This window comes from Subtercola frigoramans, from assembly GCF_016907385.1.
Taxonomy (GTDB): Bacteria; Actinomycetota; Actinomycetes; order Actinomycetales; family Microbacteriaceae; genus Subtercola; species Subtercola frigoramans.
The window spans coordinates 114,262-229,604 of the sequence record NZ_JAFBBU010000001.1 but is presented as its reverse complement, the minus strand read 5'-3'; the positions used below and the strand labels follow the sequence as shown (position 1 = coordinate 229,604).

Genomic DNA, 115,343 nt, shown 5'->3' with positions numbered 1-115,343 from the left:
CCGCTTGGGGTGACAGTGAACGGCAACCGGAACTGGCTCCAACTCGGCCCGCTCCCCGCGCTCCAGCCATCGGAACTCATCAAGGTCGGGGTCGTGCTCTGGCTCGGCATGTTCCTGACAAAGAAGCAACACCGCATCACCCAGTTCTCCCACACGCTCATCCCCACCGTGCTCGTGCTCGGCAGTGCGATAATCCTCGTCGCACTCGGCGGTGATCTTGGCACCACCGTCATTTTGATCATGATGGTTCTCGGCGGCCTCTTCTTCGCCGGAATCCCGATCCGCCACCTCCTACTGCTGACCATCGTCTCGGCAACCATCGCGATCCTCACCGCCTTGTCCAGACCCAACCGGGTCACCCGAATCCTCTCCTTCCTGCACCCCGAGACCGCGGACTACAGCGGATCCGGGTGGCAGATCCAACACGGCTATTTCGCACTCAGCAACGGCGGTATCTTCGGCGTCGGGCTCGGTAACTCCACCGCAAAATGGTCGTGGCTACCCGCCGTCGACACCGACTTCATCTTCGCCGTCATCGGCGAAGAACTCGGCCTCATCGGGGCCTGCGTCGTGCTCGTGCTCATCGTCGTCCTCGGTATCGCGTTGCTTCGCATCATCCGCGCCACCCCCGACCCATTCGCCCGCATCGTGACCGCGGCGATCACGGTCTGGATCATCGGCCAAGCCCTTGTCAACATCGCCGTCGTCCTCGGCCTCCTCCCCGTACTCGGTGTGCCCCTCCCCCTGATCTCGGCGGGGGGCACGGCGCTGATCAGCTCCCTCCTCGCGATCGGCATCGTTCTCTCCCTCTGCCGAGAATCAGACACGCTCCAGGTCTCTGAACCGTCGGGTATACACACGACCGGTGACCGGTCCGAACGGGTCACGGTCCGGAAATGACGAACGCAAGAGGTCGCGGCGCGGAACCGACAATGGAAACCCTGCGTCAGGTGCACGTCGGCCTTTCCATCGGCGACCAACGACTCATCAAGAACTTCGACGACCCAGCCCTGGAAAGCAGGCGTCTCTTCGCGGAAGCCTTCGGGACCTTCCTGCTCGTCATCGCCGCCGCTGGAGCCGACATCGTTAACACCCTCACGGACGGGTCCGTCGGCCGCGTCGCGACGGTCACCGCACCTGCCTTGACCGTCGTCGCCGTGATCTTGTTCATGGGAGCCGTTTCAGGCGCGCACCTGAACCCCGTCGTGAGTATCGCATTCGCACTACGGCGCGACTTCAGCTGGCGCCGCGTACCCGCCTACGTGCTCGCCCAACTCATCGGCGCAACAGCCGCATCGCTCTTACTCATTACCCTTTTCGGCACCGGTGGCGGAAGCGGAACAACCGAGCCCGGAACCGGATTCACCGACCTGCACGCATTCACGATCGAGATCGTGCTCACCTGCGGGCTCGTCAGCACCATCCTCGGAGCCGCCTCCGGCGCCCAGAGCGTCGGACCTCTCTGCGCGTTCGCCGTCGGCTCCTACATTCTGCTCGCCGGTCTCTGGGCGGCCCCGGTCAGCGGCGCATCCATGAACCCCGCACGCACCTTCGGCCCCGACCTGGTCAGCCTCAACTTCAGCACGCTCTGGATCTACACCATTGGTCCGCTCGTCGGCGCCGTCATCGCTGTCGGCATCGCGTTCATTCTCCGCGGCCCAGGTGGCGGCCCGTCGGGCCGAAAGGCCGCACAAGGAACACTCGAAACCACTGATCAACCCTGAATCAGCGGATTTACAGGGCCGCACCGTCGTCAAGTGACACGATCTGCGCAGAAACCGGTGTGTCGTCACTGAGATGAGACGACGCACACACCCGGTGATACCCGTCCAGGATCTGCAGCGGAACACCCAACAGATTACCGCGCAACAACAACACCGGGCTCAGCTCGATGCCCTTCCGAATTCGCTTCAAATCCTTCGCCACACACGGATCATCAACAGGCAGCAAGCTCAGCCGAGACGCACGCAGCAGATCTTTCGCCGGATGAAACACGATCGGCGCGACCGCCAACGCAGCCACCAAACGTTCAGCGTCAGCATCACTACCGAGCAGGCCAAGAAACGACGCTGCAGCGGGGTAGTCATGCGACTGCGGTACCTCCGCCCAACCAACCTTGATCAGCGCCTCAATCCGCAGTCGCGAGCAACCCTACTCGTGCAGCCCGAAGTTCGCGCGTCAATGAGCGAAACCGAAGCCAATTTTCCGCGGCAGGCAAGCCCTCGTGCTGTTTTCGTAGATCGGGTAGTTTCTGCTCATGAGCGACTCTCTCGACCAAGACGTGCGGTGCCGGGCCGGATGGCTGCCAGCGAATCAGGATGCCCTGGAAAACTGGCTCGCCGGGCACTGTGAACGGGTCGAAGCCCGCGGTGATGACGTGGTGCTGCATCCGGTCATCCGGGAATTTCAGCACCTCATCGACACCGATCCGGTCGTGCGCGTGTACATGAACGAGATGATCGACCAGGTACCGCCGTCGCGGAAGTACAGCAAACGGCACGTGACAAGCGTCGATCAACTCCTGAGGCTCGTCAACGAAGTACTCACCATAGCTCCTGAGTTCGGGGCTGACACCATGGTCATGACACCTCTCACCGCGATCCTCGATTGGACCATGGGCACCCCGGCCGGGCTCGCCGCGTACCGCGACACCCGCATCAACACGATGCTGAAGAAGATCCTCGATGTCTGGTGCGAATTTCTCAGCGGCCCTGACTCGCGCTACGTCATCAACGATTCACCTTCGGGCTGGAAATCGCCGGACGCTCAACGAGCCGTCGGTATCGAACAGTTCGAGTACGACCCGGACGAGGAGTACTGGGGTTTTGCCTCGTGGAACGATTTCTTCACCCGCCGGCTCAAAGCGGGCGAACGACCGGTGGCCGCACCCGACGACCCCTCTGTGATAACTAGCGCGTGCGAGTCCACCCCCTACGCGATCAGGAGAAACGTTCAGCGCCGCGACACGTTCTGGATCAAGAGGCAGCCCTACTCGCTCGAAGACATGCTCGCAAACGACCCGGCAGTCGATGAGCTCGTCGGAGGCACCGTCTACCAAGGCTTCTTAAGCGCCACCAACTACCATCGCTGGCACAGCCCCGTCACCGGCACCATCGTGCGCGCCTTCGTCGAACCGGGCACCTACTATTCAGAAGCAGACTCCGAAGGCCCCGACGCGGTCGAGCCGGGAAACTCGCAAGGCTACCTCGCTCACGTCGCCACCCGCGCCATCATCATCCTCAAAGCCGACAACCCCGCCATCGGCACCGTCGCCTTCATCGCCGTTGGCATGCTCGAAGTCTCCTCATGCATCATCCATTCCGCAATCACCAGCAACGCCCACGTGAACAAGGGTGACGAAATCGGATACTTCCAATTCGGCGGATCCACCGAATGTCTCATCTTCCGGCCCGGCGCCATCAAAGAATTCGCCCTCCAAGCCATCCCGCAACCTCACGACTCCGCGAACTCGCTCGTGCCCGTCAACTCCCGCCTCGCGACAGCACAAACGGGATGAGAAAACACTGGACCTCTTTCGTCCAAATAACTATCAGGCGCCCACGTTTGGGAGTCTGACGCCCATTCGACGGGGCTCGCGACGCATCACTGATCGCATGTCAACGAGGCTAAGCGGCAGAAGAGCCTGCTGTGACGGCAATGAACGACCACGGTCACGTACTCGCATCCATTGACACGAACAACGCACCGTCCGCGAACCCTGCGCGACGAAATTCGACCACTGAGTTTTATCAGCTGTTGCAAGCCCAAAGAAACCCACCGGCGAGCAGCTCAGCCCACCCGATCGGGTACTCCAGGGCTCCGAGGATTGAGTCGATGTGCAACCTCTCCCCCGTCGGTTCTTCCGGGGTCCACTTCGTGGTCGCGGCCCGCGGGTCGAGATCGATCAACACCACCCGGCTACCCGACTCGGCAGCCGTCATTGCAGGGACACAGCAGTGGTGGTCGTGCTGCCGCTGTCGGCTTCGCTGCTTTCGACGAAGCCCCGAATGCTAGACCTTTGCCAACCATTGCCTTCTCTGCGCCAGACTTGAGTGTGCTATCGCCCCGCTCAGGCGTGCCCAAGTATTTCCATTTGGCATCGGGATCCTATGCTCCGTCGTCGACGAGCTGTCTGGCCTACCGATCCTGGCTACGGATGCACCCGGGACCACAGACGCTCCCCTTCGGCATCGTAGACGAATGTGAGGGTACGGCCCGAAACGGGGGGTCGTCGGCGACGCTTCCTCCGGGGGCGGCGTTCATCTCCTCGCCCTCCGCCTACCAAGTCCAAACTTCTCGTTCAGCCCGGTACTGATTCGCCCGGTCAGAGAGAATAACGGGCGACACCGGGCATCTGTGCCGCACGCTCACGCTTATCTCGCGTGGCTTTCGCGCATCCTCCAGAGTGTTCAACAATGAGCCGTGGATACACACGCTGATGACAACCGAATCACACGGTTAACGCACGCGCCACGTTGGCATCGCGGAACTAAAAACGGGGGGCCTACCGGTGAGGTGAAGGCCTTCGTGATGCTCAGCAGACGTCCTGATCAACGGTGACGGGTTAGGGTGGGGTTGCTTCGACTTTGGGGGATGCGCCTGTCGGGGCGCCTTGTCAGGTTCGATTTCCTGAATCCTCCACACAGCTTCATCGGTCGACACCCTCCCGCTGATGCCAGGCCTCATCGTCAGGCGGGTTGTCAGCAACCGCTGGTTCGGTTTCGGTACGGTACGTACGCACCTTTTCGTATCAGGCCGGAGGTTCGGTGACCGACACCATTCTCAACCTCAACATCATCGACGGCGCATTGATTCATGCGGTTATCGTTCTGAGCGTTGCTCTCGCGATCTACTTGCTCGTGCGTCGACCTACCCGAAAATGGGTGCTGATCGCTCTGACCGGGATACTCAGCGGCGCCCTGATCGCTGTGTTCACTGTGATGCTCACCATAAACGTGTGGAACGTATTCGGTGTGGGCTTGTCCACTACCTCGGTCCTGGTGATCGTTTTCACTTTCGCGGCGATCGGTTTGGCCGTTGTGAGTATGTGGCGGGCGAGGTGGTGGCGGCGGATGATCGCGGGCGGCGCAATTGTGGTGTTCGCCGTGACGGGTGTCCTCGGCGTGAACGCCAGCATCGGACTGCTGACCACCCTCGGCGCTCTCATCGATATCAGCACCGCCCAACCCCTCGCTTTACCGCCAGCCGCCCCCACACCGCGACCCACAGCCACGGTTGGCCCGGTGTCGGCGCCGCTTTACACGGCGTGGTCGCCGCCCGAGGACATGCCTCCCCTCGGAAGTTTAGGAACCATCGATATTCCGAACACCAACTCGGGTTTCGCGGCCCGGCCGGCACTGGCGTATCTGCCACCTGCAGCGCTGGTACCGAATGCCCCACAACTACCCGTCGTGATCCAGCTGATGGGATCCCCGGGCAGCCCCGACCTGACCGCGACCGCAGCAATCCTGAACGATTTGGCCGCCAAAAATGGTGGCCTCGCGCCGATCGTGATCAACCCCGACCAACTCGGCGACCCGACAAAGGATCCGCTCTGCCTAGACGTGACAAGCGACAAGGCTGAAACGTACATCATGAAAGATGTTGTGCCGTACGTTCGGTCGCACTTCAACGTCCTCAGCGACCCGAAGGACTGGAGCTTCGTCGGATTCTCCAACGGCGGAGAATGCGCAACCTATTTCGCCGCGAAATACCCGGACACGTTCGGTAACGTCGTCGACATCTCCGGAGACCAGTACCCCGCGTATGGCGACAACGGGGCAGTCCGGAACTACTTCCGCGGCAACAAGGCAAGCTACGAGGCAACCTGGCCAGTGAATATCATGGCGAAAACGGCCTACCCGGACACTTTTGCCGTGTTCACCGCCGGCGGCGATGACACCGAGATCAAAACCGGCGTCCAAACCGTTTACAACGCCGCAATCAAAGCCGGCTGGAAATCCAGCTTCACAGAAATCCCAAACGCAGGCCACGACGGCCCAGCACTACAAACCGGACTGAAAACCGGATACGACGCCCTCTACCCACGCCTCAACCTCAGCCCACCCCCCGGATGACCACTTCGACCGCTGTCGGAAACACGAAGTCGATGCACTTCGTGAGGTCACAGCGGGTGGGCGTGGGGATAACGTTTGGGAGGCAGACGCATCTGTATGGCGGACTTTTAGCCTGGCTGTTTGGTGGCTTCGCCACCGATTTCATCAACTCCGTAGCGGGCGTGCGACCCGCCGGCAGCCGCACACCCGGCCCATCTTCGGCCTGCCATTCCTGAAGTTACGGTCGATCTTGGAATCGATTGTTCCCGGCTGAGACCTCTCTCTGCCGGTCCGCCGCGCGGTGACCGTCTGCTCGAGCGTTCAGTCACCGCGACTATGAAGTGTCATCACATATGTGTATGCGAAGGTCACCCGGGCGGCCGATTCGGTTCGCGTCGATTCTTCGTAGCCTTGAAGCGGGCGTGACGACCACGCCGTACCGTGCCTGTTTCCGCACAGAGGAGATCATCATGAGCGACATTGCGCCACGAGTCGATAGCAGCCCAAAGGGCGCTACCCCGCCCACAACTGTCGTCGCGGCAGAGGCTCGCGGAGTCAGCAAGATCTACGGCACCGGCGACAGCGCCACCACCGCCCTAGACAACGTCGATCTACAGATTGGCGCGGGCAGTCTCACCGCGATTATGGGGCCGAGCGGATCCGGTAAGTCCACGCTCATGCACGTGTTCGCCGGACTTGACAATGCGACGCACGGCACTGTGACTATCGGCGACAAGGATATTACACACCTCGACGACAACGCTCTCACAGTGCTGCGCCGCCGCCAGCTCGGCTTCGTCTTTCAAGCGTTCAACTTGGTTCCGACGCTCTCGGTGCTCGGCAATGTCACCCTGCCATTCGAGCTGGACGGCCGCAAACCGTCCGCCGCCGAGCTCAGCTGGGTGCGCGAGTTGCTTGGCCGCCTCGGACTCGGGATGCTCGAGGCGCGACGCCCGCATGAACTCTCCGGCGGGCAGCAGCAACGCGTCGCCATCGCCCGCGCCCTGGCTATGCGCCCGAGCCTGATCTTCGCCGACGAGCCGACCGGAAATCTCGACTCCCGTTCGAGTCGCGAGGTTCTAACTCTTTTGCGTGACCTGACCCGCGAATACAAGCAAACGGTCATCCTCGTGACACATGACCCAGTAGCCGCATCCCATGCCGACCGGGTCATCTTCATCGCCGACGGCGCCATCGCCCGCGACGTCGTAGGCCGAAGCGATGCGAAAACGCTCTCTGACATCATCTTGAACCTTGAGGTCGCGGCATGATCGCCCTCGCGTTCAGGGAACTCTGGCACGGCGGCAGACAGCACGTCTCGAGTGTTCTCGTCGCCCTCCTCTCATCGGTGTTCGCGACGATGCTCATCGAAATGGACACGGTGCTGCGGGTGCAGTCTATCGGCGGAAAATTCATTCAACACGGGTACGTTCGGGCGCTGCTTGATGTACTCGATGTTCTGTTCTTCTTCGTCGCCGTGTTCGTCGCCTGCATCGTCACGGCGAACACCTTCGGCATCATCATGGCCGGCCGGTCGAAGCACATTGCTCTGCTGCGTCTGCTGGGTGCCTCAGCGAAAACGCTGCGCAGTGCGATTGCTATCGAGGGCGCCATCGTGGGTCTGGTCGGGTCGATTATCGGACTCGTGCTTGGCCTTGTCGTGGCTCAGATCGCGTATGGTGCGCTGGTCTCGGCTGGCACTTTCGTGGACACCCCTATCTCGACGATCACGCCGCTGCTGGTCGCGCCGATCGTCGTCGGCGTCGTGAGCACGACAGGGGCGGCGTGGTTCGGCTCACGTAAGATCCTCGGCGTCTCGCCCATCGAAGCGACCGGGCACACACAGGAGTCGAAGGTCGCCACCGTCAAAGAGATGCCCCGGCGGTTGCGCACCCTGGTCATCGTCGCCTTCGTCGGTGGAATTGTGTTGCTCGTCGCTGGCGTCGCGATTGGGTTGAAATCGCCGCTCGGCCTGCTCGTCGCCGCCCCTGGCGGGGCTCTCAGCTTTGTCGGTTTCGTCCTCGGCGCCACGTACTTCATTTCAGGGCTGCTCAAATTGGCCGGTCGCGCGACGGGCTCATCGACACCTAGCGTGCTCGCAAGCGCCAATGCGCTGCGCTATCCCGCCCGGTCATCCCGGTCGACCATCGGCCTCATCATCGGAGTGACCCTGGTGACCATGTTCACCGTCGCCGGTCAGTCCTTCCTCGCCCAGACCGGCCCCGTCGCGGCCGGCGCGGACGCTGCCGAAGTCGCTGGTGACCAAGCTTTTCTCCAACTCACGATGGGGATTCTTGCGGTGCTGATCGGATTCTCGCTCGTGATCGCCGCAATCGGTTTGGTGAACAGTCTCTCGCTGAGCGTTATTCAGCGCCGGCGTGAGATCGGGCTGCTACGCGCGCTCGGGTTCACGAAAGGACAGGTTCGTACGATGATTTTGGCCGAGAGCATCCAACTCACCCTCGTCGGCGGCCTTACCGGACTCATCCTCGGAATCGTCTACGGGTGGGCCGGCGTACTCGCCGCTATTGCCTCCGACCACCACATCGGCGGCTTCTTCGCCCCCACCATCCCCGCTTGGATCATCATCGCCATCGCGGCCGGAGCGATACTACTGGCGATAGTCTCGTCGGCTATCCCCGCCCGATCCGCCGTTCGCATATCCCCCGTGCGCGCCCTAGCTATTGAGTGAGTCGCTGCCCAACATGAACCACCTATTGCAACAATTACACACGGTGATGACACCAACAGTTCATACCGCGAGTATCCTGGACCCCAGCGCATTGCTCACCGGCGCCGGCCCCTGGGTCATGGTCGTCATTATGGCTATCATTTTCATCGAAACCGGGCTGCTGTTCCCGTTCCTGCCTGGCGACACCCTCGTCTTCACCGCCGCACTTCTCGCCGTGCCTCTGGGTCTGCCCCTGTGGGTGCTCGTCGTCGGCGTCTCGATCGCTGCGATCCTCGGTGACCAGACCGGGTACCACATCGGCAGACGGTTCGGTCCCCGTTTATTCAAACCGGACGCGCGTGTATTCAAAACCCGTTACCTGAACGAAGCAGACGCGTTCTTTACCAAATACGGCGGACGTTCCCTCGTGCTCGCACGATTCGTGCCGATCGTGCGCACCTACGTGCCGCCCGTCGTCGGCATGTCGAAGCTGCCGTTTCGTACTTTCCTCATTTGGAACACAACTGGCGGCGTCGCGTGGGCGGTGATATTAACCATCGCCGGCTATTTCCTCGGCGGCATCCCTTTCGTTGCGAACAACGTCGAAATCATTGCCATCATCATCGCCGTGGTCTCCGTCGGCCCGGTGGTCATCTCGTTCATTCGCAACCGTCGTAAGAGCCGGCCCTACGACACGGCCTAGGTTCTTAGAGCATGAGGTGGTTCGACGGGCTCGGCTGGGTTGGTGCCCTGCTGCCAACCCTCATCGCAGTGCTGCTGCTCGCAGCGATAACTATTACGGCGCTGCGCGTCTCCGCCGTGCCGCGGCCGGCGTCACCGTTCTGGGCGATTGTACGCGGGTCCCTCCAGCTCGCAGCGCTGAGCCTGGTACTCAGCGGCATCATCAGTAACCCCTGGTGGGTCGCTCTCGGACTCATCGTGATGTTTGTGGCCGCGGTCTACACCGCTTCGCGGCGCATCCACGCTACCTGGTCGCAGGCGGTGGCCGTCGGCACAGCCATGCTCACGGGGAACGCAGTCGTACTCGTCATCGTCTTCATCACCGGCGCCATAGACTTCTCACCGCGTTACGCCCTGGCCATCGGTGGCATCGTCATCGGCAACACGATGAGCATCGCGACCCTCACCGGGCGCAGCTTTCACTCTTCGGTTCGTGACCACTGGGACGAGGTTGAGGGCTGGCTCGCGCTCGGCGCCCGCCCTCTCGAATCGACTCGTGAGATCGCTCGGACCGCCATCTACTCAGCCCTCGTGCCCTCGATCGATCAGACGAAGACCACGGGCATCGTCGTACTCCCGGGCGCATTCGTCGGTGCGATCTTCGGCGGCGCATCTCCCCTTGAGGCGGGACGCTTCCAGATCGTCGTGCTGGCGGGAATCCTCGCCGCCGGAGCCCTGACCTCACTCATTCTCCTGCGCCTGATCGGCGCCGTCGCGCTGAAACCAGACGCCGAGATTTTCACCCGGCCCGCCCGCCCGAAAGATGCCCGGACGACCGCGTAGTCGACGGATACCGCCGCACCGGACTCACTCGAAGTGCTCGGCGCGCGGGCGCGGGCGATGCGATCGCAGCGATCAACCCAGCGGTGACGATGACGGCCGCGATCAACCTGATAGTGGAGTCGCAGCGGGGAGCACTGAGATCACCGCACGAAACCGGACAGTGCTGCGCCCCCCGTGAGACGATGGCGCTCGTCGCCGAACGTCCCATCCTCGTTCGAGCAACGCACGGCTGAGCGTGCTCTCTGGTTCATCCGGTTGAGTTTGCTGGTCCTCTTGAGTGGGGAGCTCGCGATACTCCCGCCAGACGAGATTGATGATTACGGCATCCAACAGCGTAAAGTTTGCCCTTGAGATGGTCGGTGTCGTAATGAACGCATCGATCTGGTAGCCGAGAAAGACGATGAGCGCACTGAGAGTCCACGGGTAAGCCCGACAGTATCGCTTGATCAGGCAGTAGGTAAGCGAAGTTTTCACTGCACCGTGCGCGACCAAGAAGGCGATGAGGAGCGTCGTTCCGCCCTGGGCTAGCTGTGCGACGAGTCGAGGGACACTGTCAGCGGCAAGAGCGTGCACGGCCGTGTGACCTTCGTGTGCCTCGTTGACCACGCCGGCCAAAGCGAAATGCACCACCTGCGGGCGAACCACAACAACAGGCCCACGATGACTTCCCCGAGGCCGTCGATGCCTTGGACGATCACCGCCGTGAAGTAGAACCGGTCAGCGAACCGACACGCATTCAGCGCACTGCGAAGAAGATGATGCAACCGATCCCGGCGATTAGGCTGTAAATGGCGAACGGTGTCAACGTCCGAGTCCGGAAGTAGCGGTCGAGAAAGCCCACTGCGAGAAGTGCGCTGATGAATGACGCAACACTGCCTGCAAGCACCTGGCCCTGGATACCCTGCCCCATCGGTCCGAAAAGGTCAGGTAGCTTCAGTACGCCGGCGGCGAGAATGACCGGGGTTGCGAGAAGGAACGAGAACCGTGCCGCCTCGCGGTGGGTGAGCCCGGCGACCATCCCACCGACCATCGAAACGCCCGAGCGGCTGATGCCAGGAAGCAAGGCGAGGATCTGCGACGCGCCCACACCAATGGCCCGGGGCACGGCAAGTCGGCTGATGGCAACATCCACATCAGCGTCGTCGTCGTTGTCGATATCGCGTGTGTCGACGAAAGTTTCATGGCGACCGTCGGAAGCCTTTGGGAATGCGGTTGGCGTCGGCTCAACCTGACGGGTGACCTCGAGCTTGCGGGCTCGGCGACGAAACCGCTCACCTAGTAACAGCACCAGGCCATTCAACGTCAGGAAGATCGCGGCGATCAGCGGCACACCCAGAACGGACCGGAACACGTGGTCGAGTAACAGACCGGCAATAGCCACCGGAATCGTGGCGAGGATCAGCAACCACGCCAACCGCTCCGGGCCGGTGTTGATGCGGCGGTAGCGAATCGATGTGAACAACCCCACGATGATTCGAGCCCAGTCTTTACGAAAGAAGATGATCAGCGCCAACGCGGTAGCGACGTGCAGCCCCACGATGAATGCGAGGTACGGCGAGTCGGGGGCCGACACGTTCATGTCGGTCGCCCACGAACCTCCAACGAGCGCGGGAATGAGTATCGAATGACCCAGGCTCGAGATGGGGAAAAGCTCGGAGATGCCCTGGATAATACCCATGACGATGGCTTCGAGGTAAGTCAGCTGGCTCATGTTTCCACGCTACGAAAATCCTGGCACGTCGCACATCGGCCAAACGAGTGAAACACACGTACACACATGTGATGACGAACAACGTTAGCTCTCTGGTCGACGCAGGCAAGGAGCCCCCGGCCTACCGCCGAAACCTGAACCATCCATCGCACGTAGTCGATTCCGTCGCAGGACACGCCTTCATCGAGGCAGGAGCCAGTGCCAGAGCGACGAACGCGCGTCAATTCGGTCGACGGATCTACGTGGAATGGCTGCTGGCCGGTCTGGTTGTGCTGGCGATGCTCGATAATAACGACGGGCCGAGCATCGTCTTCTGCACCGGGTGCGAACGCCTTTTGTCACTTTGCGACGGAGTCGGAAATGATACCGACGCTGGGATACCACGCAGCTCGGGGCGTGATTCTTCTGGATGTGCTGTGCAGGCTGGCGGCGAGGCTGGATTATCTTTGGTCCTCACGGGAGGCGGTTCTCGAGCATGAAGGTTACCGTTATGGCTCAATTGCGGGGTTGGGTGGAGCCGATTTTCATCGTCATCGACTCGTATCATCGACTCGAACGCCCAGTTGCTGCGCTACGGGGTTGGTCTACTCAGGCCTAAGCGTGGGAAGAGTAGTTCAAAACCGGCAGTGAGGCCGCCATCTAGGGCGGTTACTCCGTGGTCTGCGCCAGGGATGGTCACAAATTTGGCTACGATACCTGCGTTGATTGCTGTGGATGTGAGCTGTTTTTGAACAGCGATGAGCGAGGGATCTTTCTCCCCTGCGGTGTAAATGGCGGTGGTGTCTGGGTAGTGATTGCGCGTCATGATGATCGCCGGTTTGACGCTGTCGTAGGCTGTCTGATTGCCGGCGAAGATCGTCTTCAAAATGTTGGCGTGCTGTTCGACGCCCGCGTATTCGATTCCTGATATGTCGAGTATGTTGCCCCACATCGCGGGATATTTCGAACCGAAGTAGTTCGCGCACTCACCACCGTTGGAGTACCCGGCGATCGTCCAAGACTTCGGTTCACCCAGGATATTCAGGTGTGCGCGGGCCCAACGTGTGACGTCTTTCATCAGGTACGTCTCCGCTTTGCCGAGTGAGCTGTCCAGGCATAATGGGTCCTTTGTTGGGTCTGCCAATTGGTCGGCGACGATGACGATCGGGGCCAGACCATTGTTCTTTGCAGCAATCGCATCGAGGGCTTTGGCAATGTTTTTCGCGCTCGGGTCTCCGGGTTGTCCCATCATCATCAGAACGAATGGGAGTGCTGGCGGGTGATCCACGAGTGCGGCCGGCGGATAGTAGACCTCGGCATTCCTGGCAGGGAAACCCGATTCGGAATTCGGGATCGCGTTCGCGCCGGTGAGTTGGCCAGTCGTTCCATGGCTTGGCATTCCGGCAGGCGGGACCCACGTCGCGTACAAAGGCCCTGCCGGATGGCTTCGCGTGACAGGGTTCGGGGTCGTTGGGACCAGGGTGAGTGGGGGGTCGGTATTGATGTGGAGGAACGCGGCGACGGTCGGGTTTAGTCCGTAGCTCTGATTTATCGCAAGTGTTGTAGCCAGCGCAAAGGTGATCACTGAAGCCGCCGCCGTGACTTTCCGGCCGGTGGTGGAGGAAACGGCATTGCTCACCGCGAGGCCGATTGCCGCTAACCCAATGACGAAGAAACCGAAATCGACATCAGATACCGGGGAGCCGAAAGTGTTGAGGACGTCGACGAGAACGAGCTTGATGGCAACTGCCGCAGCGGCCCCACCGAGCAGGCCGAACATCGTCAGCCTGAGGAACCTCTTCAGCGGGACTCTCGCCAATAAGAAGACAACTAACACGGAGCTGAGAACGTAGACGGTGACGACTACGGGGCCTTCAACGATATTGACGTTGAGTAGCGCTTGAATGCCGTTCACGATGGTCGATACCTGAGTTTGTTCTGTCGCGTCTGCCGTTCACAAATCGAGCGTGAGGATTCGGCAGCGAATCGGGTGGTTGGGTTCATGTCTGTCTCTGTGCGGCACGGAGGATCGCACCCTACAGCTTAGATTGCGCAGGATCGCCGACTGGTCGGATTGTGGTGAGAGAAAAGATATGGAGCAATCCCGATAATTTGCTGGTAGAACACCATCACGATCCTGGTCCCGATTGATTGCTGGTGCACAGGGCGACAGGTATCGCTTGCACGTAGTCTGAAGGTTATGAGATCCCGCCCTCCGCTCTTCGCGTTGGCCGAGGCACCACTTCGGCGTCACTGGCTCGTTCGCGGGGCGCTCGCCTGTTCCGGTCTTTGCATCGGGGGTTTACTGCTGGTCGACGGTCTCGCTGGTTCTCCAGAACTCGCTCAGACGTCACAATCTCCCGCGACAACCGCAAATGGGGAAGCATTTGCCAGACCTGACCACCCCGTACGACGGATCGTTGAGAAGCCAGTCGTCGTCGCAATCGGCGATTCGATCATGGACGGTCACGGGCTGAACCCGGGAGACGCTTGGCCTGCTCTTGTTGCCAACCAGGAAGGATGGCGCCTCACCGATCTCGCGAGTGATGGCTCCGGGTTCGTGACTGCAGGTGATGACGGTACGACGTTCGTAGACCAAGCTGCCGTTGCTGCACAGATGAGACCCGCTCTTGTCATAATGTCCGCGAGTAGCAATGACCTGGGTCAAGACAGTGCCGCGGTATCAGCAGCGTCGGCAGACGTGTTACAGAAATTAAAGGAAGCATCCCCGAACACAAAAATCGTTTCCGTCAGTGCCGCCTGGGGAAGCACGACGCTTCCGGATCAGCTTGTCGAATTCAATTCGAACCTTGAACATGCAACCACCGACATCGGGGGCACCTACATCGATATCGGGCAGCCATTTTTCGATCATCCAGATTTGTTGCAAGACGACGACACCCACCCCACCATCGATGGCCAGAACGTCATCGCTGGGATTATCGACCAACAACTCCGCGCTGGGTGAATTCAACTCCACGCCGAGGTCCCCATAGTCCTCCCGAGTCGTGCTCCGGTGGACCATAGCGTTCGCCCAGGGGCGCAAACGTACTGATCGGACTCGTTGAACCGGCCTGCCCGGACATCCCAGCGGCCACGTCATGCCGGTGTGCAGATCGAAGCGTAACGCCTCACGACTATGGCAGCCTCACGACGGCATTTTGAATTCGCTATCGGAAAGCGCGGCGAGTTCACTCCCTGTGGAGAGTCTCAGAATGGGAGCGATCTCGCCGACGATCCGGGTCGGCTCTGAATCAGGACCTCTTGTCTCACCCGGATCCCATTGTTGACGTACTATCGTGTGCTGCGAGGATAAGAGAGTGCCGCACGGCCGATCTTGCAGCACACATGATTTGAGAACCAACCATGGCGATTACCGCCCCCAACGTCCGATCCCGTAGGCTGCCGACCCTCCTGACGGCATTTGTTGAGTCCGCCGGTCGATTGCGGAGGATCCCTTTCACCTGGACTGTTATGGCACTCATTGCAGCGGCTGCTCTCCTCCGAGCGGTCCTGTTTGCAAATTTGGCAGCCGGTACGGGTCTGGATTCTCTTTTCGTGCAGCACAACTGGATTGCAGCGGGCACTTCGGTATGGCTGGTAGAAAAACCCGTCTACCTCGTCGCGGTGTTGGTGGCCACACTTGTCCTCTTGGGCGTAGCCGAGCGACTCATGGGTCCGCTCAGAGCCCTTACCGCGTTTGTTGTCGTCACCGTGCTCGGCATCACAATCGGCATGGCAGTGCAAGGCCTTGGGGTGCTACTCGACATTCCCTCGGCCGAAGCTACCCGCGGCCAGCACATGACCGATCCGCTGATTCCGGTACTCGGTACATTCATCGCATCGACTGCCTACATGCGCCCCGTGGTTGCACGGCGAGTGCGCGTTGTCGGTTTCTCGCTGCTGTTGGTCTTCGTTCTGTACTCCGGGCAACCGTCTGACGTCTACCGGCTGACCGCGGCGGTTGCCGGTTTGATCCTTGGCCAGTTCTTCACAAAGAAGCGGCTACGGCTTCATCCCTGGAGGGCGTCGTTCACCGATGCGCGTACAACGCTCGCCGGTGTCGTCGCCGTGACCGCGCTCGGTCCGATTGTCAGCGCGATGGCTCCAGCACGTGTTGGCCTTTTTGAACCTCTCGGCGCACTATTTCGCGATTCGGCCGCCACCGATGGAGCCTCGCATGGGACCGGTGAAAGTGCCGGCGCTATCCTCGTCACGATTCTTCCCCTCGCCCTTCAGCTCATCGCGGCTTTCGCCATTTTCCGCGGACAACGGCTCGGTTTGTGGCTCGCCATCGGTATCAACGCGGCCCTCAGCGTGATGGCCGCGATCTACTTCGGTACAGCCTCCAGCCTGTCCGCAGCGGGTAACGCAATTACCGGCGCAGTCGACGACACGCTGCTCTCGGTCATAGTCGCGATCGGAGTACCCGCAGCCGTTGCTGTTGGGGCCCTCGGATGCCGAAGGTTCTTCCCCCCGAACACTGGCCACATTCCCGTCCACCGGTTCTTTGTGAGCGCGTTACTTGCGCTGGTCGTCGTTTCTGGCGTGTACGTCACGGTTGGAACCCTGGGACTCAGTGGCACGGCACCCGCTTCCTTCTCGGAGTTGATGAGCGGCCTGCCGGAACGCCTCGTCCCTGAAGGCTTTCTCACCTTCGAACAGGTGCAGGTTGCCCCAGACGGTATCGTGGACCGTTTGCTTTATGACTGGCTTGGAGCGGCGTTCTGGTCGAGCCTGGTGGTCCTCGCGCTCATCGGCATCGTCCGCACCGCTCCTGAAGCTGCCTCATCTGCTTCGCGTAAGACGCGAGCGTTTCTGAAGGAGGGATTGGGCAGAGGCCCACTCGCATGGATGACGACCTGGTCTGGACACCATTATTGGTATGCCAGCAACGACGTCGGAATCATCGCGTACCGAATCATCAGCGGCATCGCCGTGACGACCGGCGAACCGTTGTGCCGAATCGACGACACCGCCCAAGTGATCGACGAATTCGTTACATTCTGTGAAGATCACGGCTGGGCTCCCGCTCTTTATGGAGTATCCGAGACGCTCCGTCGCCAATTCTCGACAACGAACTGGTACTTCATGAAAGTCGGCGAAGAAACCGTACTCAGTCCAGAAACCTGGTCGCTGGGCGGGAAAAAGATGCAGAACATCCGAACGTCGCTGACGCGGGCAGCGAAGACGGGGCTCACGTGTGAATGGACAACATATGCCGCGCTGACAACTGCACAACGCGAGCAGATCAGCGAAATCTCTGATGGATGGGTGACGGAGAAAAAACTTCCCGAGATGGGCTTCACTCTCGGCGGAGTCGACGAACTCAAAGATCACGAGGTCTCCCTGACGATCGCGACCACAGAAAGTGGCCGCATCGAAGCCGTCACCAGCTGGTTGCCCACTTTTCACAATGGGATCATCATCGGCTTGACGCTGGACTTCATGCGCCGACGCGCCGACGGCATGCCGGGCGTTATGGATGTGATCGTTGCGGAAACGATGGCCAAAGCGAAAGAACTCGGCATCAGGACCGTGAGCCTTTCCGCCGCGCCGCTGGCTGAGACAGCCGCGGCGACGCGCAAGAGCACCGCTCTCCTCAGCCGAATCCTCGAACCTGCATACGGCTTTCAATCCCTTCATCGCTACAAGAGCAAGTTTCAACCAGAAGTACGACCCTTGTTCTTGATGTACCAAGACCCATTCGCGTTACCGTCCATCGGGCTCGGACTTGCTAAAGCCTACGTACCCGATATATCGCTGCGACAGATCGTCGGTCTTCTCAAACCCGCCCGGTGAATTCGCAGGCAATGCTCGAACCGGCAAGACCTCTCCCTCGATGCCGTCGACCTGCCCATGTTTGCACTTAGGGCAACCCTCCGTCGTAACTGCGCTCGGACCACCGCCTGACTCCTGGCACCTAGGGCCGAATTATTGTCGCCAAGCTACATCACACCCAGCTCGCCCAATGAGCTAGTTCATCCACAACTTCATCGCAACAGACACGGTGAGTTTTCTGCCCGAACGGGACGGCCGGCCCGGCACGTATTGGACAAAGTGGCCGTGCGTTCCGGCATCAAAGACTTCCGATCTTTCCGCTCCGACGAAATCTCACTCACTCTCTGATTCCAGGTTTCGATGCACCAAATTCTGGTCTCGCTGGTTGTGTTCTTTCGGCAGCCTGCGTGAGGGTTCGCCATTCCCGCCAGACGAGCCAGATGATGACGATGTCGAGCAGGGCGAGCACGATCAGGCCGACGGTTGGTTTCTGGATGACCGTGTAGATCTGGTAGACGGCGAACAGCCCGAGCACGGCCAGCGCGTAGGGGTAGACCCACCGGTACTCCTTGAGCAGGCAGTAGACGAGCACGAGTTTGACGATGCCGTGGGTGAGCAGGAACACGATCACGAAAGCGCTTGCGCCGGCGGCAAGGGTTGTGTCGAGGCGGCCGGCGTATTGGGCAATGAACAACCGTAGGGTTTCGTCGTCGGAGTCCGTGTGCATGAGGGGCGCGAGCGAGGCCCGAAGAATGCCCGGTGCTAGCCAGAGAAGGAGCCCGGCAACGAGTTCGATGAGTCCGTCGATGCCTTTGATGATGATGCCGACACGGTAGACCAGCTCAAGAACCCGCGCTCGACGGCCAGCCACGGCAACCTCACCCGCGGGAACGCTCGCTTCTTCGGTCATTCTGCAACGTTATTCGGTGCGAGCCGGCCCGAGTACGGGCTTGCGGAAAAGGTCGGTCTGCACTTCGAGGAGCGTCTCTGACGACTCTCCGACCTGATCAGCGATCGCGTGCTGGACCCACTGCACTCTTCGCAACAGGCAGAGCGACCTCGTTCCCCTCCGCGTCGCGGCGCACATGCTGTTCGGCCTGGGAAGCCTCATGGTCGTCGGCGTCGAGCAAGGCCGCCAAAAATCTGAAAGCTGCGACTGAATCATCGACTGGCAGAAAAGCCGGGGCGGAGCAGGCTTGGGTCTATGGGCGCGTGTCAGACTCGGTTTCGCGGGCGCGAACCATCCGTCCAATGAGGAGCGCAACACCGATCGAGAGTGAAACCCATATAGTCGCAGCGAGCGTTGTCGCCTTGAGGGCATCGTGGAGAAGATCGTTCATGGTGTTTCCTTGTCTTTTGTGGCGAACTTGTCCGTGCATTTTGGTTCTGGCGCTTGCTCGAGGTACAACTCACACTAAATACCCGCTGATGAGATGACATCGCACGAGCGAGCGATTTGCTTGTCATCCCCCAGGATGAGGGCCCGAGATCGGGACCAGAGCTCATTTCCCATCAGGTGGAGACCCGAAAGGTGATTGCGGATGCGAGGCTTCGCGTCGGGTTAGCCGGGTGTGAGGGCTGTGACCACCGTTCGGGCGCTTGTCCAGTAGCTCGTGTAGTAGTCCGGGTCGGCGTTGACTTGCACGGCGTGTGCGGCCTGGGTGGGGGTGAGGCTGACCCATCCGGGAACTTTCATCAAGGCGTCGAAGAAGTTGGTGGCGGCCGTGTACGGGTTCATTCGATCGGCCAGCGATCCCCACGCTCCGTTGTCTCGTTGTTGAAACAGTCCGCGACTGTCGGCGCCAGCGGCATCGCCATAATCGAGGTTGACAAGGCCTGATTCACCCATGGCTGTCATGACACCGACGGCTTGGGTGTGCACGCCGACTCCGGCATCACGACCGGCGTTGATGATGTGGGCCGCGTTGACGAGTTCGGGTTGACAATACCCACCGATCGGGCCTGCCGGCACCGCGATCGTACCAACGTCAACCACGGCGGCGGCCGGGCAGCTGACCGCTCTGCCATGCGAAAGGGATCCCGTTGCGAAGGGGATGGACGAGCATCCTGCTGTGACGGTGAGGAGAACTGCCGATAGTGCCACCGGGATTACCGAGGTTGTACGAGTTCGCACAAGACCTCCCGACTCGAATTTTCTCAAAGACCACTCTGGGCCAGCGGTGAGCATAACCAGCGGACATGTTCGAACCCATGAGTAACACTGTGAATCACATGATTGACCAGGTTGGGGGCTTCTTGAGGGCACCCGATCTGAGCGAATGTCTCTCCGAGTTCGTTCTCACGTTGGTCTCACTGAGCGGAGTCTACTTTTGGCCATGGGCCGTGAGCGGGTCTACACCGGAGGAGAGTGGCATGTGGGTTGGGTACGTTCTTCGTGAACTCGGCCATCGATGGCGGCAAGCCGCCACGGTGATCCTCGGGATTGCGGTTGCGGTTGCCGTCGTGATCGTGATCGGTGGTGTCGCGCTCGGGTTGCAGGCGGCCCAATCAGTAGCGGTGGCGTCACTGTACGGCGTTGGTACGGACATTACTGTGACGCGGCCAGCCGCGCCCGGATCGGCTGCACCGAAGTTCAATTTCGGCAAGGCGGATGGTGCTTCAGCGGGCGGTTCGACGCAGTTCGTTCAAAGCAAGCTTGCCGTTGCCCGAGGACTGGCGACATCGGAGATGTCACAAGCCACCACGGTGGCAGCGGTCCCATCGGTGTCGTCGGTGGAGTCGGTTCTGATGCTCGACAATTACGACTTCAGTGGTGTGATCCCTGACATTACCGGGAACCTCCCACCCGCGTCGGGGGATGGCGTCGCTGCCGACGGCCCGACCGGGGCCGATGGTGCGGGTGGGAGCTCGTTCGGTGTCGATACCTTCAGCGTTGCTGGTATCGACGTGGCGCACGAAGCCGACGCTGGCCCTCTCGCATCGACGACGGTCACTGCGGGTCGGGCATTGACACTCGCGGATGTCGGACAGCGGGTGGCGTTAGTTGACGAGGCGTATGCGAAAGAGAACCAGCTCAGTGTCGGGGGTCCGGTGAACATCGGCGGCGTAGACATACCCATTGTCGGATTGGTGACTTCGTCCTCGACTGGCACTCCGACGCGGGCGAATGCGTACCTGCCGTTGGATGTTGCGCAGACTTTGAGTGGCCTGCCGGGTCAGATCACCCATGTCTACGTCAAGGCTGCGTCTTCTTCCGATGTCGGCTCGATTCAGCAAGCGTTGAAGTCTGCGCTTCCGGAAACGGTTGTTGAAACCCAGTCAGAGCTGGCGGGTAGCGTAACTGGTTCCTTGACGACGGCCAACGATTTGACCCGCACGCTGGGTTTGTGGTTGAGCGTCATTGCTTTTGCGGCTGCAACTCTTCTCGCTGCACTCTTCACCGTCGCCGGTGTCACCCGCCGCACCCGCGAATTCGGAACGCTCAAGGCTCTCGGTTGGAAAAACTGGCAAGTCTCTTCGCAGGTTGCCGGTGAGGCGGTGGTGGAAGCGATTTTCGGCACGGTCGTCGGGCTCGCCCTGGGTGCTGTGAGCATCCTGTTGGTCAACGCTTTCGCGCCGTCGTTCGCGGCCACCTTGTCAACGTCTGGGGCATCCGCGCAGATTCCTCTGATGTCACCGTTCCCTGCTGCTCTGGTGCCCGTGATGGTTGGCCTGGCGATCGGCGCGGCTCTGGTTTCCTCGATCGCAGGCTCTCTGAGAGTCGCCCGCCTTCGCCCATCTGAAGCGCTTCGAAGCGCGGAGTAGAGAACCCATGTATGAGCTTGTGAACGTATCGAAGTCGTATCGCAGCCGGGACGGCGCCGTGACTGCTCTAGATGAGGTGTCGCTGAAAATAGCGGATGGGGAATGGGTGGCCGTTCAGGGCCCGACCGGCGGCGGGAAGTCCACATTGCTGCAGCTCCTCGGTGCTCTGGAGCAACCGACATCGGGAACGGTCACGCTCAGCGCTGATTCTGGTGCGCTTGAGCTTGGGACCTTGTCGGAGCGGAGACTTTCCGGGATTCGCGCGAAGCGGATCGGGTTCGTCTTTCAAAGCTTCAACCTCATTCCGACTCTCACCGCTGTCAACAATGTGGTTGCCGCGCTTCGCCCGATCGGGGTGCGCGGGCCCGTTGCGCACGCTCGCGCCCGGGAAGCTCTCGGGCGGGTGGGGCTCGGTGACCGAGTCAATCATCTGCCGGCGACGCTCTCCGGAGGCCAGCAGCAACGAGTGGCCATCGCGCGCGCGTTGGTCAAAAACCCGGATGTCATCCTGGCAGATGAACCAACCGGGAACCTCGATGAGAGGATGCGTGACGAGATCGTGAGCCTGTTGCAACGTATCTGGGAAGAACAGCGGGTGACGCTGGTGATGGTGACCCACGACATCCAGGTTGCGTCCCGCTCGGGACGCATCCTGACCTTGGACGGCGGGCGTCTGGTTTCTGGCGCGGAAGTCTAGGCGCGTCGTAGGTTACCGTGCAGCTATGAGAATTCTGGTTGTCGAAGATGATCTGAGAATCGCTGACGTTCTCCGGCGCGCCTTGGGTGAAGCTGGGTACGCGGTCGACGTTACTCATTCCACGTCGGCGGCGATGGAGGCGTTCTCTGTCGAGAAATATGATCTCGTTCTGCTCGATTTGCTGCTCCCCGGGTTGCCAGGCGGAGGGATGGAGGTGTGTCGACTGATCCGGGCAGAGAACAGGGACGTACCCATACTGATGCTCACGGCCGTCGATTCGCCGCGCAACCGGGTCAGCGGGCTGGACGCCGGCGCGGACGACTACCTGACGAAACCGTTCCACCTGCAAGAACTCTTAGCGCGCGTCCGTGCACTCCTGCGAAGGGCCCCGCGAGCCGATCATCCCATCGTCACCGTGGGGAGTGTTTCTCTCAACCCAGCAACTCGTGCAGCGAGCCGGGGGGATCGAACCATTGCTTTGACGAGCAAGGAATTCGCGGTTCTGGAATACCTGATGCGAAACGCCGGGACGATTGTCAGTGCCTCCGAACTCATCGACCACGCGTGGGATGGCAACTACGAGGGGTACAGCAACGTGGTGCAGACGTACATCCGGTATATCAGGCAGAAGGTCAACGAGCCGAGTGAAGCCGATTTCATTCGCACCCACCGCGGCATGGGTTATTCGGTGGAGCCGGGAGCATGATCTTCAGACAGGCGACGATACGCCTGACAGTGGTGTTCACGCTGATCCTCTTGGTACTTTTCGGAGCATTCGCTGCCGGGGTATACCTTTTCGTGGTCAGCTCCTTCGACTACGACAGCGCCCTCAACACCGGCAACAGTGCCGTGGATGCTGCCGAGCAAAGCTTCGCGGACCTCCGCTTCGGACTCGCGACCGGCTACCTGGCACTCGTGATCGTGCTGCCCGTCATCTGCTTCCTCATGGTCCGCCTCGTGCTCAGGCCTGCCCGCCGAGGATTCGAAGCTCAACAGCGTTTCGTCGACGACGCCTCGCACGAGTTCCGCACGCCGCTGAGTATCATCCAAGGCGAATTGGAACTCGTCATCAGCCGCCCGCGCCCCCGGGACGAGTACGTCACCGCAATCACCACCGCACTTGATGAAGTCGATCACCTCAACACACTCACAAGCGACCTGCTGCTTCTGACGCGCGCCAACACGGCCACGTTGATGACCGCGTTTCAGCCCGTCAGCCTCGGCACGGTCGTCGATCGGGCGGTCGACTCCTACTCGCGCGGACCCCAGACCGGCAGGCTCACCGTCACAGGCAGCGACGTGATCGTGTACGGCTCCGACGACCTCCTGATCCGTGCTGTGGGCAACATCATCGACAATGCCCTGAAATTCTCCCCTCCCAAAAGTAAGGTGTCGGTGACCGTTTCGGAGCACGCAGACCACGCACGCATCGTGGTCACGGACACCGGTACGGGTTTGACTTCTGGAGAAAAAACGCACGCGTTCGAACGATTCTGGCGCGCGGAAACATCTCGAACATTGCCCGGCCAGGGCCTCGGCCTGGCGCTCGTGAAACAAATCATCGAAGCCCACCACGGAACCGTGAAATTGGCGTCGAACGAAGGACACGGAACCCGAGTGACGCTGGAAATACCCACCGATGCACGCTGACCGATTTCACTGAGAAACCGCTGCGCCGCCCTGTGGCGAGGCCTGGACCGGGCGGCGTCCCAGAGCCGAAAATGAGACCACCGTGAGGACGATTCGGATGCCGCCTCTCCCATACCTTGTGGGCAGCTGGGAACCCCCGGGCAGCATCTATTCAGGCAGCCAACGATTTTAGCGGCGTTGATCAGGAACTTCACCTATGAACGGTGCTCGCGGTCCGGTCCGGCCGTCCAGGACAGGGAAATCTGGCCCAAGATTCTGTACACGCACTCAGGCTTATCAGGTGACGCTCAGACGCTGCTTTTCGGAGGTTCATTAGCATCCATCGCATGACCACATCCCTCGAGCCCACGGCGTACTCCGCACGACACATGCTCAGTAAAGTTCCAGCGATCACCATCTGGTTCTGGATCATCAAGATTCTGTGCACGACCGTTGGGGAAACCTTCGCCGACTTCATCAACGTCGCGCTCGGAGTGGGCCTAGTCAGCACGGCGATAATCTTCACTGTCGTGACGGCTGCGGTTCTGACGCTCCAAATGACGCGTCGGCGATACCAGCCAGGCGTGTATTGGCTGACCGTGGTCGTGATGAGCATCACGGGAACCCTGTACACCGACATCCTCACCGACCAGGCCGGTGTGCCACTCGGAGTCAGCGCCGCAATCTTCTCCGGAGCACTTGCCATCGTCTTCGCGATCTGGTTCGTCAAAGAACGCACCCTTTCCATCCACAGCATCGTGACCGCGCCACGAGAAGCTTTCTACTGGCTCACCGTGCTCGTCACATTCGCCCTCGGCACTGCCCTCGGCGACTGCACACTCGAACTCACCGGATGGGGACCAGGCGCATCGATCCTGTTGCCGTTGGTCCTCATCGCCATCGTCGCAGCCCTCTGGCGCTTTGGCGCGAACCCAGTGCTCACATTCTGGATCGCCTACATCCTCACCCGTCCCCTCGGAGCGAACATCGGAGACTGGCTCGGACTCACACCAGCCGAAGGCGGCATCGGACTCGGCACGCTCGTGACGAGCATCATCTTCCTCGCCGCAATCCTCGGAACCGTCGTCTACCTCTCGGTCACTAAAACAGATGTCGACCAGAACGCCGAAGCCGAACCCCACACCGACGCCGAAAGGCCGGCCTCTCCCGTCAGGCGACGCGCCTCCGCTGTCATCCTGGTCGCCGTTGGCGCTGCAACAGTCGCACTTCTCATCACCACCAGTAACCTTCCCCACACAAGCGCCCTCGCAGACGAAGCAGCGGCCCCATCGTGCTCGGACACCTCCACCGCGTTGTCCCAGTCCGAAGCACAAGCTGCGGTGAAGGCAAACTACCCCGCCACGAACGTCGACGAGCTCACAACAATCGTCACGGACACGCTCACACTAGTCACCCAGAACGATCAAACAGGGGCAGCCGCCCGCGCCACCGATCTTGAAACAACCTGGGACGACAACCAACCAGAACTCAACGCTGCCGACTGCCGAGCATGGACATTCCTCGACAAGCAGATCGACCCCGTACTCAAATCCGTACGCGCACAAACACCCGATCCGGCAAAGGAACAACAAGCGCTACAGCAGCTCCTCACCACCCTCAGTTCGTAACCAAGCGAAGAACACGACTCCGGCACAGCAGAAGCATGCAGCCGGCGGCGTCCGTGTCGATGGGCAGGCGGGGGCGCTCACAGGTCCCCGCCTGCCCATCCGCCACTGCGACATACACGCATACTCAGGGACCCAAACGGACGACCAGCTCGAACAGTCCCGCTGATCCGGCTGCCACCGCCCGGATGGCCACTGTCATCCCATGTGTGTAGGCAGAAGTTCGATCGTTTGGCTGATTCGGCGGGTGATTTCACTACCTAGCGTTGGCCATACCGTCGAGAAGGAGACAATCATGAGCGACACAGTCAGACCAGTCATCGCGGCTGAAGCCAAGGGTGTCAGCAAGGTGTACGGTACCGGCGACAGTGCCACAACCGCGCTGTCCGGCGTGGATCTCCGCATCGAGTCGGGCACACTGACCGCAATCATGGGGCCGAGTGGTTCAGGTAAATCCACTCTGATGCACGTCTTCGCGGGACTGGACAACGCCACGTCTGGCAGCGTTTCGATCGGCGACACCGACATCACCAACCTCAATGACAACGAGTTGACCTTGTTGCGTCGCCGCCGGCTCGGTTTCGTCTTCCAGGCGTTCAACCTGGTCCCGACGCTCACCGTTCTGGGCAATGTCACCCTCCCATTCGAACTCGACGGACGAAAGCCGAGCACCGCGGAACTCGTGTGGGTGCGGGAACTTCTCGCCAGGCTCGGGCTCGGGATGCTCGAAGCCCGGCGCCCGCATGAACTCTCCGGAGGCCAGCAGCAGCGTGTCGCTATCGCGCGTGCTCTCGCGATGAGGCCACAACTCATCTTCGCCGACGAACCCACCGGGAACCTCGACTCTCGATCCAGCCGCGAAGTACTCACCCTGCTTCGCGATCTGACCCGCGAGTACGCGCAAACGGTCGTACTGGTGACCCATGACCCTATCGCCGCCTCTCACGCCGACCGGATCATCTTCATCGCCGACGGATCCATAGCCCACGACGTCGGCGCCAGCGACGCGAAAACTCTCTCGGACATCATCCTCGCCCTCGAGGTGAATGCGTGATCGCGCTCGCTTACAGGGAACTCTGGCACGGCGGCCGCCGGCACACGTCCAGCGTCCTGGTCGCCATTTTGTCTTCCGTGTTCGCAACAATGCTGATCGAAATGGATACTGTTCTTCGCGTGCAGTCCATCGGCGGCAAATTTATCCAGCACGGCTACGTCAGAGCACTGCTTGACGTGCTGGATATTCTGTTCTTCTTCGTTGCCGTATTCGTTGCCTGTATTGTCACGGCGAACACATTCGGCATCATCATGGCTGGTCGTTCCAAACACATAGCTCTCCTGCGGTTGCTGGGAGCTTCAGCCAAAACGCTCCGCGGGGCGATCGCTATCGAAGGCGCCGTGATCGGTCTGATCGGCTCACTGATCGGATTGGCTCTGGGCCTTCTCATCACGCAGATCACCTACGGCGCACTCGTGTCATCAGGCACGTTCGTCAACACACCAATCGAAACGCTTTCGCTTCTTCTGATTGCGCCGATTGTGGTCGGTGTAGCGAGCACTACCGGTGCGGCCTGGTTCGGGTCGCGGAAGATTCTCGCGGTCTCACCGATCGAAGCGACCGGTCATACCCAGGAACCCAAAGTGGCAACGGTCGCAAAAATGCCCAAACGCCTCCGCGCCCTGGTCGTCATCGCGTTTGTCGGCGGAATCGCTCTCCTCGTCATTGGAGTTGTGATCGGGCTGAAGAGTCCCCTCGGCTTACTCGTCGCCGCGCCGGGAGGGGCGCTGAGTTTCGTCGGATTCGTCCTCGGATCGACCTATTTCATTCCGTCACTGCTGAAGGCTGCCGGACGACTGACCGGCAGATCAACACCCAGCGTTCTGGCCAGCGCCAATGCCCTCCGCTACCCGGCACGCTCGGCACGATCCACCATCGGACTGATCATCGGTGTCACCCTCGTGACGATGTTCACTGTCGCGGGTCAGACGTTCCTGGCCAAAACCGGTCCCATTGCTGCGGGCGCCGATGCCGCCGAGGCTGCCGGAGACCAAGCATTCATGCAGCTCACCATGGGCATCCTTGCCGTACTGATCGGTTTCTCCCTGGTGATCGCGGCGATCGGCCTGGTGAACAGCCTCTCACTGAGCGTCATTCAGCGCCGCCGAGAGATCGGGCTTCTTCGGGCCTTGGGATTCACGAAAAGGCAAGTTCGGTCGATGATCTTGGCTGAGAGCATCCAACTCACCGTCGTCGGCGGAATCACCGGACTGGTGCTGGGCATCTTCTATGGCTGGGCCGGTGTCCTCGCAGCGATCGCCTCGGACCACCACATCGGAGGCTTCTTCCTGCCCACCATCCCGGGGTGGATCATCATCGCTATCGCTGCCGGCGCGATCGTGCTCGCGATCGTCTCCTCTGCGATCCCCGCCCGCTCCGCAATCCGCATTTCCCCCGTCCGAGCCCTCGCCATTGAATGAGTCTGACACTTCACATGAACCACCTGCTTCACACCGTCCACACCGCCAGCATCCTCGATCCCACCGCCCTATTGGAAGGAGCAGGACCGTGGGTGATGGTCGCCATCATGGCAATCGTGTTCATCGAAACCGGGTTACTCTTTCCCTTCCTGCCCGGTGACACGCTCGTTTTCACCGCCGCGCTGCTCTCCGTCCCGCTCGGCCTGCCACTGTGGGTCCTCGTCCTCGGGGTATCCGTTGCCGCGATCCTCGGCGACCAAACCGGCTATCACATCGGCAGGCGGTTCGGCCCCCGACTCTTCAAGCCCGATGCGCGAGTGTTCAAAACGAGATACTTTACCGAGGCCGACGCATTCTTCACGAAGTACGGCGGTCGCTCGCTCGTACTCGCCCGCTTCGTACCGATCGTGCGGACCTTCGTACCCCCTGTCGTTGGCATGTCACAACTGCCATTTCGAACCTTCCTGATCTGGAACACGATCGGTGGAATCTCATGGGCGCTGATCCTCACGATCGCCGGATATTTTCTCGGCGCCATCCCGTTCGTCGCAAACAACGTCGAAATAATTGCCGTCGTCATCGCCGTCCTCTCCATCGGCCCGGTGATCATTTCATTCATCCGCAACCGTCGCCGAGATGACGCCGAACATCCACCCGACCGGTAGGCCAAGCGAACATAAAGTGAGCCGTCGACTCGGAACCGTGATCTCCATGCCGTGCGAGGCCCGGCTAAAGGGGCTGCCCGGTCTCTCTTTCCTGCAACGAGGAGTAGCGTCGCGTTATGAGTACTGATGGGAAGAACGAATCTCAAGCTGATCACACCACAGATGGTAAGAGCGGTGGGGAGCTTGCGGAGCTGATCGCGACCGTCGATGAGGAGCACGGCGATAAAGGAGCCACCGCGATGTCTGACCGACTACGGAACAAAACACCAGAAACTCAGGCCGAACCTGAGAATCCCGGCGACGTCGAGGACTAAGAGCGCGAGCGACCGCATCGCGCACAGAAGTCCCCGCCAACTGTTCTCGGTGACGGGAAGTTAGTCGGCTGCTGCTTCTGCGGATTCACCATGCTCGACGATGTCGCCATCGGTGAACAAGATCCCCTTAGCGATCTCGCGCCATTGCGGGGTGCGACGCAACAGGAATTCCAGCTCCATGCTGAAGTGCTTAAACTCCTCCCCCATCGAGTTCTCCATAATCGCCCTCGCCTGAACGTCAGGCTCGACCGAGATGCGTTGCACATACCAGCCGATCGCTTCCGCCTCCTCGCTCAGAGACGCGCACATGCGAGCGAACGTCCGCGTCTGCGCCGACAACTCCTCCGGCGGTTCGTGATACTGATCAATACCCATGTCCAGCTCCTTACCTTCGTTCCCCATTGTTCCAGTTACGTCGACGCTGATACGCAGGAATAGCGTTTCGGCAACGGGTCGCGCACCACGGATCCATGTCATAGGGTTTCGTCATGAATGCAGACAGCGAAGCACAATACGAGCCCGCCATGGCTGGTACCGACGAGCCGAGGCACGATGACACTGACCAGCCGGACGCCCGCCGCGGTGACCCGGATCAGCTACCCGACGGCTCCGCCTCAGATGCCAACAACTCCGAAGACGGCGTGGACACCGCGTCCGGTGGAGGCGCTGACGATGAGTGACCCGTGTCCCGAGCACACACCAAAACCCGACGAAATCGACCCCGACGAAGGTACCGAACCAGACGGAACCCCCGTCGAAAACCCCTCCGGGTAAGGTCCACACCAAAGCGATGGGGTGCTTCGTCTTCTTCTGAACCATAATCAACTTCCTGAATCACGAACCCGTGTCCAAGAACAGTGAAGCACCCCAGTTCTCGCCCGATCAGCACGGACTCCGCCACCCGGTGACGGCCACACTCCCAACTACCGAGAGAACCCAATCTGCCGAGAGAACCCAATCTGCCGAAAGATCGGCGCTGCTCTGTCTGCCGTTGGGCGCTATGCGGCCGGAACGCGGGGCGCTATATTACCGGGCAAGCACGATCAGCGTGCCGGTGCCGGCCGGATAGGGCCGCAGATCTGAAAGCTGAACGAGATGCCATACCGGCGAGCGGGCAGGATCCGCGGCCGCCGACGTCCGGAACAGCTCGACGACACCACCGACCCCTACCTTGCGTATCTGAAGTGGATCAAGGCAGGCAAGCCCGGGGTCACACCTGAAACCGGGCACGGCAACACCCCGCCCGCGACAGTGACCGCTTTACCCGAAACTCAAGGATTCGTGGGCCAAGTGTCGTGGTGGACAGCTCGCACTCTCGAGCTGCGGACAATACTCACCCCGAAGCGACGGAAACGGGACGACAGTGGCGACCGTGGCGAGAAGAATCCCGCACCGTGATTTTGGCACGGCGGTGGCGCGTTTGGCACCGAGGCAGACTTTTTCGCCGTCGTGCGCCGCGATGGGCGGGGCAGTGCGCCGGCAACCAGGTATCAGGGGCGGGTGCGGGTTGCCGGTCCTTCGGCTGCGGTGACCGGCTCGGGGAGCACCAGCAATTCGCCGTTGTTCGCGGCGTTCATCATCTGCTCCACCCAGGCCCTGTTCAGCTGGGGCCTGACGTTCTCGGCGAAATCAAAGTGCAACTCGATAGACGGGTGCACCCACACGGTATGACGGCCATCGCCTGTCGGTGACACCCACGAGAAAGTGAACTTCTCCTCACGGCGCAGCTTCGCAACCATCACGACTTTCAGGTGAGCCAGGACGCGATCATCGAACTCCGCCAATCTCGAGCCTGAACCGTAAAGCAGAGTTCCCACAACTACCACCATCCTTCAGGGTCTGACCCCAATATTTCCGGACATCGAAAACAGATCGAAGCCCACCTTCCGTGCAGGCAGGGTCCGGGCCGCACGGAAGAGATGCCCCATGTTAGTGCAGCGACACAGCTAAGCGTTCTGTGTTAACGCCAACTCAATATGGGGCCACGGCTGCCAACTGAAAATAGGGCCACGTGGTTTGTTTAGTCTGTCGTACTTGTGAGTGTTTTGTGGCCGCGGAGCCGGTAGCTGGTGCCTTTGAGGCTGAGTACGTCGGCGTGGTGCACGACGCGGTCGATCATCGCTGACGCGATGGTCGGGTCGCCGAATACTTCACCCCAACGCCCGAATGGCAGGTTCGAGGTGAGGATCAGTGACGCGTGTTCGTACCGTGATGACACGAGTTGGAAGAACAGATTCGCGGCGTCTTGATCGAACGGGACGTAGCCGACCTCGTCGACGACGAGCAGGCTGTACCGGCGAAGCCGGGTGAGTTCGGCGGCGAGCTTGCCGCGGGAGTGCGCCTCCTGCAGCCGGGTGACCCAGCCGTTCGCGGTATCGAAAAGCACCCGGTGGCCGGTCTTCGCAGCTTTGATGCCGAGCCCGATCGCAATGTGCGTCTTCCCCGTACCCGGGGGTCCGAGGAGGATGACGTTCTTCGCTTCCTCGAGGTAAGCGCTCGTGCCCAAGTGTGCGATGAGGGTGCGGTCGGCGCCAGGCTGGTGGTCGTAGTTGAACTCTTCCAACGTCTTGAAACCGGGAAACCGGGCAGCCTTGATCCGAAGCGTCGCCCCTGATGCTTCCCGCTCGGAAACCTCGCGCGACAGCACGGCGGCGAGGTACTCCTCGTGTGACCACCCGTCCGCACGGGCTTGCTCGCCGAGCCGGCGGAAACCCTCACCGACCCGAGGCGCTTTCAATGCACGGGCGTAGTACTCCAGCTGGGATTCGAGCTCGGACATCAGGCCACCTGCCCGGTACCGAAGAGGTCGTCGTAGGAAGCAAGATCGCGGGTTTCGACAGCTTCCAACGGCCGGTAGCCGCGGACCTGTTTGAACGCCTGCCGCAGCACTGCCGCCTCGGCAACATGGGCCGGATCGGTGACGATCAGCTGGCGGGCCCACTCCCGCTGATGCACCGCGATGACAGTGCCGTCATGGGTGACAGTGACCTGGTGCAGGTCAGCAGTAACATCAACGATCCGACCGATCATGCCCGGACTGACCGAGTAATCGTTCGTGAAAACCCGCACGTAGTAATCCCGAGGCAGCCTGACCGTGTTCCGGAACAGCACCTCCGGTGGCACCGGCGACAAGGCCCGCATCGCGGCCCGATCACGGCCGACAAGCTCGGCGGGTTTCCCGCGCCGTGAGCGCGAGTAGCGGGCATTCGCGACGGGCAACCAGTCAACGAGCTGGTTGTTGAAATCCGCTGGCGATGCGAAGCTGCGGCCAGGCATGAACCTCGAGCGGAAGAACTGGTTCATCCGCTCGACCATGCCCTTGGACTCCGGATCCCGCGGTGGCAGCAGCACGATCTTCGTCCCCAACGTGCCAGCGAACGCGGCAGCGGGCTCGGTGAGCTTACGCCGGCCGATACCGGTCTCGTTATCCCAGACCAGCCGCTCCGGCACCGCGCCGGCCTGCTGCAACAGCTGCCACATCCCGCCGAGGAGGTCGGGGGTTGTCCGGGAGGGCAGCATCAACGCTTGGATGTTCCCCGAGAACGTCGACGTCATCACCAACACCGGCGGCATGCCGTGCTGATCATGACCCAGCGGGATCGCCTGGTGCGGGAACCACAGATCGCATTGCACCTGCACACCGGGCTGGTGATCGATCCGGTCAGCGGGATCCGGCGGCAGATATTCAGGCCGGATCGCTGCGACCCTCAACCGGAACAACGACGACGAACCCGACCACCCCACCCGCTCCGCCAGGGCTGGCGACGGCATCCGCGGCGAGTCGGTCAGCAGCTTCCGAACCGCCGGTGCGACCTCATCGAAACTCGACCCCGTCAACGCCCGCTCATACCGCGGCACCCGGTCAGCCTGCAACGCCCGATCGATCGTCCCTCGCGAAACGCCAAGCCGTTTCGCGAGTTCTCTTTTCGAGTGCCCGCCCGACGCATACAACCGACGAATTTCTGCCCAGTCATCCAAAGTGATCACCTTCCATAGTGGTTGGTGGCCCTGTTTTCAGTTGGCAGTACTGGCCCTGTTTTCAGTCGGCGTTAACAGTTCTGAGCGTGGCTCGAATCACCAGCAGCCGGCGAAGTTGTCCCCCGTGACGTGGAATGCATGTCACGAGTTCTCGCCGGCGAAAGCGAACAGGAACACAGCGGCCCCGCCCCTGACGAGGACAGTCGCCGTGAATGCTATTCATGCCACGCTTCGAGATTTTCGCAATCACAGACGGTCCAACGGTGGACTGGGGGTTGTCCACGGAAACCGGCCGCACCAGCAGGGGTGGAGCCGAGGCCTAGACAAAGAAATAGTTCGGGCATCCCACCGTGGGAGCAACACAACGCTATTGTGTGAGCATGATTCGCTTTACAGATGATGTCATCACGATCGATGGGACCCCGGTGGGCTACGTATCCACGAGGGATAGTGACAGGCCGGTGGTCATTGAGGGTCTTGATGGCGGGTATTGGCATGACACGACGGACATGAGGGTAGCTGAGTTGTGGATCGCGATACACGCGAGCGAGCTTCTCGCCTCGGCACGGACCGAACGCCCAAGCGGCGGTACCCGGAAGACAATCTGATTCCTGCTCCGTGCCCAGATATCGGGACGCTTACGGAAGTCAGTACAAGGGGTGCCGCAGTACGCCAACACGCGCACCCATCTCCCGGCTTGCCGAAACGAGGGCGACGGCGGGTTAGCGCATGAGGGGTGGCAGGCCCGGCGCGGTCTGGGGAACGTCGAAGAGGACGCTGTCGTTGGCAGCTTGAAGGGTCCGGTACCTGCCGAGCAGTTCACGCAGGCCCGGGTTGAGGTCGAAGGTGACGACCCGGTAATGCTCGTTCGGGCCGCCGGCGTCAATGTGGCGGATCAAGGCCGTGGGGAAGCGGGGGTTGTTTCTGATGATGACCCACTCGTGTTCGTTGATTCTGATAGGTCCGTCACCGACCATGTGCCCGCTCCTTTTCGAAGCGCGCCGGCCCGCGCGAACTCAACGATAGGCGGCCGCGCTGACATCAGGCACCCTCGATGCGCACTCTGAGGTACCGGCCAGGTCGGGCGGTGGAGAGCCCATCCCGGTGAGGTAGGCGGGCCGGTCAACGACGGTAACAAAGGCAAAATAGATCGCCCTCTCCGGACCAAGCGAGGCGCCCATTGCTGCCGACGCGGACCAGCGACGGAAAATGTCGACGTCTGAGCTGGCACGCTTCGGAAAATCGTTCATCCGCATCCGCGTTTATCGAAGTGGCGGCGACGACACCGTTCCGCCGCTTGTCGCGTTCAGGATCGTCTGGCCCAGCCCGGCCGTCTCAAAGCTCGCATACGTCGAAAGTGCCAGGCTCAGTTCCTTCAACAGGCTGGCAGGCAACTCGTCTTCATCCCACTAGTACACAGAGATGATGGATGTGGCTCCAGTGCCGGTGTGACTCGCTGTTACACCGACACCCGTGAGGGTTGTCTTTAAGTGGATCTGTCCACCGACACCGGAGTTGTTGCGGGTCGGGCAGAACATGACTTGATAGGAGCCTGACCGGGAAGTGGTCTCATCTTTGTGCTGTCTGCCTACCCGACCCGCAGTGACGTTTCACGACATAACTGAGGAAGGGATCCGTCTATGACAAGCATGACAGTCACCGCAGCAAGAGCCAATCCACCCGCACCGCCGGGCGCGCTTTTCGCTGGCATTGACACGCATAAGAACACCCATCACGTCGCTATCATCGATCACGTCGGGCGATCAGTCGAGGATCACGAGTTCCTGACGACGAGCCGCGGCTATGAGCAGATAGTGGAGTTTCTGAGCTCTCACGGCGCGATCGAACGTGTCGGTATTGAGGGCACCGGGTCGTACGGTGCCGGCATCGCCCGAGTCCTTGGCCTCGGTGGCTTCACCGTCGTTGAGGTGGCGCGGCAAAACCGGCAAGCCCGACGTTTGAAAGGGAAATCAGACCCGCTCGACGCACACCAAGCAGCCGTGAGCGTCCTGGCCGGTACTGATGCTGCCACCCCGAAGAGCGGCGACGGGGAAGTGGAATCGTTACGGCTCCTGATGAGGGAACGGCACGCAGCCGGCAAAGCCCGTTCCCAGACGATGAACCAGATCCATTCGCTACTCATCACGGCGCCCGAGGCGGTTCGCAGCGATTATCGCGCCCTCACGAGCCTCAAGCTTGTCCCCATACTCGCTCGCACCCGCCCTCGAAGCGGCATCGACCCCGAGAACATCGCCCGTCAGACACTTAAGAGACTCGCGGTTCGCCACGTCGCACTCGCAGACGAAATTGCAGTCATCGACCAGCAGCTCGACGCTCTGGTCCGAGAAGTCAATCCAACTCTCCTCACCGTCGGCGGCGTCGGGGTCGTCACGGCAACGACGCTCCTCATCGCAGCAGGCGACAACCCGGAACGCTTGACGTCTAAAGCAGCATTCGCGGCGATGGCGGGCGTCGCTCCGATCCCGGCCTCCTCCGGTCAGCGTGCACGACACCGTCTTTCACGCGGAGGGAACAGGAACGCCAACAGCGCCCTTCATCGAATCGTTCTACTCCGCATGCGCCACCGAGAACCGCGAACGATGGCGTACTTCGAACGACGTCGCGCCCAGGGACTCACGGATCGGGACATCAGGCGCTGCCTCAAACGACACATCGCGAACGAGATCTTCGCCGTACTCACGAGTCCTAGCCCCGAGACGCCTATCGGCCAGCAGTTGCGCGCCAGACGCCAACAGACCGGCACTCCGATCACGGTACTTGCCGCATCGCTCGGTGTCCCCTACCAACGCCTCCGACGACTCGAGATCGGCACCCGAGCCGACCCACAACTCGAACAACTCGTCACCGCAGCGCTAAGCCGAATCGCACCACCGAACACCCCTTGACAACAATAGGAGCATCCACCCCCGCCAGATCCAGATATAACGCCCATTATCTTCGTTCATTCGGGTAGCCGATCAGAGCAGCGATCCGCATCGCGGTTGCGTACGGTCCAGCCTCTCCATCTTCGGCTCGCTGGCAGAGGATCAGGGCCACGCACCAAGCCGCATCATCGGCTCTCGGCGTTCTGATGTTCAGCTCCGCGTTGACCTGGCGGCGGAGCTCGCGGAGTATCACCGGGTCGGTGCGGGCACTCTCACTGGCGAGCTGCCTGAGCGCTGGCGTACCGAGGCCTGCAACGAGCGCGTTCGCCGCCAGCAAGGGCCAGTCTGTGTTGTCGAGGATCACGGTGCCGGCGGCGTCTTGGACGACGCCGAGCCGGAACGGCAAAGTGCCATCGAGATTGCCGTAGGACGAAGGAGACACGAGATGACGCCAATCATGCACGAAACCGTGGAGAGTCAGCCTAACCCTGATCGTTCCCGACGACCAACCTTAAGGAGCGCCGGGCGAGCACCCCAGACAGAAACTGTCACCACAAACACCCGCCGATCGCGCGCATCAGACCGTTAGAAGTCCCCACTAACTCGAAGGCGCAACGCAAGCCACCGCCACTCCCCCCCTACTGACTGCCGTCCGTACGGGTGACCCTTCGGATGCTCGCCACGGCCCGGCTGAGATCCATACCGATGTGGTCGGCCTCGAGGACACGTCCATAGCGTTTGAAGCCTTCCGGCCGATAACAATAGCCGCGCCGCCTGTGCGCAGTGTCACTGCTGCGTTCTCGCCAAGACCGAACTTCGCCTCAATAAATTGGGTAGTCGCATCGGTATGCTCGACGTACGTCCCACCCCGGCACTCCCCCGTATCCTCCACCACCGTCAACTTGGTGACTTGGATCCGACCGGCCTGCACGATGTTTAGGATGTGGCGTTCGTCGTTGTGTGCCTGCCGGTAGTACCGGTCCGCGTGGGGGTCCAGCGCGTCGATCTCCGCCCGCCCGTCGGTGTAGCCGCCAAGGAACCCGGCCTTGCGGCCGCTGCTGTCCCCGGTGAGCGTGTTCATGAAGTGTGCGCCACGATTTTGTCCGCCCAGTACCCTGACCAGTGGTCGTTATCGTCGACCACAACAACGCCTGACTGTAGCCCAGCTCCTGTGTAACGTACTCCAGCGCCGCCGCCCTCTTCGGTCACGTCGACGACCTTGTCCGGTCTACCTTGCTCCCAGCGCACGATACGAGGCCGTAAAGCTCAAACAATCCGGTCTGCCGTTGACCACCACTATGGCCTCGCTCATGACGTCTGCTCCTTCAACATTACTTTGCGCCTGTCTGGCAGAGGGAATCGTTTGTGAAAGGGCGCGCCGAGAGTGCCGGGTCGTGGAATACCGGACCGGGTGCAGCGAGCTAGAATATTCCGCGAAAGCCCGGCGCGGAAGGCTTCAGAGCGAGCTACGGTGAATCGGTAGACAGGTCAAACATGTCTCAGCAGAGCTGCGCTGGCGCAGCGGCACCGTGGATGTTCGGCATGGCTGTCGGTCAGTCTCGAGCGACAATCTGTTGCGCAACTGACGGGCCTCTGCGGATACAACAGAGGTTCCCGCAACATCAGGTTGCCCGTCAGTGGACAGACAGCCCGGGAGGCATCTCAATGTATCGACGTGCGCTGAGTGATACCGTCCGTCAGAGATTTAGCGATGTAGGTGCCGCGAGATCGACTTGCACATGAACGTGGGTGCAGGTGTCGTCGAACTGTCCGAGGTTGTCGAGTGTGAGCGTGTCGCCTGCTGCTGCCCGGCATTCGGATTGTCCGGTGTAGGACCCTTTCGGCATTACCGGGTCTAGGGCCTTGAGTAGCTTGATGGCGTTGACGTCGGCTCCGTTGGTGGCGGTGCCGCCGAGGCTGTAGAAGTCGACGGCGTGGCCGCCGCCGTTGATGTAGTGGGCGGAGGCTGTGCCGGCGCCTTCGATTTGGCCGGTGCAGGCGCGGTTGATGTCGGAGATTCCGATGCGTCCAAAGGTGTTGTACGCGATAGTGATGACTTGGAGGATGCCGACGTCGATGCCGCAGTTCGGCACGGTCTGTCCTTCGGCGATCCACCGAATCTCTTTTAGATGATCTGGCACTGCGCCGACGAGCTTGCCCGCGTCGATTGCTGCGACGAGGTTCTGCGCTAGGGCCTGAGCGTTTGCACTGATGCCAGCGGCGCAAGCCGCGTCAGGCCCAATGAGGCCTGTGACGATGGCTTTCGCGGCCGCGTAGAACTGGATGTAGTAGTTCGGGTCGGCGTTGATTTGTACTTTGTTCGCGGCTTGGCTCGGAGGGAGGCTTTGCCATCCGGGTACGGCGATGAGGCGTTGGAAGAACAGTGTCGCGGATTTAGTGGGGTCCATGCGGTCGGCGAGGCTGCCCCACCAGTGTTGTTGTTGGAAGAGTCCGACGGAGTCGGCGATGCTGCCGTCGGGGTTGATGGCGCCGTCTCCGTAGGTGATGTCGCGTAGCCCGGACTCGCCGATGGCGGTCATGACGCCGATGGCCTGCCCGGTGGTGTCAAGGCCCAGGGCGGCGCCGGCGTTCATGATCGCTGCGGCGTTTGCGAGTTGGTCGCCGGAGTACCCGTCAACGGGTGGGTGTTGCGCTGCGGCGGTGGTGTCTGCGGCTGTTGCTCCGCAGGCGGATCGTTGACCGCCGGTACCGAGGATGAACGACCCGGTCAGCGCAAGGGTGAGCGTTCCGATGAGGCCGATGGTGACGAGTTTCCGCACTGGATGTCTTTCACCGTGTGGCTGCGGCGGCGAGTGCGCTATCGGTGTTTGTGACTTCCGTTTCCCAGGGTGACCGGACGTGCTGCATGTGGGTTTCGGGATTGGAGCCGTATTTGAAGACGCAGTGCCCGGGGCGGAGGTTCATGAGGGTGGTTGCGGTTTCGGGGGCGAGGCCGAAGGTGTTGACGGCCCAGTTGGCGTCTTCGGTGCGGGCTTGGTTGAACACGTACACGGTTTGGGCTTCTTGGATGACGGTGTAGCCGGGTGAGTCGGCTGGGATGTCGGTGCCTTTGTGCATGACGAACACGTTCGAGATACCAAGGGAGCGGGAGAGTTTCTGGTTGGACTTGATGAGGTGCGCGGAGGGTCCGCCGATCATGTGCCAGCCCTCTTCGTAGATGACGTTGGTGACGTAGCCGCGTTCGTTGCGGAGTCTGCCCATGAGCCACATGTTCCCGATGGCCATCACGACCGGGACGGCGGGTCCGTCGTCGGGGAGTTGCGAGATGTCGAAGGTGGTGAGTTTGGAGGCGAGGTCGACGTGTTTGCTGGTTTCGCCGTCGAGCAGGCCGCCGTACTCGCGGAGCAAGTCTTCGAGCGCGTATTTGATCGAGAGCCCTGCGATGTGCAGGCGGTCTTTTGCTTTGTCGGAGAGGTCGGTGGCGTCTTTGATCCGGCCGAGATTAGGTAGCAGATCCACCGGGGTTGGTACGCGGGTGTCGTCGAATTGGGTGAAGGTGAGTTCGAGGGCGTCGCGGATCGCTTTCTTCTCCCACTCGGTGGATGGGGTGTCGTTTCTAGCGATGCGTGCGACCGCGTTCAGGAGCAGGGTTTGGCCTTGCAGGCCGGAGCCGCGGGTGATCATCGGGTCCATGATGTTCAGTCGTGTTCCGCTGTCGTCGGTGCTGAACCGGAACAGTGCTGCGCCGTTGCGGCGGCGGGTGAGGGCAGCGTATTCCCCTTCGCCGCCTTCATCTTTCTTGTCGAACACGACCGCTCGCCGCCGATCGAGCAGCAGCGGCCGGATGACCTGGGTTGTTTTGACGAACGAGGATTTGCCGGAGCCGACGGTGCCGAAGACGAGAACGTTCGGGGACGTGATCTCGCGAGGTTCCGAGTTGTACGCGGTGGCGGCGTCATGGGCGATGAGGGTTCGGGAGAGGGTGTCTCGGCCGTTGACGATGCCGCGAGTTCCGGTGGGAGGCCCGATTACGGCAGTGTTCAGTATTTCGGCTTGCCGGGTCGTTGACGGTGCACCCTGTGCGGAGGGCGCGTACCAACCTGTTTTCGCTGCCCGGGTGGAGGCTCGAAGTGGTGACCCTGGGAGAGTCCATGGTGGTGCGTCGACATCTCGCCGGTCGTCCGCCGCGTCTGGGGTTGGGGTGGGGTCTTCTGGCGAGACGAAGATCCGCAGGCCTGGGATCTTGGCAAGCCGGGTGTGCTTCTTCTGAGGACGCTCGGCGGCTGTCTCGGCTGGGAGGATTTCGGTGGTCATGAGATGGCTTCCTTTTCCGATCGACCGGCGAGGCCCGCGTACACCCGGGTCGTGAACGTCGGTCTGCTGGTCTTGAGGCCCCTGCCGATGGGCCAGGTCGTTCCGGATGCGGCGGATTGATAGGAGTCTTGCCACTCCAGCCGGTCCACGCCGAGGCCGGTGTTACAGACTTCTGCGAGCTGGCGGGAGGCGACGGCGAGTGCGTCGCGGGTGGGTGCGGAGATGGTGACGTAGCCGATCCATTCGACGCCGTGATGGTGTGAACCAGCAGCAAGGTCTTGGTGGCGTCTTCCCGCTGCGGTCAGAGCGATCCTGGTGTCCGCGTCCTCAATGAGGCCACGTGCCGCGTCGGCGATCGCTTCTGACCGGTCGGATGTGAGGTCGCGGCGAGCGGCAGCTTTCGCATCAGCCGCAGGGACCAGGTTCAGGTGGAAGGAGACAGAGCGGACGAAGCCGAGTTCGCGGCCGATGAGCAGGTCAAGCATCCACAGTTGCGACCGTGCAGCGACCGCGAGAGCCTCGCCTCTGATCGCCGCCGTGCGATGCCACCACTCCACGTTGTCTCCCGAGCTCGGGTCGACCCCCGAGACGACATGAGCGGAGAACTCGTCGTGCGACGGCAAACCGAAACTGAGCGGGTCGGCGCGTTTGACGGCATCGACAGGGTAGGAGGGGTTTTGCTGGTGCAGCATCAGCGCCGCTGTCTGCCGTGCCGTGAGGGGTGCAACAGCACCCATGTGGGCTTCCTCGAGGCCGTGGTCGATGCTGTCGATCTCGGCGCGCATGAGGGCCCGCCACCCGTCCCGGCCGTCACCATACTTGGAAGCGCTGTCGATGAAGTCCGCGTTCAGAGGCCACGAAACGATCACGTAATGGCGTTGCACCATCGCGTCCTCGCTGGTGCGGAAGATCACATCCCGGTAGGACTGCTGCTCGTCGATGGTCGCGGCCGGGTCCAACGCCTGCGCGACCCATTGCTGCTGCCGCGCGGTGTCGGGCGGTAACACTCGGGTGAGGGTTTGCACGCCGCTGACCCGGGAGGAGGAGATCGCCCGGCCAGCAAGAAATGCACCCCAACCTTGAGCTGCGCGGGTGAGTTCCCCGGACGAGGCGACGCCACGAAGTTGCCCGGAGACGCGGAACGCGACAGAGAAGTAGGGGTCTTCGCCTGTGGGGTGGTGCCAGGCGATGCCGGGTTCGTTCGGGCCGTACTGCAGCCAGCCCATCCCGTCGGCTCCGTCAGGGTTCGCCCGCATCGCCGCGATCTGCCGTCCGGCTGCGGCGCGTTCCTGTTTACTGCCCTGCACAGCGGCGGCGTGGAGTTGGTCCCACCCGCCGACGTCGTAGGGAACGAACCGGTTGGTACCGAGCCGGCTCCGCGACCGCCACCTAGCCCTCTTCTTCCTCCGCTCGAGAATGGACCCGCGATGGGTCTGTGCCGTCAACGCGAACACCACGCCGACCCCCACAAGTGCGATGACGATCGCCGGCCATCCGAGAACGGGAGTGAAGACCAGACCGAAAAGAAGGAACGATCCGACGAGGGTGATGCGTGTCTTGTTCCGGGTTCCCCCGAAGAAGGAGCGGTGACCGGCCTCACCGCCGAGATAGCGGGTGACCCCTGAACTGTCACTCATTGAACGGATCCTTTCCGTAGGTCTCCTCGTGATCATCGATCGGAGCCGCGGCATGACTGCCGACGGTGTTCGCGGCATCTTTCGCGACTCCGTATCCCTTTGCCGCGCCCGCGGCGATCAGGGTGGGAACGCCGATGACGGCGCCGACACCGGTCGATGACTCGGCGGCGCCCGCGGCAGCAAGGCCTCCTTCGGCGGCGACCGCGCCTTCTCCCGCCGCCACGCCCGCACCCGCAGCGCTACTTCCGACGGACGCCGACTCGCTGGCGGCCGCCCCCGACTTAGAGCCCGCCGATGCGGCATCCATGAGGTGGCTGGCACCCATCGGCTGCCCCTCACCGCCACCGGCATAGGAAGGCACGGAAGTTGCCTGTGCGCTGGGGCCGCTTCCGAACGGCGAGCCCGAATCGGGCATGGAAGATCCATACCGATTGTTTGCGTCGGTCATATTCCGCGCACCGATATCCGGCCCCGCGAATTGTGGACCACGGCCACCGCCGTTACCAATGGGAAGCACCGGGGCGAGCTTCATCAAGACAAGAGGTGCGAGACCCGCAACGAACAGTGAAAGCAATGAAACGACGAGTTGCACTGTTTTCTCCAGGCTGCTGCCCGAGCCGAAGGCATCAACGTTGGAGCTGACCATGAGGTACGCGAACGAGAGCAGGAAGAACAACAACGGATGGGCGGCCAACACCCCGACCCAAATCCCAATGATCGCCAAACCGAACTGGCGTTTCGTCGGGTCGATAATCCACATCAGACCCAGAGGTAGAAGAACGCCGGTGAAGTAGAGGGTGAGCAACTGCACGATGAGCATGAGGACGACGAGAAGCAGGCCGACGATCATCAGCAGCATGAGGACAACGCCGACCGGCGCGCCCCCGGCGATGCCTGTCGCTTCGCCAGCATTGAGCATGTCCTGGAACTTCGTCGTGATGGTGTCCGCACTAGCGGTGATTCCCCAACCAGCAATGAGATCGGTCAAAGCGGCGAAGAAGCGCACCAGGACCGCGCCGAACGCCGGCCCAAACATTGCACCGACCAGGAAGAGGGGGAAGTACATTCCGATGGATTCCAGCAGCTCGCTTCCAGCCTGCTTACCCCGCGCAGTTCGCAGAGTCTGCGGAATCAGAATGATCACCGCCGCAAAGATTGCCAAGGCGAAAGCGACAGCGTACGCCTTAAGGAACCAGTCCGCGTTCAGATCCGGAAGCGTCGCGTGAGTCACCGTGGGGATCACCGACTGTGCCAAGTTGCGCGCCGAATCCTGCAGTGCCTTGAAAGTGTTACCCCAAGGATCAGTCCAAAAGTTAACGACACCCGCAGCGCCCCCGATTACGTTCCCCGCTCCTGCGGCAACGCACGAGACGAGATCGGTGCAAGAACCAGAATTATCCGTGAGTGACGAAATCGACAGCTCGACTGGCATAGCGTGTCCTTTCTGGCTCAGCAGCCAGCGGTGAATAGAGTTCCGCCCGCGGCAAGGGCGGCAGTGTCGGCCTGCTGCTCGCGGTCGACCTTCCAGCCGCCGTCCTCCCAGACCATGATGAAAGCCTCGGAAGCTGACTTCGTTGGACTCAGCGCATCCGCGACAACGAAGGCCGCGCTTACATCGACGGTTATCTGGTCGGAAGTTGAACTGCTTTCGACTAGCCACCGGCCTGGAACAGTAGACAGATAGAAATCCGTTCCTTCTGGAACTTGTCCCCCTGAGATGTCATTCCCATGTGCGTAGGCACCCGCGATGTCTTTGAATGAGGCTGGAGCGTTAGCGGACATGATCGTCGCGCTCATGGCGTCGGCCTCATCGGTCGCTGGATAGGGATATCGGATTGCCCATCTAAAGAATGCTGCTGCGACCTCGACCGCTCCAGAGGTCGTGTGTGGAGCTGCTTTCTGTGCGGCGAGGACCATGTCAGCATCCCTGTTTGCTCCGCCGAGGCATCCGGTTGGTGCGGCGTCGTCGTTACCGTCGCTTCCGCCTTGGGTCGGTTGCGTTGTTGCCGTCGCACTGGGGCTGGCGGAAGGGGAAGCTGTCGTGGTGGGGTCTGCGGTGGTGGTGGTTCCGTGGCTGGTGCCGTAGATGATCGCGACGATGACGGCGATGAGGATGACGGCCCCGCCGATGATCCAGGGCCAGCGGCTGCGTCCGGATGCGGTGTAGGTCTGCATAGGTAAAGGGTGCCTCTGGTTGGCTCAGCTGACAACGGCGAGGATTGCTCCTACGATGACGGCGAGGGCGGCGAGGATGCCGAGGGCGATGGCGGCGTTGGTTGCTTTTTTTCGTCCTTCGGCGTGGGCCATGGGGTTGGCGTTGACGCCGGACGCGGAGGCCATGGAGCCGACACCCATGATGAGGTAGATAACGGCGATGACGATTGCGATCGCCCAAATTCCGGCGACGAGTTTCTGCCAGAGCTCGGTGAATTGGACGCCGAAGATGGAGAAGTCCGGCAGGATCCCGTTGAGTGGGTTGTCGATGGAGGCGACGTATGCTGCCGCGCGGAGGGTGATGCCGGTCATGCCGAGACCTTTCTGGTATTGGTGGTGGTTCGTGCTGCCGTTTGCAATGTCTTCACGACCGTTGCCGCCGCTGAAGTAAACGCGTCGGCTGTTGCGGGGGTGAGGGTGGCGAGGGTTATTTGGCCGCGTTCGGCGATGTGCCGGTCGTAGGGGATGTCGTGGATGGTGCTGATTCCGGCTTCGGTGAGGAGTCTGGTGACTTCGTCGGTGACGGCAGCGTTTTCGGGTCGGCCGTCGATGAGTCGGATGGCGATGGCCCTGTTGGCGAGGGCGGCTGCGGGGCCGCCGGCGGCGCGGAGTTCGGTGAGGAGCCGGATGGCTTCGAGGGTGGAGTCTCCGGCGTTCATGACGGGGATGACGAGCGCGTCGGCAACGGACACGGCTCCTTGGAACGCTGAGGAGGTGGGTTGGTTACCGGAGTCCATGACCCGGATGGCGTAGAACTCGTCGATGACGCGGGAGATGTCGACGACCGCTTCGCCGGTGAGGCGCGGCCTGCGCCCGGTCGACCCGATAACAGCGGCGAAGGAGGTTTGTGGGGCGGTGTAGCCGGCGAGTTGTCCGGCGTTGGTGATCTGGTCGACGTCTCGCATCAGGTCGCCAAGCCCGAGGGCGGGGTTTCCTTCGGCGCGGAAGGTGAGCGCGCCGGGGTCGTCGGCGACTTCGACGACGGCGACGGAACCGCCGCGGATCGAGGCGAGGACGCCGCCGAGGATGAGCGCGGTCGGTGTTTTCCCCGTGCCGCCTTTCGGGTTGGCGACGAGCACGGACACGGCGCGGGTCCAGGTTGCCTGGCGGACAACGGTTTCGTCTTGGCGGCGAGCGTCGGCCCGCCCGAGTTCGGCGAGTTCGTGGGCGCTGGGTGCCATGCGGATGCCGAGCCGGCTGAGCAGCCCGCGCACACCCGTGGTTGCGGCCGGGACGGTCGGTGTGTGCGCTGCCGCGGTGAGTCCCGCGGCTGGGTTGTCGAAGATCGAGCTGCGGACAGCCGCCGACCCGTCGGTATCGGCCGAACGCGGCACTTCGTCCGCGAACTCCGACGTGCTGACGTCTTCAGGTGCCGTTAGCTCGGATGCTGGGGCGACGTGCGGGGTGGGGTGGTCGTGCGGGGTGAAGTCGTCTTCGGTGTACTCGTCGGCGCTGCTTGCGCCGGGGAAGACGTGAACAGTTCGAACATTTTCCGTCACTGAATCCACCATTTGAACCGTCACCCTCTCCGAACTGTTTTAGCGACCGGAACCAGCTACCGGTGCCGGTCTGTTGGAGATAGTTTGCAACTCTCAAATACCGTTTTCAACCCCATTCGGGGGGTGTGTCGCGGCCCGAATTTGCCCTTGAAGGCCGAAACGGGGGTGTTTCAGTGCTGTCCGATCACATCGGCTCGGAATGGGTGTTCCTTGGTTTTCTGCGGATTGTAGGGAATTTCTGTTTAATCTCGTCCTGATTGGCGACGGATCGTCAGATTCGGCGCGTCGCTGCTGACAGCGTGAAGTATTTTGTCCCAGAATGTGGGGCATGTCCAGAGCAGACAGCATGATGGCCGGCGTGCCCGAGCGGGTGGTGTGCTTTCAGGAGATGTACTCCGCACGCTCCCGCGTGGTTCTGCTCCGACATCTGCTGGATCGGCCGATGACGTTTCCCGAGCTCCGGGACTTGGTGGACATGAGTCCCGCGTCGGTTCGGGAGGGCCTGAACGATCTCGAGCGGATGGGCTACATCGGGTCCGATTCGCCTGAGGGGCGACTTCGAAAATCCAGCGGTGCGACGTTCTTTGTCGACCGCCGCGTCGTCGTCGAGGACCTCGCCGAGACCTTCCGGTTCCTTCTCGGCTAACAGATCCCCCGGGCCCGACGCCGCGGGTGCTCCTAACGCGTGGCGCGGCGTTCGAGTTCGGGGATGAGGATGCGCAGGATCATGGCGTTCATGCTGCGACCGTCGCTGGCCGCGACGTCCGCTAGCAGAGCGTGCTGTTCAGCGGTCAGTCGGAGCAGGATTGCTTTCGTCTGCGCCGGCGGCCGCGCTTTAGCAGGCAAGACCGGCTCGAGGAGTGGGGTGGGTGTTTCGGCGGCAGCGCCGAATGCCTCGATTTCGGCGTCCCGAGAAGTGGCGGCGGGGCGTTTCTTGATGCTCATTTGGCCATCAGCTCCCCGGCGAGTTCTTGGATCTCAGCGCGGGCTTTGGGGTTGTTCCATTCCACGACGCCGCGGCCTTCCCCGACCACGTCACGGTATGCCTTCCGTTCGTGGATGACGGTGCGCATCGGGTTCAGTTCGGGGTAATCGGCGAGGTAGTCGGCGGCGTCTTCGTGCTCGGTGCCGTTGGCGTTGGTGGGGACTTGGGTGAGCAGGGCGCGGACGTCAAGGTTCGGGTTGAAGTCGCGTGCTTGGTCGACGAGGTCTTTCATGTGCGGGAGGGTGTCGAGGTCAAGTTGGGAGGGGCGGACGGTGACGATCATCTTGTGCGCGGCGGTCATCCCAGTGCGCATTTCTTTGCTGTCTTTCCCCGCGACGTCGACAACGACGATGTCGTAGCGGTGGTCGAGGTCCAGCAGGGTGTCGCGGACGTTACCGAGTTTCTCAACCGACGCGATGACCGGGGTGATCCGGGCTTCTTCTCGGTCGGCGTGCCAGCGGGCGGCGGAGCGTTGCGCGTCCGCGTCAACGAGGACCACGTCCCGGCCCAGGCGCGCGAACTCGGCACTGAGGTTGATGGCGACGGTGGTTTTACCGGGGCCGCCCTTTTCGCTTCCGACAAGGATGATCACACTATGCTCCTAGCTCTTTCTTATAGCAGCCTGATATCAGTCTGCCAACTGCTATCGGTTTAATTGCCCCTTGCTATCACGCCCCACCGACACCATTCGTCGATAGGGCGCGACCGCGTGTCATCAATTGAGCGGCTCATGGCTTCTTAGCCCCTTGCTGTGAGGAAGGGCGGGGGTGCCGGACCAAGGTTCGGCACCCCCGCATGGTGGTTAGAAGGGGTTGTCGCTGTCACCGACCGGCTCGGCCCCCACGGTGTCCCCATTGGCTGTGGGGGTTTTGGTGTAGAGGCTGGTGCCGAAGACGAGGTCGGGGCCTGCGTTGTTGGCTTCGATCTCGACGGTGGTTCCGGTCTTGCCGTCGTTGTCCCAGTCTCGGATGTGCACGCTGCCGGTGACGATGACGTGATCGCCCTTGTTCAAGGACGCAGCGACGTGTTCGGCGAGGGCCCGGAAGGTGGTGACGGTGTACCAGTTGGTTTCTTCGCGGGCTTCTTTGCTGGCCGAGTTGTAGCGGCGTTGCATGGACGCCAACCGGAACGAGCTAATCGCAAGGCCCTCGTCGGTGGTGATGCTCCTCGGGGTGGTCGCGATAATTCCGGTGACGGTGATGGTGTCGTTCATTGTGCTTTTCTCCTTAGGGATCGACATTCTGTTTGTGCCTTCCGGCGAGAGAAACGTGAACGAGCTGGAGGGCCTGGAGTGCCCAGATTCGCGGGCGAAATAAGCCCGCAGGGCGCGTCAGTGAATCTGGGAACGCAAGGCCCGGAGCGAGTTAGCTTCGTCCGCCGGAAAGGTCACAAACAGCACCATCAGCACTGCGCCGCCCACCGGGCGGCTCCGCTTTCCCCGTCGCCGGCCTCCGTGCCGGCGACCATCTGAACGCTGAGAAGAAAGCGCGGAATCGAACCGCCTATTCCCTTTCGCCGCCGGCCCCGGGAGGGCCGGCGCACACACCCATCTGCGGCGGTGAGGTGATCTCCGAACTGGTGTAGGTGAGGGGCGGGCCGTGTTGCGCGCGGCCCACCCCTCCGAGGTGTTACTCGGTGTCCGTTTCTGCGTCTTCTGCAGTCGCGTCCGCGTCCGCTTCCGCTTCTGGGCAGCCTGCCGCGATCCGTTCGACGACGGAGAGGTGATAGCCCCATTTTTCGATCTGCAAAAGGTAGGCCTCATCCGATGGGTTCGGGTTCCGCCATGACTCCCGGCTGGTCCGGTTCTCCCGCGCGGACAACGCGACCGCGAGACTCACATATCCGGCCTTCGTCGGGGTTGCCTCGACCATCACGGCGAGAGCCTCGCGTGCCGCGTAACCTTCGTGGCCGAGGAACACTGCGGCGCCGCCGCTGTTGTCGCCGGTCACGTCATACGAGTGCCGGGTCAGGGTCACCGCGACGAACGCGGCCGCATCTGCAGGGAGCTTCTTCCGCGTCAGAAACTCTGTGATCCAGCCTTTCCTGACCGTCTCACTTGTGTCCCACGCCTTGTTATTCGCGATCAGCGTTCGCCGTTCTGCGCGCTTGGTTTCGGCCTGGGCGTCGGCTTCTTCCTCGGACAGTTCAACCGGCGCTGTCGCTTGCTGGCGGTAGCCGCGATAGATGGGCTGATGCAATTCCGGCTTCGTGCAGAGCGGCACCACTTCAGTGTCGTCCTCACCGAGCCCGTTCACCGTCACGAACACCGCGTGACCCTCACACCCCCTGTGCGCCACCGCATCCAACGCAGGACGCTCGTCAGCATCCTCGGCGGCGTTCGTCAGTCGGGATAGGTGCGCCATCGTCGAGTAGTCCCACTTCGTAACCACGGTCAGACCCTCGGCCTCGAGAACGGTCACGACCTCAGTCTGTCGGGTTTGGCGGGCGGTTTCGTCGCGGCATTCCTGCGCGGCATAGTTGAGGTCTTCGTCGTCGCAGTCGGTGATGGCGGCGATGGCGTCCTCGTTCCCGTCGAACTCTGCGATCAGGAGTAGCCGGTCAAAAGAAACCGTGCCGTAACCGGCGTACTGCGTCGCGGCTTTGCTCTGACCGATGCTCAATGCCCCGGTGACGGTGGCTTTGTCTGCTCCGGCGGATTTGGCGATCTTGTCCACACTGATCCCGTCAAGGGCCAGTTGCTCGTACGCGGCAATCCGGTCCGTGAGGGTCAGTTCGGTGCGGGCGAAGGTCCGCAGCTGATCAAGGATCCGGCCAGACGCGGTGCCCGTAGTGTCCGCGATACCGAACACGGCCAGCATCGAGCTAAGCCACGCTTCTCGGGCCGCGAGCAAGCGGCGTTGTCCGTCATAGACGTACGTGATGCCGTCCTCACCCCGACGCGCGAGGACTGGCTCTCGGACTCCCTCGGCGCGGATCGAGTCCACGAACTCCGGGGGCAGGACGGGGTTTGTGCGGATGTTCGGGTCAAGCTCGACCTTCTGCGGGTCAACAGATTCGATGGTGACGGTGCCTGCTGCGAGGCTCGCAGCGAGGTCCGGGGCGGCTGTGCTGTTGTCGGCTGCCGGGGTGGTGTTGTTCTTGGTCACGATGTTTTCCTTCTTGGTAGTGTGGTTGGGTCGGTCGGGAACCGAGGCACTTCACTTGCTTCGGTTCCCGACCTTTTTTGTTGGGTTGGTGTTACTGGATAGGGACGATGGCGTTCGCGAACTGCCACCACTCAATGACCGTCGCGGTCTGCTCCGGGGTGAGGCTGACGGTGTCGCCGTCCTCGTTCGACCTGAGGAACAAGCCGGGACCGGACAGGTGCGTCTGGAACGGGCGGGTGAGCCGCAGCATCAACGTGAGGGTCGGGTTCGGTTCCTGCGTGTACAGGCCTTCGTCGTCGACCCACGCATCGATGCTGCCTTCCAGCCCGATGACGTCGACGGTGGTGCAGCCGATGTGCTGGTACATGCCCAGCAGGCGGGTGTGGGTGTTGGTGGCGTCGATGCAGACGGTGGACAGTGCCCCGTCGTTGTCGATCCGGATCCCGGTAATGTGTTCAGTCATTTCATATCTCCTCTTCGTTGTTTTGCCGTGAAGGCGGTTTACCGCCGCTAGGGACTGGCCGTGCAGTGCAACCCGGAGGGCGGCGGGGAGAGAATTCCGGCACGAAATAAGAGAGCCCGAAGGGTGAACGCGTGCCGGAAATCTCGGCGGAGCCGGCAGCGCAGCTGCTTGCGCGGAACGGATAGGCCCGTACGCTTCCGAAGGATTCACGGCAAACAACGAGCCCCGGCCAGGGGCGACAACAGCGCCGCGAAGCGGCTCCATCCAGAGAAGAAGGTCGACGGCGAAGCCGTTGGGCCACTACTCGCACCCCGTTGTTCCGGTCATGATCACGACAGCGACGCCCGCCCGGTGCTTCGGGCGGGCGTCGCTTGTTCCTGGAGGCGTTGCGTGTTCAGGTCGAGACGATGATCTGTACGTCGTCGGCGTCGCCTTCCCAGAACAGGTCGAGAATCGCATTGCGGATCTTCTCGGCGTCGACGCCGCATGCCCGGTCAGGGAACGAGACCGTGATGGTGTGCACGGGGGCTGCGTTGTCGGTGTCTCCGCCGGTCTGGTCTTCGATGGCGTATTGGTAAGTCCAGGCGATCGCTACGGCACCGTCGGGGCCGTCGCCGTCCCTTTCGTACGCGGCACGGTGTTCGTCCTGCCCAGGGTGTGGGGCGCGGGTGCAGCGCCACTGGATCCCATCTGTGTCGATGGTTTCGGCTCCGCACTCGGAGCCATCGACACTGCGGCAAGCATTCGGGGCTTCGGGGTCGAGCTCGTGGCCGAGAGTGTCGGGGCGCTGATAGGTGATGATCATGATCTTGCTTCCCTTCCGGGGTTCGGGCGGGGACGGCGATCCTGCCACCCCCGCGGTGGTGAGGTCAGGCGGCGGCGTTTGCGGTTTCGTCTGCAGGGTCGTCTGTTGCTTCGTCTTCGGGGGTGAGGATTCCGGCGATCTGGTGCGCGGTGCGGAGCACCCGGGCGGCGGTGGATTTGATGAGGTCGGTGTCTGCGTTCGCCCATCCGGCGATATAGCCCACCGAGTACGCGGAAGTATCGAACCCGACCATTCCGGCGACGACGTAGGCGACGCTCTCGGCCTCGGTCTCCAGCAGGCCGCGGTGCTGGGCGTACTCGGCCAAGTCGTCAATGTGGCTCAACAGGATGTGCGCGCACTCGTGGATCATCGTCTTCGCCGCCGCCTCCGGCGACAGATCAGAGTCGATAACCACCGTCATCTCCTGAGGCCGGGTGACACCGTTCATGCTGCCCGGCAGGGGCCAGCGCTCGACAGCCCAGCTCTCACCGATCAGGTAGGAGCTGAGGGCGTCCACGATGCCGTGATCGTCCGCGCCGGTGAGGAGCGTGGTGAGGGTGCTGGGGTCGCCCTGGTCGGGGTCGATGAGGTCTGCCTGGCTGACATCGAACACTGACAGGATCGGGAACCGGGAGATCTTCTTCTCTACCTCGTCGCCGTTGGCGTCTTCCTCGGTGACCTTGTTGGTCGAGTACCCGAAAATGCGGATCGCCTTCGAGCCCTTCCGAACCTGCCGGTTCAGGGCCTGCCACTTCCGGAACCCCGCGATCTGCGACGCTTCGGGCATCTGAGAGAGGATCAACAAAACGTTGTTCAGCGAGTACGCGTGGAACGCTTGCGCGAAGTCGAGGAACGCTTCCCATCGGCCGGAGTCGCGCAACGTCTCGACCTGATGGGTGATCGACTGCTGCAGCGCCTCCGCTTGCGCTTTTTTCTTCTCGGCCGTCTTAACGGGGGTGCGGGTCGTGCTGGTGCGGGTGGCGGTTGCGGTGGTCATGGTCTGTTCTCCTTCTCTCCTCCACGTTGTTTTGCCGTGAAGGCGGTTCACCGCCGCTAGGGACAGGCCGTAAAGCGCCACCCGGAGGGCGGTGGGGGAGAGATTTCCGGCACGAAATGAGGAAGCGCAGCGACCGCGTGCCGGAAATCTCGGCGGAGCCGGCAGCGCAGCTGCTTGCGCGAAACGGGCGGGCCCGTACGCTTCCGAAGGATTCACGGCCAAACCAACATGCCCCGACCAGGGGCGGCTACAGCGCCGCGAAGCCGCTCAAATCAGACAAAAGAGGGCGACAGCGGAGCCGTTGGGCCGAGGCCTCGGCTGCGGGCTGCGGGGCGAGGGCTGGTTTCGACGTGTCCACGGTGATAGCACCCTGATATCACCCTGCTGTTGCGCTGTTTCCTGGGCGGTCCGTTCCCGACGGCGCTCCGTCAGAACCTGCTCGAGTTAGTGCGGGGAGCTGCGTTCGCAGCTCAACAAGCGTCTGAACGGTGCCGCTGCGCGACGCTGTGCCGATGGGGATGTTTGGGGTCTTGTTTGACCTTTCCGGCTGACGAACCTAACTCGCTTCAGCCCTTGCGTTCCCAGATTCACGGACGCGCCCTGCGGGCTTATTTCGCCCGAGATTCTGGGCACTCCAGGCCCTCTCGCTCGTTCACGTTTCTCTCGCCGGAAGGCAAACAAAAATTGTTGTTCAGAGAGGAAAAAACAGGCTCATGGCCCAGACAAACCGAACCCTCGTCGAAGCCCTTCAACACACCACCAATACGCACCACTCCGCGAACACGGTCGCGAGGATCGTGTGGGCCGGGATCGCCAATCCGGGCGATACCCTTGCCGGGGCGCTCACCCAGACCGTCGGCCACGAATACGCCCTCGAGATCCTCCTGAACAGCACCGGTGACTTTGCTGCTGGCATCCCGCTCACGCACATCCGGAAGGTTGCCTCCGAACGGTTCTCGGTGAAGAACGCGGTCCGCGCGATCAACGCGACCCAACGGAAGGGGTACACGCTCCTCACCCCAGAGCGGGCCGGCTGGCCGGAGCTCGTCGAAGGGTTGGGGTTCGCGATGCCCCACGCGCTCTGGGTCCGCGGCGATACCACCCTCTTCAACCGGGGCCCGGTGACCGTGACCGGGTCGAGGGCCTGCACGACGTACGGGCGGCATGTCTGCCTTGAACTTGCCAGCGGGCTAGCGCAGCGCGGTTACACCATCGTCACCGGCGCCTCGTACGGGATCGACACGTACGCGGCCCGCGCCGCACTGGCCCTGGACTGCCCGACGATCGCGGTGCTCGCCGGCGGGGTCGATCAGTTCTACCCGACCGGGAACCAGCTCATGCTCAGCCGCATCGCCAAGACCGGTGCGCTCGTCAGCGAGCTGCCGCCCGGCACCCCGCCGGCCCGGTTCCAGCAACGGAACCGGCTCACCGCCGCGCTGGCCGAGAAAACAATTGTGATCGAGGCCGAGGACACCGTCGGCGCTCTCTCGACCGCACTCATCGCCAAAGAACTCGGCCGCGGCATCGGCGCAGTCCCCGGAATGATCATCAGCCCGCAGAGCGTCGGCTGCAACACCCTCATCCGCAACCACGGCGCCGTCCCCATCACCACCATCACCGACGCCGACTGGCTCTAACAACCCAACACAACGCCACCCCGGCACAACCTAGATAGGAGAACACAAATCATGTCCACACGAACCATCACCGGGAACCTCGCCGCCGACCCCGAAATCGTCCAGGCCGGCTGCATCACCATCACCAAAATTCGCGTCATCGAGAACACCGGCGAATACCGCGCAGGCACCTGGCACGCCCACCCCTCGGCGACGACGCACTTCGTTGAAGCTCGCTTCGAACTCGGCGAGAACGCTGCCGCTACCCTCCACAAGGGCGACTCCGTCATCATCATCGGACGCGAGCAGACCGAAACCTGGGGAGCCGACGACAACCGCCAATACGGGCGGGTAATCCATGCCGAGGCCATCGGTGTTAATCTTTCCCGCGCCGTCGCCCAGGTCCGCCGAGTCACCCGCGGCGACGACGGTAGCTGAGCAACCAGTGGTGGGCGCGAGGCAAGATGCCCGCGCCCACCTGCTCAATGTCGCCAATCGCGCTAGGAGTCAGCTCTTATGAGGTCTGCTCGTAAGGAGTATGGTTTGCGCGTGGGCGAACGCATCGAGTGCATGATCGGCGACTGCCATGAAGCACCTGACCGGACGATGGTCGTGAATGAGAGTGGCGTCCTCGTTGAGTACGCGGTCTGCGCACTGCACGAACGGTCGGCACTGGCCGGAGCCTGACTTCCAGCCCCAACGAATCCCGCTCGAGGCTTACTCGGGCTACAGATCACCTGACCCGGGAGCCAGGACTGGTCTTCCACCGAACCCGTTGCCGCGCAGTACGCGGTCAAGCAGTTGCAGGGCAACGACGCCATGCGCGTAGCGGAAGCGGGTCGTCTGATGGTTGGAAAATTCGAACTTTGTAAGGGCGCCCGAGGCGAGTACCGATTCCGGGTCGGGCTGGCCGACGCGCCGATCGTCGGAGTCTGACCGATCGGTCAGACCTGTCTGGCGCGAGCGCCGAGCAAGGTATCGCCAGCTGGGTCGACCGCACGAGCGTCGGCAAGTTTGCTCCCGCCGAGCGGGGTTTCCAGCCACGTCACGAGCTCCCACGGGTCGTCTTCGTTCTCGCGTTGCAGGGTGACCATGCCGGTGTTGTCGAGTTGGTGGGTGGATGCGTAGCTTCCGTCGATGTTCGCCACTCGTGCAGCCGCCCACGTCCGGATGGCCGTGCCGTGACTGAACACCGCGACGACCTCGTCCCCGTTCGCTTGGATGTGGGCGATGGCGTCGTCGTAGCGGTCGAAGAACTCGTTTCCATCGGGACCGCCCGGGATTCGTTCGTCGAGGTGGCCCTCGGCCCATAAGAATGATGTGGTCAGATAGGTGTCGACCGAGGCGGGGTCGGTTCGGTCTTCGAGGGTGCCGGCTTCAATCTCGCGGAGCCCGTCCAAAACCGTGGTGGCGAGACCGAGCTCACTTGCGAGGGGCTGCGCGGTGAGCTGGGTGCGGACCAGCGTCGAGGCATAAATGGCGTCGACTGGTTGGTCGCGGAGAGCCCGCGGGATGGCCGCGGCTTGTTGGAAGCCGATATCGGTGAGGCCGGGACCAGGCGCGTGAGTGTCGAGTTGGCCGAGGACGTTAGCTGGGGTTTGACCGTGCCGGATGAGAAGAAGCCGCATCATCCGGTCAGCCTAGAACCCGCCCACGACGTGACGCCATCAGAGGACGAGGGTGGCGATCAGGTCGGGCCGGAATCCTACCCAGGTCGTGGTCGGTGTTTCGACGACGGGAACTTGCAGGTAGCCGAGTCCCTTGACGTGCTCGAGGGCAGCTGGGTCTTGAGTGATATCGATGATCTCGGCGTCGATGCTCCGGTCGGTGAGAGCGCGTTTGGTGGCGGTGCACTGGACGCAGCCTGGCTTGGAGAACAGTGTCACGGTGGTCATGATGGGGGTCCTTTCGGTGGTTTCGGTGGTGCCTTTCCGGCAGGGCGCGTCAGGGCGACGGGGAGCCGGCGGAGTTCCGGCTGGTCTGGGCGAAATAAGCCCTTGGGGGCGCGTCCCGACCGGTCGGTGCGCAGTTGGTGCCCGGGAAGTACGATCGGCACCCGGAAAGGTCCCCGAAACGGGCCAGTCGCGCCATCCCACCGTGCTGTTGTGGTTCATGGTTGGAGTCGGTCGACTGAGGATGCCCAGACCCAGGCCTGCCGAGGAGCGCCATCGGCTGCTGTCCAGCGGATGTGCACGGCCCGGTCAGTCCATTCGAACGCTTCCGCGTCGGCGCGGATCACGGCTTCCGGGAACCGCACCCACGCCTTGACCCGAATGGGTTGCTCCGCGGCTTTCACCGGGTGGCGTTCGAGGTCGAGTTCTTCCGGTGTCAGGGTGGCGGGTTGGGGCCTGGTGAGGCATGCTTTGACTACCTCGCGAAATTGCGATGGCCTGCTGGTTTCGTTTGCCCTGCCTGCTCCGGAATGACGTTCTGGCGAACCTCCTCAAAGCTTTGGATGTGTCAAAGCTGCTCTCGCCGAACGTCGGTTACCGCGGGAACGATCTTTGAGGGCACTCGCTCACCTCTCCGTACCTGGTTCGCGGCGGTGTGGTTCGCGATGGCGCAGAAGAACGGAGTTTCTGCACTTGGCCTTCAACGCGTGCTCGGGCTGAAGTCCTATGAAACCGCTTGGGCTTGGATGCACAAACTTCGACGCGCGATGGTTGTCCCCAATCGCGACGTGCTGTCTGGCGTCGTGGAGGTGGATGAGACCTATGTCGGCGGTATCAGCCGAGGCAACGCAGGCCGTTCGAGCGACAAATTAGGGGTAATGTTCGCAGCGGAAATGGTGACCGCCCGCAAACTCGGCCGAGTGCGTCTGGAACCGACCCCTACGGGCGGGCTGGCATTGATCGAGTTCACCCAGCGCGTCGTAGCGCCCGCCTCAAAGGTCAGAACAGACGGCGCTCGGGAACTTCGACGGCTATCGGGGCTCGGTTATGACCACACCTACTTCACTCAACTCGGCTCGTCCGTTCCCGCTCATGTCGACCTGCCTGGCGTACACATGGTCGCTTCACTTCTGAAACGGTGGCTGACCGGCACGCTGCACTACGGCGCGTCCAGCGACCATCTTGCCTATTACCTCGACGAATTCGTGTTTCGTTTCAACCGTCGAACCGCCGCAAGTCGAGGTCTGCTGTTCTACCGACTGCTCGAGCAGGCGGTAAACACGGGACCTCAGCCGCTCAGCGACCTTATCGTTGGCGCGCAGTTTGACTGATTGCCCAACGCCTCCCGATACGCCTACGCCTCGACGGCTCCAGCGGCTCCGATTCTTTTTTTCAATTCGATGCTGATTTCTGCAAGCTCGGCATCCGACTTCGGGAATAGCCCGAGGAAGCCGCGACCGAGAATCACCATCGGATATTTGACGTTGCCGCGTTCGAGAGCGAACTCAAGCTCAAGCGCACGGTCAGATCGTTCCGACTCTTGAACAATCGCGGAGTTAACGCTCACGATCTGATGCAAGGTCGCTTCAAATAGTTGCTTTGGGTTGATGCCTCCAGACCAAAAACGGAGCGCGTCTGAATCGACGCTCACGGCCATCCACGTGGGCAGCCGCGACCTCGACTGCGGCGAGTAGACCCGCATCAACTCCTGACCGGCGGCTTGTGACCCGCGCGGGGTCACTGCCGTGAGAATGAGTGCCGTCGGGCGCCTGCGTTGCAGGGTTCTAAATCGCATCTGGCTCGGTCCTGCGATCGCGATCATGATCACGAATACAATCGCCAGACCGCCCACGACAGATATCAGCACGCTCATAAGCCCTAGAGTATCGCCTCTTTAGCCTCACTTCAGTGAAGCAGATACCCAGTACATATGTTCGATTAAAGCGACGCGGCCCTTCGTGCCAGTTCCGGCACCATCGTGCCCAGAGCCAAGGTGGTCGGCAGCGTGTGATGCTGCACCCCGCGAGTTCACCACGCGTCTCTTTCGGTGTCGGAGGGTGGAGTGTATTCTGCCGTCAGAACGCGATCGAAGGTACTAGCGCCCGCTTGGCGCGGTGCCGAGGCTTGGGGGTTGTGGTGGTGGATGTGTTGGGTGCAGATAGTGATTTCGCGAGCCTGTCGACAGCGGACCTGCTCGAGGCTAGGGATCAGTATCACTGGCATCTGCTGAACAAGAAGAACGTCGTCGGCACCGCGGTCGGCCGGTACCTTATCCGCACCACCGACCCACAACCCGAGGCCTCTGAAAGGGTGTTTTCGGCGCGGCGGGCGATGACGGTGAAACCAGCGCGGACGTTCGAGAACTCCGAAATCCGAGACTACTCCTGGCCGTGCATCCTCGTCCTCGTCGATGAGTGGTTGGACGCTGACAAGTTCGGTCTCGGCGACGGGCAAACCTCCCCCGACCAAGTCGTCCCGAAAACCCTCTACCTCCCCGACGGCCGCACCGTCCCGGTCTGCGTCGTCCTCGTCGAACGGTCCGCACCGGACGACTCGGTGCTGCCGCCTCGGACGTGGCCAGCCGGCCGGATCGGGGGCGGGTTCCCGCTGCTGTGCGAAGTCCAGGGCGTGCAGAACGTCGCGTCCGTCGGGACCCTCGTGACCGACGGACATACCGTGTTCGCGCTGACCAGCCGTCACGTGACCGGCCCTGCGGGGACGGTCGTGTCGAGCGTCGCGGACGGCACCGAAACCCCCATCGGACGCTCGGCTGCGAACCAGATCACAAGGTTGCCGTTCTCCGACGTGTACACGGACTTCCCCGGCCGCCGCACCTACCTCACCCTCGATGCCGGTCTTATCGAGGTCGATGACGTCACCGCGTGGACGTCGCAGGGCTACGGGTTGCCGAAAGTGGGTGAGCTTGCGGATCTGAACGAGCAGAACATCAGCGTCCGCCTGATCGGCGCCGAAGTCCGCGCGTTCGGTGCCGCTTCCGGGAATCTCTCCGGCCGGATTACCGCTCTGTTTTACCGGTACCGGAGTGTGGGTGGGTACGACGACGTCACCGACTTCCTCATCTCCCCCACGCCCGGCACCCCCGACAGCCGGCCCGGGGACTCCGGCACCCTCTGGCACCTCGTGCAAGCGGACGGGCAGCCGTTGCGGCCGATCGCGTTGCAGTGGGGCGGACAATCGTTTCTCGCTTCGACGGGGAAGAACTACAACTTCACCCTCGCGACCAGCCTCACCAACATCCTCCGGATCTTGAACGTCGAGCTCGTCGTGGACTACAACACCGGTGCGCAACCGTTCTGGGGGAAACCGGACACTACACGATCGCGTCCTACGCCACCGAACACCTCACCTCCCCCACCCTCCAGACCTTGATGACCAGCAATGTGGATCGGATCAGTTTCGCCCTCCGCGACCTCGTTGCCACCGACATCAACAACGGGACCATTGCCGGGAAGAAGGCTGGCGGGTTCATCCCGCTCGCGGACGTTCCCGATCTGGTCTGGAAGAACCTGCCCTCGGCGGTGAAGGGCGGCCGAGATACGGCGTTCCGGACCGGTCCGGAACACACCACGCACTTCGCCGACGCCGACCAACCACGCCCCTCGGATCAAAAGACCATCCGGGAGCTGTGCATGCAGGATCCGGCGAATGTGAACGTGGCGGTGTGGCAGGAGTACTACACCAGCCTCGGCCACACCGACCCCGGCGACCGGGGGTTGTTGCCGTTTCGGGTGTGGCAGTTCTTCGACGAAATGGTCGCCGCCATCAAAGCCAAGAACCTCACCCGGTACGTCGCGGCAGCGGGACTTGTCGCGCACTATGTCGGCGACGCCTGTCAACCGCTGCACGGTTCCTACCTCGCCGACGGGCTCCCGGACGGCACCGGGTCTGGGGTGCACTCGGCGTACGAATCCACAATGGTCGACCGGCACGACACCGACATCCTCACCGCCCTCACCACTGCCCTTAAGAACGCCGACCCGCACCCGACAGTTACGACGGGGCAGCAGGTCGCTGTCGAGATCGTGAACCTGATGGACCGGTCTGCGAAAGCCATCGACCCGAAAACCCTCGTCCTCGCGTACGCGGCCGTGGCGATGAAGAAGGGCGACAGCAGCGTGAAGGTCACGGATGCGTTGTGGGCGCAATTTGGCCAACAGACTGTTGGCCTTTTCGCCGACGGCGCACTCACGCTTGCGATGGTGTGGCAAAGCGCGTGGAACGCCGCCAAAGGCGACACCAAACTCCGCGCCACAACAGACGTGAGCGCTATCGCGACCGGAGCCCTTCAGGCGCTGTATGAGGATCCAGGGTTCGTCCCGTCGCTGGACCTGGACCACATCGGAACTGTGCTGCAGTCGTCGGCCCGGAAGGAAAGCTGACGGAGGCGCGTTCACCGCTCGTTCATTTCGGAGTCGTGTAATGGTGTCTGCTCCAAGCATTGGTACTCCGGGAGGCAGGGAGGCTCCGCGTTCGGGTCGCTGACGACTCATCGCACTGTGGCTCACGGCGAACACGTCGGGAGCCACAGATCAGTTCGAAATAGCTGCTCAGTCCGCGGCCTGATCGGGGTCGAGCGTGTCAGCTACTTCGGCATCGTCGACGACGGGGTCGCGTTGCCGGTCGACTTTTCGGTTGGGCAGGGCACGGAACGGTGCGATCGCGCCGCCTTGGACCAGCCAGAATGCTCCGTCGGCCGCTTCTCGGACGTCTTGGGGTGGGATGAGGTAGGAGTGCTGGGCGCGGGCGGTGCCGAGTTCCTCGCCGGTTGCAAGGCCCGAGGATTCCATCCGGATGACAGTGCCGGCGTACTTGACGACGTCTTCCGGGTCCTTGGACCGACCAAAGATCAGCGCCGCCCCGGACGTCAAGGCACGACGCCTGCGAACCTCATCGTTGGACAGACCGGCGGGACTCTGCGTGGCAAGCACGAGGCCGACGCCTGCGCTGCGGGCGGTCTCGAACAGGCTCCCGGCGGTGTCGCCCGGGTCCTGCGCACCGGTGACCAGCTGCGGGAACTCGTCAACGATCACGACGACCGGGTACTTGTCCCGGCGTTCGAGCCTGGTGGAGAGGAAGTTCCGCAGATCGAGCAACAGCAGGTCACCGAGTCGGGCTTGGGCGTCGTCCACGGGGGTGAGGGGGATAACGGTGACGTCGGCTTTGGGTTTGTCGTAGGACCAGCCGTCCTCACCGAGCCACCGCTCCAGCGGGCGAAGCGCAACCAGCAAACTCTGCAGGGCGCGGGCGCCTGCGGTGGCGCCGGTGGCGCGGTCGACGGCCTTGTTCACCATGCCGAGATCGTATTGGTCCCGGACGTGCGGGGCGGGGTTCGTGAGCCGGTCACGGAGGTCCGGGACGGACCGGATTGGGGTTTGGTCTTGCACGGCTTGGAGGACGCCGCGGATCTCGTCGAGGTAGTGCTGGTTCGCGCCGTCCGGGACGGGCATCAGCCTCATGAGTTTCGCGGTGACCTGGTCGGCGGTGCCGTTGAACAGATCCCACACGCCCCCGGCGACGGCGGTGCGGCCGTAGCTGCGGGCAACGTTCACGAGGTCTTCGGCGTCGGCCGGGTCGCCTTTCGCGTCGATGACGAAAACGGGCCATCCGTACTCGAGCGCGCAGAGCACGAGATCGTTGATCAGCACCGTCTTGCCGGAGCCGGACTCTGCGATCAGCAGCGCCCGAACGGCCGACGAGGTCGTCGGGAGGACAAGGTGCCGGCCGGTGTCGTCGACCCAGTCCCTGACTCGGCGGACGTCGTAGAAGCGGTCAGCGAACGTTCGCACGGTGACTCGGTTGACGATCCCGAACGCCTGACGGCCCCCACCGACCGGCAACGGCCCGGTGGTGATGCGCTTGCTGGCACCGACGATCCGGCCGGTGTCACCTTCGAGTTTCACACCGATGCGCCTCGCAGCGCTGCTATCGGAGGCGCGTTTGCGGGCCGCTTCGATGCGCTCCTGCCGCACCACGTCCGAGATGCGTCTGGTTCGAACGAGCCGGGCGATCCGTCGACGGCTCAGCGACCACGCCGCCGGAAGCAGCAGAACGCCGAAGAGGAAGTTCACCAAGGCCCACGGCCCGAACATCGGCAGCAGCTGCCACTGCCACCCGTCCGCCGTCACGAACGCCGCAGCAGCGCCCGAGCTGACCCATCCAGCGAGGAGGATGCCTTCGACTGTCAGGAGGGCGAGCACGATCAGAATGCCGAGGGTGTTGATCAGCCACTGCCAACGGGTGACGGTCCAGAATCGTGACTTCGTCGCCAGCACGTCCCCCGTCAGTCGGGACGCCCCGACCGGGATCAGAAGCGGTAACGCGATCAGAACGATCAGGGCCACCACGACTACCTTGATGGCAGCACCCGCGAGGTCGGTGACCGGGTCGGAGACGGGTTGCTGCGTTTGAGACCGTGATGCTTGGGTGGCGGTCATGGCTCGACCTGCCCTGGTGCACCCCATCCCGCTGCGCCCTGAAGCACCGAGCTCACACTCTCCGGACCAGCCGTTACGACGGTCTCGGCGACGGGAGCGTCGCCGGCGATCCAGTGCCCTTTCACGTCGAACGCAGTCACAGCGGTGAGCTTGTGGCGTTCGGTTCGGAAGATGAACTTGTCCGCTTCCCGGTCCACGATCCGGGCCGCATCGGCGGTGCAGAAGTAGGCGACGCGGGCGACGTTTTCGCGGTCCAAACGGAACACGTGATTGTCGCAAATCTGCTTGTACCGCTGCCACGTTTTCGGAGTCAGTTCGACCTCGACAAGCTCGACCCGGTCACCCTTCTGGGCGACCCCGTCGACCTGATGATCGAGCATCCCGGCGGGCTTCCGATCGCGCCGCCACGCGTACCCGGCAGCAAGGTAGCGTGCGGACACGAGGGCGACCGCGACCTCGTGTCTGGTGGTCTGTTTGAACAGGTTCGGCGGTGTTTTCCCGATGGCCTGGTGAGTGGCCCAGATGATCGATCCATCACGGAACGTCGGACGTGCCCTATCTACCCATCCCAGTTTCGCGAGCCTCGTGACCCACTGGTTCGCCCGCCGGATCGTCACCGGCTGATCCCGACCAGACGTCGCACCCAGCGCCCACCGGACCCCTTCAATATCTGCGATCCGAACCACCGTCAGCCACTCCAACATGGCCTCGTCTCTCTCCGTCACCTGCACCATCACGAACCTCACAAACCGTCACACAACAACTTCACTGCCAACTTCTGTTCTTTGTTTTTGTTTCTTTTTGTTTTTTCTTCTACTTCTATTTCTCTCTTCTTTTTCCTTTTTCTTCTTCTGTTTTTCCCTGTCCCACTGTTAGCCCTTTACTTCCCAACCTCCCTCATGAAACCAGTGGTGAGTGCGGGAGGTTGGGAAGCGCGGCCTCCGCGGGGGTGGCAGTGGGACAGGGAAAAACAGGCCGTACTACTTCCTTTACCTATTCCCGCTCCGGGAAGTAGCAAAAGAATAGGCACGGGAACCCCCCGAACGGGGGTAGCGGGTTCTGCGTGTCGAAAATCCCGATATGCAGAACTGATGCGCACCTCGCTCCACGCCGTCATCTGCATTCTCTGAGCCGCGTTCGCGGAAACCCCTCTGGCCGACGAGGCGACCTCGCAATCTGGCGTCGAGGCAGCGAGTACCTCGTCGATGCTCCGCCATCTCGATGAGGTTGACGGCGTCGCCTCGGAAGCCCACGCCCGGGGAGGTGCGAGGAGCCGGTCGGCTTTGCGGGGTGGGTTATCCACAGGCGTCTTCTGCGTTTCGCGTACTGGTCCAATTTTGTTAATTACTGGTTCTTCCTGTTAGGGGGGTCACTGGGTGACCCCCACTGGTGGTCAGAAACTGACACCCTGAGGGGGTCAGAAAGTGACCCTCTGTGGTGGTCAGAAATTGACCCCCTTCTCACGCTTAGAAGCGAGGTCAACCACCGGGTTTAGCCGCCTCCGGACCGCGGGTGGGCGCGAGCTGTCCACGAGCAATTCGAACTCCGCGGTCTGTCCCGCATGGCCTGATCGCACTCGCTCGATCGCACCCTTCGTGAGCAGCTCCTTGACTGTGCGTTTCACGACCTGGAAGGCGCGATCTGACCCGTTGTCGGGAGCCAAGAATCCGAGGGCGATAGCCGACGATTCACGGCCGGCGAAGTAGCGTCGGGGTGCCATGCCGCCGGGGTTATCCCAGTCGTCCCAGCACTCCAACGCCATGTGTAAGAACAGGCGCGTGGCCGCGTGGCCGAGGTCGAGCTGGGCTGCGACGAGGACGGCGTTCTTTGCGGCGTACAGTCCCACCATCGCCTCCTTCGCGCTAGCGGAATCGCTTACCAATATCGGCGCCGGGCGACTCGATGCAGCGGCGACGACGATGGTCCGGTTGTTGTGGCCGGAGGTCCGTCACGCCGTGCGGGTCCGTGGCAGAGTGCGCTGCTGGGCTGCCGCTTCAACCCAGGCCAGCACCTGGGACCGCTTGTAAAGAACGGTTTTGGGGGTGGGCTTGTAGAACGTCGGCCCGATGCCGCGATACCGGAGTTGAGCGAGCGCGGCAACGCTGACGCCGGTCAACGTGCTCACGGCGGCTGGGGTAATAAATTCATCTTCCATGATCTACCTGTCAATCTTGTAACTGTGATTCAACTGCTCTGTGAAAATCACAGTACACATCACTTCCTAGATTGACAAGCCTCAGTTTGCTAATCTGTGCATGTGACAGATTTTCGAACCGAGAAAGATATCGGCCGACGCATCAAAGCGCTCAGGCGACAACGCGGACTTCTCACCGCGCGAGACCTCGCCGACGCCATCCCTCTCGACGCCCTCAGCGAATCAGTCATCCAAAACATCGAAGCCGGCCGCAAAGCGGAACTCTCCGTCAGCCAACTACTCAACATCGCAGCGGCCCTCCGAGTACCACCTATCGTGCTACTGGCACCCATCGGACTGCCGCTCCACGGACCCGACGTGCCCAACCTCAGCAGCGACATCGCAGAAATGACAACAGTCGAATTCGACGCATGGCTCTCCGGAGCAAGCGACGGCGCCTACCGATGGAAAACCAAAGACGAACGCGCCGAACGCGGCGAACTCCAAGCCATGCGCGAACTCCAAACCCAACTCCAAGAACGCGCACGACTGCGCAGCATCCTCGAGATCGAAAACGAGGACCCCCTCACCGAGACACAGCTCAACGAACAAGCGTGGGAGTCAACCAGCGAACGCATCACCAACGTGCAACGCCGCATCGACCAACTCCAGACCTACCTGACCTCAGCAGGATGGGAACTCGACGGCTGGGCGGCGTAATCGATGGGGTCGATCTCCTCCTATCAGACGGCAGAGGGCAGGCGATATCGGGTCCGTTATCGAAGGCCGGACAAGTCTCAGACGGATAAGCGAGGTTTCAAAACCAAACGCGAAGCGGAGCTTTTCGCTGCCTCAGTCGAAATGTCTATGGCGCGCGGCGAATACATCGAGGCATCAGCATCACGCGTCACCGTAAATGAGCTGGGCATCGGGTGGCTGGCGACCCAGACCCACTTGAAACCATCGTCCCTCCGACCCGCTGAGATCGCGTGGCGCGTGCACGTCAATCCAGTTTGGGGCACCGTATCGGTTGGAGATGTCCGTCATACCGATGTCCAAAACTGGGTTTCGGAACTCTCAAAGAAGCGGGGCGCAACAACTGTTATCCGGGCATACGGAGTACTGGCTGCGATCTTGGACTCAGCCGTCAGGGACAGACGACTTCCGTCCAACCCGGCTCGAGGCGTCAACCTTCCAAGGAAAGTAGCTAAAGAGCACCAATACCTGACCCATCAACAGGTGCACGATCTCGCGGCGAAGTCGGGTGACTATGAAACCCTCATCTTCGTACTTGCCTATACGGGCCTCCGGTGGGGAGAAGCGATCGGGATGCGAGCGTCCGATGTGGATTTCGATCGCCGCCGCATCCGGGTGTCGGTCAATGCCGTCGAAGTAGGAACCGAGATCTTTGTCGGAACGCCAAAGAGCCACAAACGGCGTATCGTCGCCTTTCCTGAATTTCTCGAGCCTGCCTTACGCGAACAACTCCGCGGTAAGACGCAAGACGATCTTGTCTTCCCGGGCGAGCAAGGTGGGCATTTACGTCGAGCAACGCGTGGAACCAGGACATGGTTCAAGTCCGCTCTCAAAGCAGCTGAGCTTCAACCCATGACCCTCCACGATCTTCGGCACACCGCCGCGAGTCTCGCAGTCAGTTCCGGCGGAAACGTCAAAGCGGTCCAGCGAATGCTCGGCCACGCCTCCGCTGCCATGACTCTAGACGTATACGCTGACCTGTTTGATGCTGACCTGGACACGCTTGCAGAGGGCCTGAATGAGGCTGCTCGTAAATCAGTTGTGGGCAAAATGTGGGCACGAGATGAATCCCAAGGTCGTCCCACCCCCTGAGATCCGCATGATTACGGGGATCGCATACCCCACTACTATGCGGAGGGCGTGAGATTCGAACTCACGAGACGTTTCCGCCCACCAGTTTTCAAGACTGGCTCCATCGGCCACTCGGACAGCCCTCCATGCCTGCGGCGTCAGACGCCAGCAGACAGGAGTCGATCCTACCCGACGGGGGTACAACCGCACGAACGCGCGCGTTGCCTGACTACCGGCCGCCGTTGTGCGGGCAGAAAAACACCCATAAGCGCAGATTTGGGTGTATTTCTGCCCGCGCTCGAACGTACGGCGCTGCGCACTCGCGGCAGAAGCACGAAACGCCCGGGCTAGCCCAGCGTCGCGAGCGCGTGCGCGAGCCCGTCGGCGTGCACCGACGACGTCACCTCGGTGGCCGCCGCCTTCACGTCATCGGGAGCCTGGCCCATGGCGACAGCCCGGCCATCGGCACCGGCCCACTCGAACATCTCGATGTCGTTGCGCCCGTCGCCCACCGCGAACAGCCGCGACGAGGGGATGCCCAGCAGTTGTCGCACGCGTTCAAGCCCGGTCGACTTGTTGACGCCGTCGGGCGCGATGTCGAGCCAGGCCGTCCACCCGACCGAATACGAGACGCGGTGCAGGCCCATGGTCTCGACGATCGCGAGAAAGTCCTCCATGTCGTGCCCGGGCGAGATGACGACCACGCGGGTGGCGTCGATCGACAGGAGGTCTTCGAACGCGACCTGCTCGCCGCCGACGCCCATCGAGTCGCTCGGGAAATCGCCGGTGTAGCGAAAGTAGCCCTCTTCGTCTTCGACGGCGTAGTGCGCTTTGGCGAGGTGCGAGCGAATCTGGGTGAGCACCGCGGCCGGATTGAAGGTCTCGACGATCTCGCGCCGATAGCCGAGCGGGGCATCCGGGTCGCGTTGCAGCGTGATGGCACCGTTCGAGCACACGACGTACGTGGGAGTGATGCCGAGCAGGTCGAGCACAGGCAGGGTCGCGGCGACCGAGCGGCCGGTGGCGAGCATGACTTCGTGGCCGAGGCCGGTGAGACGGGCAACCTGGTCGATCACGGCCGGGGTGATCGACCCGTCTTCGTGCAGAATCGTGCCGTCAATGTCGAGCGTGACGAGCCAGCGGTCGACCGGACGCCCGGCAGCGCCCGGTGCGTGAGCAAGTGCATCGGCTGGGATCTCTGCGCCTTCCGGCACCTCCCCGGGCAACGCGTCGAAGTCGCCTGCATCGACGTCGCCCGCACTGAAGTCGCCAGCAGCACTGAAGCCTGACGTTTCGGCACTCACGGGCGTCGGCCGTTCAGCGGTTCGATGACCTCGAGGCCACCGAGGTACGGGCGAAGCGGCTCGGGCACGAGCACCGAACCGTCGGCGCGCTGGTGCGTCTCGAGGATGGCGACGATCCAGCGGGTGGTGGCGAGAGTGCCGTTGAGGGTCGAAACAGGAGCGGTCTTGCCCGACTCGGTGCGGTACCGGGCATCCAACCGGCGTGCCTGGTACGTGGTGCAGTTCGAGGTCGAGGTGAGCTCGCGGAAGGTGCCCTGCGTCGGAACCCACGCCTCGATGTCGTACTTGCGCGCGGCGCTCGAGCCGAGGTCGCCAGCGGCAACATCGATGACGCGGTAGTTGAGGCCGAGCGAGGTCAGAAGGTCTTCCTGGTAGCTGAGCAGTTTCAGATGCTCGGCCTCGGCCTCTTCGGGCAGAACGTACGAGAACATCTCGAGCTTGTTGAACTGGTGAACGCGCAGGATGCCCCGCGTATCCTTGCCGCCCGACCCCGCCTCGCGGCGGTAGCACGTCGACCAGCCGGCGTAGCGATACGGGCCCTCGGTGAGGTCGAGGATCTCGTCGGAGTGGTAGCCGGCGAGCGCCACCTCGCTGGTGCCGGTGAGGTAGAGGTCGTCGGCGGGCAGGTAGTAGATCTCGTCGGCGTGTTCGCCGAGGAAACCGGTGCCGCGCATGATCTCGGGGCGCACGAGGGTGGGGGTGATCATCGGGGTGAAGCCCGAGTCGATGGCCTTCTGCAAGGCCAGGTTCATGAGGGCGAGCTCGAGGCGGGCGCCGATGCCGGTGAGAAAGTAGAAGCGTGCGCCGCTGACCTTGGCGCCGCGCTGCAGGTCGAAGGCGCCGATCAGCTCGCCGAGTTCGACGTGGTCGCGGGGTTCGAAATCGAAGGTGGGGCGCGTTCCCACCTCGCGGAGCGTGATGAAGTTCTCTTCGCCGCCCGAGGGCACCCCCGGGAGGATGGGGTTGGCGATGGAGCCGACGAGGTCGAGGAACTGCTGCTCAGCATCCGTCGCCCTCTGGCCCGCGGCCTTCACCTCGGCGGCCAGCGACTGGGCTTCGGCCACGAGAGCCTTCTTCTCGTCGGGAGCGGCCTTGGCGACGCGCTTGCCGAAGGTGTTCTGCGAGGCGCGCAGGTTCTCGAAGTCGGTGATGGCCGCGCGTCGTTCGACGTCGGCGGCGAGCGCCTGGTCGACGAGTTCGACGGAGTCACCCCTGGCTGCTTGCGACTGCTTGATGGCCTCGGGATTCTCGCGCAGAAGTACTGGATCGATCACCTAAGCAATCCTAGGGCGTGCGCCCGGGGTGGCACTCGGCGAAGCGGCTGGCTCGCAGGGTGAGCGCGCTCATGACGGAGCGCGGGCGAACAGTCACAGCGGCCTGCCGCGTGCACTCTGCACGCCGAGTGACGTGTGGACGATTCTGTGGACGGCCCACTGCCCCGGCCTGCCGCCTGAGGGCCGCGCGAGGTGGGTGGACCGCGCAGCGAGCAGGCTGCTGCCGGAGTGAGCGAAAGGCGTTCGATGCATGCGGCGGCTGCGATGCCCTACGTTTGAGAATGTGGCCAACGCTCAGCAACCGACCGGGGTGACTGCCGCGGTGAAGCGCGCCGCAGTCGTCTACAACCCGACGAAAGTCGATGTCGATCGGCTGAAGAAGTCGGTGACCTCGCACGAGGCGGCCGCCGGGTGGGGCGAGACTCGCTGGTACGAGACGAGCGTCGAAGACGCCGGCCAAGGTGTGACGCGGGCAGCGGTTGCCGACGGGGCAAGTGTGGTGCTCGCCGCCGGGGGCGACGGAACCGTTCGCGCTGTCGCCGAATCCCTCAGGGCAACCGGTGTGCCGATGGCCCTCCTCGCGTCGGGCACGGGCAACCTCCTGGCGCGAAACCTCGACCTGACGCTCGACTTCGAGTCGGCTGTCGGGCTGATGTTCACGGGCTACGACCGGTCGATCGATCTCGGGCTCATCACCGTGCACCGAATGGATGCGGCCGAGTCGACACACGTCTTCCTGGTGATCGCCGGCCTCGGCATCGACGCCAAGATGATCGCGAACACGAATGACAAGCTGAAGAAGACCTTCGGCTGGCTGGCTTACATCGACGGCACGATGCGGGCGCTCCCCCAGCTGCGGCCGATCAAGATGAAGGTCAGTATCGACAACGAGAAGTGGCGGAGCGTCAGTGCGCACTCGGTCATGGCGGGCAACTGCGGGCTGCTGCCCGGGGGGATCGAGCTGATCCCCGAGGCGAAGCTCGACGACGGGGTGCTCGACTTCATCGCCCTACGGCCCCACGGGCTGTTCGGCTGGGTGCGGGTCTGGAACAAGCTGACGTTCGAGAACGGCGTGCTGTTGAAGTCAGCCGCGGGCCGCCGTTTGCTCGAGCTCACGCCGAAGGGCAATGATGTGGTCTACCGCAAGGGCCTCGACCTGCGACTCAGGCTGGAGGAACCTCAGGAGATCCAGCTCGACGGCGACGAGTTCGGCCTGGCCGACGGGGTCGAAATGTGGATCGAACCTGGCGCCCTGCGCGTTCGCGTCTGACGCTGGTTGAGTAGCAGCGGTAGCAGCGTATCGAAACCGGAACGCGCGGGGCTTTCGATGCGCGTGGCTTCGCCGCGCTACTCAACCAGCGACGGTGCTGCGCCTCAGAAATAACTCAATCGTCAATAACTCAATCGTCGGCCCTCAGTCAATCCTCCGCAAATAGTGCGTCGGTTTGCCCCAGGGCCGACGATTGGTCGAAACCGCGCGCTGGAGCTGAAAGCGGGCATCCAGTGGATGCTCGCCGTGGCGTGGGCCCAATGCTGACGAAGCTGCGCTTCCCCCGGCCCGAACTACGCCTCGGGCTCGCCACTCACCAGCCCGCGCAGCCAGTCGCGCGCCTCGATGAACACCTCGTCGTCGTAACGGTCGACGTACTCCACCGGCGCGTGGTCGGCACGCGGATACGACCCGAGAAAGATGACGTTCGGGCTGAACCGTCGAAGTCCCATCAGCGCATCGGCCACGCGCTCGTCCAGAACGTGCCCGTCGGCGTCGATCACGAAGCGGTAGCGGCCGAGGGCATCGCCGATCGGGCGAGACTGCAGCAGGCTCAGGTTCACCCCGCGGGTGGAGAACTGCTCCAGCAGTTCCAGCAGGGCGCCCGAGCGATCATCCGGCAGCTCGGCGATGATGCTCGTCTTGTCGGCGCCAGTGGGCGCAGGCAGGGTGGTGCTGCGGCTGACGAGCACGAAGCGCGTCACGGCGTTCTGATTGTCGCCGATGTTGTCTGCCAGAATCTGCAGCTCGTGATGCGAGACGATGCGCGCCGGGGCGATGGCGGCATCGGCCAGGTCGCTGTCGAACAGGTTGAGCGCGCTGGCCACGTTCGACGTCGACGGAATGTGCCCGTGCGTCGGCAGGTTCGCCTCGAGCCAGTTGCGGCACTGCGCATACGCCACCGGATGCGCGTTCACCACGTGCACGTCTTCGAGCTCGATGCCGGGCCGGGCCACCAGCGCGAACTGCACCTTCACGAGGTACTCGCCGATGATCCGCAGGTTCGGGATGCTCGCCAGCGCGTCTTGCGTAGCACTCACCCCGCCCTCCACTGAGTTCTCGATCGCGATCATCGCGGCCACGCTGCGGCCCGACACGACGTCGTCGAGCGCCTCACCCACGTTGTTGACGCTGCGCCAGGTCTGGCCGGCGGCCTCAGGCACCTGCGCGAGGGCCGCTTCAGTGAAGGTGCCGGAGGGGCCGAGGTAGCTGTAGGTGCGCGGGGTGTCGTCAGTGAGCGGGGGTGCGGCTGGCATGCCCCGAGCCTACTGCGAGACGGCTGCGAGATTTTCTGGGAATTCTGCCATCCCGCGTAAGGGAAACCGCCCCGCCGACTCTCTCTTCATAGGAACACGTGATTACACGATTCGAAGGTTCCTTCACCGAGTACGGTGCCAATTGCAAAGGGAGACGTCAGTGCGAGTATCGAAGAAGGTTGCGGGGCCGGTCATGGCCTTGCTTTTGGCTGCAGGGCTTGTGGCCACGATGGGGGCCACGGCGGCTTCCGCCAAGGATCTGACGGGGCCATTCAAAGATCATCAGCCTCTCGCCTGCATGCGTGGAGGTGGTAGTGGCCTTCAGCTTGAGAGTGGCTGTGATTATCACCCCTTCGGTGGCGGCAAGACAGGCGGAGTCACGTTCGGCTGGGACCAGACCTACTACTCGGACGCGAAAGACTTCAGCGCCTTCAACGCGCTCAAGAACCCTCGCCTCTTTCCCCAGAGCAACTCGGGTTTCACCTGCATCACTGCAGACAACGGCTCGCTGGTATGCGACCGGAGCACCGCGGCGGCACCGAATCAAGGCAAGCCCGGGGCGACCGTCAACCAGTTGGGGCAGTACGCCTACCGCGGAGACGTCGTGAGCTGGACCCAGGACGAAACCTCTGACTGTGCGTTCCTCGGCGTATCCTCGTGTTTCACTGCCACCTTCACTTTCCCGCAGTACATCGCCACCGCGGTCTATCGCTGGGACACGTCTACCGGACTTCTGAAGGAACCGGATGTCGTGTGGATGAAGAAGGACGGCACGATGATCGGCACCTCCACACACTTCCTCACCGGAAGTGATCCCGCGGCAGACATGGTGCCAGCGGGATCAATGAACGTCACGAGCTTTGTGAGCCCGGGCAAGAGCTTCACGGCCCTTCCTGCCGGTACCGATGTCACCTACGGCGTCACACTGACCGCGACCCAGTCCGGCTCTGCCGTCGTGACTCTGAATACTCACGGCGTCGAAGGTCTGACAGAAGCTGTCGTCCCCGACTCGTGGGTGCGCTACGGCACGGGAAATCCGTCGATCGTCAAGTATCTCGTTCCCTACATGAATGCCGGCGAGATCAAGTCACTCTCACTGCACTTCACGAGCAACGGCACCGAGAACGTCGCGATCGACGCAGACGTCAACTCGCAGGCGAAAACTCGCGCCGCAGTAGACCTGCGACCCGATGCTCCCGCCTGTGACGTACCCGCAACCGGAGCAGTCGTCCCCGTCGGTGGCGAACAGACGACGCTTTACGACGTAAATTGCCATGTTCCTGCAGGCACGCACCTCGAGACTCGCGCGCACCCTGACACCCATGGCGTGGTGACCATCGTCGGAGGAAGTTCTCTGGTCTACAAGGCAGACGACCCGAAGTTCACCGGCAAAGCGCGCACTGCCGTCTGGGCCGTCAACGACAATGGCCAGAGCGCAGAACCCACGTTCATCGACATCAACGTCGTTCCGCCGGCCACCGCACTCGCCGACACGTTCACCGTCGCCGCGGGCCAGACCCTGACGCTGGATGCAGCACACGGCGTCATCGCGAACGACCAGTTCGCTGCTGGCCCCGACGGTTGGTACGTGGAGGCGGGTAACGCACCCGCCAACGGTTCGCTCGACATCCGTGCCGACGGTTCGCTGACGTACACGCCGAAAGCCGGCTTCACAGGTGACGACACCTTCCGCTATCGCCTGGGCGGCCGTAACGGCTCGCACAGTGGCGTGGTCACGGTGACGATGCACGTGACTCCGTAACGAAGGCAAGCATTTACCCCCTCTTGCACATTTTCTGAAGTCGCGTAATGGATCGGCCTCCGTCGAGTCTCTTCATAGAAGGCTCGATGGGGGCCTGTTCCATGAGCGCAAAAGGATGTGCCATGAATATGTTCAGAATCACAGGCAATAGTGTCACAACCACCCGCGGCCGCGGCCGCCACGCATCACCCACTAGCCTCATCGCAAGTGTTGCCACGGTCGGCTTGTCCGCGATGCTCGCTCTCGGTGGCGCAACGGCCGCTCGGGCCGACGATTCTCCGCCCGCGACTATCGTCGGCGAATCGGTGATCACCAGCTTCATCAGCCCCGGGCGCACCGCCGTCGCGGGCGACAGTGCCACCTACGGGGTCACACTCCGCGCCACGAAAGCCGGCACGGCGGCACTCACCCTGGTGATCGACGGCATGGAGTCGGTCTCCGACTCATCCGTCCCGCGCGAATGGATCCGCCACGGCGACCTCACCGGCTCGGCGGCGCACCGGCTCATCTGGTACAACATTCCCTACTTGAACGAGGGCGACATCGTCTCGCTCTCGCTGCATTTCACCGTCTATTCGAACGACAACCTCGTTAAAGCGACCCTCGCTGGTGGCCCGAGCACCACTGAACACGTCGACGTTGTGCCACCCGCCCCAGCGTGCACGGGGCTCAAGGAACTCATGCCCGCGCAGTCCGGCGCCGGTGCCACCACAACACTCGAGGGTGTGACGTGCCTCGCTCCCGCAGGCACTCGTCTCGGCGAAGACGCGACGGCGAGTCATGGCGAGATCGTCCCCCTCACCGACGGAAAGCTCGCCTACCGCAGCTACGATGCAACCTTCACCGGCCCCGACACCATCTACCTCTTTGCAAGGGATGGCAGAGGCGACCGAAGCGACTCCATACCGATCACCGTCGCCGTTGTTCCAGCGGCCACCGCAGTGACCGACGAATACACGGTCGCGCCCGACACAACACTGACGATGGATGCCCGGCACGGCGTCATGGCGAACGACTCCCTCCCATTCGGGCGAGACGGCTGGTCCGTCGAATCCGGGTATCCACCCGCCCACGGCGCCCTTGATGTTCGAGCCGACGGTGCCCTGACGTTCACGCCGGAGCCCGGCTACACCGGCGACGTCACCTTCCGCTACCGCCTCGGCGGAGCATCCGGCGCCCACAGCAACGTGGTGCAGGCGGTCATCCACATCACTTCGTGACCCCGAATTGGTGACCCGTCTCGATCCCGAGGAGCGAATGCTCGTCGAGATGAGCACGGCTGCTCCTCCACAGGCAGTCCCCCTGGTGAAGTTTTTCAACAGGGAGTGCAAGACCTCGCCGAGGGTGGGCGGAGATGCCAGACTGGTGCCATGAATGAGCGCGCCGGGCTGCGAGCCCTCCCCGAAGACCTGGTCGACATCGATGCTCTGGTGAGCGCCTACTACGAGCTCACGCCAGACGTGACGAATCCCGAGCAGAAGGTCATCTTCGGCACGAGCGGCCACCGCGGCTCGTCGCTCGACACCGCGTTCAACGAGACCCACATCCTGGCGATCACTCAGGCGATCGTGGAGTACCGGGCCCTGCAGGGCATCACCGGGCCCCTCTTCATCGGTCGCGACACCCACGGGCTGTCGAAGCCCGCCGAAGACACCGCGCTTGAGGTGCTGAACGCCAACGGCGTCACCGTCTGGACCGACTCGCGCGGTTCATGGACTCCCACGCCTGCTGTCTCCCATGCGATCCTTCGTTACAACCACGCCGAAGCCGGCCACTTCGACCAGGCCGACGGCATCGTGATCACGCCGAGCCACAACCCTCCGCGCGACGGCGGCTTCAAGTACAACCCGCCCCACGGCGGGCCGGCCGACTCCGACGCCACCGGCTGGATTGCGAACCGGGCCAATGAGATCATCGCGGCCGGGCTCGTCGACGTGCAGCGCGGTGAGGCGACTCCGACAGACACCTACGACTTCCGCGAGAACTACGTGTCAGACCTGTCGAGGGTGATCGACGTGACGAAGATCGCCGAGTCGGGCATCCACATCGGCGCAGACCCTCTTGGGGGCGCGAGCGTCGAGTACTGGGAGCTGATCGGCGAGCGGTACGGGCTCAACCTCGACGTGGTCAACACCACGGTTGACCCACAGTGGGCGTTCATGACGCTCGACTGGGACGGCAAGATCCGCATGGACTGCTCCTCCCCCTATGCCATGGCCTCGCTCGTGGCGAACAAAGACGCATACGACATATCAACGGGCAACGACGCCGATGCCGACCGCCATGGCATCGTCACGCCCGACGCCGGCATCATGAACCCGAACCACTACCTCGCGGTCGCGATCCAGTACCTCTACACGCACCGCACCGACTGGCGGGCGGATGCTGCGATCGGCAAGACGCTCGTCTCCAGCTCCATGATCGACCGGGTTGCAACCTCGCTCGGCCGCACCCTCTGGGAGGTGCCCGTCGGATTCAAGTGGTTCGTACCCGGGCTGATCGACGGTAGTGTCGCGTTCGGTGGGGAGGAGTCGGCGGGGGCGTCGTTCCTGCGGTTCGACGGCAGCGTGTGGACGACCGACAAAGACGGCATCATCCTCGCGCTGCTCGCCTCGGAGATCCTCGCGGTGACAGGTAAGACGCCGTCGCAGCACTACGCAGAGCTGGTGGCAGAGTTCGGCGATCCTGTCTACGAGCGCATCGATGCCGCCGCAACGAAAGCACAGAAGGCAGAGCTGGCCAAGCTCGACGGTGATGCGATCCCGGCAACCTCGCTGGCCGGCGAACCGATCACGGCGAAGCTGTCACGGGCACCCGGCAACGACGCGGCAGTCGGCGGCGTCAAGGTGACCACCGAGCACGCCTGGTTCGCGGCTCGCCCGTCGGGCACCGAAGACGTCTACAAGATCTACGCTGAGTCGTTCCTCGGGGCCGAACACCTGAAGCAGGTGCAGGCCGAGGCCAAGCTCATCGTCGACGGCGCTCTCGGCGCCTAGCCGAGACTGCGGCTGCGGCGGCGGCCCCAGACCCTCGCGCCCACGGCTCACGCGAGAAGTGAGTCGCCCGCGCCGCAATGAGTCCGCTACACCTGTCTCACTGCGGCGCCATCGGCTCACGGGCGGCGGCCAATGTGAGTAGCCCCTTACCGGTGCGGGTTGACTACCGCTCAACCCGCGGCCGCGGCGCGACACGCCTGCGCGCCGACCTTCACCACGGAGAGTGAGTCGCCGGCGCCGCGATGAGGCCGGCACACCCGACTCAGTTCGGCACAACCGACTCACGTGCGGCAGCCGGGGTGGGTAGACCCTGACCGGCGCTCACGGCCGTCGCTCAGCCGCCGTAGTCGGGAGCAGCGGGGAGGCCGAAGAACTCTTCGAGCGTCTCGACTCCGGTGTTGTGCATTTCGTTGGAGAGCTCCGTCCCGACGTAGCGGAAGTGCCAGGGCTCGTACTCGTAGCCCGTGATGGCGGTCTTGTCGGCGGGGTACCGCAGAATGTAGCCGAAGCGGTAGGCGTTGGCGGCCAGCCACTTGCCCGAGGCGGTCTTGCCGAAGCAGTCGAAGTCCGTCGTGCACCCGCTGGTCGTGTCGAGAATGTCCATAGCGAGGCCGGTCTGGTGCTCGCTGAACCCGGGGCGGGCGCTGGTTTTGTCTGCGCCGGCGACGCCGTCGACCCCTACGTAGTACTGGTACGCCCTCACCTGCACGCTGTAATCGCGGTACCCACTTTGCGCCACGAGCTGCGTGCCGACCTCATTCTTGTCGGCGGCGAACATGGCAGCCAGAGCCGCCATCGGCGTGAGCCGCAGTTGGTACCCGTTCGGGTTGGGCATGTCAGGCGGCAGGTCGGTGAGCTCGTTCGGCACGAAATTCTCGGCATCGGGGATCGGGCGCTGCTTGTTCACAACGAACCAGTAGCTGTTCGGGTCGTCGATCGACAGCTGGGTCTTGTCGAAGCCTGGCGGTGGAGGCGGCGTGAACGGGGCGGCTGAGGGTGAGGGTGACGCCGGCGTCACGGGTGAAACTGCAGGGGCAGGCGCATCCGACGTTGCACCGGGCGATGCGACTGTGGTTGTCGTGCCGGCGACGTTCGCCACGGGCGGCAGGATGCGCGGGGCAGCGATGAGCACGGCCGCGACGGTGCCGCCGACGAACAACGACAAGACGATCACGATGGTCGAGACGGCGATGACGCGGCGCCTGACAAGGGCTCGCCGGGCTTCTGGCGAGCCGGGGCTTTCGGGGGAACGGCTCGCAGAGCGGGCGTCGCGCCGCCGGGGTGCGGGGGCACGATCATCCGGAGCCTGCGGGTTGTCGGTTGCCACTCGCCAAGTGTAAAGCGGTCGACTGTGCCACTAGCCAGCTAATAGGTGCTCAGGGCTGGCGATTGTGACGCCGACGACGGCGATTTCTCTCACGCAGCGATGCTGAAGAAGTGCGCCGTGCCCCCCGGGTTGCTCACGGTGATAGCTTCGTCGAGGTCACGGAACTGCGCATCGACGGTGTGCCCGACCAGCTTGATCGAGGTGCTGCCATCGGCATTGGTGAGCACCCCCGAGACGAGCATCGTGTGGTCGACCCCGTTTCCGTTCTGGGGATCCCAGTCGAACATGACGACATCGCCGCCCTTCACCTTGGCCCGGTCGCTCAGCTCGAGTCGGGTGGTGTCGGGCCGGGAGGCGAGGTAGTCGTCCATCTCGTTGCCGCGGATCCAGCTGTAGCTGTAGTCACCTGTCGTCGCGTAGTCGCTGTACCAGTCGTCGTTCTGCTCCCAGCCGCGGGCGAGCAGGGTCTGGTTCACGAAGTTGCCGCAGTCGTTGTCGGGGAACCTGCCCCACTCGTCGAGGTTGTAGTTCTGCCAATACGTGAAGGCGTACTGGAGTTGGCGGTCGACTCCAGTGACTGCCTCGTAAGTGAACTGCGGGGCAGCGTCGACGGTGGTGCCGTCGGACTGCGCGAGCGTGATCGAGACAGTTGCCGGCTGGTAGTCGGCGGCCGCGGGTGTGACCACGCTGATCTGTGATTCACCCACCAGCGAGAACGACTCCGCAGGCACGCCACCGAAGAGCACCGACACCGTCTTGCCCAGATCGGAGCCCGAGAGCACAACCGATGCCCCGCCGAGGAGCGGACCGGAGACGACGCTCGCGTCGGTCACCGCAGGCACGGGAGTGGGCGTGGGGCTCGGGGTTGCCGAGAGGCGCGCGTCTTCTGCGGTTGCGCGCAGGGCAACACCCCCGACGACGGCCATCAGGCTGGAGCCACCGGCATAGAAAAGTACGGCACGACGAGAAGGCATATCTCCAGAACATCATTCGCATCTATGAATTACATGTGTGCCCCGAAAGGGGGAGCAGAGAAAATCATGCGCGCGAAGGCAGGCAGTCCTCGGGTTGCACGAGTCTTTCATGAGGTGTAACTTTGCAGTCTACGCAAACTTTCTTCGGCAGCTCCCTCCCGCACTCACGCACTCCCTTTCAGAGGAATTTCATGTCTCGCGCCAGCACTTCCGGCAAAGCCCGGGCCCAATCGATCAAGGATGCCGGCGGCGTCATGTCGCACCGGCAGATCATGGTCATCATCTTCGCGTTGATGGCGGGCATGTTCCTCGCCGCCCTCGACCAGACCATCGTCGGCACCTCGATGCGCACCATCTCCGACGACCTGCACGGCCTGAGCCTGCAGGCCTGGGTGACGACGGCCTACCTGATCATGTCGACGATCAGCACGCCGATCTACGGCAAGCTCTCCGACATCTTCGGACGTCGACCGCTGTTCATCATCGCGATCACCATCTTTCTGGTGGGCTCGCTGCTGGCCGGCATCTCGACGTCGATGTACGAGCTGGCGGTCTTCCGCGGCATCCAGGGCCTCGGTGCCGGTGGCCTGATGGCGCTGCCTCTCGCGATCATGGGCGATATGCTCGCCCCGCGTGAGCGCGCCAAGTACCAGGGCTATTTTCTGGCCACGTTCGGTATCGCCAGCGTCATCGGCCCGCTGCTCGGCGGCCTGCTCGCCGGGTCGAACGAGATTCTCGGTATCACTGGGTGGCGCTGGGTCTTCCTGATCAACCTGCCGATCGGAATCGTCGCCCTCGCTGTCGTGCTGAAGTTCCTGCACCTGCCCCACACGAAGCGCACGGTTCGCATCGACTGGTGGGGCGCGGCCATGGTCGTGCTCGCGCTCGTTCCGCTGCTCCTCGTCGCCGAGCAGGGCCGCGAGTGGGGCTGGGGTTCTGCCGGCGCATGGCTCTGCTACGTGCTCTCGGCCGTCGGCATCGCCGCGTTCATCGTCGCCGAGCGCCGGATGGGCGATGACGCACTCATTCCGCTGAAGCTCTTCAGATCATCCACTTTCTCGATGGCGACCGTGCTCGGTGTTCTCGTCGGTTTCGGCATGTTCGGTGCCATGATGACGATTCCGCTCTACCTGCAGATCGTTCAGGGCCGCACGCCCACCGAGTCGGGCTTCCTGATGCTGCCGATGATTCTCGGGCTCATGATCTCGTCGATCGTGAGCGGGCAGATGATCGCTCGCACCGGCCGGTACAAGAAATTCCCGGTCATGGGCACCGCGTTCATGGCCGTCGGCTTCTACCTGATGACGTACCTCACCGTCGACAAGCCCCTGTACTTCGTGATGATCGCGATGTTCATGATCGGCCTGGGCCTCGGGCAGATGATGCAGACGCTCACCATCGCGTCGCAGAACTCGGTCGGCCCGCGCGACATCGGCGTGGCGACGAGCGCGTCGACCTTCTTCCGGCAGATCGGTGGAACGCTGGGCACCGCGGTCGTCTTCTCGTTCATCTTCACTCGCCTGCCCACGACCGTCGCCGACGCGTTCAGCTGGACGTCGACGCAACAGGGCATCGCCGCAGCGGCGACCGACCCGGCCGTGACGGGCAACCCGGCGAACACGCAGGTGCTCGGCTGGATCCAGAACCAGGATGTCGCGGCGATCGGCTCTGCGCTCAACGGCGACACCGCCTTCCTGAGCGTCATCGACCCGCGCCTGGCGTACCCGTTCCTCAGCGGCTTCTCCTACGCGATCGCCTCGGTCTTCTGGATCACGCTCGCCGTCATCCTGGTGGCCTTCGTGCTGGCCCTCTTCCTCAAGGCTCCCCCGCTGCGTGCGAAGTCGGCCATGCAGGAGGCAAGCGATCTGGATGCCCGCGACGATGTGCTGGCGGCCGAAGCCCTCGCTGCGGCCAACCTCACCGGCGCCATGATCGAACCCGGCACCTCGAGCGAGCAGCTCGACCCGGACGCGGCCCCCGCCGTCGCCGCAGCCACCGGCCCAGACGCACCACGCCACGCCTGACCTCGGACGCGCCACTTCAGGTGCGCGAAAACGTCCCCAAGACTCACGTTTTGGGGACGTTTTTGCACACCCGCGCGGTGCACGTGTCGGCCGACAGGATGCTCGGGGTTGTCGGCAGCGATCGCCTCACAGACTCGAAACTCACACTCATCGCTCGGTGCGCGGAAACGTCCCCAAGCCCCAGCCTTTCGGGACGATTGCGCGCACCCGTGAAGTTCAGAGGCCGGGACGCGAGCAGGTCGGCGGCTACTCGAAGACGGTGGCTGCAGGGAGGCGTTTGCGCATGACGGCGATCGCCTCGGGGTTCTGGTCGATGAGCACGAAGTTGCGCCCGAGCGACGCGGCGACGGCCCCGGTGGTGCCGCTGCCGGCGAAGAAGTCGAGCACCCAGTCGCCCTGGCGGGTGGACGCCTGCACGATGCGGCGCAGCACGCCCTCGGGCTTCTGCGTGGGGTACCCCGTCTTCTCCTTCCCGGTGGGCGAGACGATCGTGTGCCACCAGACGTCGGTCGGCAGCTTGCCGCGCGCGACCTTCTCGGCCGAGACGAGGCCCGGAGCCATGTACGGCTCTCGATCGACCTCCTCCGAGTTGAAGTAGTACGTCTCGGGGTTCTTCACGTAGACCAGGATCGTGTCGTGCTTCGTCGGCCACTTCGACTTCGACTTCGCGCCGTAGTCGTACGCCCAGATGATCTCGTTCAGAAAACTCTCGCGGCCGAACAACGCGTCGAGCAGCACTTTCGCATAGTGCGCCTCGCGGTAGTCGAGGTGCAGGTACAGCGTGCCGTCGTCGGCGAGCAGCCGCCACGCCTCGAGCAGGCGCGGCTCGAGGAACTCCCAGTAGTTCTCGAAGACGTCGTCGTACCGCAGCAGGTCGCCCTTGATCCGCTCGTAGCTGTTGCCCTTGAAACCGGTGATGGTGCCGGTGCCGGCGGATGCCCGGACGGCGGTTGTTCCCTGGCGCCGCTGCACGCGCCCCGTGTTGAAGGGCGGGTCGAGGTAGATCAGCGTGAAAGAGGCGTCGGCGAGGGCCGGGAGCACCTCGAGGTTGTCGGCGTGGAGCACACGGTTGGGATTCGTCGGTGCCGACTCGGGCCGATCATCCGGACCCCGAACCGCGTCTGCCGGCGCCCCCAGCTCGCGCTGTGCGTTCGGGGAGAGCGGCGAGACGGGCATGTTCTCATTGTGACAGCAGCGCGTCAATCGGTGGCACTGTGCAGGAGCAGGGCTGTAGCCTCGATCAGATCATGAGTACCGAAACAAAGCACGAGCCCGACAAGAACCGTTACATGCTGCTGGTGGATGATCGGGAGGCCGGCCTCGCCGACTACCGCATCCAGGGCGACGAAATCGTCTTCACGCACACCGAGGTCGACCCGGCGAAACGGCAGGGGGGCCTCGCCAGCACGCTCGTCAAGGCTGCCCTGGATGATGTGCGAACGTCCACCACGCTGAAGGTTGTTGCGCAGTGCCCGTTTGTTGCGGACTGGATCGACACCCACCCCGAGTACCACGAACTGGTCGAGCGCGGCTGACAAGCTGGTTGCCTCACTCGCTGAATGACCGCCCCGCTGGTTGAGTAGCCCGCTTGCTGGCGTGTCGAAACCCGGGTTCGGGGCGGGTTTCGATACGTCGCTACGCGACTACTCAACCGGCGGCGTCGCTACGCGACTACTCAACCGGCGGCGACTACGCGACTACTCAATCGGCGGCGTCTGCGCGACCAGTCATCGGGCGTCACGGAACGCGCTCGATCCACTCCCTCGTGCTGAACTTCTCGTCGACGAGCTGCTGGGCCTTGGCGTACTCGTCGTCGGTGATATCGCCGGGCGTCGCGCCGTAGAGCGAGGTGAACGTCGCCTTCATGCGGTCGATGATCTCGGCGCGACTCAGCCCGGTCTGGCTGCGCAGTGGGTCGACTCGCTTGGCTGCCGATTTGGTGCCCTTGTCGCTCATCTTCTCGCGGCCGATGCGCAGCACCTGCACCATTTTCTCGCCATCGATGTCGTAGCTCATGGTCACGTGGTGAAGCACTGCACCGTTGCCAAGCCGCTTCTGAGCGGCCCCGCCGATCTTGCCGGTCGGGCTGGCGATGTCGTTCAACGGAACGTAGCTCGCGTCGATGCCGAGCGACTTGAGGGCGACCAGAACCCACTCGTCGAGAAAGGCGTACGAGTCGGCGAAGCTGAGGCCCTGCACCAGGTCGGCCGGAGCGTAGATCGAGTAGGTGACGACCGATCCGGCCTCCATGAACATGGCCCCGCCACCGCTGACCCGACGAACCACGTCGAAGCCGTACTTTGCGGCGTTCTCGGGGTCGACCTCGTTCTTCAGCGACTGGAAGCTGCCGATGACAACGGCCGGTGAATCCCATTCCCAAATGCGCAGTGTGGGTGCGCGACGGCCCTCCCCCACTTCGACGGCCAGCACCTCGTCCAACGCCATCTGCATCACAGGCGGCACGGCCTTCGAATGGATGATCTGCCAGTCGTAGTCGCGCCAGCTCGTCGCCTTGGCAAGCGAACGCCGAATCGCCACCGCAACGCCCTCCGGCGAGAAACCCAGCAGCGTGGCATCCTTCGGCAGCGCGGCCTTGATGGCTGCGGCGATCGACGCGGCATCGCTCTCGGCAGAGAGGCCGTTCACGGCGTCATCGATGTCAGCAAGCGCGCTGTCGGGTTCGAGAAAGAAGTCGCCGGCCAGCCGAAAGTCGGCGAAGGCTCCGTCGACCACGTCGAGGTCGACGACGACGAGCTTGCCACCCGGGACTTTGTATTCTCCGTGCACTTGATTCCCTAACAATCGGTTGTTCATTCCCACGTTGCACGTCGAGGCACAGCCCCGCCGGCGCTGGCGTCGCGCGATTGCGATGCAATCGCCACAGCTCCAGCGCGCATGCAGGACTCAAGCCTAACCAACGACCAGAAGTCGTGAGCGGGGGCCCGCGCGCGGGTACGTCGGTGGGTGTAGAGACAGGACCGGCAGGGATCGGGACCTTGGGCGGAGCACAGCCCACGCGCCGTCCATGGGGCGGGGATGTGGCGCGTGCTCCGCCCGAAGTCACCTGCGGCGGTGGGCCCAGGGTCGCCGTGACTGCCGAGCGGCCGCGTGTCGCGGACAGAAGCAGGGCGAGTGAGTCAGCGCGAGGTCGGCACCACGAGACGCTGGTCGAGCCACGCGATCAGGTCGCCGAGCACTTCGTCGCGGTTCGTCTCGCGCAGAACCTCGTGCCGGGCATCCGGATACAGCTTGACGGTCACGTCGTGCAACTGGGCCTTGCGGTACGCATCAGCCAGCTTCTGCACGCTGCGCTCCCCGCCGAGGATGTCGTCGGTGCCCGCGAGGATGAGGATCGGGATGTCGGTGGCGAACGACTTCGCCGGGCGTCCGAAGAGCCGCAAGCCGTCCGCCAGCCCGAACAGCTTGAGCACCTTCGCCTCGAACATGAGTTCATCGGCAGCGGCTTTCGTCTGCACGGCCACGTCACGACTCAGCCATTCGTAACCGGTTCCCCCGCCGCCGGGTGGCCGGTGGCGCCTGCTGAGGTCTCCGCCGTCCATTGAGCCGGGCATCCGGTAGGCCGTGCCCACCAGCACCGCGCCCGCGTACCCGGCAGACGAGGCGTTGAGGAGCTTCTGCACCATGAGCGATCCCCAGCTCTGGGCCAGCAGCACGATCGGCATGCCGGGGTGTTTGGCCCTGATGATCTCGGTGAACTGCCGGATGCCCGCGATTGTGGCGCGCAGGCCCCCTGCGCCGAGATGGCCGAGTTGGGTGTGGTCGCCGCGGTACTGGTCGAGACCCGTCTGGCCGTGGCCGCGGTGGTCGTTGGCGTAGACCGAGTAGCCGGCTGCGTTCAGCTCGCGCGCGATCTGGTCGTAGCGCTCGGCATACTCGCCGAGGCCGTGAGAGATCTGGATGATCGCGCGGGGGTTTGCGATGAGCCACTCGTAGTACGTGATGGTGACGCCGTGTTCGTCGTTGAAGGTTGGCACATGCTCATTCTGCACCCTGCGTGATCCAGGATGATGTATGCTGACGTTTTCTCATGATTGAAAGGACTGAAACGTGTCGTCACCTGTCAGCATCGATGGCCTGGGGGCTCACCACACACCGGGCCGGAGGCGGCGCAGGCGACGACTTCTTGTTTCGGCACTCGCGGCGCTTGCCGTCATGAGCGGGTTGGTGGTGATTCCGGCGACCACGGCCTCTGCTCTCTCGATCGACTGCGCCTACACGCCGGGACTGGGCGACTACGCTGCGCGCAACGGCATCGATTGCCAGGTAGGCACCCGTGGCGGGTTCGTCAGCACGGCCGGCCCCGGCGGGTTCAGCAGTGCCTTCATGCCAGGAGGCGCCGTTGCGCCGGGCACGATGTCGTCGTACTGCGTCAATGAAGCGCCGTCGATGCCCGAGGAGCTCTACGCCAGAGGCACGGTCACGGCAGAGTCATATTCCTAAGCCAACGGAACCGCGTCGACGTACTACTACCGAGACGGCAAGTTCTTCGCCCAACGCGACATCTTCGACCTCAACGGCGACGGCGACACCGGCGGCCGCGACACCATCACGATCAGGGACTTCTCCCTCGGCAACGGGCTGATGGTCAAGTGGCAGCTCGACTGCCTGAACCGAACAGGATGGCTCCAATCCCTGATCGACACGAACAATGTCGACGTCGATGAATATGTCGTCGGCCCTTCGCCGACGGCAACCCCCAGCCCCTCACCCACAAGCACTCCACCGGCACATTCGAGCGAACCGCCGGTCTCCAGCGCCAGCCTCACTCCCGTCGCAGGGGGAACGAACGAGTTCACCTACAGCGTGGAGGTGAAGAACACCCACTCGACCGCGAGACCGTTGAGCCTCGAAGTCGACGAATCGGCGTTCACCGTCACCAAGGTCGCGGCGATGCCGCCCGGTGGTTCCTGCCCGAGCGCGAGTGGGCTGGCACTTCGGTGCGTGGTCGACCCCATGGCAGCGAACTCATCGGGAGTCTTCACGTTCCTTGTCACGGCAAAGCCGACCCCGAATTCGTCAGCCGACCTGGTCTCGATAGCCTCCGTGCACGGACTTGTCGGCTCTCATGCCGTTGGAGCAAGCTACAACCTCTCCCACGGACGGGTTTCGCCCTTCAACGGGTCGATGGACACGACAAGTTTCATCACGCCAGGGCACGCGCCAGCGGCGGGAGCTGACGTGACCTACGGCGTGACTCTGCGGGCGACATCCGCGGGTACGCCGACGGTGAAGCTCAACGTGAATGGCCTGGCAAACGCGTCTGAGGCGGCCGTTCCCGCGGGCTGGGTGCGGTCGGGGTCGCTCGACGGAACGACGATCACCTACAAGGGATCGTTCATGAACGTGGGTGACATCAGGTCACTCTCTCTGCACTTCAGGCTCTCGGGCACGAGCAACACCGCGAGTGTCTTGTCTTCGGTGAATGACGCACCGGCCAAGACCGACACCGTGACGATCCAGCCGGATGCTCCGGTGTGCACCGGCAATGCCGTCGTGCAGAATCGCGCGGCACAGGTGCAGCTCGATGCACTCTCGTGTTCCGTTGCGGCCGGTTCGCGACTCAGCGATGTCTACCACCCCGAGGCCCACGGTCAGCTCACGGTCAAACCCAGCGGTGCACTGTTCTACCGAGCCAGAGACACCAGTTACAGCGGGGACGACACGGCCTACGTGGTCGCGATTGATTCGGCTGGCCGCACGAGTGCGCCCAGCGCGATTGCCGTGAAAATCGCACCCCCGGCCACCGCGGTCGCCGACGAATTCACGGTGACCAGCGGCGGCTCTTTGAACGTTGCTGGTGCAGGCACCGGGTTGACGGCGAACGATGTGTTCCCCGCCGGGCGCGAGGGCTGGATGGTCGAGGCAGGTAACCCGCCCGCGAACGGCGACGTGCAGGTGAATGCCGATGGGAGCATCCGGTACACACCGCACGCGGGGTTCCACGGCGACGATACCTTCCGATATCGCCTCGGCGGGCCGCAGGGAGCACACAGTGATCCGGTGACCGTGACCGTGCACGTGCAGTAGGCCTGGGACGCGCAGTGACGGTACGTGTGACGCCGTCACTGCGCGACAGCAGAGCGCGACAGCCGTGGTGCGTCAGGCCTCCCGGGTGATCTCCACCGAGACGAACAGGCGCGAGCCGAACGGGCCGGCGTACACCCCGCGCAGCGGAGCGACATCGTTGTAGTCGCGCCCGCGACCCACGGTGACGTGGCGGTCGCCGATGTCGATGGAGTTCGTCGGGTCGAACCCGCGCCACTCCCCGCAGAACCACTCGACCCAGGCGTGCGATTCGCCCGTCACGGTCTCACCGATCTGAGCGGAGGGCTTCGGGTGCAGGTAGCCCGAGACGTAGCGTGCCGGAATGCCGACCGAACGAAGGGCGCCGAGCGCGATGTGCGTGATGTCCTGGCAGACACCCTTCTTCTCGACCCACGCCTCGCGCGCGTTCGTGTGCACGCCGGTGACGCCAGTCATGTACTCGACCTGCCGCCCGATCTCGCTGCAGATCTCCAGAGCGGCATCGCAGGTACTGTCGAACCGGCCCGCGATCTCGGCAGCAAGGGCTGCGACCTCGGCAGGCGGTTCGGTGAGGCCGGTCTGCTTGATCTGCTCGACAGTCGACGTCACCTTCGCCGAGGCCTCAGCGAGCCCCTCCCAGCTGAGATCATGCGGCGGATGCTCGCGGGGCCGTACCTCGATCAGCGAGTTCGCCGTGAGAGCCAGCTCTTTGTGGCCCGTCAGCACCTCGAACGAGCTGACCCTGGTCCCCCAGTAGTCCACGTAGGTATGGTTCGACGACAGAGGCGTGATGTCGAGGTTGGAGAACAACACGAACTGTCCGTCGGAACTCACGGGGAGCATCCGTGCCTCGTTGTAGGAGGCCTGGACTTCGCCCTCGTAACGATAGCCGGTGGTGTGCTTGATGCGCAGGCGGGTCATACCTTCTCACCCACCCAGCTCGGTGCCGCGTTGGTGGGGAAGTACCGCTGGCGGATCGCCTCGGATGCCTCACTCGTCGCTTCTTGCACCAGGTCCATGTGGTGGGGCAGGTCGTGCAGGATGTCCATGATCGGTCGGTACTCCAGTTGGCTGCGGATCTGGCCGAGCAGGCGCTGGGCCTGGTCGGTGACGGCGAGCCGGGTGTTTCGGGGTTCGATGTCGCGAAGGCTCTGCTCGGCGCGGGTGACCGAGAAGAGGATCGAGCGGGGAAAGAGCCGGTCAAGCAGCAGGAACTCGGCGGCATTGCGGGCGCTCGGAACACCGCGGTAGGTGCGCAGGTACGACTCGTAGGCACCACAGGAGCGGAGAATCGTCGTCCAGGACGGGCCGCTGGCCTCGGTGAGGCTGCGGGTGGCGAGCAGGCGGGCCGTCATGTCGGCCCGTTCGAGGCTGCGGCCGAGGGTGAAGAAGTGCCAGGCCTCGTCTCGGCTGGCCGCCGACTCCTGGATTCCGACGGCAAGCGCCGAGCGCTCGCGCACCCAGGCGAAGAACTCGTGGGTCTTCTCGACGGCGATCTTGCGCGGCATACGGGCACGCGTGGTGTTGAGGCACTCCCACAACTCTGTCGACACGATCTCGCGAGCGCGCCGGGCGTTCTCGCGGGCGGCGCCGAGCGAGTAGGCGATCGAGGCGGGCTGCGTGCGGTCGACGGCGAGGATCGCCAGCACGTCGGCACGAGTCAATTCGTGATCATCCGGTGGGATCTCACTGCCCATGACCGCGAGGAGCGAGCGGCAGGCGAGGTTCTCCTCGATCCACGGGTCTTCGAGCAGCAACTGGAGGTGCACGTCGAGGATGCGGGCGGTGCCGTCACTGCGCTCAATGTAGCGGCCGATCCAGAACAGTGACTCGGCGATGCGGCTCAGCATTGTGCTGCTCCTTCGGTTCGCGCGGCGGGCAGGGCGTCGGCGTTGACCGCGCGGGGGGCGGGCAGGGGAAGGTCGAGCGATCGCGAGGCGAAGGTCCGGGCATCCGGCACCAGTCGCTGTTGTTGCTGCTGCTCCTGCTGGTCCTGGTGCGAGCGCGGCTTGTCGTACGGCGAATGGTCTGGCGTGTGCCCCACGATGGGGATCGCCTGGGTGTTCGCTGCCTGGTCGGCGACGAGTCCCTGGATGTTCTGCGCGACAACAGCAGTGCCGTCGATCGGCGAGAACCCGCCCGGGAACCCGACGACCCAGGTGTCTTTCGATCCGCCGCCCTGCGACGAGTTCACCACGAGCTCACCCTCGGGCAGCGCGACGCGGGTCAGGCCGCCGGGCAGCACCCACACGTCTTTGCCATCGTTCACTGCGAACGGGCGGAGGTCGGCGTGCCGCGGGCGCATGCCGTCTTCGACGAGGGTCGGTATGGTCGACAACTGGATGACCGGCTGGGCGATCCACCCACGCGGGTCTTTGATCAACCTCTTGCGAAGAGCCTCGAGCTCTTTGGCCGAAGCGGCGGGCCCCACGACCAGCCCCTTGCCGCCCGAGCCGTCGACGGGCTTCACGACGAGTTCGTCGAGCCGATCGAGCACCTCTTCGAGCGCACCCGGGTCTTCGAGGCGCCAGGTGTCGACGTTCGGGATGAGCGGCTCTTCTGACAGGTAGTACCGGATCAGGTCGGGCAGATAGGTGTAGACGAGCTTGTCGTCGGCGACGCCGTTGCCGACCGCGTTCGCGATGGTGACGTTGCCGAGGCGTGCAGCGAGCAGGATGCCCGGCGAACCCAGCATCGAATCCGCACGGAACTGCAATGGGTCGAGGAACTCGTCGTCGACGCGCCGGTAGATCACGTCGACGCGCGTCGGCCCTGCCGTCGTGCGCATCCAGACCCGGCCACCGGAGCAGAAGAGGTCACGGCCTTCGACGAGTTCGATGCCCATCAGTCGGGCCAGCAGAGTGTGTTCGAAGTAAGCGGAGTTGTAGACACCCGGAGTGAGCACGACCACGTTCGGGTCTTCGACGCCTTCGGGGGCAGACGCGCGGAGGGCCTGCAGGAGCTTGTTGGGGTAGTCGCCGACCGGGCGCACCCTCATCGAAACGAACAGCTCGGGCAGCGTCTGCGCCATGACCCGGCGGTTCGATATGACGTAGCTCACGCCGGAGGGCACGCGAACGTTGTCTTCGAGCACCCGCCACGCGCCCTTCTCGTCGCGGATCAGGTCGATGCCCGAGACCTGGATTCGCACACCGTTGGCGCTCACGATTCCCGCCGCCTCGCGGTGGAAGTGGCTCGACGAGCTGACGAGCCCCGCGGGGATGACGCCGTCGCGAATGGCATTCTGCGAGCCGTAGATGTCGGAGAGGAAGGCCTCGAGTGCCCTGACCCGCTGCTTGATGCCCTTCTCGACGCCGACCCATTCCTTCTGCTCGATGACACGGGGCACCGCGTCGAGCGGGAACGGGCGCTCCTCACCGGCGAAGTCGAACGTCACTCCCTGCGCCAGATAGGAGCTGGCCAGGGCGTCGGTGCGCCCCCGCAGCTCTTCTTGCGTCATGCGTGCGAGCGCGTTGTAGATGTCTTTGTACGCCGCACGTGCTTCAACAGGAGACGACGAGTCTGGTTCGGGGAACATCTCGTCGTATGCGCTCGCGCCCTTGATGGGCTTGCGAGGCAAGAGGGTGGCGCCATAGCCGGCGAACAGGTCAACCATGCCTGCGAGCCTAGCGCTGGGTTGTTGCGGGTGTGTTTCTGGCCACGCGCAGGTCATGAAGTGGCGGATGCCCGGCCGCACGATCGCACGGGTGCTGCTGGGCAGCATTCTCGTGTTCGCGGGGACGAGCCACCTGACATTCGCGCGAAAGGACTTTCAGGCGCAGGTTCCCGACTTCGTACCGCTCTCACCCGACGCCACCGTTCTCGCCTCAGGGGTGGTCGAGATCTCCCTCGGTTCGGCACTGCTGCTCTCGCGAAAACACCGCAGCACCGTCGGATGGGTCGCTGCGGCCTTCTTCACAGCGATCTTCCCGGGGAACATCGCCCAGCTCGTGAATCACCGCGATGCATTCGGTCTCGACACCGACAGGAAGCGGGCCGTGCGGCTGATCTTCCAGCCCGTGCTGGTGCTCTGGGCGCTCTGGAGCACGGGCGCCTGGCTGAACCGGCGGCGCGCGAAGTAGCAAGGGCGGTCAGGCCGGCTGCGCCCCGAGCCACCGCACTGACCGTGCCGCTGCAGCACTGGCAGCTTCCATCGCTTGTCGATGAGTGTCGCCGCGCGCCAGCCGTGCCGCGAGGGTTCCGCAGTACGTGTCGCCCGCGCCCGTCGTATCGACCACGTCTGAAATGGGCGAACCCGGCACGGTGATGTCAGCCCAGCGTGAGCCGTCGGGGCCGAGCGTGACGAGGAGGGAGTCGGGTTCGACACCGGATGCCCGGAGCTCCGCCGCTTCGTGCTCATTCACAATCACGGGGTCGGCCAGCGCCAGCACCTCGGCCGGGAGTTGAGCGAACGGCGCCAGGTTCAGCACGATTCGCGCTCCTGTCACCGAAGCCCAGCGGATCGCCTGGCACACGACGTCGAGATCGAGCTCCAGTGAGACGAGGAGCACGTCACCGTCGGTGAGGGGCGACGGCTCGGAGTCGTAGACCGTGTCGGTCGTGTGCAGTGACGAACCGGTGGTCAGATCCGCTGAAACGGCGTCATCACCATCGGGTTCGACCGCAGCATCGGTTTCGCCCTTCGCCGCGATCCGGCCACCGTTACGCGCCGCGGATTCACCGCGCAGCAACGACAGATCGGAAAGCGAGACGCGGGCATTGGCGCCGGGCGACACGATGATCGTGTTCTCCCCGTGGGCATCGACGGCGATCATCGCGTGACCCGTGGTGACGCCCTTCGTGACGGCGAGCGGGCGAACATCGATCGATCTGGAGGCGAGGCGCGTGCGGTAGTCATGGCCCTCGCCGTCATCGCCGACCCGGCCGATGAAGACGACGTCGGCACCTGCTTCGGCGGCTGCGACGGCTTGGTTCGCGCCTTTGCCACCCCAGAACGTCGCGACGTCGCCCCCGCGGAGAGTCTCACCAGGAAGGGGGTGCCTCCCGACTCTCACGACGGAGTCGACGTTCACAGACCCCAGCACGAACACACGACCCATGAGCGACTCCTGCCTGTGCCGAACCGTTCGGACGCCCCCCAGCCTAAGCGAGGGGCCTGATTAGTGCGCTTCTGATGCGTGCGGTCTCAGCTCGTGCGGTCTCAGCGTGTGTGCTGGGGCATGCATTCCAGGCGTGCGGAGAGAACGATCCTCCCCGCACGCCTGGGTGCGCCTCTCAGCTCGTGGCAGCTGCAGTGGTCAGGTCGTACAGCGTGGTGCCGTCGACCGTGGTGGCCGTGTAGTTCGCCACGACCCAGGTCGCAATACTCGACGAAGCCGAGCTGCCACCGTTCGACGCCCCGATGTTGCCTGAGGAGATGAAATAGTGGATCTGGCCCGATGCGACGTAGGCCTGGAACTGCTCCAGCGTCGGTGACGGGTCGCTGCCGTTGAACCCACCCAGGGGCATCACTGCCGCCTGGCTGGCCAGCTGGTAGCTCGCGGCGTTCTGCGAGCCCACCGCCGCCGCAGCCCAGGTGTAACTCGACGCATTGGCCGACAGCAGGGCGCTGACCTGCGCGCTCACGGTCGCACCCACGAGGAGACCACCGCCGCCCATTCCGCCGCCGCGGGTGCCAGCGGCAGCCGCACCACCGGCGCCGCCTGCTGTCGTTCCGCCTCCAGCTGCACCGCCCGCGGTTCCACCGGCAGCACCCGTACCGGCCTGGCCTGCGCCAACGGGTGGTGTCAACCCGCCCGCGGTGCCGGGGCCGCCGGCTATTCCGCCGGGCGGAGTGCCCCCACCGCCTGCGCCACCACCGCGACCGAAGCCGCCACCTCCTCCGAAGCCCGTGGACGACGCAACGGTCGGCCCGGCAGTGACGATCGAGCCGGTGTGCCCGGTCGAGATCGTCTGGAGCGTGTAGGCCGTCGGCGCGAGCAGCACAGCAACCAGCGAGACGACGACCGTGGTGACCCGAAGCGCTCGTCTCCTCCATCGGAACGCGAGCAGGAGTGCCCCGACGATGGCGGCAGCGAGCACCACGAACTTGAGCCAGGGCAGCCAGTCTGTGGCCCGCGTGAGGAGCGCGAAGGCCCAGACACCCGTGCCCAGAACGAGGGCGGCCGACAGGAGCCGAGCCCAGAGGTGACGCCGCGTGTTCCAGAGCATCACGGCCCCAGCCCCGACGACCCCAGCGATCGCAGGCGCCAACGCCACGGTGTAGTAGGCGTGGAAGATGCCCGACATGAAACTGAAGATGAGACCGGTGAGAACGAGCCAGCCGCCGAACATGACGAAGATGGCTCGCCGGGCATCCGTTCGCTTCTGGCGCCGGAGCAGGAAGAACGACACCACCAGCAACACAAGGGCCGCCGGGATGAGCCATGCGATCTGGCCCCCGAACTCGCCGTCGAGGAGACGCGTGATTCCTGTCGAACCCCACTGGCCTCCGCCGGTGGTGGCGGTGCCGGCACCACCCGTGACGCTGCCGGTCTCAGCGCCGGTGAGGCGACCGAAGCCGTTGTATCCGAAGGTCAGTTCGAGGAAGTCGTTGTTCTGGGACCCGCCGACATAGGGTCGGAGTGAGGCCGGAACAAGTTCGACCAGTGCGACCCACCACCCCGCAGAGACGATCACCGCGCCGAATGCGGCGAGCAGGTGCAGCAGACGCTTGCCGAAGGTCACCGGGCCTGCCCAGGCGTACGCGAGCGCGAGCGGCGGGAGGATGACGAATGCCTGGAGCTGTTTCGTCAGGAACCCGAACCCGATCATGGCGCCCGCCAGCAGCAACCAGCGCACTCGGCCACTCTCGATTGCCCGCAGGGTGAAGTAGACCGAAGCCGTCATGAGCAGAACGAGCAGGGCGTCGGGGTTGTTGAACCGGAACATCAGGGCGGCCACCGGGGTGCTCGCAAGCACCCCACCCGCCAGCAACGCGGCGCCTGGCGAGAAGTGGCGCCTCACGATGACGTAGACCAGGGCCACCGTGACGACGCCCATGATCACCTCCGGAAGAAGGATCGACATCGAACTCAGGCCGAAGAGCCGCACCGAGATCGCCATGACCCAGAGGCTGGCCGGCGGTTTGTCGACGGTGATCGAGTTGCCCGCATCGGAGGAGCCGAAGAGGAAGGCCTCCCAGTTCTGCGACCCCGCTTGCACGGCGGCAGAGTAGAACTCGTTTGCATAGCCGCTGCTCGTGAGGTTGTAGAGGTAGGCCACTGCAGTAACGAGGAGCAGGCCGATGAGGGCCGGGCGCTCCCACACGGCGTTGGTCGAACGGCCGCGCACGAGCCAGTGCCCGAAGGAGCGGATTCTGCCGCCGACCGCAGCTGGCACGGGGTTGGCTGCGCCGGCGCTGGGCGCGGACGGCCGGGGAAGAGTGCTGCTGGTCATCAGGCTGCGCTCGCTTTCTGTGAAGAGTTCTGGTCGGCCGTCGGTGTCGCACTGAGAGTCTCCGCTGCGCTCTGGCCCTGGGAGACTGCGCCCACCGAGACTGTGGAGAGCGCGGGCTCCTGACCCGAGGTGAGGGAGAGGTGAGAGATATCGATCTCGACCGGTTTCGGGGTACGGAACACCCAGCGGCGCAGAAGCACGAAGCGCAGCACGGTGGCCACGAGGTTGGCCACCGTGAGCACGACCAGCTCGGCCACGGTGCCGGCGTTCGGCGCCAGGGCATCGAGCGCGACGAGCGAGCCCGATGTGATGCCCCAGGCCAGCCCGAACACGATCAACCCCTGGAACTGGTGGGTCGCAGCCTTCGCCGGCCCCCTGATCGCGAAGGTGAAACGGCGGTTCGCCCAGGTGTTCGCCACAGCGGTGATGAGAAGCGCGCTGAAGTTCGCGGCCTGGGCGCCGAGCACCCCCTGCAGAAGCAGGTACAGCACCGCATAGGCCGCGGTCGAGAGTGCGCCGACGATTCCGAACCGCAGAACCTGGCCCAGGAACGACGGCCGGGCTGCAGGCCCGATCGGCGTGCGGCCGAGTTCGGCGTAGATCGACTGCACCGGTATCGCACCTCGGGCAAGGTCACGCCCGACGCGGTACACACCTCGCAGATCCTCCCTGATGGTCGGCATGATCTCCACGCGCGAGTCCGTGTCGTCGATCCAGTCGACCGGTACCTCGTGGATGCGAAGCCCGCTGCGCTGCGCGATCACCAGCAGTTCGGTGTCGAAGAACCACGCATCATCCTGAACCAGGGGCAACAGACGGGCGGCCACATCGGAGCGAATCGCCTTGAAGCCGCACTGTGCGTCAGAGAAACTCACACCCAGGGCGCCGTGCAGCAGAACGTTGTAGCTGCGGGAGATGAATTCCCGCTTGCCGCCGCGCACCACTCGCGACGACCGGGAGAGCCGCGTGCCGATCGCCACGTCTGAATGCCCGGAGAGCAACGGCGCGACAAGCGGAGGCAGCGCTGCGAGGTCGGTTGAGAGGTCGACATCGACGTACGCGAGCACCTCAGCGTTCGACGCACCCCACGCCAGCTTCAGCGCGTGACCGCGGCCCTTGCGCCCGGTGTGAATGACACGCACGCCGTCGATCTCGTCGGCCAGTCGGTCGGCGATCTGCGGCGTGCCATCGGTACTGGCGTTGTCGGCGATGGTGATCTGCCACGTCGTCGACATCTCGTCGGAGAGGTAGGCAGCGAGACGGCGGATGCTGGCGTCGAGAGCGAACTGCTCGTTGTAGACGGGCACCACGACGTCCAGGGCGAGGGGGGAGCCATGCGGGGTCATGGAAAGACTCTCCCTCCTCGGCCTCGCAACGGTCTTTCGGTTCGCTATGACTCGCCTATGAGCATGCGAGGCCCGGCTGCGAGGCCAATCCGGCCACACTTTCGTGTTCGCCGATCATGGGGTAGCCTGTGGTCAGACCATGTGGTCCTACCACATGTGCACCACCGAGCGAATGGATGACCGGGGCCCCGCAATGTCGCACACCACACGCCCGCTCGCCACACCCGTGCCCGCCTCCCCGCCGGCGGACGGCTCCGCCGCCACCTCGCCCCGCGCCTGGGAAGACGTTCTCGCCCACATCGAGTCGCGGCTCGTCTCGGGCGACCTCGCACCCGGCGACCACCTGCCCTCTGAGCGAACGCTCGCGTCGGGGCTCGGGGTGAGCCGATCATCCGTTCGCGAAGCACTGCGCGTGCTCGAAGTGCTCGGGCTTCTGCGCACGCAGGCGGGGTCAGGGCCCGAATCCGGCGCGATCATCATCGCCCGGCCCTCTGGCGGCATGTCGTCGCTCTTGCGCCTGCAGGTCGCAGCCCAGGGCTTTCGGGTCGATGATGTGGTGAGCACCCGCCTCATTCTCGAGACCGCCGTCGCCGCGCAGCTGGCCGAGCGCGTCGCCCTGGCCGGCGCCGCGTCGATCGATCTCACTGCAGCGACCGAGATCCTCGACGCGATGGAGGCGACGGGCGAGCGCGAGCCGACTTCGCCGGAGTTCCTGGCGCTCGACGCGCAGTTCCACTTCTCGCTCGCCGAAGCCGCGGGAAATGACGTGATCGCCGCGATGATGACGGGGCTCCGCAACTCGATCGAGGGCTACTCGATCGCCGGCGCGCGCAACCTGGCCTCGTGGTCGAGCACGGCAACGAGGTTGAAGCGCGAGCATCGGTCGATCATCCGGGCCATCGAGGCGGGCGACTCGCACGCGGCCCGCACAGCTGTCACCGGCCACATCACCGGTTACTACGCCGAGGCGGGCTTCGGTCAGCCGACACCTCTCGGGAGCCCTACGGCCACCTCGCCGAATCCGAAGTGACGTCTTACGACCCGGCAGAGACCTCACGATGCCCGCTTGCCGCCAGTCCTCCCCACCCCCTCCCGAAAGGACACACCCATGGTTGACCGCAGAATGCCGAAGGTACGCGACCTCGCACCGCTCATGCATTTCAAGACGCCCGACCTGAATGCGAAGCGCCGCCGCCTCGAGGGCGCACTCACCATCGCCGACCTGCGTACCATCGCCAAGCGACGCACGCCCAAGGCGGCTTTCGACTACACCGAGGGTGCCGCAGAGGGCGAGATCAGCCTCGCGCGCGCCCGACAGGCCTTCGAAGACATCCAGTTCACGCCGTCGATCCTGCGCGATGTGTCGAAGGTCACCACCGGGTGGGATGTGCTCGGCGCGCCCGTCTCGATGCCGTTCGGCATCGCCCCCACGGGCTTCACCCGCATGATGCAGACCGAGGGTGAGATCGCGGGAGCCGGCGCGGCCGCCGCAGCGGGCATCCCCTTCTCGCTCTCGACGATGGGAACCACGGCCATCGAAGACGTCAAGGCAGTGAACCCGAACGGCCGCAACTGGTTCCAGCTGTACATGTGGAAGGACCGCGAGCGCTCTATGGCGCTGGTTGACAGGGCGGCCACGGCCGGGTTCGACACACTGTTGGTGACCGTCGACGTGCCTGTGGCCGGGGCCCGGCTCCGCGACAAGCGCAACGGGTTCTCCATTCCCCCGCAGCTCACGTTCGGCACCGTCATCAACGCCCTGCCCCGCCCGGAGTGGTGGATCAACTTCCTCACCACCGAGCCCCTCGCGTTCGCCTCGCTCGACCGCTGGTCTGGCACGGTCGGTGAGCTGCTCGACTCCATGTTCGACCCGACGGTCACTTTCGACGACCTCGCGTGGATCAAGGCGCAGTGGCCGGGCAAGATCGTCGTCAAAGGCGTTCAGAACGTGGCGGATGCCCGGCGACTCGCCGATCTGGGCGTCGACGGTGTCGTGCTCTCCAACCACGGCGGCCGCCAGCTCGACCGCGCGCCGATCCCGTTCCACCTGCTACCCGAGGTCGTGCGCGAAGTCGGATCCGAGTATGAAGTGCACCTCGACACGGGCATCATGTCGGGTGCCGACATCGTGGCGGCCGTGGCGCTCGGCGCCCGCTTCACCCTGGTGGGGCGCGCCTACCTCTATGGGCTCATGGCGGGCGGGCGTGAGGGAGTCGACCGCATGATCGCGATTCTCTCGGGTGAGATCATCCGCACCATGCGCCTGCTCGGCGTGAACTCGCTCGAGGAGCTGACCCCCTCGCATGTGACCCAGCTCGAGCGCCTCATTCCCAGGGCCCGCGCGCTGGAGCTATGAGCGAGCATCCAGTGGATGCTCGCCGCGACGCCAGCGCCGTCGAAGCTGTGCTTCGGCGGTATCACGCCCGCCGCCCGGCCCGCTCCTGCGGGTGCGGCCAAACCTGCGGGTGCGGCCAGACGTCCCCAAAGCGGCTCGCACAGGGACGCTTCAGCGCACCCCGGCCATGAGGCGCCGCACGAGCGGAGTCGCCAACACGAGCAGCAGGCCGATCACCACGGCGATCGCGCCCAGCACGCCGAAGTACGGCACCTGGTTCGTGGGGTCGTAGAACTCGGCGAGCTTCCCCGAGATCGCGGTGCCGAGCGCAACCGAGAGGAAGAACAGCGCAACCATCTGCGTTCGATAGATCTCAGGGGCCAGTTTCGTGGAGATCGACAGCCCCACCGGTGAGATGAAGAGCTCGGCCACCGTGAAGACGAACAGAATGCCCACAAGCTCGATCAGCGGAGTGCTGTTGTCGGCCCCGTTCGCGAACGGCAGGAACAGGAAGAACGCCAGCCCCATCACGATCGTGCCCGCGGCGAACTTCAGCGGCGTGGCCGGCTGGCGGGAGCCGAGCCTCGTCCAGATGGCCGCGAACACTCCCGACAGGATGATCACGAAGATCGGGTTGATCGACTGCACCCACGACACCGGCATCTGCCAACCGAAGAGATCGCGGTTCAGCTGGCTGTCGGAGTAGAGCGTCACCACCGTGAACTGCTGCTGGTACAGCGACCAGAACGCCACGCTCGCGATGAAGAGCGGAATGAACGCGAGAACCCGGCTCCGCTCCACACTCGAGATGCGCTTGCTGCTCAGGATGATCGCGAAATACGCAATCGCAGCGACCACGGTCAGCGTTATCACCACGGTCACGAGGTTGCCGACGTTGAGCAACCCGGTGGCGACGGCCACGGCGATGATGATGACGGCCAGGGCGCCGACCACGATCATCCGGGGCCGCCTGTCGGCCGGAAGCGCGTTCGGAACGATCCGCGACGACGCGGGCAGGCGCTTGCGGCCGAAGCTGTACTGGGTGAGGCCGATGGCCATGCCGATCGCGGCCAGGCCGAAGCCGTAGTGGAACCCGAGGGTCGTCTGCGCGAGACCGGTCAACAGCGGGCCGATGAACGCGCCGAGGTTGATGCCGAGGTAGAAGATCGAGAAGCCAGCATCGCGGCGGGGATCATTCTCTGAATAGAGCGTGCCGACGATCGAGGTCGCGTTCGCCTTGAGTCCGCCGCTGCCGATGGCGATCGCGACGAGCCCGACAGCGACGCCGAGCCCGCCAGGCAGCAGGGCAAGGGCGATGTGGCCGAGCATGATGAGAACGGCGCTGAAGAACAGCACGCGCTCTGAGCCGAGCAGGCGGTCGGCGATCCACGCCCCGAGAATGGTCGAGAGGTAGACGGCGCCGCCGTACGCACCGACGATGCCCGCTGCCGTGTCTTTGGGCAGGCCGAGCCCACCCTCCGCTGCGGGATAGAACAGGTACAGCAGCAGAATGCCCTGCATGCCGTAGAACGAGAACCGCTCCCACATCTCCACGCCGAAGATGTTGGCGAGTTGCCGCGGTTGCCCGAAGAATGTCTTGCCCGACGGCTCCGGATGCTCGGCAGCAGTCTGCGCGGTCGTGTCTACGTTGCTCACACCTCGTATCTTCGCAGAGCGCGCCCGCTGCAGCTACCCGTGAGCGCCCGGTGGATTCGCGCCGCAATGCTTCTCACCGCGACGGCCCACCCCTCCCCTCCCACCCGCGCTCTCGGCGCGAGTAGCGTCGTGCGGGCAAAAAAGCACCCAAGACCCCGACTTTGGGCGTTTTTGTGCCCGCACGACGAGGTGGGTTGGGGAGAGTGAGGCGCGAGCGCGCGGGATGGGCGCGTTCGCGCCGGGCGCGGGGGGGCAGGGGGATTGGGGGGGGGAAGGGGGATTGGGGGGGGAAGGGGGCTAGGTGCGGAGGGCGGCCAGGACATCGGCGAGCTGGTCGACGGCCCAGTCGAGGTCTTCGGGGGTGATGACGAGGGGAGGGGCTAGCCGGATGGTCGAACCGTGCGTGTCTTTCGCAAGAACACCGCGCTCCATGAGGAGCTCGCACACCTCGCGGCCTGTGGCCAGCGCGGGGTCGATGTCGATTCCGGCCCAGAGCCCCGCGGTGCGCACGGCGACGACGCCGTGCCCGACGAGCTCGTTCAGGCGGCCGGCCAGACGTTCGCCGAGCTCCGCTGCGCGCTGCTGGTATTCGCCGGTCGCGAGCATGCCGACAACGGCCGAGCCGACCGCGGCCGCGAGCGGGTTGCCGCCGAAGGTCGAGCCGTGCTCGCCCGGGTGCAGCACTCCGAGAACGTCGGAGTTGCCGACAACGGCGGAGACCGGAACGATACCTCCGCCGAGCGCCTTGCCCAGCAGGTACAGGTCGGGAACGACTCCGACGAGGTCGCAGGCGAAGGTCGCACCCGTGCGGCCGAGGCCCGACTGGATCTCGTCGGCGATCATGAGCACGTTGTTCGTCGTGCAGATCTCGCGAACGGCTGGTAGGTACGAAGCGGGCGGCACGATGATCCCTGCCTCGCCCTGGATCGGCTCGATGAGCACGGCGACGGTGTTCTCGTCGATGGCTGCAGCAAACGCGGACGCGTCACCGTAGGGAACCGCGCGGAACCCCGGCGTGAACGGGCCGAACCCCTCGCGTGCGGTGGGGTCGTCGGAGAAGCTCACAATCGAGATCGTGCGCCCGTGGAAGTTGCCGCCCATCACGATGATGTTCGCCAGCCCCTCCGGCACGCCTTTCACGCGGTAGCCCCAGGCCCGGGCGACCTTCAGCCCGGACTCGACGGCCTCTGCCCCGGTGTTCATGGGGAGCACCATGTCTTTGCCGGCGAGCGCCGCCAGAGACTCGACGAAGGGCCCGAGCTGGTCGTTGTGGAACGCGCGCGAGGTCAGGGTGATGCGCCCCAGCTGGGTGCGCGCGGCATCGAGCAGCACCGGGTTCGAGTGCCCGAAATTCACGGCAGAGTACGCGGCGAGGCAGTCGAGGTACCGACGGCCGTCGATCGCGGTCACCCATGCTCCGTCGCCCGATTCGACGACGATCGGCAGCGGGTGGTAGTTGTGCGCGGCGTGCGCCTCTTCGCGGGCGATGGCTGCCTCGGTGACCTCGCTCGGCACGGTACCCGCCGTCGCTGCTGTGGTCGCGGCTGCGCCCACGCCGGCCAGAGGCTCTGCGCTCCGCTCTCGGGGTGTGGAGGGCTCGGTGGTGATCATCGGCGCAGCTCCAGCGTGCAGCACTTCACTCCGCCGCCGCCGAGCAGAAGCTCCGACAGGTCGACGCCGATCGGGTTGTACCCGCGTTCGCGCAGTTGCGCTTCGAAACCGACGGCCCGGGCGGCGATGACAACGTTGTAGCCGTCGGAGATCGAGTTGAGCCCCAGTACCGCCGCGTCGGCTTCGCTCACGAGGATGGCATCGGGGTAGCGGCGCTCGAGCTCGGCCCGGCTGGCCGCGTCGAAGGCACTCGGCAGGTAGGCGATGGTCGCAGCATCCGGAGCCTGGCCCGCCGATTCGTTCAGCACGGCGATGGCGGTGTCGAGGTGGTAGAAGTTCGGGTTGACGAGGTTCAGGGTGACGACCTCGCGGCCGTAGATGCGTGCGACCTCTTCATGCGAGTTGGATGCACTGCGGAAGCCGGTTCCGGCGAGAATCGTGTCTCCGACGAGCATGAAGTCCCCTTCGCCCTCATTCACATTCTCGGGCTCGACGACCCGGAAGCCGTGGTCGGCGAACCACCTCATGTAGGCGGGGCCCTCGGCCTGGCGCTCGGCGTGGGTGAAGCTGGCTCCGTACGCGATGTTGTCGATGACAAAACCGCCGTTGGCCGAGTAGACCATGTCGGGCAGACCGTCGATCTGGTCGATCAGCTCGACCGTGTGGCCGAGCGCGATGTAAGTGTCGTAGAGCGACTGCCACTGCGCGAGCGCCTTGGCGGTGTCGGTGGGGATCGCCGGATCCATCCACGGGTTGATCTTGTAGGTGACAGTGAAGTAGTCGGGGCGGCACATGAGGTATGTGTGCGGCGTGGCCTGGCGAACGAACGGCGTGACGGTGTCGGCGTTCACATTCGGAATGGCGGCGCTGTCTGCAACAGTCGTACCTGCAGCAGCGGCGAGATCGGGCGTGGTGTGGGTGGGCATGGGCATCCTTCGAAAGAGACGGATGGCGGACACTGTCCTGTAGATGGCTCCGAGGAGCACGCCAGCTCCTAGTCTGGCACGCTCGTAATGTCAATAGTCGACCATTGTGCGCACGAAAAGTGCGCGGAATGCCCCTCTCCGCAAGAATTCGGCATATGCTCGGGCAGTGGACAATTTGGACTTTCGAATCATCGACCTGCTCAAACTCAACGCACGCACCGGTTACGGGGACATCGGGCAAGTGATCGGCCTGTCGGCGTCAGCCGTCAAACGCCGCATCGACCGCCTCATCGCCGACGGCATCATCCGCGGCTTCACCGTTCTGCTCGACACCTCCCTCGACGGCAAGGTCACCGAGGCCTACGTCGAACTCTTCTGCCGCGGCACCGTCGCCCCCGCCGAGCTCAAGCGAATCCTCTCCGGCGTACCGGAGGTCGTCGACGCGGGCACGGTCACCGGCAGCGCCGACGCGATCGTGCACATGCGTTCGCGAGACATCCCAAGCCTCGAGCTAGCACTCGAACGGGTTCGCATTGCACCGAACGTCGATCACACCCGCAGCGCGATCGTGCTGTCGAACCTCATCAAGCGGTAGTCGGGCAGCGGGCAGGTGTGCGGGCCGGTGTGCTGCGATGGGCGAGGTGGGCGGCGTGCGTGATGCGGCAGGGGTTCGCCGGGCATCCATCGCCGGTGTGAGCATCGAAGTGGATGCCCGGCTGCCCGCGCCCGTCTCTGAACAGCTGCGCGTGCAGATCATCACCGCTGTTCAGCGCGGGGATCTCGTTGCCGGCACCCGCCTGCCGGCCGTGCGGCGTCTCGCCGAAGAGCTGTCGCTGGCCGCAAACACGGTCGCGAAGGTGTACCGCGAGCTCGAACGCGACGAATTCGTCACCACCGAGGGCCGCAACGGGACCTCCATTGCCCCGCAGGGCACAGGCCCGGCACGCCAAGCGCAGCTCGCGGCGGCGGCTTATGCCTCGCGAGCCCGCGAACTGGGCCTCAGCGAGCAGGATGCCCTTGCCATCGTCGCGGCAGCGCTTTCAGCGCCGTAGAGCAGCGACAGCGGTCAGGGATCAGGGAGCTGAGGTGTTCTGCCGAGCACAGCTTCGTCAGCGCTGGCGCGTGGAGGTGAGCATCCACTGGATGTCCCTCTCAGCTCCTGCGCGCTGGTCGAGTAGTCTGCGCCGCAGGAGCGGGCGTATCGAAGCCGTCGACGCGTTGGAGGTTTCGATACGCCCCGGCGGGGCTACTCAAACGGCGAGGCTACTCAAACGGCGGGGCTACTCGAACGGCGGGGCCGATGGGAGAGGGAGCGCGCGGGAGGCAAGCGAGCTCGGGTTGCCGAAGCGATGGTTGGTCATGCTCACGGCCTGCTCACGGAGGAACGGCAGCAGCTCGATGCGCGGCGCGCGGGTGACCTCATCCGCATAGACTGCCACGTCGGGCGTGCCGCCGAGAGCTGTGGCGAGCGCCCGCGGGTCTCCCCCGATCATCCGGATGCGGTTGACGCTGAACGACGCGCCGAACTCGCGACCGACAGTGGAGCCTGCCGCAATATCGCCGATCACAGCCGAGGCCAGGGAATCGGCTGCACCCGCCTGTGCCCGCGCGACGGGCTCCGAGGCGACGGCGCGCGCCAGCCACTCGGCATCATCCTCGACGAACACCCGCACCGCGCGCTCCTTGAGCAGGGCCCGCAACGGACGCGGAAGTTTGAGCGCCGTACTGACCATCAGGGGCGCGCCTGCACGGGTCGCCGCGGCCAGCACGCGAACCAACTCGACGAGTGGGCGGCCCTCAGAGAGCCGCACGACCACAGGCACCGGTCGGTAGCGCAGCACATTGCGCTCCACCCCGAGGGCCGAGGCGTCACTGGGCGCGAAGAACCCGGTCCACGCCTTCTCGTCACCCACGGCCGCCCGTCGCACCACCTCGAACTCCTTGTAGTCGAGCCCAGCGGTCGACGCCTCGAGAAGTGCCACGACCTTCGGGTCGAGGCCGGCCAGGCTGATGTCGTCGCCGGGCTCACCGGGCTCGTCCACCCAGCGGCCCAGCTGCAGCAGGTAGTTCGGCCCACCCGCCTTGGCGCCCGCACCCACCGATGACCGCTTCCAGCCACCGAACGGCTGGCGCTGAACGATCGCGCCCGTGATGCTGCGGTTCACATACAGGTTGCCCGCCTGAACGCCCGCGAGCCAGGCCTCGATCTCGTCGGAGTCGAGCGAGTGGATGCCCGCGGTCAGCCCGAAATCGCTCGCATTCTGCAGCTCGACCGCCGCCGCAAGGGTCGGCGCGTGCATGATGCCGAGCACTGGGCCGAAGTACTCGGTGAAATGGAAGGCCGAGCCCGCGGCGACGCCGGTGCGCACCCCTGGAGTCCAGAGCCGGCCGGTCGCGTCGAGCGCGCGCGGTTCGACGAGCCACGACTCGCCGGGGCCGAGGGTGGTCAGGGCATCCAGAAGCTTGCCGGCAGCCGGCTCGATGAGCGGGCCCAGCTGGGTCGTCGCGTCGGCCGGGTACCCCACCCGGAGCGAGGTGACCGCGTCGACCAGCTGGTTTCGAAAGCGGGCCGATCGGCCGACCGACCCCACCAGAATCACGAGGCTCGCGGCCGAACACTTCTGGCCCGCGTGCCCGAAGGCGCTCTTCACGACGTCGGCGGCCGCTAGGTCGAGGTCGGCGCTCGGTGTGACGATGATCGCGTTCTTGCCACTCGTCTCGGCGAGCAGGGGCAGGTCGTGACGCCATGAGCGGAACAGGGCTGCGGTGTCGAACGAGCCGGTGAGAATGACCCGGTCGACGAGCGGGTGCGTGATGAGTTCGCTGCCGAGCTCCGCTTCGTCGATGTCGACCAGGGCGAGCAGGTCGGTCGGGATGCCCGCCTGCCAGAGCGACTCGGCGATGACCGCGGCGCAGCGCCTCGCCTGGGGCGCAGGCTTGAAGACCACGCCCGCCCCGGCCGCAAGCGCGGCAAGCACACCCCCCGCGGGGATCGACACCGGAAAGTTCCACGGCGGCGCAACGACGACGAGTGCGGGCGGCACGAAAGTCGCGCCATCTACTCGTTCGAGTTCGCTCGCCTGCACGCTGTAGTAACGGGCGAAGTCGACGGCCTCGCTGACCTCGGGGTCACCCTCGGCGATGGTCTTGCCCGTCTCGCTCGCCATGACCTCGAGCAGGAGGTCGCGGTTCGCCTCGAGCGCCAGGCCAGCCCGTCGGAGCGCTGCGGCACGAACCTCGGCCGGTTGTGCACCCCACGCGCGCCCGGCCGCCGCGACGCGCTCGAGCAGCCCGTCGAGCAACTCGGGGTCGGCGTAGTGCACGCCTTGGAGCGTCTGTTCTCCCAGGGTCGACGATTCGACCCCACTCAGAATTGCCCTGGCCCAGTCGCGGTTGGCCGGCAGCGAGGGGTCGGTGTCTGGCGTGTTCTCGAAGACTCCCCGCGGCGGTGCCTCGAGGGTCTCGGGGTCGGCGCGGTCCTGGGTTCGGCGCGGCAGCGGCAGCGGCACGACGGCGGCAGCGGGTTCGTCTGCAGAACGGGGAGCCCGATCATCCATTGGCGCCGCCAGCTCGGCCTCGAGCACGGCCAGCGACGCGGCGAAACGGGCCCTCTCGCGCTCGAAGGCCGCCGGGTCGGCACCGATGTCGAACACCGCCGACATGAAGTTCTCGTCGCTCGCGTTCTCCTCGAGCCGTCGCACGAGGTAGTTGATGGCCACGGGGAATTCCCGAGGATGCACGACCGGCGTGTAGAGCAGGAGCCCGCCGACCTGGCGCCGCACTGCGTCGGCCTGCGCCGTGGCCATGCCGAGCAGCATCTCGAAGTCGATCGACCCGGTGACGCCCCTGCGTTCGGCGAGGAGCCAGGCGAAGGCGATGTCGAAGAGGTTGTGGCCGGCGATGCCGACCTTCACGGCATCGACGCGCTCCGGTGTGAGCGCCCAGTCGAGCACCCGCTTGTAGTTCGTATCGGTCTCCTGCTTGCTGCTCCAGGTGGCCAAGGGCCAGCCATGGATGATCGAATCGACCCGCTCCATCGCCAGGTTCGCGCCCTTGACGAGCCGCACCTTGATCGGCGCCCCGCCGTTCGCGACGCGTGCTGCCGCCCAGGCCTGCAGGCCGCGCATCGCCCGGAGCGCGTCGGGCAGGTAGGCCTGCAACACGATCCCGGCCTCGAGGTGCCGGAACTCGGGCCGCTCGAGCACATTCTGGAACACGGCGATCGTGAGGTCGAGATCGCGATACTCCTCCATGTCGAGGTTGATGAACTTCGCGGAGCCCGTGGCGCCGCCGCCGGTAGCACCCGGAAGCGCGAGCCTGTACAGCGGCACGAGGCTGTTCGCCACCCGCTCCACGGTTTCGTCGAACGCCCACATCGACAGCTCTGCCGCGATCGACGACACCTTGACCGAGACGTAGTCCACGTCTGGCCGTGCCAGCAGTTCGAGGGTGCCGCTGAGCCGGTTCTGCGCCTCCCGGTCGCCGAGCACAGCTTCGCCGAGCAGGTTGATGTTCAGCCGCACACCCTCAGCGCTGAGTGCCGCAATGGCCTTGCCGAGCTTCGCAGGGCTGGCGTCGGCAATGAGGTGGCCGACCATGCGGCGAAGCACCCGCTTCGACGTGGGCACGACGACCCACGGCAGCGCCTCGCCCAGGGCACCCCCGACCTTGATCGCCGCACGCAGCTGTGGTGGCAGGAACTCGGGCGTCAGACCGGCCAGCTCGCCGAGATTCTTGCCCGCGACGACGGCATCATCGGGTCGTGCAACGCCGTCGACGAACCCCACGGTGAAGGCGAGCCCGTTGGGGTCTTTGAGCACCCCGGCCAGCCGGGCAGCCGAGTCATCGACCGGTGAGTCTGCGCTCTCGGCGAGCCACCGACGAACCAGGGCTGTCGCCGCCTCGCCCAACCCAGTGAGATCGCCGGGTTCCGGCCGCGGGCCGGCCACAACTGTTTCGGGTTCGTGTGCCGGGTCGACCATGCTCTGAGAATATCCCCCTGCATTTCGATTTCGCCCTGCACGTGCCGACTGGGCTGCATTCTCCCGCCATCATTCCTGCATTGACCTGCCCGGAACGACCGGGTCAGCGGCAGGGGTCAGTGCCAGCGATGGTCGGCGATGGTGGCACGCGGCCCGAACCGCGGCTTCGCGACCCCGCTCGCGAGCAGAAGTCGCACGACGCGCTGACGGTGACCCCGCCACGGCTCGAGCAGTTCGAGCATGCCGTCGTCGTCGACCGGCTTGCCGATCAGCACCCAGCCCACGTGGGCCGCGAGGTGAAAGTCCCCGACGCTGACGGCATCCGGATGACCGTGCGAGCGTTGGCTCGTCTCCGCAGCCGTCCACGGCCCCACCCCGCGCACCGACTGCAGCTTCTCGAGAACGATTGTGAGCACCTCGCCCGGAGCGAAGGTGGACGCCGAGCCCGTCGGTGCGGCGAGTCGGTCGAGCGCATCGGCGACGGCGGCCGCGGTGACGATAGCGCGCGAACGGTCGGGGCCGACACCAGCACGGTGCCACTCCCACGACGGCACCAACGCCCAGCCCCTTGCGCTCGGCTGCACCCGCATCCCTGCAGGCGCGGGACCCGGGGGCACCTCACCGAACCGTGCGAGCAGGTAGCGCCAGGCCCGTCGCGCCTCGACGGTCGTGACCTTCTGCTCCAGGATGGTCGGAACCAGCGATTCGAACACCAGCGAGGTCTTCGTCAGCCACATTCCCTGGTGCTGGCGGCGCACCTCGGCGAGCGGCGGAACCCCCGACAGGTCCAGGCCCGACCAGTCGTCGGCCGCGCCGAGGAGGGCCGGCAGGGCATCCAGAGCCCACTCAGCACCTTCACCCCAGGCCGTGGCGATGATTCTGCTCTGCCCTGATTCGACGTGCAGGGTCGCCGGACCCAGCGGCGTGCGCATGACGCGCCAGAACCCGTTGGGTGTCAGTCTCATGGTCGGGTCGCCGAGGCCACGCAGGAGGGGGCCCACCGTCTGCCGCAGATTCAGCGGGCTGCGCGGAAAGTAGCTGGTCGTCAGCGGCCGCGTGGCTTCGAGCAGGGCATCCATGGTGATCGAAGACTAGTTCGCCCGGCCGACACCCGTCGAACCGGCGCGCCTAGGAGCCGAGCAGTTCGCCGAGGGCCTGTTCGAAGATCACGTGGTGGGCGACGACATCGGCGGCCGTCGTCACCGGCGACATGAGCGCCATGTTGTGGAACGGCGTGAGGAGGATACCGCGGTTCAACAGGTAGAGGTGCAGGAAGTCTTCGAGTTCACCGTCGGCGGCTGCGTTCGACTCCGTACCGTCGCGCGGGGCCGGGTTCGAGAAGCGGTACTCGGTGCGGGCACCGAGCTGGCTGACCGACCACGGCAGTCCGAAACGGTCGATGGCTGCCTGTACGCCCTCGGTGAAGAGAGTCGCGGTCGCGATCATGTGCTCGAACGCCTCGTCGGTGAGCACATTCTCGAGGGTCGCCCGCGCGGCCGCCATCGAGAGTGGGTTGCCGGCGAGCGTTCCGCCGACTCCGCCCATGTCGATGAGGTCGAGGTCGGTGCGGGCGAGCGCGGAGGCCGCGAACTCGGCACTCAGGCCATATGCCCCGATCGGAATACCTCCGCCGATCGACTTGCCGATCACCAGGATGTCGGGTTCGAGGTTCCACAGGCGGGTCGCGCCGCCCGGCCCCGCCGAGAAGGTGTGTGTCTCGTCGTTGATCAGCAGCGTGCCGTACTTGCGGGTCAACTCGCGCACGCCCTCGAGGTACCCCGGTTCGGGCAAGACGATGCCGATGTTGGTGAGCGCGGGCTCCATGAGCACCGCTGCGACGTCGCCGTGCGCGAGCTGGCGCTCGAGGCCCTCGAGGTCGTTGAACTCGGCGACGCGCGAGGTGACGGTGACGTCGACCGGCTCGCCCACGTTGCCGGGTCGCGACATTCCTTCGCCGTCGGGGCCGACCACGATCAGGGATTCGTCGACGCTGCCGTGGTAGCAGTAGCTGTTGAAGAGGATCTTCGGCCGCCCGGTGATGGCTCGCACGAGTCGAATCGCCCAGCGATTCGCATCCGTCGCCGTCAGAGCGAAGCTCCAGCGGTCGAGGCCGAAGCGGCGGGTCAGCTCGGCGCCCACCCACTCGGCGTCTTCGGTGGGCAGCATCGTCGTGATGCCACCGAGATCGGATGCCCGGTGCTGAACCGCCGCGACCGTTGCCGCAGGCGAGTGGCCGGCCATCGCGCCGGTGTCACCGAGCGCGAAGTCGATGTACTCGAAGCCGTCGAGATCCCACACGCGATTGCCGAGCGCCCGGTCGAGGTAGATGGGGTAGGCGCCGGCCTTCTTGTTCATCCAGGTCATCGGCACCTGGCCGAAGAGGTGGTTCGCGTCGGCGTAGGCCCGGGCCGATCGCGGGTGCGCACTGACGAAGGATGCCTGTTCCCTGGCGTAGAGTGCTGCCAAACGGGTTCTGTCGATCACAGTGCGCCTTTCGTCGAGATGCCAGAAGTCTGGCATCTTCGGCGCCCCTCCTGTCAAGCTTCGGCGCGGTCAAGCCAGTTCTTGCTGCGCACGACGGCCGTGAACGGGTCGGTCTGAATCAGGTCGAGCGAGATCACCCGCGGCACCGACGAGTCGACGGCCGCGAGCACCGCCGCCAGGTCGATCTCGCCGTCGCCGACCGCCACCTGGTCCTCGTTTCGCCCGACGAGGGGGCCGTCTTTGAGGTGCAACGCGAAGAGGTGTTCGCCGAGGGCATCGATCGTGTCCAGCACGTCGGCGCCGGCGATCGTGGTCCAATAGGGGTCGAACTCGACGCCCGCCGTCGGGCTGAGAAGGTCCATCAACGACACCAGCGCCGGCCTACCATCGACCATGGACTTCAGCTCGTCGTCGTGATTGTGGAAGGCGACCCGGATCCCGTACGGGATCGCCGCTTCGGCCGCCCGGTTGAGAACGTCGGAAACGCGCTCGGTGCCGTCGGGCGTATTCCAGTAGTCGGCGAGGAACGCGGGGTGCATCAGCAGCCCAGCGCCGACCGCGGCCGCGGCATCGAGCGAGGCCGCGAGGGCGTCACCGAGCAGGTCGCCGTGCACGGTGGGCGCGGTCATCCCGTTGCGCACAAGGGCCGGAGCCAGCTCGGCTGCGCAGGTGGCGATCTGGAACGGTTCGACGTGGGCGAAGCCGACCGAGGCGAGTTCGTCGACGACACCGCCCAGTCCGCGCTCGGCGATCTCTGCACGCAGAGTCCACAGTTGGATCGAGATCATGAACGGACGTCCTTCGTTCGACGGGAGGTGGGCGCACGCACGCCGGCGACTGCCAGCGTGACGGGGGGCGAGAAGGCGAGAGTCACTGCTGGCTGAAGGCGCTGTCGAAACTGCTCGATGGTCGTTCCCACAGCAGCCCGCGAACAAAACCGATCGCCTCGGCGGCACCGCGCATCCGGTCCATCCCGGCGTCTTCCCATTCGATGGAGATCGGGCCCGAATAGCCGATCGAACGAAGGGCGCGGAAGGAGTCCTCCCACGGAACATCGCCGTGGCCCGTCGACACGAAGTCCCAGCCCCGGCGCGGGTCGCCCCACGGCAGGTGAGAACCGAGCACACCGTTGCGACCATCGGGGCGACGCAGCCTGGTGTCTTTGCAGTCCACGTGACAGATCCTGTCGCGAAACTCCCAGATGAAGGCAACGACGTCGATCTGCTGCCACAGCATGTGCGACGGGTCCCAGTTGACACCGAAGGCGTGCCGGTGGTCGATGGCATCCAGTGTCGCGAGAAGCGTCCAGTGATCGTAGGCGATCTCGGAGGGATGCACTTCGTGGGCGTAACGCACGCCCTCCGAGTCGAAGACATCGAGGATCGGGTTCCACCTCGTCGCGAAATCGGCATAACCGTCGTCGATCACGCTCTGCGGCACGGGTGGGAACTGGGCGACATACGGCCAGATCTTCGACCCGGTGAAACCGGTCACGACGTCAGCACCCAATCGCCGCGCCACGCGAGCGGCACGTTTCATATCTTCGGCCGCCCGTTGGCGTACGCCTTCGGGCTCACCGTCACCCCAGGTGTAGGGGCGCACAATCGCCTGGTGCCTGAAGTCGATGGGGTCGTCGCAGATGGCCTGACCGGTGAGATGGTTGGAGATTGCGTGCACACTGAGCCCGTGCCGGTCGAGAATGTCGAGCCTGCCCTGCAGGTACGACGGGTCTTCCTCGGCCCTCAGAAGGTCGAGGTGATCTCCCGAGGCTGCGATCTCAAGACCGTCGTACCCCCAGGAGGCGGCGAGGCGGCAGACCTCCTCAAAGGGAAGGTCGGCCCACTGGCCGGTGAAGAGGGTGACCGGGGGCTGCCCGGGCAGCGCGAGGGAGTCAGACATGGCTCGGGGTCTCCTCTGCGTCGGGCAGCACGGCCACGTTCCGGCGGATCCATTCGCCTGAAGCGAGGGTCGACTCCTCCGCCGTGGGCGCACTCGGCACGTCGACTTCGACCACCAGCCATCCGTCGAAATCGTCGGGCACGGTGGCAAGGGCCGCCACCAGGTCGACGTCACCCTCGCCGAGCTCCGTCCAGACGTGGAGCTGTGCTGCATCGAAGTAGTCGAGCCGGGCATCCAGAGCACGTTTCATCGCGTCGAGCGAGGCGTCTTTGATGTGGACCCCTCCCAGGCGGCCGCTGTAGCGCTGCATCACCCGGGCCGGATCCATGCCCGCCCAGAACAGGTGGCCGGTGTCGGGGCCGAACCGCAGTTCGGGAACGGCAGCCATGACCTGGTCGATCTCCTCCTCGGTCTCGATCCAGCTCCCCACGTGTGGGTGCAGGCACGCCGTGACGCCTTCGTCAGCCATTGCGCGCATGACCTGGCCCACCGTCTCTGCGATGACAGCTGTGCGCACCGGATCGGCAAGAGCCCCCTGCGCTGGCAGCAGGATCCGTTCGGGCGAGAGGTTCGAGGCGATGAAGGTCTGGGTCACGCCCAGTTCGCGATGCTGTCGCGCGTGCAGCACGGCGGCCTCGACGACCGAGTCGCGGGTTGCCTCATCGTGCAGGTCGGCACCGAAGTAACCCGCCGCCGGGACGACAGTCTGCGTGGCGAGTGCCGCGAGGTAGTCCGAAGGGCTCATGCCCTCGGGGATGGCGATGCTCACGGCACCGAAACCGGCGCGCACGAGCACGCCGAGTGCCTCATCGAGGCTTTCCGGAGTGAGCAGGGGCTCGCCGTGCGGTCCGAGGAACCACGGAAGGGGGTTGATGGCGATAACGGTCATGCGATGTTTTCCAATCCTTTGCCCAGATTGATGTGGGCGTTCAATGAGTCGGGGCTGAGAGCTCGTTCGATACCGGTGATGAGGCCGCCGGCCATGCCCGAACGAACCCCGAGAAGGGGTTTGCCGACAGTGAGCTCGCGCGTCGCCAAGGGCAGAGCCCGTTGGTAGACGATGCCCCGAACAGTGGCCAGGAGGTCGTCGCCGGCGTTGGCCAGCATGCCCCCGATCACAATCCGGGACGGATTCAGCACATGGACGAGATTCGCGATCGCCTCGCCCACGTACTGGGCTGCCTCCTTCAGGTTCGCAAGCGCCTCCGGGTCGCCAGCGTTGATCCTCTCCAGCAACCGGTCGATGTCGGCACCGTCGACTGCCGCGGTGTACGGGGCTCCGATCATCCGGCGCGTCAGTGCAGCGGCCGAGGCCACCGCCTCGAGGCAACCATTGTTCCCGCAGACACAGGGGCGATCCTGGGACGCGAGCTTGATGTGCCCGATGTCACCCGCCGAGCCGTCGGCACCGTGCATCAGTTCACCATTCGCGGTGACGATCCCCGCCCCGATTCCCGTACTCACCTTCACATACAGCAGGGGGCCGGAAAGGGGGCCGATAGCCCTCGCTTCGCCCAGGGCCCTCAGGTTGACGTCGTTCTCGAGCACGACCTGGCACTCAAGGGCTGTGCCCACGAACTGAGCAATCGGGAAGCCGTCCCAGCCGGGCATGATGGGTGGGCGCACCACGGTGCCTGACCTGTTGTCGACCGGCCCCGGCAGTCCCATCACCGTGACGACGGCCGAGTGCGGGAGCTCGTCGAGCAGACGCAGGAATTCGGCGACGATCGCACCCAGGACCTTCTGGGGCCCCTCACTCAGTTCGTATCGCACAGAACTCGAACTGAGTTCCTTCTGGTTGAGATCGAACACTCCCAGCTGGGCCATGTGGGCACTGCAGTCGGCGACCAGCACGTAGCCGTAATCCGGGCTGAGTTCGAGCAGCTCAGCCGAACGACCGCGCCCCGATGTCTGGCGGAATCCGGCCCGTCTGATGACGGAGTGTTCGAGAAGCAACCGGATGCCCGTGTCGACAGTGGTCCGCGACAGCCCAGTGACACGCACGAGGTCTGCCTTGCATGCGGCGTTTCCGCTTCCGAGCAGTTTCGCCAGCGTGCTGGCCAGCAGTTCGGAGTCGATCCGCGCAGAAAGGAGCGGTGCGGAGAGTCTGAGTGACGTCATCGTCTTCCCTTGAATACTGGTTACCCTGGCCAATTCTCGCCCATCGGCGGGGCCAGTCTCGGTCACAACGACTTGATGCGCAAATCACGCCACCGGCATGCAGCCCCCGGAGCCCAACGGCCATCGCCCAGCATGGGGTCGTTGTCGTGCACCTCGAGAGCGATGTGACCACTCGAGCCGAGAAGTTCGGCCACGTCGCCAGCGACATAGTCGGGCGCTTCGAGAGTCGCGAGGTCTATTTCGGCGACCTTGACTCCGTTCACCCACGTCGTGACCCTGGGAATCTCTCCCACGCACCGGATGGTGAGCGAATTCCAGTCGTTCCACTTCCAGGCGTCGAGGAAAGCGGTCACATCTCCGGCAAAGTCGAGCATGTCGGCCTTGCTCTGCTCGAATGGTTCGACAGACGTTTCAGGGTCGTCTTCTTTCAAGGCGACAGCAGTCCCGGATTCGTCGAACTTCGCGGTCAGCGCGAAGGGAACGGCATGGAAACTGCCGAGTCCATTGCCGAAGAAGCCTCCGATCGAGCCGGACTGGCGGTGATCGACGAGCACCTGGAGTCCATCCCACGAGTCGAAGCGCCTGCGGATCATGACGCCTGTGTCGGCCGGCCAGTCGGGCTTCATCTCGAGGCGCAGCTCGAAGTCGCCATATTTCTCCTCGGTGACGAGATATCCGCCCCAGCCACTTCCGGGGGCATCCTGCCGACCGACAATGGTGCCGTCTTCGACTGTCCAGGCCGCCGGATGCTCGGCAGCGAGTTCGTTGTAGTTCGAGGGGAAGACCGTGAGGACCTCGGTCACGTCAGGGCCACCGGGATAGACCGGGCCGTACTGCCGGGGCTGGACGACCCAGCCACTGAGATCGTGTCCGTTGAAGAGCGGCTCGAAGCCGTCGTCGGATTCATTCATTTCTGTTCCTCATTTCTCGGCAAGTCACACTGCTTGCCACTGGTGGGAGTTCTCGCTCAGCTGTACGGCCGAGAGAACACGCTGAACATAGGCGGCGTCAGCGAACGACGGGGTGGGCTGGAGGCCCGCGCAGATCGACGTCACAAAATCGGCCGCCTGGTTCACGAAGGCATGGTCGTACCCCAGGGTGTGCCCAGCGGGCCACCAGTTCTGGAGATAGGGGTGGGATGGTTCTGTCACGAGCACGCGGGTGAAACCAGCGCTTCGTGGGTCAGCGCCGCCGTCATACCGCTGGAGCTCGTTGTTGCGCTCGAATTCCCAGGCCACTGAACCGTTCGATCCGTTGATCTCGAACCCGAAGGCATTCTTGCGGCCCAACGCATACCGGCTGGCCTCGATCGTGCCGATCACGCCATCGGAGAACTCTGCGAGAACGAAGGCGGCATCGTCGACGGTCACCGGCTCGAGGTTTCCGCTGCCGGCCGAGGGCCTGGCATCCACGAAGATTCGCGTTCGAGCGCTCAGCGTCGTGATCTTCTCGCCCAGCACCCACTGCGCAAGATCGATTGCGTGGGCGCCGAGGTCACCCAGCGCACCAGAGCCCGAGCGACTGGCGTCCAGGCGCCAACTGTGCTCCGCCTTCTCGTTGCTCAGCCAGTCCTGCAGATAGGTCACGCGCACGTGGCGGATCGTTCCCAGCGAGCCATCCTGGATGAGCTGGCGGGCCAATGCCACCGCCGGCTGGCGGCGATACGTGAAGCCACACGACGCCCAGATTCCGAGCTCGGCCGCCTTTCGCGCCGCTTCAGCCATCTCGTCGGCCTCAGCCAGCGAATTGGCCAGGGGCTTCTCGCACAGCACGTGCTTGCCTGCTGCAAGTGCAGCGACGGCGATCTCACGGTGAGTGTCACTGGGAGTACAGATGTCGATGACGTCGATATCGTCACGCTCGATCAGTTCACGCCAGTCGGTGACTGCCTCGGACCAGCCCAGCCGCTGTGCAGCAGCTGCGGTGCGCTCAGGGGAGGTACCGGCCACGGCCACCATTCGCGGCTCGAGCGGCAAGTCGAAGACCCTCGCGGCGTTGCGCCACGCGTGACTGTGGGCTGCACCCATGAACGCATGCCCGACCATCCCGATGTTCAGTGACGGCACCCCTGTGTTCACAGGAGTGACTCCACCAACGACTTCGCGGCGTCGGAATCCCCATCGTCAGAACCACCCAGGATGATCATCGAGAGTACCTGCTGCTTGGTGGCTTCTGCCGTGTTGAGCCGGCCGACGACCTTGCCGTCGGTCATGACGACCAGCTTGTCTGCGAGCTCGAAGACTTCGTGGATGTCGTGGCTGATGATCAGAATGGCAACACCCTCTGACTTCAGGCGGGTCACCAGTTCCTGGAACAGCTTCGATTCCGCAGGCCCCAGGGCCGCGGTCGGTTCGTCGAAGATGATGACCCGGGCATTGAAGTACACCGCTCGGGCGATGGCGATCGACTGCCTCTGGCCCCCGGAGAGGTTGCGCACCTGGTCGTCGAGGTTCTTGAAGCGTGGATTGATGCGCTGGAGCACCTCCGCCGCGGCGGCAGCCATCGCCTTTTTCTTGCGAAAGAACCCGAAAGTTCGCATCTCTCGACCGAGGAACAGGTTCGATGGGGCATCGAGGTTGTCTGCGAGCGCAAGATTCTGGAAGATCGTCTCGATACCCGCGTCGCGCGCAGTGCGGGGAGAGTCGATCTGCGCCTCAGCTCCGTTGATGAGAATGGTGCCGCTGTCGCGGAT

The 115,343-nt window shown here is 63.9% G+C and carries 105 protein-coding genes, 1 tRNA gene and 2 pseudogenes (2 of these 108 only partly in view); 45 read left to right on the top strand and 63 right to left on the bottom strand.

Annotated features, from left to right (window positions below):
• Together ftsW and JOE66_RS01105 are read left to right on the top strand one after the other, a co-directional pair.
• Positions 1-900, top strand: the 3' portion of a protein-coding gene (gene ftsW, locus JOE66_RS01110) for a putative lipid II flippase FtsW (protein WP_239518177.1). Its footprint begins 267 nt before the window's first position; only the last 900 of its 1,167 coding nucleotides appear in the window; the start codon falls outside the window, past its left edge; its stop codon occupies positions 898-900.
• Positions 897-1,724, top strand: a complete 828-nt coding sequence (locus JOE66_RS01105) for an MIP/aquaporin family protein (protein ID WP_205106324.1) — start codon at positions 897-899, stop codon at positions 1,722-1,724. Before ftsW ends, JOE66_RS01105 begins: the two co-directional genes overlap by 4 nt.
• 10 nt (positions 1,725-1,734) lie before the next feature.
• Here JOE66_RS01105 and JOE66_RS01100 read toward each other — a convergent pair whose 3' ends face one another.
• Positions 1,735-2,022, bottom strand: coding sequence for a hypothetical protein (locus JOE66_RS01100; protein ID WP_239518176.1), 288 nt, complete (start codon positions 2,020-2,022; stop codon positions 1,735-1,737).
• Between the two features lie 235 nt (positions 2,023-2,257).
• Between JOE66_RS01100 and JOE66_RS01095 the strand changes: the two genes are divergently transcribed.
• From JOE66_RS01095 to JOE66_RS01070, 6 genes are all read left to right on the top strand, one after another.
• A complete protein-coding gene (locus JOE66_RS01095) occupies positions 2,258-3,517 on the top strand; it encodes a phosphatidylserine decarboxylase family protein (protein WP_205106323.1) in 1,260 nt (419 codons plus the stop codon).
• Positions 3,518-4,766: 1,249 nt separating this feature from the next.
• On the top strand, positions 4,767-6,077 hold the full coding sequence (locus tag JOE66_RS17535; RefSeq protein ID WP_205106322.1) for an alpha/beta hydrolase-fold protein: 1,311 nt from the start codon (positions 4,767-4,769) through the stop codon (positions 6,075-6,077).
• 449 nt (positions 6,078-6,526) lie between these two features.
• Positions 6,527-7,327 carry an ABC transporter ATP-binding protein gene (locus JOE66_RS01085; protein WP_205106321.1) on the top strand — a complete coding sequence of 267 codons (801 nt, stop codon included), beginning with the start codon at positions 6,527-6,529 and terminating at the stop codon, positions 7,325-7,327.
• On the top strand, positions 7,324-8,748 hold the full coding sequence (locus JOE66_RS01080; RefSeq protein WP_205106320.1) for an ABC transporter permease: 1,425 nt from the start codon (positions 7,324-7,326) through the stop codon (positions 8,746-8,748). Before JOE66_RS01085 ends, JOE66_RS01080 begins: the two co-directional genes overlap by 4 nt.
• A 13-nt stretch (positions 8,749-8,761) precedes the next feature.
• Complete coding sequence (locus tag JOE66_RS01075) at positions 8,762-9,430, top strand: VTT domain-containing protein (RefSeq protein ID WP_205106319.1); 669 nt, start codon at positions 8,762-8,764, stop codon at positions 9,428-9,430.
• Positions 9,431-9,441: 11 nt separating this feature from the next.
• Positions 9,442-10,251, top strand: a complete 810-nt coding sequence (locus JOE66_RS01070) for an ABC transporter permease (protein ID WP_205106318.1) — start codon at positions 9,442-9,444, stop codon at positions 10,249-10,251.
• 102 nt (positions 10,252-10,353) lie between these two features.
• On the opposite strand, the gene JOE66_RS17745 is transcribed toward JOE66_RS01070, so the two are convergent.
• The 3 genes from JOE66_RS17745 to JOE66_RS01055 all read right to left on the bottom strand — a co-directional run bounded on the left by JOE66_RS17745 (position 10,354) and on the right by JOE66_RS01055 (position 13,856).
• Complete coding sequence (locus JOE66_RS17745; protein WP_372435501.1) at positions 10,354-10,857, bottom strand: DUF2127 domain-containing protein; 504 nt, start codon at positions 10,855-10,857, stop codon at positions 10,354-10,356.
• A gap of 130 nt (positions 10,858-10,987) precedes the next feature.
• A complete protein-coding gene (locus tag JOE66_RS01060) occupies positions 10,988-11,962 on the bottom strand; it encodes an undecaprenyl-diphosphate phosphatase (protein WP_205106316.1) in 975 nt (324 codons plus the stop codon).
• A 571-nt stretch (positions 11,963-12,533) separates the two neighbouring features.
• Positions 12,534-13,856: an alpha/beta hydrolase gene (locus JOE66_RS01055; protein WP_205106315.1), complete on the bottom strand. Its 1,323-nt coding sequence runs from the start codon at positions 13,854-13,856 to the stop codon at positions 12,534-12,536.
• Between the two features lie 285 nt (positions 13,857-14,141).
• On the opposite strand from JOE66_RS01055, the gene JOE66_RS01050 reads away from it, so the two are divergent.
• Both JOE66_RS01050 and JOE66_RS01045 read left to right on the top strand, forming a co-directional pair.
• Complete coding sequence (locus JOE66_RS01050; RefSeq protein WP_205106314.1) at positions 14,142-14,909, top strand: SGNH/GDSL hydrolase family protein; 768 nt, start codon at positions 14,142-14,144, stop codon at positions 14,907-14,909.
• Positions 14,910-15,415: 506 nt separating this feature from the next.
• Complete coding sequence (locus JOE66_RS01045; protein ID WP_205106313.1) at positions 15,416-17,743, top strand: bifunctional lysylphosphatidylglycerol flippase/synthetase MprF; 2,328 nt, start codon at positions 15,416-15,418, stop codon at positions 17,741-17,743.
• 316 nt (positions 17,744-18,059) lie between these two features.
• Here the strand turns inward: JOE66_RS01045 and JOE66_RS01040 are convergent, their stop codons facing one another.
• The 3 genes from JOE66_RS01040 to JOE66_RS01030 form a co-directional block, all read right to left on the bottom strand.
• Complete coding sequence (locus tag JOE66_RS01040) at positions 18,060-18,632, bottom strand: DUF2127 domain-containing protein (RefSeq protein ID WP_205106312.1); 573 nt, start codon at positions 18,630-18,632, stop codon at positions 18,060-18,062.
• Between the two features lie 292 nt (positions 18,633-18,924).
• Positions 18,925-19,062, bottom strand: coding sequence for a hypothetical protein (locus JOE66_RS01035; protein ID WP_205106311.1), 138 nt, complete (start codon positions 19,060-19,062; stop codon positions 18,925-18,927).
• 221 nt (positions 19,063-19,283) lie between these two features.
• Positions 19,284-19,826, bottom strand: a complete 543-nt coding sequence (locus JOE66_RS01030) for a hypothetical protein (RefSeq protein ID WP_205106310.1) — start codon at positions 19,824-19,826, stop codon at positions 19,284-19,286.
• 269 nt (positions 19,827-20,095) lie between these two features.
• Between JOE66_RS01030 and JOE66_RS01025 the strand changes: the two genes are divergently transcribed.
• From JOE66_RS01025 to JOE66_RS00985, 9 genes are all read left to right on the top strand, one after another.
• Positions 20,096-21,487 (top strand): ABC transporter permease, encoded by a 1,392-nt coding sequence (locus JOE66_RS01025; RefSeq protein WP_205106309.1) that lies wholly within the window; start codon positions 20,096-20,098, stop codon positions 21,485-21,487.
• A gap of 58 nt (positions 21,488-21,545) precedes the next feature.
• Complete coding sequence (locus tag JOE66_RS01020) at positions 21,546-22,184, top strand: ABC transporter ATP-binding protein (RefSeq protein WP_307826990.1); 639 nt, start codon at positions 21,546-21,548, stop codon at positions 22,182-22,184.
• Between the two features lie 25 nt (positions 22,185-22,209).
• The gene (locus JOE66_RS01015; protein WP_205106307.1) at positions 22,210-22,890 is read left to right on the top strand and encodes a response regulator transcription factor; all 681 of its coding nucleotides are present in this window, start codon (positions 22,210-22,212) and stop codon (positions 22,888-22,890) included.
• Positions 22,887-23,834: a sensor histidine kinase gene (locus JOE66_RS01010; RefSeq protein WP_205106306.1), complete on the top strand. Its 948-nt coding sequence runs from the start codon at positions 22,887-22,889 to the stop codon at positions 23,832-23,834. The genes JOE66_RS01015 and JOE66_RS01010 overlap by 4 nt, the downstream gene beginning before the upstream one ends.
• A gap of 326 nt (positions 23,835-24,160) precedes the next feature.
• The gene (locus JOE66_RS01005; protein WP_239518175.1) at positions 24,161-25,441 is read left to right on the top strand and encodes a COG4705 family protein; all 1,281 of its coding nucleotides are present in this window, start codon (positions 24,161-24,163) and stop codon (positions 25,439-25,441) included.
• A 292-nt stretch (positions 25,442-25,733) separates the two neighbouring features.
• A complete protein-coding gene (locus JOE66_RS01000) occupies positions 25,734-26,492 on the top strand; it encodes an ABC transporter ATP-binding protein (protein WP_205106305.1) in 759 nt (252 codons plus the stop codon).
• Between the two features lie 101 nt (positions 26,493-26,593).
• Complete coding sequence (locus JOE66_RS00995) at positions 26,594-27,913, top strand: ABC transporter permease (RefSeq protein WP_205106304.1); 1,320 nt, start codon at positions 26,594-26,596, stop codon at positions 27,911-27,913.
• Positions 27,914-27,927: 14 nt separating this feature from the next.
• Positions 27,928-28,578 (top strand): VTT domain-containing protein, encoded by a 651-nt coding sequence (locus JOE66_RS00990; protein ID WP_205106303.1) that lies wholly within the window; start codon positions 27,928-27,930, stop codon positions 28,576-28,578.
• A 116-nt stretch (positions 28,579-28,694) separates the two neighbouring features.
• Entirely contained in the window at positions 28,695-28,892 is a 198-nt protein-coding gene (locus tag JOE66_RS00985; RefSeq protein ID WP_205106302.1) for a hypothetical protein, read from the top strand.
• A gap of 60 nt (positions 28,893-28,952) precedes the next feature.
• Here the strand turns inward: JOE66_RS00985 and JOE66_RS00980 are convergent, their stop codons facing one another.
• The gene (locus JOE66_RS00980) at positions 28,953-29,267 is read right to left on the bottom strand and encodes a ferritin family protein (RefSeq protein ID WP_205106301.1); all 315 of its coding nucleotides are present in this window, start codon (positions 29,265-29,267) and stop codon (positions 28,953-28,955) included.
• A 113-nt stretch (positions 29,268-29,380) separates the two neighbouring features.
• Here JOE66_RS00980 and JOE66_RS00975 point away from each other — a divergent pair, with 113 nt between their 5' ends.
• Complete coding sequence (locus tag JOE66_RS00975) at positions 29,381-29,572, top strand: hypothetical protein (RefSeq protein ID WP_205106300.1); 192 nt, start codon at positions 29,381-29,383, stop codon at positions 29,570-29,572.
• 810 nt (positions 29,573-30,382) lie between these two features.
• Here JOE66_RS00975 and JOE66_RS00970 read toward each other — a convergent pair.
• The 4 genes from JOE66_RS00970 to JOE66_RS00955 all read right to left on the bottom strand — a co-directional run bounded on the left by JOE66_RS00970 (position 30,383) and on the right by JOE66_RS00955 (position 33,847).
• The gene (locus JOE66_RS00970; RefSeq protein WP_307826989.1) at positions 30,383-30,709 is read right to left on the bottom strand and encodes a DUF7882 family protein; all 327 of its coding nucleotides are present in this window, start codon (positions 30,707-30,709) and stop codon (positions 30,383-30,385) included.
• 203 nt (positions 30,710-30,912) lie between these two features.
• Positions 30,913-31,671 carry an IS21-like element helper ATPase IstB gene (istB, locus tag JOE66_RS00965; protein ID WP_205106298.1) on the bottom strand — a complete coding sequence of 253 codons (759 nt, stop codon included), beginning with the start codon at positions 31,669-31,671 and terminating at the stop codon, positions 30,913-30,915.
• Positions 31,671-32,879 carry an IS21 family transposase gene (gene istA / locus JOE66_RS00960; protein WP_205106297.1) on the bottom strand — a complete coding sequence of 403 codons (1,209 nt, stop codon included), beginning with the start codon at positions 32,877-32,879 and terminating at the stop codon, positions 31,671-31,673. The genes istB and istA overlap by 1 nt, the downstream gene beginning before the upstream one ends.
• A gap of 713 nt (positions 32,880-33,592) precedes the next feature.
• The gene (locus JOE66_RS00955; RefSeq protein WP_205106296.1) at positions 33,593-33,847 is read right to left on the bottom strand and encodes a hypothetical protein; all 255 of its coding nucleotides are present in this window, start codon (positions 33,845-33,847) and stop codon (positions 33,593-33,595) included.
• Between the two features lie 232 nt (positions 33,848-34,079).
• Here JOE66_RS00955 and JOE66_RS00950 point away from each other — a divergent pair, with 232 nt between their 5' ends.
• Both JOE66_RS00950 and JOE66_RS00945 read left to right on the top strand, forming a co-directional pair.
• The gene (locus JOE66_RS00950; protein WP_205106295.1) at positions 34,080-34,283 is read left to right on the top strand and encodes a hypothetical protein; all 204 of its coding nucleotides are present in this window, start codon (positions 34,080-34,082) and stop codon (positions 34,281-34,283) included.
• A gap of 227 nt (positions 34,284-34,510) precedes the next feature.
• Positions 34,511-35,776: an IS110 family RNA-guided transposase gene (locus JOE66_RS00945; RefSeq protein ID WP_239518173.1), complete on the top strand. Its 1,266-nt coding sequence runs from the start codon at positions 34,511-34,513 to the stop codon at positions 35,774-35,776.
• 46 nt (positions 35,777-35,822) lie between these two features.
• On the opposite strand, the gene JOE66_RS00940 is transcribed toward JOE66_RS00945, so the two are convergent.
• From JOE66_RS00940 to JOE66_RS00900, 9 genes are all read right to left on the bottom strand, one after another.
• Positions 35,823-36,197 (bottom strand): hypothetical protein, encoded by a 375-nt coding sequence (locus tag JOE66_RS00940; RefSeq protein WP_205106294.1) that lies wholly within the window; start codon positions 36,195-36,197, stop codon positions 35,823-35,825.
• Positions 36,198-36,353: 156 nt separating this feature from the next.
• On the bottom strand, positions 36,354-36,836 hold the full coding sequence (locus tag JOE66_RS00935; protein ID WP_205106293.1) for a hypothetical protein: 483 nt from the start codon (positions 36,834-36,836) through the stop codon (positions 36,354-36,356).
• A 616-nt stretch (positions 36,837-37,452) separates the two neighbouring features.
• Entirely contained in the window at positions 37,453-38,535 is a 1,083-nt protein-coding gene (locus JOE66_RS00930; protein WP_205106292.1) for a hypothetical protein, read from the bottom strand.
• A 10-nt stretch (positions 38,536-38,545) separates the two neighbouring features.
• Positions 38,546-40,030 carry a putative type IV secretion/conjugal transfer ATPase gene (locus JOE66_RS00925; protein WP_205106291.1) on the bottom strand — a complete coding sequence of 495 codons (1,485 nt, stop codon included), beginning with the start codon at positions 40,028-40,030 and terminating at the stop codon, positions 38,546-38,548.
• Positions 40,027-41,667 (bottom strand): SCO6880 family protein, encoded by a 1,641-nt coding sequence (locus tag JOE66_RS00920; protein WP_205106290.1) that lies wholly within the window; start codon positions 41,665-41,667, stop codon positions 40,027-40,029. Before JOE66_RS00920 ends, JOE66_RS00925 begins: the two co-directional genes overlap by 4 nt.
• Entirely contained in the window at positions 41,660-43,099 is a 1,440-nt protein-coding gene (locus tag JOE66_RS00915) for a hypothetical protein (protein ID WP_205106289.1), read from the bottom strand. Before JOE66_RS00915 ends, JOE66_RS00920 begins: the two co-directional genes overlap by 8 nt.
• A gap of 17 nt (positions 43,100-43,116) precedes the next feature.
• On the bottom strand, positions 43,117-43,842 hold the full coding sequence (locus tag JOE66_RS00910) for a hypothetical protein (RefSeq protein WP_205106288.1): 726 nt from the start codon (positions 43,840-43,842) through the stop codon (positions 43,117-43,119).
• Positions 43,843-43,866: 24 nt separating this feature from the next.
• A complete protein-coding gene (locus tag JOE66_RS00905; protein ID WP_239518172.1) occupies positions 43,867-44,193 on the bottom strand; it encodes a hypothetical protein in 327 nt (108 codons plus the stop codon).
• Positions 44,190-45,380: a nucleotide-binding protein gene (locus JOE66_RS00900; protein WP_307826988.1), complete on the bottom strand. Its 1,191-nt coding sequence runs from the start codon at positions 45,378-45,380 to the stop codon at positions 44,190-44,192. Before JOE66_RS00900 ends, JOE66_RS00905 begins: the two co-directional genes overlap by 4 nt.
• Before the next feature lie 328 nt (positions 45,381-45,708).
• On the opposite strand from JOE66_RS00900, the gene JOE66_RS00895 reads away from it, so the two are divergent.
• Positions 45,709-46,026 carry a winged helix-turn-helix domain-containing protein gene (locus JOE66_RS00895; protein ID WP_205106286.1) on the top strand — a complete coding sequence of 106 codons (318 nt, stop codon included), beginning with the start codon at positions 45,709-45,711 and terminating at the stop codon, positions 46,024-46,026.
• A gap of 32 nt (positions 46,027-46,058) precedes the next feature.
• Here the strand turns inward: JOE66_RS00895 and JOE66_RS00890 are convergent, their stop codons facing one another.
• From JOE66_RS00890 to JOE66_RS00860, 7 genes are all read right to left on the bottom strand, one after another.
• On the bottom strand, positions 46,059-46,325 hold the full coding sequence (locus JOE66_RS00890; RefSeq protein ID WP_205106285.1) for a hypothetical protein: 267 nt from the start codon (positions 46,323-46,325) through the stop codon (positions 46,059-46,061).
• Complete coding sequence (locus JOE66_RS00885; RefSeq protein ID WP_205106284.1) at positions 46,322-46,957, bottom strand: AAA family ATPase; 636 nt, start codon at positions 46,955-46,957, stop codon at positions 46,322-46,324. Before JOE66_RS00885 ends, JOE66_RS00890 begins: the two co-directional genes overlap by 4 nt.
• Positions 46,958-47,167: 210 nt before the next feature.
• A complete protein-coding gene (locus JOE66_RS00880; RefSeq protein WP_205106283.1) occupies positions 47,168-47,578 on the bottom strand; it encodes a single-stranded DNA-binding protein in 411 nt (136 codons plus the stop codon).
• A 415-nt stretch (positions 47,579-47,993) separates the two neighbouring features.
• Positions 47,994-49,472: a ParB/RepB/Spo0J family partition protein gene (locus tag JOE66_RS00875; protein ID WP_205106282.1), complete on the bottom strand. Its 1,479-nt coding sequence runs from the start codon at positions 49,470-49,472 to the stop codon at positions 47,994-47,996.
• A gap of 91 nt (positions 49,473-49,563) precedes the next feature.
• Complete coding sequence (locus JOE66_RS00870; protein ID WP_205106281.1) at positions 49,564-49,935, bottom strand: DUF3846 domain-containing protein; 372 nt, start codon at positions 49,933-49,935, stop codon at positions 49,564-49,566.
• 394 nt (positions 49,936-50,329) lie between these two features.
• Positions 50,330-50,740 (bottom strand): hypothetical protein, encoded by a 411-nt coding sequence (locus JOE66_RS00865; RefSeq protein WP_205106280.1) that lies wholly within the window; start codon positions 50,738-50,740, stop codon positions 50,330-50,332.
• 64 nt (positions 50,741-50,804) lie between these two features.
• Positions 50,805-51,737, bottom strand: coding sequence for an ArdC family protein (locus JOE66_RS00860; protein WP_205106279.1), 933 nt, complete (start codon positions 51,735-51,737; stop codon positions 50,805-50,807).
• A gap of 713 nt (positions 51,738-52,450) precedes the next feature.
• Between JOE66_RS00860 and JOE66_RS00855 the strand changes: the two genes are divergently transcribed.
• The 3 genes from JOE66_RS00855 to JOE66_RS00845 all read left to right on the top strand — a co-directional run bounded on the left by JOE66_RS00855 (position 52,451) and on the right by JOE66_RS00845 (position 54,040).
• Complete coding sequence (locus tag JOE66_RS00855; RefSeq protein ID WP_205106278.1) at positions 52,451-53,374, top strand: DNA-processing protein DprA; 924 nt, start codon at positions 52,451-52,453, stop codon at positions 53,372-53,374.
• Between the two features lie 51 nt (positions 53,375-53,425).
• On the top strand, positions 53,426-53,791 hold the full coding sequence (locus tag JOE66_RS00850) for a single-stranded DNA-binding protein (RefSeq protein ID WP_205106277.1): 366 nt from the start codon (positions 53,426-53,428) through the stop codon (positions 53,789-53,791).
• A 111-nt stretch (positions 53,792-53,902) separates the two neighbouring features.
• Complete coding sequence (locus JOE66_RS00845) at positions 53,903-54,040, top strand: hypothetical protein (protein WP_205106276.1); 138 nt, start codon at positions 53,903-53,905, stop codon at positions 54,038-54,040.
• A gap of 257 nt (positions 54,041-54,297) precedes the next feature.
• On the opposite strand, the gene JOE66_RS00840 is transcribed toward JOE66_RS00845, so the two are convergent.
• Positions 54,298-54,984: a histidine phosphatase family protein gene (locus tag JOE66_RS00840; RefSeq protein ID WP_307826987.1), complete on the bottom strand. Its 687-nt coding sequence runs from the start codon at positions 54,982-54,984 to the stop codon at positions 54,298-54,300.
• Positions 54,985-55,020: 36 nt separating this feature from the next.
• Complete coding sequence (gene nrdH / locus JOE66_RS00835) at positions 55,021-55,248, bottom strand: glutaredoxin-like protein NrdH (RefSeq protein WP_205106275.1); 228 nt, start codon at positions 55,246-55,248, stop codon at positions 55,021-55,023.
• Positions 55,249-55,541: 293 nt separating this feature from the next.
• Here nrdH and JOE66_RS17880 point away from each other — a divergent pair.
• Both JOE66_RS17880 and JOE66_RS16995 read left to right on the top strand, forming a co-directional pair.
• Positions 55,542-55,817 (top strand): annotated as a pseudogene (locus tag JOE66_RS17880) (transposase family protein); the annotation flags it as partial.
• A pseudogene (locus JOE66_RS16995) lies at positions 55,809-56,555 on the top strand (IS1595 family transposase); the annotation flags it as partial. The pseudogenes JOE66_RS17880 and JOE66_RS16995, both read left to right, overlap by 9 nt.
• Positions 56,556-56,599: 44 nt before the next feature.
• Here the strand turns inward: JOE66_RS16995 and JOE66_RS00825 are convergent.
• Positions 56,600-57,118: a hypothetical protein gene (locus tag JOE66_RS00825; protein ID WP_205106273.1), complete on the bottom strand. Its 519-nt coding sequence runs from the start codon at positions 57,116-57,118 to the stop codon at positions 56,600-56,602.
• Positions 57,119-57,390: 272 nt separating this feature from the next.
• Between JOE66_RS00825 and JOE66_RS16990 the strand changes: the two genes are divergently transcribed.
• Positions 57,391-58,635 (top strand): Nal1-like putative serine protease, encoded by a 1,245-nt coding sequence (locus JOE66_RS16990; protein ID WP_239518170.1) that lies wholly within the window; start codon positions 57,391-57,393, stop codon positions 58,633-58,635.
• A complete protein-coding gene (locus tag JOE66_RS16985; protein WP_239518169.1) occupies positions 58,635-59,645 on the top strand; it encodes a phospholipase C/P1 nuclease family protein in 1,011 nt (336 codons plus the stop codon). Before JOE66_RS16990 ends, JOE66_RS16985 begins: the two co-directional genes overlap by 1 nt.
• A gap of 168 nt (positions 59,646-59,813) precedes the next feature.
• On the opposite strand, the gene JOE66_RS00815 is transcribed toward JOE66_RS16985, so the two are convergent.
• The 4 genes from JOE66_RS00815 to JOE66_RS00800 form a co-directional block, all read right to left on the bottom strand.
• On the bottom strand, positions 59,814-61,700 hold the full coding sequence (locus JOE66_RS00815; RefSeq protein ID WP_205106272.1) for a type IV secretory system conjugative DNA transfer family protein: 1,887 nt from the start codon (positions 61,698-61,700) through the stop codon (positions 59,814-59,816).
• A complete protein-coding gene (locus tag JOE66_RS00810) occupies positions 61,697-62,425 on the bottom strand; it encodes a hypothetical protein (RefSeq protein WP_205106271.1) in 729 nt (242 codons plus the stop codon). The genes JOE66_RS00815 and JOE66_RS00810 overlap by 4 nt, the downstream gene beginning before the upstream one ends.
• Before the next feature lie 716 nt (positions 62,426-63,141).
• The gene (locus JOE66_RS00805) at positions 63,142-63,549 is read right to left on the bottom strand and encodes a hypothetical protein (protein WP_205106270.1); all 408 of its coding nucleotides are present in this window, start codon (positions 63,547-63,549) and stop codon (positions 63,142-63,144) included.
• Between the two features lie 99 nt (positions 63,550-63,648).
• Positions 63,649-63,855: a helix-turn-helix transcriptional regulator gene (locus JOE66_RS00800; protein WP_205106269.1), complete on the bottom strand. Its 207-nt coding sequence runs from the start codon at positions 63,853-63,855 to the stop codon at positions 63,649-63,651.
• Between the two features lie 102 nt (positions 63,856-63,957).
• Between JOE66_RS00800 and JOE66_RS00795 the strand changes: the two genes are divergently transcribed.
• Together JOE66_RS00795 and JOE66_RS00790 are read left to right on the top strand one after the other, a co-directional pair.
• Positions 63,958-64,554 carry a helix-turn-helix domain-containing protein gene (locus JOE66_RS00795; protein WP_205106268.1) on the top strand — a complete coding sequence of 199 codons (597 nt, stop codon included), beginning with the start codon at positions 63,958-63,960 and terminating at the stop codon, positions 64,552-64,554.
• Positions 64,555-64,557: 3 nt separating this feature from the next.
• Positions 64,558-65,682, top strand: a complete 1,125-nt coding sequence (locus JOE66_RS00790) for a site-specific integrase (protein ID WP_205106267.1) — start codon at positions 64,558-64,560, stop codon at positions 65,680-65,682.
• Between the two features lie 40 nt (positions 65,683-65,722).
• On the opposite strand, the gene JOE66_RS00785 is transcribed toward JOE66_RS00790, so the two are convergent.
• The 3 genes from JOE66_RS00785 to serS form a co-directional block, all read right to left on the bottom strand.
• A tRNA-Ser gene (locus tag JOE66_RS00785) sits at positions 65,723-65,807 on the bottom strand.
• Between the two features lie 201 nt (positions 65,808-66,008).
• Positions 66,009-66,857, bottom strand: coding sequence for an HAD-IIB family hydrolase (locus JOE66_RS00780; protein ID WP_205111452.1), 849 nt, complete (start codon positions 66,855-66,857; stop codon positions 66,009-66,011).
• A 104-nt stretch (positions 66,858-66,961) separates the two neighbouring features.
• Positions 66,962-68,239, bottom strand: coding sequence for a serine--tRNA ligase (serS, locus tag JOE66_RS00775; protein ID WP_205106266.1), 1,278 nt, complete (start codon positions 68,237-68,239; stop codon positions 66,962-66,964).
• A 283-nt stretch (positions 68,240-68,522) separates the two neighbouring features.
• Here serS and JOE66_RS00770 point away from each other — a divergent pair, with 283 nt between their 5' ends.
• A complete protein-coding gene (locus JOE66_RS00770) occupies positions 68,523-69,509 on the top strand; it encodes a diacylglycerol/lipid kinase family protein (RefSeq protein WP_307826984.1) in 987 nt (328 codons plus the stop codon).
• 293 nt (positions 69,510-69,802) lie between these two features.
• Here the strand turns inward: JOE66_RS00770 and pheA are convergent, their stop codons facing one another.
• Positions 69,803-70,765, bottom strand: a complete 963-nt coding sequence (gene pheA, locus JOE66_RS00765) for a prephenate dehydratase (RefSeq protein WP_205106264.1) — start codon at positions 70,763-70,765, stop codon at positions 69,803-69,805.
• Between the two features lie 160 nt (positions 70,766-70,925).
• Between pheA and JOE66_RS17530 the strand changes: the two genes are divergently transcribed.
• From JOE66_RS17530 to pgm, 3 genes are all read left to right on the top strand, one after another.
• Positions 70,926-72,527 (top strand): Ig-like domain-containing protein, encoded by a 1,602-nt coding sequence (locus JOE66_RS17530; protein WP_205106263.1) that lies wholly within the window; start codon positions 70,926-70,928, stop codon positions 72,525-72,527.
• Between the two features lie 122 nt (positions 72,528-72,649).
• Positions 72,650-73,747 (top strand): Ig-like domain-containing protein, encoded by a 1,098-nt coding sequence (locus tag JOE66_RS00755; RefSeq protein WP_205106262.1) that lies wholly within the window; start codon positions 72,650-72,652, stop codon positions 73,745-73,747.
• Between the two features lie 150 nt (positions 73,748-73,897).
• Positions 73,898-75,523, top strand: a complete 1,626-nt coding sequence (gene pgm / locus JOE66_RS00750; protein WP_205106261.1) for a phosphoglucomutase (alpha-D-glucose-1,6-bisphosphate-dependent) — start codon at positions 73,898-73,900, stop codon at positions 75,521-75,523.
• A gap of 334 nt (positions 75,524-75,857) precedes the next feature.
• On the opposite strand, the gene JOE66_RS17740 is transcribed toward pgm, so the two are convergent.
• Both JOE66_RS17740 and JOE66_RS00740 read right to left on the bottom strand, forming a co-directional pair.
• Positions 75,858-76,319, bottom strand: a complete 462-nt coding sequence (locus JOE66_RS17740) for a M15 family metallopeptidase (protein ID WP_275576833.1) — start codon at positions 76,317-76,319, stop codon at positions 75,858-75,860.
• 620 nt (positions 76,320-76,939) lie between these two features.
• A complete protein-coding gene (locus JOE66_RS00740) occupies positions 76,940-77,824 on the bottom strand; it encodes an amidase domain-containing protein (protein ID WP_205106259.1) in 885 nt (294 codons plus the stop codon).
• Positions 77,825-78,078: 254 nt separating this feature from the next.
• Between JOE66_RS00740 and JOE66_RS00735 the strand changes: the two genes are divergently transcribed.
• Positions 78,079-79,848 (top strand): MDR family MFS transporter, encoded by a 1,770-nt coding sequence (locus JOE66_RS00735; RefSeq protein WP_205111450.1) that lies wholly within the window; start codon positions 78,079-78,081, stop codon positions 79,846-79,848.
• A 246-nt stretch (positions 79,849-80,094) separates the two neighbouring features.
• On the opposite strand, the gene JOE66_RS00730 is transcribed toward JOE66_RS00735, so the two are convergent.
• Positions 80,095-81,024, bottom strand: a complete 930-nt coding sequence (locus tag JOE66_RS00730; protein WP_205106258.1) for a DNA-methyltransferase — start codon at positions 81,022-81,024, stop codon at positions 80,095-80,097.
• Positions 81,025-81,095: 71 nt separating this feature from the next.
• On the opposite strand from JOE66_RS00730, the gene JOE66_RS00725 reads away from it, so the two are divergent.
• Positions 81,096-81,383: a GNAT family N-acetyltransferase gene (locus JOE66_RS00725; protein WP_205106257.1), complete on the top strand. Its 288-nt coding sequence runs from the start codon at positions 81,096-81,098 to the stop codon at positions 81,381-81,383.
• Positions 81,384-81,585: 202 nt separating this feature from the next.
• Here JOE66_RS00725 and lplAB read toward each other — a convergent pair whose 3' ends face one another.
• Positions 81,586-82,635, bottom strand: coding sequence for a lipoate-protein ligase LplAB (gene lplAB / locus JOE66_RS00720; protein WP_205106256.1), 1,050 nt, complete (start codon positions 82,633-82,635; stop codon positions 81,586-81,588).
• A 350-nt stretch (positions 82,636-82,985) separates the two neighbouring features.
• On the bottom strand, positions 82,986-83,843 hold the full coding sequence (locus tag JOE66_RS00715) for an alpha/beta fold hydrolase (RefSeq protein ID WP_205106255.1): 858 nt from the start codon (positions 83,841-83,843) through the stop codon (positions 82,986-82,988).
• A 73-nt stretch (positions 83,844-83,916) separates the two neighbouring features.
• Between JOE66_RS00715 and JOE66_RS00710 the strand changes: the two genes are divergently transcribed.
• The gene (locus JOE66_RS00710) at positions 83,917-84,309 is read left to right on the top strand and encodes a hypothetical protein (protein WP_205106254.1); all 393 of its coding nucleotides are present in this window, start codon (positions 83,917-83,919) and stop codon (positions 84,307-84,309) included.
• A gap of 141 nt (positions 84,310-84,450) precedes the next feature.
• Positions 84,451-85,896, top strand: coding sequence for an Ig-like domain-containing protein (locus tag JOE66_RS00705; protein ID WP_205106253.1), 1,446 nt, complete (start codon positions 84,451-84,453; stop codon positions 85,894-85,896).
• Positions 85,897-85,968: 72 nt separating this feature from the next.
• On the opposite strand, the gene JOE66_RS00700 is transcribed toward JOE66_RS00705, so the two are convergent.
• From JOE66_RS00700 to JOE66_RS00690, 3 genes are read right to left on the bottom strand one after another with little or no spacing between them, the layout of a single operon-like run.
• A complete protein-coding gene (locus tag JOE66_RS00700; protein ID WP_205106252.1) occupies positions 85,969-86,814 on the bottom strand; it encodes a transglutaminase family protein in 846 nt (281 codons plus the stop codon).
• On the bottom strand, positions 86,811-87,743 hold the full coding sequence (locus tag JOE66_RS00695) for an alpha-E domain-containing protein (RefSeq protein ID WP_205106251.1): 933 nt from the start codon (positions 87,741-87,743) through the stop codon (positions 86,811-86,813). The genes JOE66_RS00700 and JOE66_RS00695 overlap by 4 nt, the downstream gene beginning before the upstream one ends.
• Positions 87,737-89,509 carry a circularly permuted type 2 ATP-grasp protein gene (locus JOE66_RS00690; RefSeq protein WP_205106250.1) on the bottom strand — a complete coding sequence of 591 codons (1,773 nt, stop codon included), beginning with the start codon at positions 89,507-89,509 and terminating at the stop codon, positions 87,737-87,739. The genes JOE66_RS00695 and JOE66_RS00690 overlap by 7 nt, the downstream gene beginning before the upstream one ends.
• A 67-nt stretch (positions 89,510-89,576) precedes the next feature.
• On the opposite strand from JOE66_RS00690, the gene JOE66_RS00685 reads away from it, so the two are divergent.
• Entirely contained in the window at positions 89,577-89,975 is a 399-nt protein-coding gene (locus JOE66_RS00685; protein WP_239518167.1) for a DoxX family protein, read from the top strand.
• Between the two features lie 9 nt (positions 89,976-89,984).
• Here the strand turns inward: JOE66_RS00685 and JOE66_RS00680 are convergent, their stop codons facing one another.
• The 3 genes from JOE66_RS00680 to JOE66_RS00670 all read right to left on the bottom strand — a co-directional run bounded on the left by JOE66_RS00680 (position 89,985) and on the right by JOE66_RS00670 (position 94,637).
• Positions 89,985-90,953, bottom strand: coding sequence for a PfkB family carbohydrate kinase (locus JOE66_RS00680; RefSeq protein ID WP_205106248.1), 969 nt, complete (start codon positions 90,951-90,953; stop codon positions 89,985-89,987).
• A 175-nt stretch (positions 90,954-91,128) separates the two neighbouring features.
• Complete coding sequence (locus JOE66_RS00675; RefSeq protein ID WP_205106247.1) at positions 91,129-93,291, bottom strand: glycosyltransferase family 39 protein; 2,163 nt, start codon at positions 93,289-93,291, stop codon at positions 91,129-91,131.
• Entirely contained in the window at positions 93,291-94,637 is a 1,347-nt protein-coding gene (locus JOE66_RS00670; protein ID WP_205106246.1) for a bifunctional glycosyltransferase family 2/GtrA family protein, read from the bottom strand. Before JOE66_RS00670 ends, JOE66_RS00675 begins: the two co-directional genes overlap by 1 nt.
• A gap of 154 nt (positions 94,638-94,791) precedes the next feature.
• Between JOE66_RS00670 and JOE66_RS00665 the strand changes: the two genes are divergently transcribed.
• Both JOE66_RS00665 and JOE66_RS00660 read left to right on the top strand, forming a co-directional pair.
• Complete coding sequence (locus JOE66_RS00665; RefSeq protein ID WP_239518166.1) at positions 94,792-95,667, top strand: FadR/GntR family transcriptional regulator; 876 nt, start codon at positions 94,792-94,794, stop codon at positions 95,665-95,667.
• A gap of 78 nt (positions 95,668-95,745) precedes the next feature.
• Complete coding sequence (locus JOE66_RS00660) at positions 95,746-96,993, top strand: alpha-hydroxy acid oxidase (RefSeq protein WP_205106245.1); 1,248 nt, start codon at positions 95,746-95,748, stop codon at positions 96,991-96,993.
• A gap of 150 nt (positions 96,994-97,143) precedes the next feature.
• Here the strand turns inward: JOE66_RS00660 and JOE66_RS00655 are convergent, their stop codons facing one another.
• The 3 genes from JOE66_RS00655 to ddaH all read right to left on the bottom strand — a co-directional run bounded on the left by JOE66_RS00655 (position 97,144) and on the right by ddaH (position 101,165).
• On the bottom strand, positions 97,144-98,628 hold the full coding sequence (locus tag JOE66_RS00655) for a peptide MFS transporter (RefSeq protein WP_372435472.1): 1,485 nt from the start codon (positions 98,626-98,628) through the stop codon (positions 97,144-97,146).
• A gap of 297 nt (positions 98,629-98,925) precedes the next feature.
• Positions 98,926-100,239: an ornithine--oxo-acid transaminase gene (gene rocD / locus JOE66_RS00650; protein WP_205106244.1), complete on the bottom strand. Its 1,314-nt coding sequence runs from the start codon at positions 100,237-100,239 to the stop codon at positions 98,926-98,928.
• Positions 100,236-101,165, bottom strand: coding sequence for a dimethylargininase (ddaH, locus tag JOE66_RS00645; RefSeq protein WP_205106243.1), 930 nt, complete (start codon positions 101,163-101,165; stop codon positions 100,236-100,238). Before ddaH ends, rocD begins: the two co-directional genes overlap by 4 nt.
• A gap of 166 nt (positions 101,166-101,331) precedes the next feature.
• Here ddaH and JOE66_RS00640 point away from each other — a divergent pair, with 166 nt between their 5' ends.
• Positions 101,332-101,760: an Lrp/AsnC family transcriptional regulator gene (locus JOE66_RS00640; protein WP_116281334.1), complete on the top strand. Its 429-nt coding sequence runs from the start codon at positions 101,332-101,334 to the stop codon at positions 101,758-101,760.
• A gap of 55 nt (positions 101,761-101,815) precedes the next feature.
• The gene (locus tag JOE66_RS00635) at positions 101,816-102,217 is read left to right on the top strand and encodes a GntR family transcriptional regulator (RefSeq protein WP_307826982.1); all 402 of its coding nucleotides are present in this window, start codon (positions 101,816-101,818) and stop codon (positions 102,215-102,217) included.
• A gap of 228 nt (positions 102,218-102,445) precedes the next feature.
• Here JOE66_RS00635 and JOE66_RS00630 read toward each other — a convergent pair whose 3' ends face one another.
• The 10 genes from JOE66_RS00630 to JOE66_RS00585 form a co-directional block, all read right to left on the bottom strand.
• Positions 102,446-106,147 (bottom strand): proline dehydrogenase family protein, encoded by a 3,702-nt coding sequence (locus JOE66_RS00630; protein WP_205106241.1) that lies wholly within the window; start codon positions 106,145-106,147, stop codon positions 102,446-102,448.
• A 116-nt stretch (positions 106,148-106,263) separates the two neighbouring features.
• On the bottom strand, positions 106,264-107,226 hold the full coding sequence (locus JOE66_RS00625) for a DNA-3-methyladenine glycosylase family protein (protein WP_205106240.1): 963 nt from the start codon (positions 107,224-107,226) through the stop codon (positions 106,264-106,266).
• Positions 107,227-107,275: 49 nt separating this feature from the next.
• Positions 107,276-108,631 (bottom strand): transaminase, encoded by a 1,356-nt coding sequence (locus tag JOE66_RS00620; RefSeq protein WP_307826981.1) that lies wholly within the window; start codon positions 108,629-108,631, stop codon positions 107,276-107,278.
• A gap of 53 nt (positions 108,632-108,684) precedes the next feature.
• Complete coding sequence (locus JOE66_RS00615) at positions 108,685-109,419, bottom strand: sugar phosphate isomerase/epimerase family protein (RefSeq protein WP_205106238.1); 735 nt, start codon at positions 109,417-109,419, stop codon at positions 108,685-108,687.
• Positions 109,420-109,501: 82 nt separating this feature from the next.
• Positions 109,502-110,530 carry a sugar phosphate isomerase/epimerase family protein gene (locus JOE66_RS00610; protein ID WP_205106237.1) on the bottom strand — a complete coding sequence of 343 codons (1,029 nt, stop codon included), beginning with the start codon at positions 110,528-110,530 and terminating at the stop codon, positions 109,502-109,504.
• Positions 110,523-111,419, bottom strand: coding sequence for a sugar phosphate isomerase/epimerase family protein (locus JOE66_RS00605; RefSeq protein WP_205106236.1), 897 nt, complete (start codon positions 111,417-111,419; stop codon positions 110,523-110,525). The genes JOE66_RS00610 and JOE66_RS00605 overlap by 8 nt, the downstream gene beginning before the upstream one ends.
• The gene (locus JOE66_RS00600; RefSeq protein ID WP_205106235.1) at positions 111,416-112,651 is read right to left on the bottom strand and encodes an ROK family protein; all 1,236 of its coding nucleotides are present in this window, start codon (positions 112,649-112,651) and stop codon (positions 111,416-111,418) included. The genes JOE66_RS00605 and JOE66_RS00600 overlap by 4 nt, the downstream gene beginning before the upstream one ends.
• A 62-nt stretch (positions 112,652-112,713) precedes the next feature.
• Entirely contained in the window at positions 112,714-113,562 is an 849-nt protein-coding gene (locus JOE66_RS00595) for a 3-keto-disaccharide hydrolase (protein WP_205106234.1), read from the bottom strand.
• A 24-nt stretch (positions 113,563-113,586) separates the two neighbouring features.
• Positions 113,587-114,696 (bottom strand): Gfo/Idh/MocA family protein, encoded by a 1,110-nt coding sequence (locus JOE66_RS00590; RefSeq protein ID WP_239518372.1) that lies wholly within the window; start codon positions 114,694-114,696, stop codon positions 113,587-113,589.
• A gap of 29 nt (positions 114,697-114,725) precedes the next feature.
• Positions 114,726-115,343 carry the 3' portion of an ATP-binding cassette domain-containing protein gene (locus JOE66_RS00585; RefSeq protein ID WP_205106232.1) on the bottom strand. The gene runs 192 nt beyond the window's last position, so the window shows 618 of its 810 coding nt (coding positions 193-810); the start codon falls outside the window, past its right edge — the gene reads right to left on this strand; it ends in the stop codon at positions 114,726-114,728.

Bases quoted from the DNA above. Each gene is read 5' to 3' on its own strand.
- JOE66_RS01105 (WP_205106324.1), top strand. From the start codon at position 897: ATGACGAACGCAAGAGGTCGCGGCGCGGAACCGACAATGGAAACCCTG.
- JOE66_RS01095 (WP_205106323.1), top strand. From the start codon at position 2,258: ATGAGCGACTCTCTCGACCAAGACGTGCGGTGCCGGGCCGGATGGCTG.
- JOE66_RS01085 (WP_205106321.1), top strand. From the start codon at position 6,527: ATGAGCGACATTGCGCCACGAGTCGATAGCAGCCCAAAGGGCGCTACC.
- JOE66_RS01080 (WP_205106320.1), top strand. From the start codon at position 7,324: ATGATCGCCCTCGCGTTCAGGGAACTCTGGCACGGCGGCAGACAGCAC.
- JOE66_RS01075 (WP_205106319.1), top strand. From the start codon at position 8,762: ATGAACCACCTATTGCAACAATTACACACGGTGATGACACCAACAGTT.
- JOE66_RS01070 (WP_205106318.1), top strand. From the start codon at position 9,442: ATGAGGTGGTTCGACGGGCTCGGCTGGGTTGGTGCCCTGCTGCCAACC.
- JOE66_RS01060 (WP_205106316.1), bottom strand. From the start codon at position 11,962: ATGAGCCAGCTGACTTACCTCGAAGCCATCGTCATGGGTATTATCCAG.
- JOE66_RS01050 (WP_205106314.1), top strand. From the start codon at position 14,142: ATGAGATCCCGCCCTCCGCTCTTCGCGTTGGCCGAGGCACCACTTCGG.
- JOE66_RS01045 (WP_205106313.1), top strand. From the start codon at position 15,416: ATGGCACTCATTGCAGCGGCTGCTCTCCTCCGAGCGGTCCTGTTTGCA.
- JOE66_RS01040 (WP_205106312.1), bottom strand. From the start codon at position 18,632: ATGACCGAAGAAGCGAGCGTTCCCGCGGGTGAGGTTGCCGTGGCTGGC.
- JOE66_RS01035 (WP_205106311.1), bottom strand. From the start codon at position 19,062: ATGAACGATCTTCTCCACGATGCCCTCAAGGCGACAACGCTCGCTGCG.
- JOE66_RS01025 (WP_205106309.1), top strand. From the start codon at position 20,096: ATGTGGGTTGGGTACGTTCTTCGTGAACTCGGCCATCGATGGCGGCAA.
- JOE66_RS01015 (WP_205106307.1), top strand. From the start codon at position 22,210: ATGAGAATTCTGGTTGTCGAAGATGATCTGAGAATCGCTGACGTTCTC.
- JOE66_RS01010 (WP_205106306.1), top strand. From the start codon at position 22,887: ATGATCTTCAGACAGGCGACGATACGCCTGACAGTGGTGTTCACGCTG.
- JOE66_RS01005 (WP_239518175.1), top strand. From the start codon at position 24,161: ATGACCACATCCCTCGAGCCCACGGCGTACTCCGCACGACACATGCTC.
- JOE66_RS01000 (WP_205106305.1), top strand. From the start codon at position 25,734: ATGAGCGACACAGTCAGACCAGTCATCGCGGCTGAAGCCAAGGGTGTC.
- JOE66_RS00995 (WP_205106304.1), top strand. From the start codon at position 26,594: ATGGATACTGTTCTTCGCGTGCAGTCCATCGGCGGCAAATTTATCCAG.
- JOE66_RS00990 (WP_205106303.1), top strand. From the start codon at position 27,928: ATGAACCACCTGCTTCACACCGTCCACACCGCCAGCATCCTCGATCCC.
- JOE66_RS00985 (WP_205106302.1), top strand. From the start codon at position 28,695: ATGAGTACTGATGGGAAGAACGAATCTCAAGCTGATCACACCACAGAT.
- JOE66_RS00980 (WP_205106301.1), bottom strand. From the start codon at position 29,267: ATGGGTATTGATCAGTATCACGAACCGCCGGAGGAGTTGTCGGCGCAG.
- JOE66_RS00975 (WP_205106300.1), top strand. From the start codon at position 29,381: ATGAATGCAGACAGCGAAGCACAATACGAGCCCGCCATGGCTGGTACC.
- istB (WP_205106298.1), bottom strand. From the start codon at position 31,671: ATGTCCGAGCTCGAATCCCAGCTGGAGTACTACGCCCGTGCATTGAAA.
- JOE66_RS00955 (WP_205106296.1), bottom strand. From the start codon at position 33,847: ATGGTCGGTGACGGACCTATCAGAATCAACGAACACGAGTGGGTCATC.
- JOE66_RS00950 (WP_205106295.1), top strand. From the start codon at position 34,080: ATGTCGACGTCTGAGCTGGCACGCTTCGGAAAATCGTTCATCCGCATC.
- JOE66_RS00945 (WP_239518173.1), top strand. From the start codon at position 34,511: ATGACAAGCATGACAGTCACCGCAGCAAGAGCCAATCCACCCGCACCG.
- JOE66_RS00935 (WP_205106293.1), bottom strand. From the start codon at position 36,836: ATGAACACGCTCACCGGGGACAGCAGCGGCCGCAAGGCCGGGTTCCTT.
- JOE66_RS00925 (WP_205106291.1), bottom strand. From the start codon at position 40,030: ATGACCACCGAAATCCTCCCAGCCGAGACAGCCGCCGAGCGTCCTCAG.
- JOE66_RS00920 (WP_205106290.1), bottom strand. From the start codon at position 41,667: ATGAGTGACAGTTCAGGGGTCACCCGCTATCTCGGCGGTGAGGCCGGT.
- JOE66_RS00915 (WP_205106289.1), bottom strand. From the start codon at position 43,099: ATGCCAGTCGAGCTGTCGATTTCGTCACTCACGGATAATTCTGGTTCT.
- JOE66_RS00910 (WP_205106288.1), bottom strand. From the start codon at position 43,842: ATGCAGACCTACACCGCATCCGGACGCAGCCGCTGGCCCTGGATCATC.
- JOE66_RS00905 (WP_239518172.1), bottom strand. From the start codon at position 44,193: ATGACCGGCATCACCCTCCGCGCGGCAGCATACGTCGCCTCCATCGAC.
- JOE66_RS00895 (WP_205106286.1), top strand. From the start codon at position 45,709: ATGTCCAGAGCAGACAGCATGATGGCCGGCGTGCCCGAGCGGGTGGTG.
- JOE66_RS00890 (WP_205106285.1), bottom strand. From the start codon at position 46,325: ATGAGCATCAAGAAACGCCCCGCCGCCACTTCTCGGGACGCCGAAATC.
- JOE66_RS00880 (WP_205106283.1), bottom strand. From the start codon at position 47,578: ATGAACGACACCATCACCGTCACCGGAATTATCGCGACCACCCCGAGG.
- JOE66_RS00870 (WP_205106281.1), bottom strand. From the start codon at position 49,935: ATGACTGAACACATTACCGGGATCCGGATCGACAACGACGGGGCACTG.
- JOE66_RS00865 (WP_205106280.1), bottom strand. From the start codon at position 50,740: ATGATCATCACCTATCAGCGCCCCGACACTCTCGGCCACGAGCTCGAC.
- JOE66_RS00860 (WP_205106279.1), bottom strand. From the start codon at position 51,737: ATGACCACCGCAACCGCCACCCGCACCAGCACGACCCGCACCCCCGTT.
- JOE66_RS00855 (WP_205106278.1), top strand. From the start codon at position 52,451: ATGGCCCAGACAAACCGAACCCTCGTCGAAGCCCTTCAACACACCACC.
- JOE66_RS00850 (WP_205106277.1), top strand. From the start codon at position 53,426: ATGTCCACACGAACCATCACCGGGAACCTCGCCGCCGACCCCGAAATC.
- JOE66_RS00840 (WP_307826987.1), bottom strand. From the start codon at position 54,984: ATGATGCGGCTTCTTCTCATCCGGCACGGTCAAACCCCAGCTAACGTC.
- nrdH (WP_205106275.1), bottom strand. From the start codon at position 55,248: ATGACCACCGTGACACTGTTCTCCAAGCCAGGCTGCGTCCAGTGCACC.
- JOE66_RS00825 (WP_205106273.1), bottom strand. From the start codon at position 57,118: ATGAGCGTGCTGATATCTGTCGTGGGCGGTCTGGCGATTGTATTCGTG.
- JOE66_RS16985 (WP_239518169.1), top strand. From the start codon at position 58,635: ATGACCAGCAATGTGGATCGGATCAGTTTCGCCCTCCGCGACCTCGTT.
- JOE66_RS00815 (WP_205106272.1), bottom strand. From the start codon at position 61,700: ATGACCGCCACCCAAGCATCACGGTCTCAAACGCAGCAACCCGTCTCC.
- JOE66_RS00805 (WP_205106270.1), bottom strand. From the start codon at position 63,549: ATGGTGGGACTGTACGCCGCAAAGAACGCCGTCCTCGTCGCAGCCCAG.
- JOE66_RS00800 (WP_205106269.1), bottom strand. From the start codon at position 63,855: ATGGAAGATGAATTTATTACCCCAGCCGCCGTGAGCACGTTGACCGGC.
- JOE66_RS00790 (WP_205106267.1), top strand. From the start codon at position 64,558: ATGGGGTCGATCTCCTCCTATCAGACGGCAGAGGGCAGGCGATATCGG.
- pheA (WP_205106264.1), bottom strand. From the start codon at position 70,765: ATGCCAGCCGCACCCCCGCTCACTGACGACACCCCGCGCACCTACAGC.
- JOE66_RS00755 (WP_205106262.1), top strand. From the start codon at position 72,650: ATGAATATGTTCAGAATCACAGGCAATAGTGTCACAACCACCCGCGGC.
- pgm (WP_205106261.1), top strand. From the start codon at position 73,898: ATGAATGAGCGCGCCGGGCTGCGAGCCCTCCCCGAAGACCTGGTCGAC.
- JOE66_RS17740 (WP_275576833.1), bottom strand. From the start codon at position 76,319: ATGGCGGCTCTGGCTGCCATGTTCGCCGCCGACAAGAATGAGGTCGGC.
- JOE66_RS00740 (WP_205106259.1), bottom strand. From the start codon at position 77,824: ATGCCTTCTCGTCGTGCCGTACTTTTCTATGCCGGTGGCTCCAGCCTG.
- JOE66_RS00735 (WP_205111450.1), top strand. From the start codon at position 78,079: ATGTCGCACCGGCAGATCATGGTCATCATCTTCGCGTTGATGGCGGGC.
- JOE66_RS00730 (WP_205106258.1), bottom strand. From the start codon at position 81,024: ATGCCCGTCTCGCCGCTCTCCCCGAACGCACAGCGCGAGCTGGGGGCG.
- JOE66_RS00725 (WP_205106257.1), top strand. From the start codon at position 81,096: ATGAGTACCGAAACAAAGCACGAGCCCGACAAGAACCGTTACATGCTG.
- JOE66_RS00705 (WP_205106253.1), top strand. From the start codon at position 84,451: ATGGTCAAGTGGCAGCTCGACTGCCTGAACCGAACAGGATGGCTCCAA.
- JOE66_RS00700 (WP_205106252.1), bottom strand. From the start codon at position 86,814: ATGACCCGCCTGCGCATCAAGCACACCACCGGCTATCGTTACGAGGGC.
- JOE66_RS00695 (WP_205106251.1), bottom strand. From the start codon at position 87,743: ATGCTGAGCCGCATCGCCGAGTCACTGTTCTGGATCGGCCGCTACATT.
- JOE66_RS00690 (WP_205106250.1), bottom strand. From the start codon at position 89,509: ATGGTTGACCTGTTCGCCGGCTATGGCGCCACCCTCTTGCCTCGCAAG.
- JOE66_RS00685 (WP_239518167.1), top strand. From the start codon at position 89,577: ATGCCCGGCCGCACGATCGCACGGGTGCTGCTGGGCAGCATTCTCGTG.
- JOE66_RS00680 (WP_205106248.1), bottom strand. From the start codon at position 90,953: ATGGGTCGTGTGTTCGTGCTGGGGTCTGTGAACGTCGACTCCGTCGTG.
- JOE66_RS00675 (WP_205106247.1), bottom strand. From the start codon at position 93,291: ATGACCAGCAGCACTCTTCCCCGGCCGTCCGCGCCCAGCGCCGGCGCA.
- JOE66_RS00670 (WP_205106246.1), bottom strand. From the start codon at position 94,637: ATGACCCCGCATGGCTCCCCCCTCGCCCTGGACGTCGTGGTGCCCGTC.
- JOE66_RS00665 (WP_239518166.1), top strand. From the start codon at position 94,792: ATGTGCACCACCGAGCGAATGGATGACCGGGGCCCCGCAATGTCGCAC.
- JOE66_RS00660 (WP_205106245.1), top strand. From the start codon at position 95,746: ATGGTTGACCGCAGAATGCCGAAGGTACGCGACCTCGCACCGCTCATG.
- rocD (WP_205106244.1), bottom strand. From the start codon at position 100,239: ATGATCACCACCGAGCCCTCCACACCCCGAGAGCGGAGCGCAGAGCCT.
- ddaH (WP_205106243.1), bottom strand. From the start codon at position 101,165: ATGCCCACCCACACCACGCCCGATCTCGCCGCTGCTGCAGGTACGACT.
- JOE66_RS00630 (WP_205106241.1), bottom strand. From the start codon at position 106,147: ATGGTCGACCCGGCACACGAACCCGAAACAGTTGTGGCCGGCCCGCGG.
- JOE66_RS00625 (WP_205106240.1), bottom strand. From the start codon at position 107,226: ATGGATGCCCTGCTCGAAGCCACGCGGCCGCTGACGACCAGCTACTTT.
- JOE66_RS00615 (WP_205106238.1), bottom strand. From the start codon at position 109,419: ATGATCTCGATCCAACTGTGGACTCTGCGTGCAGAGATCGCCGAGCGC.
- JOE66_RS00610 (WP_205106237.1), bottom strand. From the start codon at position 110,530: ATGTCTGACTCCCTCGCGCTGCCCGGGCAGCCCCCGGTCACCCTCTTC.
- JOE66_RS00605 (WP_205106236.1), bottom strand. From the start codon at position 111,419: ATGACCGTTATCGCCATCAACCCCCTTCCGTGGTTCCTCGGACCGCAC.
- JOE66_RS00600 (WP_205106235.1), bottom strand. From the start codon at position 112,651: ATGACGTCACTCAGACTCTCCGCACCGCTCCTTTCTGCGCGGATCGAC.
- JOE66_RS00595 (WP_205106234.1), bottom strand. From the start codon at position 113,562: ATGAATGAATCCGACGACGGCTTCGAGCCGCTCTTCAACGGACACGAT.
- JOE66_RS00590 (WP_239518372.1), bottom strand. From the start codon at position 114,696: ATGGTCGGGCATGCGTTCATGGGTGCAGCCCACAGTCACGCGTGGCGC.